The sequence below is a fragment of the Klebsiella sp. AqSCr genome, assembly GCF_008452795.1.
In the GTDB taxonomy this organism is placed as follows: Bacteria; Pseudomonadota; Gammaproteobacteria; order Enterobacterales; family Enterobacteriaceae; genus Klebsiella; species Klebsiella pneumoniae.
In genome coordinates this window covers 2,148,034-2,261,924 of record NZ_MJDM01000005.1, presented here as the reverse complement: position 1 = coordinate 2,261,924, position 113,891 = coordinate 2,148,034, and the positions used below count along the sequence as shown (strand labels likewise).

The 113,891-nt window shown below is 57.2% G+C and carries 112 protein-coding genes, 1 tRNA gene, 1 other RNA gene and 1 pseudogene (2 of these 115 only partly in view); 62 read left to right on the top strand and 53 right to left on the bottom strand.

The genetic code is table 11. From position 1 onward, the window contains the following. The 5 genes from pgk to BHE81_RS14980 all read left to right on the top strand — a co-directional run. Positions 1-851 carry the 3' portion of a phosphoglycerate kinase gene (gene pgk / locus BHE81_RS15000; protein ID WP_002916508.1) on the top strand. It extends 313 nt beyond the left edge of the window, so only the last 851 of its 1,164 coding nucleotides appear in the window; the start codon falls outside the window, past its left edge; the stop codon is at positions 849-851. Between the two features lie 97 nt (positions 852-948). Continuing rightward, a complete protein-coding gene (gene fbaA / locus BHE81_RS14995) occupies positions 949-2,028 on the top strand; it encodes a class II fructose-bisphosphate aldolase (protein ID WP_004144748.1) in 1,080 nt (359 codons plus the stop codon). Between the two features lie 190 nt (positions 2,029-2,218). Further along, a complete protein-coding gene (locus BHE81_RS14990; RefSeq protein WP_002916504.1) occupies positions 2,219-3,076 on the top strand; it encodes a small-conductance mechanosensitive channel MscS in 858 nt (285 codons plus the stop codon). A 151-nt stretch (positions 3,077-3,227) separates the two neighbouring features. Beyond that, entirely contained in the window at positions 3,228-3,863 is a 636-nt protein-coding gene (gene argO, locus BHE81_RS14985) for an arginine exporter ArgO (protein WP_004144747.1), read from the top strand. Between the two features lie 89 nt (positions 3,864-3,952). Beyond that, complete coding sequence (locus BHE81_RS14980) at positions 3,953-4,720, top strand: oxidative stress defense protein (protein WP_002916499.1); 768 nt, start codon at positions 3,953-3,955, stop codon at positions 4,718-4,720. 53 nt (positions 4,721-4,773) lie between these two features. Here the strand turns inward: BHE81_RS14980 and argP are convergent, their stop codons facing one another. Then, positions 4,774-5,667 carry a DNA-binding transcriptional regulator ArgP gene (gene argP / locus BHE81_RS14975; protein ID WP_002916497.1) on the bottom strand — a complete coding sequence of 298 codons (894 nt, stop codon included), beginning with the start codon at positions 5,665-5,667 and terminating at the stop codon, positions 4,774-4,776. A 167-nt stretch (positions 5,668-5,834) separates the two neighbouring features. Here argP and rpiA point away from each other — a divergent pair, with 167 nt between their 5' ends. Continuing rightward, a complete protein-coding gene (gene rpiA, locus BHE81_RS14970) occupies positions 5,835-6,494 on the top strand; it encodes a ribose-5-phosphate isomerase RpiA (RefSeq protein WP_149888809.1) in 660 nt (219 codons plus the stop codon). Between the two features lie 269 nt (positions 6,495-6,763). After that, a complete protein-coding gene (gene serA, locus BHE81_RS14965) occupies positions 6,764-7,996 on the top strand; it encodes a phosphoglycerate dehydrogenase (protein WP_002916493.1) in 1,233 nt (410 codons plus the stop codon). An 83-nt stretch (positions 7,997-8,079) separates the two neighbouring features. On the opposite strand, the gene BHE81_RS14960 is transcribed toward serA, so the two are convergent. From BHE81_RS14960 to zapA, 3 genes are all read right to left on the bottom strand, one after another. Beyond that, positions 8,080-8,676: a 5-formyltetrahydrofolate cyclo-ligase gene (locus tag BHE81_RS14960; RefSeq protein WP_004144746.1), complete on the bottom strand. Its 597-nt coding sequence runs from the start codon at positions 8,674-8,676 to the stop codon at positions 8,080-8,082. A gap of 98 nt (positions 8,677-8,774) precedes the next feature. Then, positions 8,775-8,958, bottom strand: a non-coding RNA gene (gene ssrS, locus BHE81_RS14955) — 6S RNA. Between the two features lie 41 nt (positions 8,959-8,999). Next, positions 9,000-9,329, bottom strand: coding sequence for a cell division protein ZapA (gene zapA / locus BHE81_RS14950; protein WP_002916488.1), 330 nt, complete (start codon positions 9,327-9,329; stop codon positions 9,000-9,002). A gap of 166 nt (positions 9,330-9,495) precedes the next feature. Between zapA and BHE81_RS14945 the strand changes: the two genes are divergently transcribed. From BHE81_RS14945 to BHE81_RS14910, 8 genes are all read left to right on the top strand, one after another. Continuing rightward, positions 9,496-10,074, top strand: a complete 579-nt coding sequence (locus BHE81_RS14945; RefSeq protein ID WP_002916486.1) for a YecA family protein — start codon at positions 9,496-9,498, stop codon at positions 10,072-10,074. Between the two features lie 23 nt (positions 10,075-10,097). Beyond that, entirely contained in the window at positions 10,098-11,414 is a 1,317-nt protein-coding gene (gene pepP / locus BHE81_RS14940; RefSeq protein ID WP_004193720.1) for a Xaa-Pro aminopeptidase, read from the top strand. Beyond that, complete coding sequence (ubiH, locus tag BHE81_RS14935; protein WP_002916482.1) at positions 11,411-12,589, top strand: 2-octaprenyl-6-methoxyphenyl hydroxylase; 1,179 nt, start codon at positions 11,411-11,413, stop codon at positions 12,587-12,589. Before pepP ends, ubiH begins: the two co-directional genes overlap by 4 nt. Before the next feature lie 10 nt (positions 12,590-12,599). Next, positions 12,600-13,802 carry an FAD-dependent 2-octaprenylphenol hydroxylase gene (gene ubiI / locus BHE81_RS14930; RefSeq protein ID WP_004149783.1) on the top strand — a complete coding sequence of 401 codons (1,203 nt, stop codon included), beginning with the start codon at positions 12,600-12,602 and terminating at the stop codon, positions 13,800-13,802. A 422-nt stretch (positions 13,803-14,224) separates the two neighbouring features. Further along, a complete protein-coding gene (gene gcvT, locus BHE81_RS14925; protein ID WP_023301503.1) occupies positions 14,225-15,319 on the top strand; it encodes a glycine cleavage system aminomethyltransferase GcvT in 1,095 nt (364 codons plus the stop codon). Between the two features lie 24 nt (positions 15,320-15,343). Continuing rightward, entirely contained in the window at positions 15,344-15,733 is a 390-nt protein-coding gene (gcvH, locus tag BHE81_RS14920) for a glycine cleavage system protein GcvH (protein ID WP_002916479.1), read from the top strand. A 206-nt stretch (positions 15,734-15,939) separates the two neighbouring features. Next, a complete protein-coding gene (gene gcvP / locus BHE81_RS14915; RefSeq protein ID WP_004900541.1) occupies positions 15,940-18,813 on the top strand; it encodes an aminomethyl-transferring glycine dehydrogenase in 2,874 nt (957 codons plus the stop codon). Positions 18,814-18,875: 62 nt separating this feature from the next. Next, on the top strand, positions 18,876-19,619 hold the full coding sequence (locus BHE81_RS14910; protein WP_004174442.1) for an SDR family oxidoreductase: 744 nt from the start codon (positions 18,876-18,878) through the stop codon (positions 19,617-19,619). Positions 19,620-19,739: 120 nt separating this feature from the next. Here the strand turns inward: BHE81_RS14910 and BHE81_RS14905 are convergent, their stop codons facing one another. From BHE81_RS14905 to BHE81_RS14880, 6 genes are all read right to left on the bottom strand, one after another. Continuing rightward, positions 19,740-20,243: a protein disulfide oxidoreductase gene (locus tag BHE81_RS14905; RefSeq protein WP_023282980.1), complete on the bottom strand. Its 504-nt coding sequence runs from the start codon at positions 20,241-20,243 to the stop codon at positions 19,740-19,742. Beyond that, entirely contained in the window at positions 20,233-20,844 is a 612-nt protein-coding gene (locus tag BHE81_RS14900) for a DsbA family protein (RefSeq protein WP_009308617.1), read from the bottom strand. Before BHE81_RS14900 ends, BHE81_RS14905 begins: the two co-directional genes overlap by 11 nt. A gap of 1 nt (position 20,845) precedes the next feature. Next, positions 20,846-22,855, bottom strand: coding sequence for a protein-disulfide reductase DsbD family protein (locus tag BHE81_RS14895; protein WP_009308616.1), 2,010 nt, complete (start codon positions 22,853-22,855; stop codon positions 20,846-20,848). Positions 22,856-22,904: 49 nt separating this feature from the next. Continuing rightward, a complete protein-coding gene (locus tag BHE81_RS14890; RefSeq protein ID WP_004185561.1) occupies positions 22,905-23,264 on the bottom strand; it encodes a hypothetical protein in 360 nt (119 codons plus the stop codon). Positions 23,265-23,388: 124 nt separating this feature from the next. Continuing rightward, entirely contained in the window at positions 23,389-24,822 is a 1,434-nt protein-coding gene (gene bglA / locus BHE81_RS14885) for a 6-phospho-beta-glucosidase BglA (protein WP_002916322.1), read from the bottom strand. Positions 24,823-24,940: 118 nt separating this feature from the next. Beyond that, a complete protein-coding gene (locus BHE81_RS14880; protein WP_023342613.1) occupies positions 24,941-25,669 on the bottom strand; it encodes a MurR/RpiR family transcriptional regulator in 729 nt (242 codons plus the stop codon). A gap of 49 nt (positions 25,670-25,718) precedes the next feature. Between BHE81_RS14880 and yqfB the strand changes: the two genes are divergently transcribed. Both yqfB and trhA read left to right on the top strand, forming a co-directional pair. Then, a complete protein-coding gene (gene yqfB / locus BHE81_RS14875) occupies positions 25,719-26,030 on the top strand; it encodes a N(4)-acetylcytidine aminohydrolase (RefSeq protein ID WP_004144734.1) in 312 nt (103 codons plus the stop codon). Between the two features lie 163 nt (positions 26,031-26,193). Continuing rightward, the gene (trhA, locus tag BHE81_RS14870; RefSeq protein ID WP_002916317.1) at positions 26,194-26,853 is read left to right on the top strand and encodes a PAQR family membrane homeostasis protein TrhA; all 660 of its coding nucleotides are present in this window, start codon (positions 26,194-26,196) and stop codon (positions 26,851-26,853) included. 150 nt (positions 26,854-27,003) lie between these two features. On the opposite strand, the gene ygfZ is transcribed toward trhA, so the two are convergent. Continuing rightward, positions 27,004-27,987: a tRNA-modifying protein YgfZ gene (gene ygfZ, locus BHE81_RS14865; RefSeq protein WP_023342614.1), complete on the bottom strand. Its 984-nt coding sequence runs from the start codon at positions 27,985-27,987 to the stop codon at positions 27,004-27,006. A gap of 245 nt (positions 27,988-28,232) precedes the next feature. Here ygfZ and sdhE point away from each other — a divergent pair, with 245 nt between their 5' ends. Continuing rightward, positions 28,233-28,499, top strand: coding sequence for an FAD assembly factor SdhE (sdhE, locus tag BHE81_RS14860; protein WP_002916312.1), 267 nt, complete (start codon positions 28,233-28,235; stop codon positions 28,497-28,499). Continuing rightward, positions 28,480-28,890: a protein YgfX gene (locus BHE81_RS14855; protein WP_002916310.1), complete on the top strand. Its 411-nt coding sequence runs from the start codon at positions 28,480-28,482 to the stop codon at positions 28,888-28,890. The genes sdhE and BHE81_RS14855 overlap by 20 nt, the downstream gene beginning before the upstream one ends. A 6-nt stretch (positions 28,891-28,896) precedes the next feature. Here the strand turns inward: BHE81_RS14855 and fldB are convergent, their stop codons facing one another. Beyond that, the gene (gene fldB / locus BHE81_RS14850) at positions 28,897-29,418 is read right to left on the bottom strand and encodes a flavodoxin FldB (protein WP_002916308.1); all 522 of its coding nucleotides are present in this window, start codon (positions 29,416-29,418) and stop codon (positions 28,897-28,899) included. 100 nt (positions 29,419-29,518) lie between these two features. Here fldB and xerD point away from each other — a divergent pair, with 100 nt between their 5' ends. The 5 genes from xerD (at position 29,519) to lysS (ending at position 35,601) form a co-directional block, all read left to right on the top strand. Next, the gene (xerD, locus tag BHE81_RS14845) at positions 29,519-30,415 is read left to right on the top strand and encodes a site-specific tyrosine recombinase XerD (RefSeq protein WP_004144729.1); all 897 of its coding nucleotides are present in this window, start codon (positions 29,519-29,521) and stop codon (positions 30,413-30,415) included. 22 nt (positions 30,416-30,437) lie between these two features. Beyond that, positions 30,438-31,151 (top strand): bifunctional protein-disulfide isomerase/oxidoreductase DsbC, encoded by a 714-nt coding sequence (gene dsbC / locus BHE81_RS14840; protein WP_004185548.1) that lies wholly within the window; start codon positions 30,438-30,440, stop codon positions 31,149-31,151. Positions 31,152-31,156: 5 nt separating this feature from the next. Next, the gene (gene recJ / locus BHE81_RS14835) at positions 31,157-32,890 is read left to right on the top strand and encodes a single-stranded-DNA-specific exonuclease RecJ (protein WP_004149758.1); all 1,734 of its coding nucleotides are present in this window, start codon (positions 31,157-31,159) and stop codon (positions 32,888-32,890) included. An 85-nt stretch (positions 32,891-32,975) separates the two neighbouring features. Next, positions 32,976-34,074, top strand: a protein-coding gene (gene prfB, locus BHE81_RS14830; RefSeq protein WP_095858446.1) for a peptide chain release factor 2 whose coding sequence is annotated in 2 segments (ribosomal slippage) — positions 32,976-33,050 and positions 33,052-34,074 — 1,098 coding nt in all. Because the reading frame shifts where the segments join, the coding sequence is not laid out codon by codon here. A gap of 9 nt (positions 34,075-34,083) precedes the next feature. After that, positions 34,084-35,601: a lysine--tRNA ligase gene (lysS, locus tag BHE81_RS14825; protein WP_002916299.1), complete on the top strand. Its 1,518-nt coding sequence runs from the start codon at positions 34,084-34,086 to the stop codon at positions 35,599-35,601. A gap of 235 nt (positions 35,602-35,836) precedes the next feature. Here the strand turns inward: lysS and idi are convergent, their stop codons facing one another. Continuing rightward, on the bottom strand, positions 35,837-36,391 hold the full coding sequence (gene idi / locus BHE81_RS14820; RefSeq protein WP_002916298.1) for an isopentenyl-diphosphate Delta-isomerase: 555 nt from the start codon (positions 36,389-36,391) through the stop codon (positions 35,837-35,839). A gap of 316 nt (positions 36,392-36,707) precedes the next feature. Between idi and actS the strand changes: the two genes are divergently transcribed. The 7 genes from actS (at position 36,708) to BHE81_RS14780 (ending at position 43,698) form a co-directional block, all read left to right on the top strand. After that, positions 36,708-37,421: an amidase activator ActS gene (actS, locus tag BHE81_RS14815; RefSeq protein ID WP_004157874.1), complete on the top strand. Its 714-nt coding sequence runs from the start codon at positions 36,708-36,710 to the stop codon at positions 37,419-37,421. Positions 37,422-37,501: 80 nt separating this feature from the next. Next, positions 37,502-37,575: transfer RNA gene (locus BHE81_RS14810), tRNA-Gly, on the top strand. Positions 37,576-37,729: 154 nt separating this feature from the next. After that, complete coding sequence (locus BHE81_RS14805) at positions 37,730-39,337, top strand: site-specific integrase (RefSeq protein ID WP_110246460.1); 1,608 nt, start codon at positions 37,730-37,732, stop codon at positions 39,335-39,337. Beyond that, positions 39,338-39,970: a DUF4145 domain-containing protein gene (locus BHE81_RS14800; RefSeq protein WP_110246459.1), complete on the top strand. Its 633-nt coding sequence runs from the start codon at positions 39,338-39,340 to the stop codon at positions 39,968-39,970. Positions 39,971-41,029: 1,059 nt separating this feature from the next. Continuing rightward, positions 41,030-41,722 (top strand): Rha family transcriptional regulator, encoded by a 693-nt coding sequence (locus tag BHE81_RS14795; protein ID WP_012540600.1) that lies wholly within the window; start codon positions 41,030-41,032, stop codon positions 41,720-41,722. A gap of 349 nt (positions 41,723-42,071) precedes the next feature. Continuing rightward, positions 42,072-42,482, top strand: a complete 411-nt coding sequence (locus tag BHE81_RS14785) for a DUF6971 family protein (RefSeq protein WP_102007968.1) — start codon at positions 42,072-42,074, stop codon at positions 42,480-42,482. 88 nt (positions 42,483-42,570) lie between these two features. Continuing rightward, a complete protein-coding gene (locus tag BHE81_RS14780; RefSeq protein ID WP_025861868.1) occupies positions 42,571-43,698 on the top strand; it encodes a hypothetical protein in 1,128 nt (375 codons plus the stop codon). Positions 43,699-44,281: 583 nt separating this feature from the next. Here the strand turns inward: BHE81_RS14780 and BHE81_RS14775 are convergent. Beyond that, positions 44,282-45,670, bottom strand: a complete 1,389-nt coding sequence (locus BHE81_RS14775) for an MFS transporter (protein ID WP_023301504.1) — start codon at positions 45,668-45,670, stop codon at positions 44,282-44,284. A 129-nt stretch (positions 45,671-45,799) separates the two neighbouring features. On the opposite strand from BHE81_RS14775, the gene BHE81_RS14770 reads away from it, so the two are divergent. After that, positions 45,800-46,729, top strand: coding sequence for a LysR family transcriptional regulator (locus BHE81_RS14770; RefSeq protein ID WP_023301505.1), 930 nt, complete (start codon positions 45,800-45,802; stop codon positions 46,727-46,729). Between the two features lie 363 nt (positions 46,730-47,092). On the opposite strand, the gene BHE81_RS14765 is transcribed toward BHE81_RS14770, so the two are convergent. From BHE81_RS14765 to BHE81_RS14750, 4 genes are read right to left on the bottom strand one after another with little or no spacing between them, the layout of a single operon-like run. Next, entirely contained in the window at positions 47,093-47,896 is an 804-nt protein-coding gene (locus BHE81_RS14765) for a carboxymuconolactone decarboxylase family protein (RefSeq protein WP_004185540.1), read from the bottom strand. A 32-nt stretch (positions 47,897-47,928) separates the two neighbouring features. Continuing rightward, a complete protein-coding gene (locus BHE81_RS14760; RefSeq protein ID WP_023301506.1) occupies positions 47,929-48,948 on the bottom strand; it encodes an aldo/keto reductase in 1,020 nt (339 codons plus the stop codon). Between the two features lie 20 nt (positions 48,949-48,968). Then, entirely contained in the window at positions 48,969-49,526 is a 558-nt protein-coding gene (locus BHE81_RS14755; RefSeq protein ID WP_023285538.1) for an NAD(P)H-dependent oxidoreductase, read from the bottom strand. 8 nt (positions 49,527-49,534) lie between these two features. Beyond that, the gene (locus BHE81_RS14750) at positions 49,535-49,843 is read right to left on the bottom strand and encodes a superoxide dismutase (RefSeq protein WP_004151785.1); all 309 of its coding nucleotides are present in this window, start codon (positions 49,841-49,843) and stop codon (positions 49,535-49,537) included. Positions 49,844-49,981: 138 nt separating this feature from the next. Here BHE81_RS14750 and BHE81_RS14745 point away from each other — a divergent pair, with 138 nt between their 5' ends. Next, a complete protein-coding gene (locus BHE81_RS14745) occupies positions 49,982-50,881 on the top strand; it encodes a LysR family transcriptional regulator (RefSeq protein ID WP_004174493.1) in 900 nt (299 codons plus the stop codon). 171 nt (positions 50,882-51,052) lie between these two features. After that, a complete protein-coding gene (locus BHE81_RS29035; RefSeq protein WP_004174494.1) occupies positions 51,053-51,328 on the top strand; it encodes a hypothetical protein in 276 nt (91 codons plus the stop codon). A 3-nt stretch (positions 51,329-51,331) separates the two neighbouring features. Here BHE81_RS29035 and BHE81_RS14735 read toward each other — a convergent pair whose 3' ends face one another. Both BHE81_RS14735 and BHE81_RS14730 read right to left on the bottom strand, forming a co-directional pair. Next, entirely contained in the window at positions 51,332-51,904 is a 573-nt protein-coding gene (locus tag BHE81_RS14735) for a DUF1349 domain-containing protein (RefSeq protein WP_002916283.1), read from the bottom strand. Positions 51,905-51,934: 30 nt separating this feature from the next. Further along, on the bottom strand, positions 51,935-52,228 hold the full coding sequence (locus BHE81_RS14730) for a YciI family protein (RefSeq protein WP_002916282.1): 294 nt from the start codon (positions 52,226-52,228) through the stop codon (positions 51,935-51,937). Positions 52,229-52,446: 218 nt separating this feature from the next. Here BHE81_RS14730 and BHE81_RS14725 point away from each other — a divergent pair, with 218 nt between their 5' ends. From BHE81_RS14725 to BHE81_RS14705, 5 genes are all read left to right on the top strand, one after another. Next, on the top strand, positions 52,447-52,776 hold the full coding sequence (locus tag BHE81_RS14725; RefSeq protein WP_002916281.1) for a metalloregulator ArsR/SmtB family transcription factor: 330 nt from the start codon (positions 52,447-52,449) through the stop codon (positions 52,774-52,776). A gap of 51 nt (positions 52,777-52,827) precedes the next feature. Further along, positions 52,828-54,120 carry an arsenic transporter gene (locus BHE81_RS14720; protein ID WP_023301507.1) on the top strand — a complete coding sequence of 431 codons (1,293 nt, stop codon included), beginning with the start codon at positions 52,828-52,830 and terminating at the stop codon, positions 54,118-54,120. 9 nt (positions 54,121-54,129) lie between these two features. Then, on the top strand, positions 54,130-54,552 hold the full coding sequence (arsC, locus tag BHE81_RS14715; protein WP_016947386.1) for a glutaredoxin-dependent arsenate reductase: 423 nt from the start codon (positions 54,130-54,132) through the stop codon (positions 54,550-54,552). A 472-nt stretch (positions 54,553-55,024) separates the two neighbouring features. Then, a complete protein-coding gene (locus BHE81_RS14710) occupies positions 55,025-56,578 on the top strand; it encodes a peptide MFS transporter (RefSeq protein WP_023301508.1) in 1,554 nt (517 codons plus the stop codon). Positions 56,579-56,762: 184 nt separating this feature from the next. Beyond that, positions 56,763-57,062 carry a DUF1889 family protein gene (locus BHE81_RS14705; protein WP_002916274.1) on the top strand — a complete coding sequence of 100 codons (300 nt, stop codon included), beginning with the start codon at positions 56,763-56,765 and terminating at the stop codon, positions 57,060-57,062. A 264-nt stretch (positions 57,063-57,326) separates the two neighbouring features. Here the strand turns inward: BHE81_RS14705 and BHE81_RS14700 are convergent, their stop codons facing one another. From BHE81_RS14700 to BHE81_RS14685, 4 genes are read right to left on the bottom strand one after another with little or no spacing between them, the layout of a single operon-like run. After that, positions 57,327-58,775 carry an MdtP family multidrug efflux transporter outer membrane subunit gene (locus BHE81_RS14700; protein WP_023301509.1) on the bottom strand — a complete coding sequence of 483 codons (1,449 nt, stop codon included), beginning with the start codon at positions 58,773-58,775 and terminating at the stop codon, positions 57,327-57,329. Continuing rightward, the gene (gene mdtO, locus BHE81_RS14695) at positions 58,772-60,709 is read right to left on the bottom strand and encodes a multidrug efflux transporter permease subunit MdtO (protein WP_004151786.1); all 1,938 of its coding nucleotides are present in this window, start codon (positions 60,707-60,709) and stop codon (positions 58,772-58,774) included. Before mdtO ends, BHE81_RS14700 begins: the two co-directional genes overlap by 4 nt. A gap of 12 nt (positions 60,710-60,721) precedes the next feature. Beyond that, entirely contained in the window at positions 60,722-61,747 is a 1,026-nt protein-coding gene (gene mdtN / locus BHE81_RS14690) for a multidrug transporter subunit MdtN (RefSeq protein WP_004174502.1), read from the bottom strand. A gap of 6 nt (positions 61,748-61,753) precedes the next feature. Then, positions 61,754-62,026 carry a YtcA family lipoprotein gene (locus BHE81_RS14685; protein ID WP_002916204.1) on the bottom strand — a complete coding sequence of 91 codons (273 nt, stop codon included), beginning with the start codon at positions 62,024-62,026 and terminating at the stop codon, positions 61,754-61,756. 205 nt (positions 62,027-62,231) lie between these two features. Here BHE81_RS14685 and yjdI point away from each other — a divergent pair, with 205 nt between their 5' ends. Together yjdI and BHE81_RS14675 are read left to right on the top strand one after the other, a co-directional pair. Continuing rightward, positions 62,232-62,462 (top strand): 4Fe-4S mono-cluster protein YjdI, encoded by a 231-nt coding sequence (yjdI, locus tag BHE81_RS14680; protein ID WP_002916202.1) that lies wholly within the window; start codon positions 62,232-62,234, stop codon positions 62,460-62,462. 11 nt (positions 62,463-62,473) lie between these two features. Next, entirely contained in the window at positions 62,474-62,746 is a 273-nt protein-coding gene (locus BHE81_RS14675; RefSeq protein ID WP_002916201.1) for a GNAT family N-acetyltransferase, read from the top strand. Positions 62,747-62,788: 42 nt separating this feature from the next. Here BHE81_RS14675 and BHE81_RS14670 read toward each other — a convergent pair whose 3' ends face one another. The 11 genes from BHE81_RS14670 to BHE81_RS29030 form a co-directional block, all read right to left on the bottom strand. Next, positions 62,789-64,201, bottom strand: coding sequence for an EAL domain-containing protein (locus BHE81_RS14670; protein WP_023301510.1), 1,413 nt, complete (start codon positions 64,199-64,201; stop codon positions 62,789-62,791). After that, positions 64,198-65,100 carry a fimbrial protein gene (locus BHE81_RS14665; protein WP_024264619.1) on the bottom strand — a complete coding sequence of 301 codons (903 nt, stop codon included), beginning with the start codon at positions 65,098-65,100 and terminating at the stop codon, positions 64,198-64,200. Before BHE81_RS14665 ends, BHE81_RS14670 begins: the two co-directional genes overlap by 4 nt. Before the next feature lie 17 nt (positions 65,101-65,117). Then, a complete protein-coding gene (locus BHE81_RS14660) occupies positions 65,118-65,603 on the bottom strand; it encodes a fimbrial protein (protein WP_004229447.1) in 486 nt (161 codons plus the stop codon). Positions 65,604-65,630: 27 nt separating this feature from the next. Beyond that, the gene (locus BHE81_RS14655) at positions 65,631-66,158 is read right to left on the bottom strand and encodes a fimbrial protein (RefSeq protein ID WP_004185520.1); all 528 of its coding nucleotides are present in this window, start codon (positions 66,156-66,158) and stop codon (positions 65,631-65,633) included. Between the two features lie 10 nt (positions 66,159-66,168). Next, positions 66,169-68,781 carry a fimbrial biogenesis usher protein gene (locus BHE81_RS14650; RefSeq protein ID WP_021440691.1) on the bottom strand — a complete coding sequence of 871 codons (2,613 nt, stop codon included), beginning with the start codon at positions 68,779-68,781 and terminating at the stop codon, positions 66,169-66,171. 81 nt (positions 68,782-68,862) lie between these two features. Further along, entirely contained in the window at positions 68,863-69,549 is a 687-nt protein-coding gene (locus BHE81_RS14645) for a fimbria/pilus periplasmic chaperone (RefSeq protein WP_004144024.1), read from the bottom strand. 67 nt (positions 69,550-69,616) lie between these two features. After that, positions 69,617-70,153: a fimbrial protein gene (locus BHE81_RS14640; RefSeq protein ID WP_004174507.1), complete on the bottom strand. Its 537-nt coding sequence runs from the start codon at positions 70,151-70,153 to the stop codon at positions 69,617-69,619. A 70-nt stretch (positions 70,154-70,223) separates the two neighbouring features. Beyond that, the gene (gene fimA, locus BHE81_RS14635) at positions 70,224-70,772 is read right to left on the bottom strand and encodes a type 1 fimbrial major subunit FimA (RefSeq protein WP_002916190.1); all 549 of its coding nucleotides are present in this window, start codon (positions 70,770-70,772) and stop codon (positions 70,224-70,226) included. 479 nt (positions 70,773-71,251) lie between these two features. Next, on the bottom strand, positions 71,252-71,860 hold the full coding sequence (gene fimE, locus BHE81_RS14630; RefSeq protein WP_040166276.1) for a type 1 fimbria switch DNA invertase FimE: 609 nt from the start codon (positions 71,858-71,860) through the stop codon (positions 71,252-71,254). Between the two features lie 465 nt (positions 71,861-72,325). Then, positions 72,326-72,931, bottom strand: a complete 606-nt coding sequence (fimB, locus tag BHE81_RS14625) for a type 1 fimbria switch DNA invertase FimB (protein ID WP_004151951.1) — start codon at positions 72,929-72,931, stop codon at positions 72,326-72,328. Between the two features lie 150 nt (positions 72,932-73,081). Beyond that, the gene (locus BHE81_RS29030; protein WP_004144011.1) at positions 73,082-73,330 is read right to left on the bottom strand and encodes a hypothetical protein; all 249 of its coding nucleotides are present in this window, start codon (positions 73,328-73,330) and stop codon (positions 73,082-73,084) included. 818 nt (positions 73,331-74,148) lie between these two features. Here BHE81_RS29030 and BHE81_RS14615 point away from each other — a divergent pair. Beyond that, positions 74,149-75,105, top strand: coding sequence for a nickel/cobalt transporter (locus BHE81_RS14615; RefSeq protein WP_021440688.1), 957 nt, complete (start codon positions 74,149-74,151; stop codon positions 75,103-75,105). Here BHE81_RS14615 and BHE81_RS14610 read toward each other — a convergent pair. Next, positions 75,102-75,608, bottom strand: coding sequence for a MarR family winged helix-turn-helix transcriptional regulator (locus BHE81_RS14610; protein WP_002916184.1), 507 nt, complete (start codon positions 75,606-75,608; stop codon positions 75,102-75,104). The genes BHE81_RS14615 and BHE81_RS14610 overlap by 4 nt on opposite strands. An 81-nt stretch (positions 75,609-75,689) precedes the next feature. Between BHE81_RS14610 and BHE81_RS14605 the strand changes: the two are divergent. Then, positions 75,690-76,577, top strand: a pseudogene (locus tag BHE81_RS14605) (EamA family transporter); the annotation flags it as partial. A gap of 103 nt (positions 76,578-76,680) precedes the next feature. Here the strand turns inward: BHE81_RS14605 and BHE81_RS14600 are convergent. After that, entirely contained in the window at positions 76,681-76,890 is a 210-nt protein-coding gene (locus BHE81_RS14600; protein WP_002916131.1) for a DUF1471 domain-containing protein, read from the bottom strand. Positions 76,891-77,595: 705 nt separating this feature from the next. Here BHE81_RS14600 and mrkA point away from each other — a divergent pair. The 5 genes from mrkA to mrkF all read left to right on the top strand — a co-directional run bounded on the left by mrkA (position 77,596) and on the right by mrkF (position 83,134). Further along, positions 77,596-78,204, top strand: a complete 609-nt coding sequence (gene mrkA, locus BHE81_RS14595; protein ID WP_002916128.1) for a type 3 fimbria major subunit MrkA — start codon at positions 77,596-77,598, stop codon at positions 78,202-78,204. A 95-nt stretch (positions 78,205-78,299) separates the two neighbouring features. Beyond that, the gene (mrkB, locus tag BHE81_RS14590; protein ID WP_000820818.1) at positions 78,300-79,001 is read left to right on the top strand and encodes a type 3 fimbria chaperone MrkB; all 702 of its coding nucleotides are present in this window, start codon (positions 78,300-78,302) and stop codon (positions 78,999-79,001) included. Between the two features lie 11 nt (positions 79,002-79,012). Continuing rightward, entirely contained in the window at positions 79,013-81,499 is a 2,487-nt protein-coding gene (gene mrkC, locus BHE81_RS14585) for a type 3 fimbria usher protein MrkC (protein WP_000813718.1), read from the top strand. After that, positions 81,490-82,485 carry a type 3 fimbria adhesin subunit MrkD gene (gene mrkD / locus BHE81_RS14580; RefSeq protein WP_004149659.1) on the top strand — a complete coding sequence of 332 codons (996 nt, stop codon included), beginning with the start codon at positions 81,490-81,492 and terminating at the stop codon, positions 82,483-82,485. The genes mrkC and mrkD overlap by 10 nt, the downstream gene beginning before the upstream one ends. A gap of 13 nt (positions 82,486-82,498) precedes the next feature. Continuing rightward, positions 82,499-83,134: a type 3 fimbria minor subunit MrkF gene (gene mrkF, locus BHE81_RS14575; protein ID WP_002916122.1), complete on the top strand. Its 636-nt coding sequence runs from the start codon at positions 82,499-82,501 to the stop codon at positions 83,132-83,134. 34 nt (positions 83,135-83,168) lie between these two features. On the opposite strand, the gene mkrJ is transcribed toward mrkF, so the two are convergent. The 6 genes from mkrJ to BHE81_RS14545 all read right to left on the bottom strand — a co-directional run bounded on the left by mkrJ (position 83,169) and on the right by BHE81_RS14545 (position 88,516). Further along, on the bottom strand, positions 83,169-83,885 hold the full coding sequence (mkrJ, locus tag BHE81_RS14570; protein WP_004149658.1) for a phosphodiesterase MrkJ: 717 nt from the start codon (positions 83,883-83,885) through the stop codon (positions 83,169-83,171). Between the two features lie 143 nt (positions 83,886-84,028). Continuing rightward, on the bottom strand, positions 84,029-84,601 hold the full coding sequence (gene mrkI / locus BHE81_RS14565) for a transcriptional regulator MrkI (RefSeq protein WP_002916079.1): 573 nt from the start codon (positions 84,599-84,601) through the stop codon (positions 84,029-84,031). Between the two features lie 17 nt (positions 84,602-84,618). Then, positions 84,619-85,323 carry a transcriptional activator MrkH gene (mrkH, locus tag BHE81_RS14560; protein WP_004152886.1) on the bottom strand — a complete coding sequence of 235 codons (705 nt, stop codon included), beginning with the start codon at positions 85,321-85,323 and terminating at the stop codon, positions 84,619-84,621. Positions 85,324-85,705: 382 nt separating this feature from the next. After that, positions 85,706-86,584, bottom strand: a complete 879-nt coding sequence (locus BHE81_RS14555) for an aldo/keto reductase family oxidoreductase (RefSeq protein ID WP_002916061.1) — start codon at positions 86,582-86,584, stop codon at positions 85,706-85,708. 117 nt (positions 86,585-86,701) lie between these two features. Next, positions 86,702-87,931, bottom strand: a complete 1,230-nt coding sequence (locus BHE81_RS14550; protein WP_002916058.1) for an amino acid permease — start codon at positions 87,929-87,931, stop codon at positions 86,702-86,704. Between the two features lie 123 nt (positions 87,932-88,054). Further along, positions 88,055-88,516 (bottom strand): multidrug/biocide efflux PACE transporter, encoded by a 462-nt coding sequence (locus BHE81_RS14545; RefSeq protein ID WP_002916056.1) that lies wholly within the window; start codon positions 88,514-88,516, stop codon positions 88,055-88,057. A gap of 102 nt (positions 88,517-88,618) precedes the next feature. Here BHE81_RS14545 and BHE81_RS14540 point away from each other — a divergent pair, with 102 nt between their 5' ends. From BHE81_RS14540 to ompK26, 3 genes are all read left to right on the top strand, one after another. Beyond that, on the top strand, positions 88,619-89,488 hold the full coding sequence (locus BHE81_RS14540) for a LysR family transcriptional regulator (protein WP_002916055.1): 870 nt from the start codon (positions 88,619-88,621) through the stop codon (positions 89,486-89,488). A gap of 118 nt (positions 89,489-89,606) precedes the next feature. Continuing rightward, positions 89,607-90,785: an acetyl-CoA C-acetyltransferase gene (locus BHE81_RS14535; RefSeq protein WP_002916052.1), complete on the top strand. Its 1,179-nt coding sequence runs from the start codon at positions 89,607-89,609 to the stop codon at positions 90,783-90,785. Positions 90,786-91,033: 248 nt separating this feature from the next. Continuing rightward, positions 91,034-91,729 carry a KdgM family porin OmpK26 gene (gene ompK26 / locus BHE81_RS14530; protein ID WP_002916050.1) on the top strand — a complete coding sequence of 232 codons (696 nt, stop codon included), beginning with the start codon at positions 91,034-91,036 and terminating at the stop codon, positions 91,727-91,729. Positions 91,730-91,864: 135 nt separating this feature from the next. Here ompK26 and BHE81_RS14525 read toward each other — a convergent pair whose 3' ends face one another. Further along, positions 91,865-93,040, bottom strand: a complete 1,176-nt coding sequence (locus BHE81_RS14525; RefSeq protein ID WP_023342617.1) for an oligogalacturonate lyase family protein — start codon at positions 93,038-93,040, stop codon at positions 91,865-91,867. Between the two features lie 143 nt (positions 93,041-93,183). Continuing rightward, positions 93,184-93,315, bottom strand: coding sequence for a hypothetical protein (locus BHE81_RS28970; protein WP_032410097.1), 132 nt, complete (start codon positions 93,313-93,315; stop codon positions 93,184-93,186). Between the two features lie 210 nt (positions 93,316-93,525). On the opposite strand from BHE81_RS28970, the gene kduD reads away from it, so the two are divergent. Beyond that, positions 93,526-94,287, top strand: a complete 762-nt coding sequence (gene kduD / locus BHE81_RS14520; protein ID WP_002916003.1) for a 2-dehydro-3-deoxy-D-gluconate 5-dehydrogenase KduD — start codon at positions 93,526-93,528, stop codon at positions 94,285-94,287. A 295-nt stretch (positions 94,288-94,582) separates the two neighbouring features. Beyond that, positions 94,583-96,004 carry a sugar porter family MFS transporter gene (locus BHE81_RS14515; protein WP_002916001.1) on the top strand — a complete coding sequence of 474 codons (1,422 nt, stop codon included), beginning with the start codon at positions 94,583-94,585 and terminating at the stop codon, positions 96,002-96,004. On the opposite strand, the gene BHE81_RS14510 is transcribed toward BHE81_RS14515, so the two are convergent. Further along, complete coding sequence (locus tag BHE81_RS14510; protein ID WP_004149647.1) at positions 96,001-96,996, bottom strand: LacI family DNA-binding transcriptional regulator; 996 nt, start codon at positions 96,994-96,996, stop codon at positions 96,001-96,003. The two genes, BHE81_RS14515 and BHE81_RS14510, sit on opposite strands and share 4 nt — an antisense overlap. Positions 96,997-97,090: 94 nt before the next feature. Here BHE81_RS14510 and BHE81_RS28240 point away from each other — a divergent pair, with 94 nt between their 5' ends. The 4 genes from BHE81_RS28240 to BHE81_RS14495 all read left to right on the top strand — a co-directional run bounded on the left by BHE81_RS28240 (position 97,091) and on the right by BHE81_RS14495 (position 101,397). Further along, a complete protein-coding gene (locus BHE81_RS28240) occupies positions 97,091-97,225 on the top strand; it encodes a hypothetical protein (RefSeq protein WP_004143987.1) in 135 nt (44 codons plus the stop codon). Positions 97,226-97,237: 12 nt separating this feature from the next. Beyond that, positions 97,238-98,479 carry an MFS transporter gene (locus BHE81_RS14505; RefSeq protein WP_002916000.1) on the top strand — a complete coding sequence of 414 codons (1,242 nt, stop codon included), beginning with the start codon at positions 97,238-97,240 and terminating at the stop codon, positions 98,477-98,479. Between the two features lie 19 nt (positions 98,480-98,498). Beyond that, the gene (locus BHE81_RS14500; protein ID WP_024622945.1) at positions 98,499-99,932 is read left to right on the top strand and encodes a glycoside hydrolase family 32 protein; all 1,434 of its coding nucleotides are present in this window, start codon (positions 98,499-98,501) and stop codon (positions 99,930-99,932) included. A gap of 121 nt (positions 99,933-100,053) precedes the next feature. Next, positions 100,054-101,397 (top strand): carbohydrate porin, encoded by a 1,344-nt coding sequence (locus BHE81_RS14495; RefSeq protein WP_004149644.1) that lies wholly within the window; start codon positions 100,054-100,056, stop codon positions 101,395-101,397. Between the two features lie 59 nt (positions 101,398-101,456). On the opposite strand, the gene BHE81_RS14490 is transcribed toward BHE81_RS14495, so the two are convergent. The 5 genes from BHE81_RS14490 to BHE81_RS14470 all read right to left on the bottom strand — a co-directional run bounded on the left by BHE81_RS14490 (position 101,457) and on the right by BHE81_RS14470 (position 106,463). Beyond that, positions 101,457-102,743, bottom strand: a complete 1,287-nt coding sequence (locus BHE81_RS14490; protein ID WP_110246453.1) for an ABC transporter substrate-binding protein — start codon at positions 102,741-102,743, stop codon at positions 101,457-101,459. Between the two features lie 16 nt (positions 102,744-102,759). Beyond that, on the bottom strand, positions 102,760-103,887 hold the full coding sequence (locus BHE81_RS14485) for an ABC transporter ATP-binding protein (RefSeq protein WP_023278750.1): 1,128 nt from the start codon (positions 103,885-103,887) through the stop codon (positions 102,760-102,762). Between the two features lie 12 nt (positions 103,888-103,899). Continuing rightward, positions 103,900-104,802 (bottom strand): carbohydrate ABC transporter permease, encoded by a 903-nt coding sequence (locus BHE81_RS14480; RefSeq protein ID WP_002915996.1) that lies wholly within the window; start codon positions 104,800-104,802, stop codon positions 103,900-103,902. After that, positions 104,795-105,685, bottom strand: a complete 891-nt coding sequence (locus BHE81_RS14475; RefSeq protein ID WP_002915995.1) for a carbohydrate ABC transporter permease — start codon at positions 105,683-105,685, stop codon at positions 104,795-104,797. Before BHE81_RS14475 ends, BHE81_RS14480 begins: the two co-directional genes overlap by 8 nt. A 451-nt stretch (positions 105,686-106,136) precedes the next feature. Then, entirely contained in the window at positions 106,137-106,463 is a 327-nt protein-coding gene (locus BHE81_RS14470; protein ID WP_002915993.1) for a cupin domain-containing protein, read from the bottom strand. A 139-nt stretch (positions 106,464-106,602) separates the two neighbouring features. Between BHE81_RS14470 and BHE81_RS14465 the strand changes: the two genes are divergently transcribed. Continuing rightward, positions 106,603-107,316: an aspartate/glutamate racemase gene (locus tag BHE81_RS14465; RefSeq protein ID WP_023286845.1), complete on the top strand. Its 714-nt coding sequence runs from the start codon at positions 106,603-106,605 to the stop codon at positions 107,314-107,316. Here BHE81_RS14465 and BHE81_RS14460 read toward each other — a convergent pair. Continuing rightward, complete coding sequence (locus tag BHE81_RS14460) at positions 107,282-108,208, bottom strand: LysR family transcriptional regulator (RefSeq protein WP_002915991.1); 927 nt, start codon at positions 108,206-108,208, stop codon at positions 107,282-107,284. The two genes, BHE81_RS14465 and BHE81_RS14460, sit on opposite strands and share 35 nt — an antisense overlap. A gap of 136 nt (positions 108,209-108,344) precedes the next feature. On the opposite strand from BHE81_RS14460, the gene lysA reads away from it, so the two are divergent. Beyond that, positions 108,345-109,607 carry a diaminopimelate decarboxylase gene (gene lysA / locus BHE81_RS14455; RefSeq protein WP_002915990.1) on the top strand — a complete coding sequence of 421 codons (1,263 nt, stop codon included), beginning with the start codon at positions 108,345-108,347 and terminating at the stop codon, positions 109,605-109,607. Here lysA and BHE81_RS14450 read toward each other — a convergent pair. Next, positions 109,600-110,601: a LacI family DNA-binding transcriptional regulator gene (locus BHE81_RS14450; RefSeq protein ID WP_004229436.1), complete on the bottom strand. Its 1,002-nt coding sequence runs from the start codon at positions 110,599-110,601 to the stop codon at positions 109,600-109,602. The two genes, lysA and BHE81_RS14450, sit on opposite strands and share 8 nt — an antisense overlap. 299 nt (positions 110,602-110,900) lie before the next feature. Here BHE81_RS14450 and BHE81_RS14445 point away from each other — a divergent pair, with 299 nt between their 5' ends. From BHE81_RS14445 to BHE81_RS14435, 3 genes are all read left to right on the top strand, one after another. Beyond that, entirely contained in the window at positions 110,901-112,238 is a 1,338-nt protein-coding gene (locus BHE81_RS14445; RefSeq protein WP_004174520.1) for a PTS sugar transporter subunit IIC, read from the top strand. A gap of 7 nt (positions 112,239-112,245) precedes the next feature. Then, a complete protein-coding gene (locus BHE81_RS14440) occupies positions 112,246-113,673 on the top strand; it encodes a glycoside hydrolase family 1 protein (protein ID WP_023301513.1) in 1,428 nt (475 codons plus the stop codon). A 67-nt stretch (positions 113,674-113,740) separates the two neighbouring features. Continuing rightward, positions 113,741-113,891, top strand: partial view of a GntR family transcriptional regulator gene (locus BHE81_RS14435; RefSeq protein ID WP_004900355.1) — the beginning only. It continues 623 nt past the right edge of the window; 151 of the gene's 774 nt are visible here — the first part of the coding sequence; it begins with the start codon at positions 113,741-113,743; the stop codon falls past the right edge of the window.

The following is a 113,891-nucleotide window of genomic DNA, read 5'->3' as shown; positions in this document are numbered from 1 at the left end:
AACTGGTGGTGCTGGAAAACGTTCGCTTCAACAAAGGCGAGAAAAAAGACGACGAAGAACTGTCTAAGAAATACGCTGCGCTGTGCGACGTGTTCGTGATGGACGCTTTCGGTACTGCGCACCGCGCGCAGGCTTCCACCCACGGCATCGGCAAATTTGCTGACGTGGCGTGCGCAGGCCCGCTGCTGGCCGCTGAACTGGACGCGCTGGGTAAAGCGCTGAAAGAGCCAGCTCGTCCGATGGTCGCTATCGTTGGTGGTTCTAAAGTGTCCACCAAACTGACCGTTCTGGATTCCCTGTCTAAAATCGCTGACCAGCTGATCGTGGGCGGCGGTATCGCTAACACCTTCGTTGCCGCTCAGGGCCACAACGTCGGTAAATCCCTGTACGAAGCAGATCTGGTTGATGAAGCCAAGCGCCTGCTGGGCACCTGCGATATCCCGGTTCCGACCGACGTTCGCGTAGCGACCGAGTTCTCCGAAACCGCAACGGCAACCCTGAAGTCTGTTAACGACATCAAAGATGACGAGCAGATTCTGGACCTTGGCGACGTTTCCGCACAGAAACTGGCTGAAATCCTGAAGAACGCCAAAACCATCCTGTGGAACGGCCCGGTTGGCGTATTCGAATTCCCTAACTTCCGTAAAGGGACTGAAATCGTGGCTAACGCTATCGCGGACAGCGAAGGTTTCTCCATCGCCGGCGGCGGTGACACCCTGGCAGCGATCGACCTGTTCGGCATCGCTGACAAAATTTCCTACATCTCCACTGGCGGCGGCGCATTCCTTGAATTCGTCGAAGGCAAAGTCCTGCCGGCAGTAGCGATGCTCGAAGAGCGCGCTAAGCAGTAATTCAGTTCAGGCGGGGAAACCCGCCTGTTTTTCAGCGCGCTTAAGGGCTCGCGAACCTTCTTCAACGGTCGAAGATACAGATACAGGACTAAGTAACATGTCTAAAATTTTTGATTTCGTAAAACCGGGCGTCATCACTGGCGACGACGTTCAGAAAGTGTTCCAGGTAGCGAAAGAAAACAACTTTGCACTGCCGGCGGTAAACTGCGTAGGTACTGATTCCATCAACGCCGTTCTGGAAGCTGCAGCGAAAGTTCGCTCTCCGGTTATCGTTCAGTTCTCTAACGGCGGCGCAGCGTTCATCGCAGGTAAAGGCGTGAAAACTGACGTTCCTCAGGGTGCTGCTATCCTCGGCGCTATCTCTGGCGCCCACCACGTGCACCAGATGGCTGAACACTACGGCGTGCCGGTTATCCTGCACACTGACCACTGCGCGAAGAAACTGCTGCCGTGGATCGACGGCCTGCTGGACGCCGGTGAAAAACACTTCGCCGCTACTGGCAAACCGCTGTTCTCTTCCCACATGATCGACCTGTCTGAAGAGTCCCTGCACGAAAACATCGAGATCTGCTCTAAGTACCTGGCGCGCATGGCCAAAATGGGCATGACCCTGGAAATCGAACTGGGCTGCACCGGCGGTGAAGAAGACGGCGTGGATAACAGCCACATGGACGCTTCCGCCCTGTACACCCAGCCGGAAGACGTGGATTACGCCTACACCGAGCTGAGCAAAATCAGCCCGCGCTTCACCATCGCCGCTTCCTTCGGTAACGTACACGGCGTGTACAAACCAGGTAACGTAGTTCTGACCCCGACCATCCTGCGCGACTCTCAGGAATATGTTTCCAAGAAACACAACCTGCCGCACAACAGCCTGAACTTCGTGTTCCACGGCGGTTCCGGTTCTTCCGCTCAGGAAATTAAAGACTCCGTCAGCTACGGCGTGGTGAAAATGAACATCGATACCGACACCCAATGGGCAACCTGGGACGGTATCCTGCAGTATTACAAAGCGAACGAAGCTTATTTGCAGGGCCAGCTGGGCAACCCGAAAGGCGAAGATCAGCCGAATAAGAAATACTACGACCCGCGCGTATGGCTGCGTGCTGCCCAGACTTCCATGGTGACTCGTCTGGAGCAGGCATTTAAAGAGCTGAACGCGATCGACGTTCTGTAAGAAAAATCTGTTTCTTACCCGGAAGCCCGCAGCAATGCGGGCTTTTTTATTATCTTAACAACAGGATAGCGCGGCAGAAAACTGTGATCCATTTGGCAAAACGTGCACTTATTGTTTACCCTATAACCTGACTGCCCTGTCGCAGGCTGAGTTATTTACTTCCCCCCAGGGGATTCATAAGGAATGTTAAATGGAAGATTTGAACGTTGTCGATAGCATCAACCACGCCGGGACGTGGCTGGCACGCAACCAGGAGCTGCTGCTGAGCTATGCCGTCAACATCGTCGCGGCTATCGCTATCCTGATCGTCGGGATGATCGTGGCGCGCGTCGTCTCTAATACCGTCAACCGCCTGATGCTGGCGCGTAAAATTGACGCTACCGTGGCCGATTTTCTCTCTGCGCTGGTGCGCTATGCGGTTATCGCTTTTACGCTGATTGCCGCCCTGGGGCGGGTAGGCGTGCAGACCGCCTCGGTGATTGCGGTGCTGGGTGCTGCCGGTTTGGCGGTGGGTTTAGCGCTGCAGGGATCGCTGTCGAACCTTGCCGCAGGCGTACTGCTGGTGATGTTCCGCCCGTTCCGCGCTGGCGAGTATGTCGACCTTGGCGGCGTGGCAGGTACGGTGTTGAACGTGCAGATTTTCTCCACCACCCTGCGTACCGCGGACGGTAAAGTAGTGGTGGTCCCGAACGGGAAAATCATCGCCGGCAATATCATTAACTTCTCCCGCGAACCGGCGCGTCGCAATGAGTTTATTATCGGCGTCGCTTACGATGCTGATATCGACAAGGTAAAGCAGCTGCTGACCTCGATTATCGAATCTGACGATCGAATTCTGCGCGATCGGGAAATGACCGTTCGTCTGAACGAACTCGGCGCCTCGTCGGTGAACTTCGTGGTGCGCGTGTGGAGCAAAAGCAGCGATCTGCAAAACGTCTACTGGGATATCCTCGAGCGTATCAAGCGTGAATTTGACGCCAACGGCATCAGCTTCCCTTACCCGCAGATGGATGTTCATGTGGTGCGCCTGCCGGAAAAAGCAGAGTAAACCGCCTCTCAATAACTTAGGCCGGCCATGCCGGCCTTTTTCAATAGCTCATCATTAGTAGTTCTAATTAATGATTAATTCTTTCAATTTCCGCTAATAATTCATTCGCGCTATAGTCAGCGCCACTCTCGAACTCAGCGGATAAATCCTTATGTTTACTTATTACTTTCAGGGGCTTGCCCTGGGAGCGGCTATGATATTGCCGCTTGGCCCACAAAATGCCTTTGTGATGAATCAGGGGATCCGTCGTCAGTATCATCTGATGATTGCCCTGCTATGCGCGGTCAGCGACTTGCTGTTAATCTGCGCTGGCATTTTCGGCGGTAGCGCACTGCTGATGCAATCCCCGTGGCTGCTGGCGCTAGTGACCTGGGGCGGCGTGGCCTTTTTGCTGTGGTATGGCTTCGGCGCATTGAAAACGGCGTTCAGTCAGAGTCTTGAACTCGCCAATGCAGAGGTAATGCAGCAGGGGCGCTGGAAAATCATTATCACCATGCTGGCGGTGACCTGGCTTAACCCGCACGTTTATCTGGACACCTTTGTGGTGTTAGGCAGCCTGGGAGGTCAGCTGGCGGTGGAGCCGAAGCGCTGGTTTGCGCTAGGGACCATTAGCGCCTCTTTCCTGTGGTTCTTTGGCCTGGCGCTGTTAGCCGCCTGGCTGGCGCCGCGACTGCGTACCGCCAGAGCTCAGCGGATCATCAATATTGTGGTCGGCGCCGTCATGTGGTTTATTGCGTTTCAGCTGGCAAGAGAAGGCGTCAGCCATATCCAGGCGTTGCTTAACTAAGCGTTGTCCGATGGACTTTCCTGCTGTACGCGCTAAGCTTGCTGGCATGCGTCCCGTAAGGGCGATTTAAGTAACATGGAGAAACGACAGTGAAGTTAAAAGTCTTAGCCCTGGCGGCAACACTCGGATTGACCACGATGGCGGCACAGGCCAGCGAATTGCCGGATGGCCCGCATATTGTGACTTCAGGCACAGCAAGCGTTGCTGCGGTTCCGGACATCGCCACCCTGGCGATCGAAGTGAACGTGTCGGCAAAAGACGCCGCGTCGGCAAAAAAACAGGCTGACGATCGCGTTGCGCAATATCTCTCTTTCCTCGAAAAGAGCGGTATTGCTAAAAAGGACATCAACTCGGCGAATCTGCGTACCCAGCCTGATTACGACTATCAGAACGGGAAAAGCATTCTGAAAGGCTATCGCGCGGTGCGCACAGTGGAAGTGACCTTGCGCCAGCTGGATAAACTCAACGGTCTGCTGGATGGCGCCCTGAAAGCGGGTCTCAACGAAATTCGCTCCGTCTCGCTGGGCGTTGCGCAACCGGACGCCTACAAAGATAAAGCGCGTAAAGCGGCGATCGACGATGCCGTGCATCAGGCGCAGGAGCTGGCCGCAGGCTTCCACAGCAAGCTGGGTCCGGTGTACAGCGTGCGCTACCATGTCTCCAACTATCAGCCGAGCCCGATGGTTCGCATGATGAAGGCCGCTGACGCTGCGCCGGTTTCTGCCCAGGAAACCTACGAGCAGGCGACTATCCAGTTTGACGACCAGGTCGATGTAGTCTTTGAGCTGCAGCCGGCGCAAGCCGCTGCTCCAGCCACCCCGGCGAAACCGGCGGAAACGCCGAAACCGGCCCAGTAAGCGATAGAAACAAAAAAGCCACTTCAGCGAAGTGGCTTTTTTATGCCCGCGGTTTAATCCTGACGCAGCACCTTGTGTCCGTAGTCAATGAGCGCATCGGTCACCCGGCGCATCATGCGGCTTTCCGGGGCGAAGCGGTGCCAGTAGAGCATGCGGCGCTGGAACAGGCCCGGGGTGAGATCGATAAGTTCGCCGCTGTTGAGCTCTTTTTCGATCTGCAGATGCGGGATCATACAGCAGGTGGTGCCCTGGCGCGCCAGCTGCACGAAAGCTTCCGACGAGTTGACGATGTGGCAGGGGACGCTGCCCGGCGGCAGGTCGAAGTTTTGCTGCAGGAACGCCTGATGCATATCGTCCAGATGGTCGAAGGCGACGACCGGCGCCTTAAGCAGCGCCGAACGCGTCACGCCATTCGGGAAATAGCGTTGCGCAAACTCTTTTGATGCGACAAACAGGTAATCGAGCGCCCCCAGCTGATCCACCAGGCAGCTTGGCAGCGCCTGCGGCTGGATACTCACTGCGCCCACTACTTCGCCACGGCGCAGGCGCTCCTGGGTGCGGGTTTCATCTTCCACCTGCAGGTTGAGACGAATAGGGGAGTCTGACAGAACGTTGGCCAGCGCCGGCAGCAGCCAGGTCGCCAGACTGTCGGCGTTCACCGCCAGCGACAGCAGCAGCGGCGTCGAGCCGGTTTGTTCATCGCCCAGCCACTCTTCCTCCAGCAGTTCAACCTGGCGCAACAGAGCCAGCAGTTTCTGTCCTTGCTCGGTGGGGCGCGGCGGCACGGTACGCACCAGCAGCGGCTGGCCGAACATATTTTCCAGCTGCTTAATACGCTGTGAGACGGCGGACTGGGTAATACATAGCTTCTGCGCGGCGCGCTCAAATCCTCGTTCCCTAATCACCGCATCCAGCGCTTGTAGTGTCCTGTAGTCCGGTCGTTTCATTATTCTGGCGTGCCCCCATAACTAATCGTTATCTCGCACTATGACATAAATTTTTATTTGATACAGACGAAATTGGTCTGTTCAGTTGTGTGATCTGCATCGCAGGGACATTTCCACTATCGATGTTCTATAATGCGCCACAGGCATTCACATCTCGGACCAGAATTATGACGCAGGATGAACTGAAAAAAGCGGTAGGTTGGGCAGCACTGCAATATGTACAGCCAGGGACTATTGTCGGCGTAGGCACCGGCTCGACGGCGGCCCATTTTATTGACGCGCTGGGCACCATGAAGGGGCAGATCGGAGGGGCGGTTTCCAGCTCCGACGCCTCCACCGAGAAGCTGAAAAGCCTCGGGATCACCGTCTTCGATCTTAACAGCGTCGATCGCCTGGGGATCTATGTTGACGGCGCGGATGAGATCAACGGCCATATGCAGATGATCAAAGGCGGCGGCGCGGCGCTGACCCGTGAAAAGATCATCGCCTCGGTCGCGGATAAATTTATCTGCATCGCCGACGCCTCCAAGCAGGTCGATATTCTGGGCAAGTTCCCGCTGCCGGTGGAAGTCATTCCGATGGCGCGCAGCGCCGTGGCGCGTCAGCTGGTCAAGCTGGGCGGCCGTCCAGAGTACCGTCAGGGCGTGGTGACCGATAACGGCAACGTGATCCTTGACGTGCACGGCCTGGAAATTCTAGATGCGATCGCGCTGGAAAACGCGATCAACGGTATTCCTGGCGTCGTCACCGTGGGGCTGTTCGCCAACCGTGGCGCCGACGTGGCGCTGATTGGTACTGCCGACGGCGTGAAGACCATCGTAAAATAGTCTGTCCGCAGGGAGCCGACCGGCTCCCTCGCAAATATTTTTTCATCAGGTGCAATTTGGTGACTTCTGTCACATTTATGCAACCATTCTGATTTACACGCTACCATTTCTTCTCTTTCTGGTGTTTTGTCCTGCGATTTCCCTCTGGATGACATTTCTTCAGGACGGCGACGCAAACGTTCATATTGCCGCGATAGTTTTTTTTGATATGTTGCTGAGACGAACTTTCGTTCAGCACGACATCAGTTAAGACAAAACAGGACGGGGAAATGGCTAAGGTATCACTGGAAAAAGACAAGATTAAATTTCTGCTGGTTGAAGGTGTGCATCAAAAGGCAATCGATAGCCTTCGCGCAGCGGGTTACACCAACATTGAATTTCATAAAGGCGCGCTGGATTCAGAACAGCTGAAAGCGTCGATCCGTGATGCCCATTTCATCGGCCTGCGTTCCCGTACCCATCTGACTGAAGAGATTTTCGCCGCAGCGGAAAAACTGGTTGCCGTCGGTTGCTTCTGCATCGGGACCAACCAGGTCGATCTGAACGCCGCTGCGAAGCGCGGTATTCCGGTGTTTAACGCGCCGTTCTCTAACACCCGCTCGGTGGCCGAGTTGGTGATCGGCGAACTGCTGCTGATGCTGCGCGGCGTGCCGGAAGCCAACGCCAAAGCGCACCGCGGGGTATGGAACAAGCAGGCGGTCGGCAGCTTCGAAGCGCGTGGTAAAAAGCTGGGCATCATCGGTTACGGCCACATCGGTACCCAGCTTGGCATTCTGGCGGAATCGCTGGGAATGCACGTCTTCTTCTATGATATTGAAAACAAACTGCCGCTCGGCAACGCCACTCAGGTACAGCATCTCTCCGACCTGCTGAACATGAGCGATGTGGTCAGCCTGCACGTGCCGGAAAACGCCTCTACCAAAAATATGATGGGCGCGGAAGAACTGGCGCTGATGAAGCCGGGCGCGCTGCTGATCAACGCCTCCCGCGGTACCGTGGTGGACATTCCGGCGCTATGCGATGCGCTGGCCAGTAAGCATCTGGCCGGGGCGGCTATCGACGTCTTCCCGACTGAACCTGCGACCAACAGCGACCCCTTCACTTCGCCGCTGTGCGAGTTTGATAACGTGATCCTCACACCGCATATCGGTGGCTCCACTCAGGAAGCGCAGGAGAACATCGGTCTGGAAGTGGCTGGCAAGCTGGCGAAATACTCTGACAACGGGTCAACCCTGTCGGCAGTTAACTTCCCGGAAGTTTCTCTACCGCTGCACGGCGGCCGCCGTCTGCTGCATATCCATGAGAACCGGCCGGGCGTCCTGACCGCAATCAACCAAATCTTCGCCGCGCAGAGCATCAACATTGCCGCCCAGTATCTGCAAACGTCGCCGCAGATGGGCTACGTGGTGATTGATATTGAAGCGGAAGAAGATGTTGCCCAGCAGGCGCTGCAGGCAATGAAAGCGATCCCGGGGACTATCCGCGCCCGTCTGTTGTTCTAATCATTTTTGCCTCTCGGGCAGGTCGCGTACCTGCCCGTTTTTTTGTTAATACTTTCCAGGCTGAATTTCTCGTCCCCGCGTACCTACCAACACCAGGTTTTTCCCGGGGTGATGACCGCCGGCAGCGGGATATCCCACTCTTCGCTCGGCAGGCTATCCACCTGCTGGCAGTCGTGCGCGTAGCCCACCGGCTGCAGGCGATACTGCTGCCAGTTTTGCAGCGTCCGGTCGTAAAAACCGCCGCCCATTCCCAGCCGTTGGCCACTGACATCGAAGGCCACCAGCGGGGTCACCAGCACATCGAGTTCAGCCAGCGGCAGCACATCCCGCACATCGAGCTTCGGTTCGCGGATCTTCAGGCGATTCACGATCAGTTGGCTCTGCGGATGGTAGTGTAAAAACAGCAGATTGCCGGGGCTAAAGGGATGCAGCACCGGGAGATATACCCGCTTGCCGGCGCGCCAGAGCTGGTCGATCAGCGGCTGGGTGTCCAGCTCGCCGTCAAAGGAGAGAAACAGCGCCACGTTGTGGGCGAGAACTATCGGCGGCCAGGCCATCATCCGCTCGGCGGCCTGTTGGGCAAACAGGCGCTGTTGCTCCGGGCTGAGTGCGCGTCGACGATCGCGGATCTGCTGGCGAATATGCTGACGGGAGAGCAGGGTATCGGGCTGTATAGTCATGCAGGTCTCGTTACGAGCTGGCGAAACAATAGGAGCAAGTGTAATACAGGGCGGCTTCAGCCGAAAACACGTATGGGGGATGATGCGAAGTAAAGAAGGGAATCTCCGAGATGCCGCCGCAGGCTGTAACCCTTGAACCCTTGGTTCAAGGTGAATGTGTCGTCACGGTTTTAAGGCTTCTCGGACGAACCGAGCATGCTCACCAACCGTGGAGCGCCACATTCTTGTGGTATGAAATATCGGCTCAGGGGACTGGCCCGCTTGCAAACATCTCAGAGAAATTTTGTTCTTGCGATTACTCTAACACAGTTAACTGCAAAGTGTTATTCAAACTTCGACCCTGGCTTTTCGCTTATGCGACCTTGCTCAAGCAATGCTTGTTCGATGGTCTGCTGAAGCATGCGAATGCGCTGCTCCATGCTGGAAGCGTAGTCGCGGGTCTTCGCTTTTTCCTGAGTCAACTCATAGCTGATGTTCAACGCCGCGATGAAGACCAGCTGCTCAGTATTTGTGACTCTAGTGCGTTCTTTTAAATCTTGCAACCGCTGATTAAGGTCTTCAGCTGCCTGATTCAGGGCATCCCTTTGTTCAGGCGGGCAATTCACTCGCAGTGAACGGCCGAAAATTTGGAGATCTACGGGTTGTGCAGACATGCCACCTTCCTGCTGATTGACTGCGCTGCCTTCACACCCTGGCCCGGGTCTGCGAAGGGGCGACACTATAGCTACCCTGGTGCGAAGATACAAGCCCTATTCTGGTTCACCAGGGTCCAAAGTGGTAGCATACCATGAATATTCCTCCCAACGATGACGAATGCGCATGTCTATACAGAACGAAATGCCTGGTTACAACGATGTAGACCAGTTACTGAACCAACAAGGGGTAGGTCTCACCCCGGCCGAAATGCACGGTTTGATCAGCGGATTGCTGTGCGGCGGCAACACGGACAGCAGCTGGCAGCCGCTGGTGCACGACCTGACCAACGAAGGTCTCGCCTTTGGCCATGAACTGGCTCAGGCGCTGCGTAACATGCATTCCGCCATCAGCGATTCACTGGATGACGACGGTTTCCTCTTTCAACTGTATCTGCCGGAAGGCGATGCGGTGAGCGTCTTTGACCGTGCCGACGCCCTCGCCGGTTGGGTCAACCACTTCCTGCTTGGTCTTGGCGTTAGCCAGCCGAAGCTGGATAAAGTGAAGGATGAAACCGGGGAAGCGATTGACGATCTGCGTAATATTGCCCAGCTGGGCTACGATGAAGACGAAGATCAGGAAGAGCTGGAGATGTCTCTGGAGGAGATTATCGAGTATGTCCGCGTTGCCGCACTGCTGTGCCACGACACCTTTGCCCGTCAGCAGCCAACCGCACCGGAAGTCCGCAAACCGACATTACACTAACTAAAATTCGTTCAGGGGGCGTCATGACTCAGCAGGAATTTCTATCGCGTCGCCAGACGCTGTTGGCGCAGATGCAGCCAGGCAGCGCGGCGCTGATTTTCGCCGCACCGGAAGCGGTGCGCAGTGCAGATTCGGAATATCCCTACCGGCAGAACAGCGATTTCTGGTACTTCACCGGCTTTAACGAACCGGAAGCGCTGCTGGTGTTGATTAAAAGCGATGAAACCCACAACCATAGCGTGCTGTTCAACCGGGTTCGCGATCTGACCGCTGAGATCTGGTTTGGACGCCGTCTGGGCCAGGAGGCCGCGCCGGCGAAGCTTGGCGTCGACCGGGCGCTGGCGTTCAGCGAAATCAACCAGCAGCTGTATCAGCTGCTCAACGGTCTGGACGCGATCTACTTCGCCCAGGGTGAATATGCCTATGCCGATGAGATTGTGTTCAACGCCCTCGAAAAACTGCGCAAAGGCGCGCGCCAGAATCTGCAGGCGCCGAACTCGGTTATCGACTGGCGGCCCATTGTGCATGAGATGCGCCTGTTTAAATCCGCGGAAGAGCTTGCCGTGATGCGCCGCGCCGGGGAGATCACCGCGCTGGCCCATACCCGGGCGATGGAAAAATGCCGCCCTGGCATGTTCGAATATCAGCTGGAAGGTGAAATTCTCCATGAATTCAACCGCCACGGGGCACGTTTCCCCTCCTATAACACCATCGTTGGCGGCGGCGAAAACGGCTGTATTCTGCACTACACCGAAAACGAATCTGAACTGCGCGACGGCGATTTAGTCCTGATTGACGCCGGCTGCGAGTATCGCGGCTATGCCGGGGATATTACCCGCACCTTCCCGGTAAACGGTAAATTTACCCAGCCGCAGCGCGAGATCTACGACATTGTGCTCGAATCGCTGGAGACCGCGCTGAAACTCTATCGGCCGGGCACCTCGATCTGTCAGGTTAACCAGGAAGTGGTGCGCATTATGATTACCGGCCTGGTGCGGCTGGGGATCCTGAAAGGCGAGATTGACGAGCTTATCGCCAACAACGCCCACCGCCCGTACTTTATGCATGGCCTGAGCCACTGGCTGGGTCTGGATGTGCACGATGTCGGTAATTACGACACCGACCGTTCGCGCGTCCTGGAGCCGGGAATGGTGCTGACCGTCGAGCCGGGGCTGTATATCGCCACCGATGCCGACGTGCCGGCGCAGTATCGCGGCATCGGCATCCGTATTGAAGATGACATCGTGATTACCGAAGACGGTAACGAAAATCTCACCGCCGGCGTGGTGAAGAAGGCGGATGAGATCGAGGCGCTGATGGCGGCGGCGCGCCAGTCATGAGCGTGCTGATCGTCGGGGGGGGGATGACCGGGGCGACGCTCGCGCTGGCCATCTCCCGTTTGACCGGCGGCGCGCTGCCGGTCCACCTCATTGAAGCGCAGGATCCGCATTCGTCACGCCACCCTGGCTTTGACGACCGGGCGATCGCCCTGGCTGCGGGCACCTGCCAGCAGCTGGCGCGTATCGGTATCTGGCAACGCCTCGCCGAACGCGCGACGCCCATCCAGCGAGTACACGTCAGCGACCGCGGTCATGCCGGGTTTGTGAATCTGGCGGCCGCGGATTATGGCCTGTCGGCGCTGGGCCAGGTGGTTGAACTCCACGATGTCGGCCAGCGGCTGTTTGGTCTGCTGCGCGAGGCGCCGGGCGTCACGCTGCACTGTCCGGCGAAAGTGGAAGCGGTCAGTCGCAGCCAGGAGAGCGTCAGCCTTACGCTTGAGGGCGGCGAAATCATTAACGGTAAGCTGCTGGTGGCGGCGGACGGTTCCCGTTCGGCACTGGGCGCCCGCTGCGGCATCAGCTGGCAGCAGCAGCCGTATGAGCAGATAGCGATCATTGCTAACGTCAGCACCGCGTTGCCCCACGAAGGTCGCGCCTTCGAGCGCTTTACCGAGCATGGCCCGCTGGCGATGCTGCCGATGTCGCAAGGGCGCTGCTCGCTGGTGTGGTGTCATCCGCAGTCGCGCCGCGATGAGGTGCAGAGCTGGTCTGACGAACGCTTTTGTCAGGAGCTGCAGCAGGCATTCGGCTGGCGGCTGGGGCGTATTACCCACGCCGGGAAGCGCAGCGTTTATCCGCTGGCCCTCACCACCGCCAGCCGCGCGGTGTCGCACCGCCTGGCGCTGGTCGGCAACGCGGCGCAGACGCTACACCCGATCGCCGGGCAGGGCTTTAATCTCGGCCTGCGCGATGTGATGAGCCTGGCGGAATTACTCGCTGACGCCCATCTCAGCGGCGAAGATGTCGGTCATTATCCACTGCTGTGCCGCTATCAGGCGCGCAGGGCAGGGGATAAAGCCGCCACCATCGGCGTGACCGATGGGCTGGTGCATCTGTTTGCCAACCGTTGGGCGCCGCTGGTGGCGGGGCGCAACGTCGGTCTGATGGCGATGGAATTATTTACCCCGGCGCGCGATGCGCTGGCGCAGCGTACCCTCGGTTGGGTTCCCCGTTAAGGAGTAGAACGTGCAAAGTGTTGATGTTGCCATTGTTGGCGGTGGAATGGTGGGGCTGGCGGTAGCCTGCGGTCTACAGGGTAGCGGCCTGCGCGTCGCAGTGCTGGAGAAAGCAGAGCCGCGACCGCTGGCCGCCGATGCGCCGCCGGCGCTGCGCGTTTCGGCAATTAATGCCGCCAGCGAAAAGCTGCTGACAAAGCTGGACGTCTGGCGCGAGATCGTCGCCCAGCGGGCCAGCTGCTATCACGGTATGGAAGTGTGGGATAAAGACAGCTTTGGCCACATTAGCTTCGATGACCAGAGCATGGGCTTTAGCCACCTTGGCTATATTATCGAAAATGCCGTAGTGCATCATGCATTGTGGCAGAAGGCGCAGCGTTGCGCTGACGTTACCCTGCTGGCTCCGGCGGAACTTCAGCAGGTGGCGTGGGGCGAGAATGAAGCCTTTCTCAGCCTGCAGGACGGCAGCATGCTGACCGCGCGGCTGGTGATCGGCGCCGATGGTGCCAATTCATGGCTGCGCAATAAAGCCGATATTCCGCTGACCTTCTGGGATTACCATCATCATGCGCTGGTGGCGACCATCCGTACCGCTGAGCCGCATCAGGCGGTGGCCCGCCAGGCGTTCCATGGCGACGGGATCCTCGCCTTCCTGCCGCTCAGCGATCCGCACCTGTGCTCGATCGTCTGGTCGCTATCGCCGGGGGAAGCGCAGCGGATGCAGCAGGCTGATGAAACCACCTTCAACCAGGCGCTGAATATCGCGTTCGATAATCGCCTTGGCCTCTGCCAGCTGGCAAGTGAACGTGAAGTTTTCCCGCTGACCGGCCGCTATGCCCGTCAGTTTGCCGCCCACCGACTGGCGCTGGTCGGCGATGCCGCGCATACCATCCATCCGCTGGCCGGGCAGGGGGTCAACCTCGGTTTTATGGATGCCGCCGAGCTTATTGACGAGCTGAAGCGCCTGCACGTCCAGGGCAAAGATATCGGCCAGCATCTTTATCTGCGCCGCTACGAGCGCAGCCGCAAGCACAGCGCGGCGCTGATGCTGGCGGGCATGCAGGGCTTCCGCGAAATGTTCTCCGGGAGCCATCCGGCGAAGAAACTTCTTCGCGATGTGGGACTCAAACTGGCCGATACGCTGCCGGGCGTGAAACCGCAGCTGATTCGCCAGGCGATGGGCCTCAACGATCTGCCTGCCTGGTTACGTTAACCGCGTCACACTTCTTTCACCCGGCCTGGGCGCCGGGTTTTCCCCCTCATTTGAAATATTCTAATTTCACCTCTTTTTTCGCATTAGATTTATTAATGCGTCCTTTTTTTTGTTAAAGAAATTAGAGCCGTAAAATCGCATAAAACACCATCATTACCTAATTGTCGCGCCGTTAATGTTAATTTTATGTGGCGTAAATCGCTTTTTTCCAGTCAATAACTCTGTAGGCTTTTCGGCGGATTTTAGCCATAAGCTAATGTGATGCCCTGAATGAGCTTATGGTTTAGCGCCGGGTTCGGTGGTAAGTTCAGGCCAAAGATAACGTTTGCGTCGGCGTCCGTCAGCGATGCCGACGCCGAATTTCGTGGCGCAAAATCGCCGACAATTTCGTGGCTGGTTCCGTTTTATTCGATGAGGAAAAGATGGCTCAACAGACTCCGTTGTATGAACAACACACGCTGTGCGGCGCGCGCATGGTGGATTTCCATGGCTGGATGATGCCGCTGCATTACGGGTCCCAGATTGATGAGCACCATGCGGTGCGCGGCGATGCAGGGATGTTCGATGTGTCGCATATGACCATCGTCGATTTCCACGGCAGCCGGATCCGCGAGTTCTTGCGCTATTTGCTGGCCAACGATGTGGCGAAGCTCACCACCCCAGGCAAAGCGCTCTACACCGGCATGCTGACCGCCTCCGCCGGCGTCATCGATGACCTGATTGTCTATTTCCTTTCTGAAGATTATTTCCGCCTCGTTGTTAACTCCGCCACCCGCGAAAAAGACCTCGCCTGGATCTCCGAACAAGCTGAACCTTACGGCCTTGAAATTACCGTTCGCGACGATCTGTCGCTGATCGCGGTCCAGGGCCCCCAGGCGAAAGCGAAGGCGGCGACGCTGTTTACCGACGCTCAACGTCAGGCCGTGGAAGGCATGAAGCCGTTCTTCGGCGTGCAGGCCGGCGACATGTTTATCGCCACCACCGGCTATACCGGCGAAGCGGGTTATGAAATTGCGATGCCGAACGAGCAGGCGGCTGATTTCTGGCGCGGTCTGCTGGACGCTGGCGTTAAGCCGTGCGGTCTTGGCGCGCGCGACACCCTGCGCCTGGAGGCCGGGATGAACTTGTACGGCCAGGAGATGGACGAAGGCGTTTCCCCGCTGGCGGCGAACATGGGCTGGACTATCGCCTGGGAGCCCGCCGATCGTAACTTCATCGGCCGCGAAGCGCTGGAGATGCAGCGCGAAAAAGGCACCGAGCAGCTGGTTGGCCTGGTGATGACCGAGAAAGGCGTCCTGCGCGGTGGTCTGCCGGTCCGTTTTACCGATAGCGACGGTAATCAAAAAGAAGGCATTATCACCAGCGGCACCTTCTCGCCGACGCTGGGCTACAGCATCGCGCTGGCTCGCGTGCCGGCCGGGATTGGCGACACCGCGGTGGTGCAAATCCGTAACCGTGAAATGCCGGTAAAAGTGACTAAACCTGGTTTTGTACGCAATGGCAAAGCCATTGTGTGATTTCCCTTTTTTGGAGATGAATTGATGAGCAACGTACCAGCAGAACTGAAATACAGCAAAGAACACGAGTGGCTGCGTAAAGAAGCGGACGGTACCTATACCGTTGGGATCACCGAGCACGCGCAGGAGCTGCTTGGCGATATGGTTTTCGTTGACCTGCCGGAAGTGGGTGCCACCGTTGAAGCGGGCGCCGATTGCGCGGTTGCCGAATCCGTGAAGGCGGCCTCCGATATCTACGCGCCGATTAGCGGTGAAATCGTTGCCGTCAACGAAGAGCTGAACGACTCTCCGGAACTGGTCAACAGCGACCCGTATACCGACGGCTGGATCTTCAAGATCAAAGCCAGCGACGAAGCGCAGGTTGCCGCGCTGCTGGATGCCGCCGCGTATGAAGCTTTACTGGAAGACGAATAAATACGCTTCATCCTTCACGCTGCAGGGGCGTTGGCTTCCTGGCTCCCCCCGGTCACTTACTTTTGTAAGCTCCCGGGGAGTCGCTGTGTCGCCGCCTTCCTGCAACGCGAATGATTTTGCGTATTCTGGCCCGGTAAGCATCAGCGCTTGCCGGGCAAACCAGTCAGACAACCACGATTCACCGCACGTTTCAGGAACCATCGCTCATGACTCAGACTTTAAGTCAGCTTGAAAACCGCGACGCCTTTATTGAACGTCACATTGGCCCGGACGCTCAGCAACAGCAAGAGATGCTGAAGACCGTCGGCGCGGATTCGCTTAACGCCCTGATCGGCCAGATTGTGCCGCAGGATATCCAGCTGGCGACCCCACCGCAGGTGGGCGACGCGACTACCGAATTCGCCGCGCTGGCGGAGCTGAAGGCGATTGCCAGTCGCAACAAGCGCTTCAAGTCTTACATCGGCATGGGCTATACCGCCGTGCAGCTGCCGCCGGTCATTCAGCGCAACATGCTGGAAAACCCGGGCTGGTATACCGCCTATACCCCTTACCAGCCGGAAGTATCCCAGGGCCGTCTGGAGTCGCTGCTCAACTTCCAGCAGGTCACTCTGGATCTGACCGGGTTGGATATCGCTTCCGCTTCGCTGCTTGATGAAGCCACCGCCGCCGCCGAAGCGATGGCGATGGCCAAACGCGTCAGTAAACTGAAGAGCGCCAACCGCTTCTTCGTTGCCGCCGATGTCCATCCGCAAACCCTGGACGTGGTGCGCACCCGCGCGGAAACCTTCGGCTTCGACGTCATCGTCGATGACGCCGACAAAGTGCTCGATCACCAGGATGTCTTCGGCGTGCTGCTGCAGCAGGTGGGCACCACCGGCGAAATCCACGATTACAGCAAACTGATCGCCGAGCTGAAAGCGCGCAAAGTGATTGTCAGCGTCGCTGCCGACTTTATGGCGCTGGTGCTGCTGACGGCGCCGGGCAAGCAGGGCGCGGATATCGTTTTCGGTTCCGCCCAACGCTTCGGCGTGCCGATGGGCTACGGCGGCCCGCACGCGGCCTTCTTCGCGGCGAAAGATGAATTCAAACGCTCCATGCCGGGCCGGATTATCGGCGTATCGAAAGATGCGGCGGGGAATACCGCGCTGCGCATGGCGATGCAGACTCGCGAGCAGCACATCCGCCGTGAGAAAGCGAACTCCAACATTTGTACCTCGCAGGTTCTGCTGGCCAACATCGCCAGCCTGTACGCGGTATTCCACGGCCCGGCGGGTCTGAAACGTATCGCTGGCCGCATTCATCGTCTGACCGACATTCTGGCCGACGGCCTGCAGAAGAAAGGGCTGAAGCTGCGCCATGCCCACTACTTCGACACCCTGTGCGTCGAAGTGGCGGATAAAGCCGCGGTGCTGGCGCGTGCCGAAGACCTGCAGATTAACCTGCGCAGCGATATTCACGGCGCGGTGGGCATTACGCTCGATGAAGCGACCACCCGCGAAGATGTGCTGAACCTGTTCCGCGCCATCGTCGGCGACGATCACGGTCTGGATATCGATACCCTGGATAAAGACGTGGCGCTGGATAGCCGTTCGATCCCGGCGGCGATGCTGCGCGACGATGCGATCCTCACCCATCCGGTGTTTAACCGCTACCATAGCGAAACCGAGATGATGCGCTACATGCACGCCCTGGAGCGTAAAGATCTGGCGCTGAACCAGGCGATGATCCCGCTGGGCTCCTGCACCATGAAACTGAACGCCGCGGCGGAGATGATCCCGATCACCTGGCCGGAATTCGCTGAGCTGCACCCGTTCTGCCCGGTCGAGCAGGCGGAAGGGTATCAGCAGATGATCGCCCAGCTTTCCGACTGGCTGGTGAAACTGACCGGCTATGACGCCGTCTGCATGCAGCCGAACTCCGGCGCGCAGGGTGAATATGCTGGCCTGCTGGCGATTCGCCATTATCACGAGAGCCGCAACGAAGGCCATCGCGATATCTGCCTGATCCCTAGCTCCGCGCACGGCACCAACCCGGCTTCCGCGCAGATGGCGGGTATGCAGGTAGTGGTCGTTGCCTGTGATAAAAACGGCAACATCGATCTCGCCGATCTGCGTGAAAAAGCAGAGCAGGCGGGGGCCAATCTCTCTTGCATCATGGTCACCTATCCGTCGACCCACGGCGTGTATGAAGAGACCATTCGCGAAGTGTGCGAGATCGTGCACCAGTTTGGCGGCCAGGTTTATCTCGACGGCGCCAACATGAACGCCCAGGTCGGGATCACCTCTCCGGGCTTTATCGGCGCCGACGTTTCGCACCTCAACCTGCATAAAACGTTCTGCATTCCGCACGGCGGCGGCGGCCCGGGCATGGGCCCAATCGGCGTGAAAGCGCACCTGGCGCCGTTCGTGCCGGGCCACAGCGTGGTACAGATTGAAGGTATGCTGACCCGCCAGGGCGCGGTTTCCGCCGCGCCGTTCGGCAGCGCGTCCATTCTACCGATCAGCTGGATGTATATCCGCATGATGGGTGCGGAAGGGCTGAAGCAGGCGAGCCAGAACGCGATCCTTAACGCCAACTACATCGCTACCCGACTGAAAGACGCCTACCCGGTGCTCTACACCGGTCGCGATGGTCGCGTAGCGCACGAATGCATTCTCGATATTCGTCCGCTGAAAGAAGAGACCGGCATTAGCGAGCTGGATATCGCCAAGCGCCTGATCGACTTTGGCTTCCATGCCCCGACCATGTCTTTCCCGGTAGCGGGAACGCTGATGGTTGAGCCGACGGAATCGGAAAGCAAGGTCGAGCTGGACCGCTTTATCGACGCGATGCTGGCGATCCGCGCGGAAATCGACCGCGTCAAAGCCGGCGAATGGCCGTTGGAGGATAACCCTCTGGTGAACGCGCCGCACACCCAGGGCGAGCTGGTGGGCGAGTGGAACCATCCGTACAGCCGTGAGCTGGCGGTATTCCCGGCAGGGTTGCACAACAAGTACTGGCCGACGGTGAAACGTCTGGATGATGTCTACGGCGACCGCAACCTGTTCTGCTCCTGCGTGCCGATGAGCGAATACCAGTAAGTTTGCGTTTTAGCTAAACTTTTAAAGGCGCTGCGGCGCCTTTATTTTTTTGGAGGGAAGGTATGGGAATAGCTCTTATTAGCGGCGCGAGCCGCGGCATAGGCCGGGCGACGGCGCTGCTGTTGGCGCAGGAAGGATATACCGTGGCGGTCAATTACCATCACAACATTAACGCCGCCACCGAGGTGGTGAATACCATTGTGGCGTCTGGCGGCAAAGCCACGGCGCTGCGGGCGGACATCAGCGATGAAGCGCAGGTGATGGCGATGTTTGAGGCGATCGACCGCATGGGCGAGCCGCTGACGGCGCTGGTCAACAACGCCGGGATCCTGTTTACCCAGTGTACGGTGGAGAGCCTGAGCGCCGAGCGTATTAACCGCGTGCTGGCCACCAACGTCACCGGTTATTTCCTCTGCTGTCGCGAGGCGGTAAAGCGCATGTCACATCGACATGGCGGTAAGGGCGGGGCGATAGTTAACGTGTCGTCGGCGGCGTCGCGCCTTGGCGCGCCGGGGGAGTACGTTGACTATGCCGCGTCGAAAGGGGCGGTAGATACCCTGACTACCGGGCTGGCGCTGGAGGTGGCGGCGCAGGGGATCCGGGTGAACGGCGTGCGTCCGGGGCTGATTTATACCGAGATGCACGCCTCCGGCGGTGAACCGGGACGCGTGGATCGAGTGAAAGGTTCGCTACCGATGCAGCGCGGCGGCCAGCCGGAAGAGGTCGCTCAGGCCATTGCCTGGCTGCTGAGCGACAAAGCGTCGTATGTGACGGGTAGCTTCCTTGAACTGGCGGGCGGGAAATAACCCGTAGATGTCTATTGCCCGGCGGCGCTGCGCTTGCCGGGCCTACGGGGTCAAAGCCGAATGGTAGGCCGGGTGGCGGATACGCCTTACCCGGCATAAAAACCGCTAAAGCCCGACGGTCTACCAGGAGGCCAGCCACAGCCGCAGGCGCATTCCCCAACTGCTGGTCCAGCCGGTGGTGACCGACTTCACCTCGCCTTGAGAAATGACCACCAGCGTTGGCGTTACCTGGATGTCCCACTGCCGCGCCAGCTGGCCGCTCGGATCATTCACCGTCGGCAGCGTCATTTTCTTCCTGGTCAGCCACTTCTCCAGCGTGACGTTATCGCCGGAACGCAGGGCTACCGTCAGCACATTGCCGCTGTCCGCGGCAAGCGATGCCACCGACGGCGTGGTATAGCGACAAACTCCGCACCAGGTCGCCCAGACGTACAGCAGCAGCGGCTTTTGCTGGCTTATGGCATGCAGATCCAGCGTCCTGCCGTCGAGTGTCTGCAGCGATGTGGCGCTGACGTTTTGCGGCAGCGCGGGCTGGCGAAAATAATCCACCGCCAGGCTCACCGCCGCGCCAATCAGCAGCCACACCGCCAGCTCGCGCAGCCAGCGCCTGATTTTACTGGCCACGGGCTTTCGCCAGCTGTTCTTTCACCAGCCCCTCCAGGTCTTCAGCAGGGATCGCGCCGGCCACCATCTGATCGCCGATGATCGTTGCCGGGGTGCCCTGTATATTCAGCACCTGCGACAAAATCAGGTTCATCTTCAGCGAATCCATGGTCTTGTCATCGATATTTACGCTATCGGTAGCGGTTTTCTTCTGCGCGGCGGCGATACTGGCGTCATCGTGATAGCCTTTTTTCGCCATCAGCCGCTGATGCAGCGCCCAGAATTTATCGGGCTGCTGACGCCAGGTGGAGAGCGCGATTTTAGCGGCATTCACCGAACTCTGCCCTTTAAACGGCAGCAGCTTAACGATGAGCTGGATGTCCGGATTATCGTGCACGATTTTTTCCAGCAGGGGATCAAACTGTTTGCAGTAAGGGCAGTTGTAATCGGTAAACGAGACGATTGTGAGTTTTGGCTCTTTCGCGCCGGTGCGCGGGCTATTCGGATCGTTAAACAGCAGCTGGGCTAACTGGTCATTACCGTTCGATTGTGGTTCTTCCGCCGGGGCGGCGAAGCTGAAGGCCGATACGCACAGCAGTAATAAGGCGGTGATAGCTCTCATGTTATTTTCCTTTAGCGGCGGACAGGGTGGCGAGAAGGTGTTCGCGGTCTAACAGCGCAGGCAGAATCTGTCCCTGCGGCAATTCCGGTCCGTAAATCTGGTTAAACGGCACCGCGGCGCTGCCGCGTGCGGTTAAAAACTGACTAATGTCAGCGGAGGGGCGGCTCCAGTCGCCGCGTAAGGCGATCACATCTGGCGCTAACAGCGCCTGCTGGACGTCGTCGCGCAGCAGCACGTTGTATTTATTGGCTTTACAGGTCACGCACCAGTCGGCGGTGACATCAATAAATACCCGTTTATGCTCCGCCAGGGCGCTGGCGATAGCCTGCTCGCTGAGCGGCTGCCAGTTAACCCGGTCGCGGCGCGGGCCCTGGCCGTCCTGTTGGGCAACAAAGGCGACGGCGCCCGCCACCACGATGGCCAGGGCGCCCGCGCGCAGCGCCGTCCGCCAGCGGTAGCGCCAGGCGGTGGCCACTAGCAGGGCGATGGCCAGCATCACCAGCAGGGTAAGCACCGGCGTACGGCCGATGTGGATCGTCAGCAGGCTGACCAGCCATAGCGCTGAACCAAGCATCATTAGCCCCAGCACCACCCGCAGATGATTCATCCAGCGGCCCGGGCGTGGCAGTCGTTGCGCCAGACCCGGCCAGGCAACGATCAGCAGCCACGGCAGGCTCATGCCGATCCCCATGGCGAAGAAAATGCCCCACAGCAGCGGCAGGGGCGCCACCAGCGCCACCGACACGGCGGTGCCGAGGAACGGCGCGGTGCAGGGCGTCGCCAGCAGGGTGGCGAAGGCGCCCTGCCAGAAATGGCCCATTAAGCCGTTGCCGCCGCGGGTGGCGAGGAAGGTGCTGGCGCTGGAGGATAGGCGGATTTCGAACAGCCCCAATAAACTGGCGCTGAACAGCACCATCACCAGCGCCATCGCGCCGATAAACCACGGGTTCTGGAACTGGATGCCCCAGCCGAGCGCCTGATTCCCCAGGCGTAGCGCGGTCATCATCAGCGCCAGCGCCAGGAACGAGACGACGATCCCAAATACCGAGGCGAGGAACTGCCGCCGCACCGCGCCGCGTTCGCGACCTTCGGTTTGCACCAGCGAGCCGAGCTTCATCGCCAGCACCGGCAGCACGCAGGGCATGACGTTGAGAATTAGCCCGCCGGCCAGCGCCATCAGCAGCACCCAGCCTAACGCCAGCCCCGGCGCGGCGCTGCCGGCGGCGACGGCGACTTGGCTTTCCTGCGCCTGACCGCTATCGGCCAGCACCAGCGACAAGGTTTTACCGCGCAGATCCGGCGCCGCTTCGCCCCAGCTATCGGTGACCGGTACGGTGGCGGTCAGCGTATCGCTGCGGGTGGTAAAGCTCGGCTTGCCGAAATCGACATCCTCCATGCTGTCGATAAACAGCGCTGGCTGCTGCCAGCCGGCATCGCGGCGGGCGGTCACCGTCAGTTTGCCGCTGACGTAGCTGGCGGTCAGCTGCGAAGTCAGGCCATCGCGCAGCGGCAGTGTGCCCATCGCGCGGGTAAAATCATAATTAAATCGCTCCCCCGCCGGAGTCGTCATATCCAGCGAAAAGGGGTAGTCAGTGAGAATGCAGACATTGCTGCAGGTAGAGAGCGTCAGGACGCCGCTAAGCGTCGGCGGTATCTTCCCGCGCAGCGTCATCGGGAAGCTGACGTCGCCGTGATAGCCCTGAGTGGAAATGCCCGCGACGTCGAAGCGCTGCGGCGTCGGCCAGCGCCAGTTCACCTCCAGCGGCGTGTGCCAGGCGATAGCCGGCGCGATGCCGCCTTCCCCTGGCGAGCGCCAGTAGGTTTTCCAGCCCTTTTCCAGCGCTACGTCTAAAAGCAGGCGAGTGTCGCCATTGCTCTCGGTTTGCGCCCGCAGGCGCACGCTGGCGTGTTGATTGTCGGCGGCGCGCAGCCAGCCGCTGTCGGCGGCCTGGCTGACGGGCAGCCATAGCCAAAGCAGGCAGACCAGTAGTCGCCTGAATACCATATACATAAGTTTGCTCCGTAAGTGATGAATTAACCTGAACTGTCAGGAGAATCAATCACTCACGGAAGACGCATAATCGCAGATGCACCCGCAATCGGGGTGAGGAGATAACGCGGGGAGGCCACTGGCGTTCGATACGCGGCGGGATCGCCGCCAGCACCGCCAGCAGCAGGGTGATAGCCAACAGCGCCCCTTCAAACAGCATCGGCGGAACGGCCATCAGCGACTTGGCGCTGAGCTCGCACGGCGTGACCGGCGCCTCGGCCTGATCCTGGTTTTGCTGTAGCGACGGGCTGTCGGCGGTGAGGTTCATGACCAGCGCGTGCATCCCGGCCATCCGTTGAGCGGTGCAGGTTAGCACCACCAGACAGGCCAGGAGGACAAAAAGAATGGCTTTGCGTTGTCGCTTAATCATGATTGCCTCAAATATTCACGAGGCTTATCTTAACGGGCGAACGGGTTTTGGCAATGGTAAAGCTGTAAAGAAGTGTCTGGCGGATAAGCAATTAGCCCTCCCCCGGCCGGGAGAGGGCGGTTAGTTACAGGTTCTCACCGTTGCTGGCGATGACCTCTTTGTACCAGTTAAAGCTCTTCTTGCGCGAGCGGGACATGTCGCCGGTGCCATCGTCGTGTTTGTTGACGTAGATGAAGCCGTAGCGTTTGCTGTACTGCCCGGTGGTGAAGGAGACGCAGTCGATGCAGCCCCATGGGGTATAGCCCAGCAGATCGACGCCGTCATAAGTGACCGCTTTGATCATCTCTTCGATGTGGGCGCGCAGGTAGTCGATGCGGTAGTCATCGTTGATGCTGCCGTCAGCTTCTACTTTGTCGTAGGCGCCAAAGCCGTTTTCCACGATAAACAGCGGCTTCTGATAACGCTCATACAGTTCACACAGAGAATAGCGCAGGCCGACCGGGTCAATCTGCCAGCCCCAGTCGGAAGCTTTGACGTGCGGGTTCGGCACGCTGCCTTCGAAACCGGAAATGGCGTCGCCAGTGCCGCCCTCAGCTTTCACCGCGTTGGTCATGTAGTAGCTGAAGCCGAGATAGGCGCAGGTACCTTCGCGCAGGATCTGCGCGTCGCCGTCTTCCATCCTGATGTTGAAGCCGCGGCGTTCCCATTCATTCAACACATAGCTCGGGTAGTAACCGCGCAGCTGGACGTCGGTAAAGACGTAGCGCTCGCGCATCGACTCCTGGGCGAACATGACATCTTCCGGTTTGCAGGAGTAAGGGTAGAGGGCGACCATCGCCAGCATGCAGCCGACCTGCATGTCCGGGTTGATGCGCCGCGCCGCTTTCACCGCCAGCGCGCTGGCCACGAACTGGTGGTGCAGCACCTGGTACATGGTCTCTTCCGGATTGTCATGCTCGGTATAGACCACCCCGGAGCAGCAGTAGCCGAACAGCGGCGCGCGCCAGTTGCGCTGGTTGTTGATCTCGTTAAAGGTCATCCAGTATTTCACTTTGTGCTTATAGCGCTCGAAGACCACTTCGGCGAAGCGTACAAAGAAATCGACCACTTTGCGGTTGGTCCAGCCGCCGTACTGCTGCACCAGGTGCAGGGGCATCTCGAAGTGGGAGAGGGTGATCACCGGTTCGATGTTGTATTTCAGCAGCTCGTCGAACATGTCGTCGTAGAACTTCAGCCCCTCTTCATTCGGCTGGGTTTCGTCACCCTGCGGGAAGATGCGGGTCCAGGCGATAGAGGTGCGGAAGCATTTGAAGCCCATCTCGGCGAACAGTTTGATGTCTTCTTTGTAGCGACCGTAGAAGTCGACGGCTTCGTGGTTCGGGTAGTATTTTCCCGCTTCGACCTGGTGGGTGATTTCGCGCGGCACGCCGTGCGCCCCGCCGGTCAACACATCGCAGATGCTGGGGCCTTTGCCGCCCTGATCCCAGCCGCCTTCAACCTGATGCGCGGCGACCGCGCCGCCCCATAAAAAATCTTTCGGAAGGGTTAATTTTTTCATCCTGGCTAATCTCTCTAATAACTATTGTTCTCGAGTCTAGCAAAGTGAAAGTGAATGTCACGATATAACAAATTCCGCCAAAGGTAATATGTTACATCAAAAAAACAGGCTGTTATTTTTAGCTGATTTTGCTCGCTAATTTACGTCCGAGGGATTCGAGAATATAGATCACTGGAATTTGCGTTGTAATATCGTAGACGCCGCCAATGCGCGTCTGCGGCACGTGCCAGGAGAGATTGAAATCAGCCAGTTTGGCCAGCCGCGAATGCTCATGGCTGGTAATCGACATCACCTTGCAATGATGCAGGCTGAACTGGCTGGCAAAGCGCAGGATCTCTTCCGTCTCGCCAGAGACGGAAAGCACGATCGCCAGCGCGTTGCGGGCCATATCGTTGGTTACCGGAAAATAGGGGTCGTCAATATGGTTGCTGAATTTACCGACGTTGGAGAAGAAGCGTGCGCCATATTTCGCCAGCGCGCCGGAGGTGCCGGCGCCGACAAAAATAATACGTTCGGAGGCGAGAATAATATCGACGGCCTGCTCGAGTAATTCATCGAACTCGTCATTATTGACGCTTTTAAAAAAGCTCATTATTTCGCTGGCGCCGATATTTGCCTGTTGAGGCTCATTCTGCTCGAGATATAATTTAAAGCGCACGCGAAATTCAGAGTAGCCCTCGCACTGCAGTTTGCGGCAGAAGCGTAACACGGTAGTCGTGGAGACCCCGGCGGCCTCGGCCAGTTCGCGGATGGTCATGTACATCACTTTGTCACGATTTTTAATGACGTAGTGGTAGACCATCATCTCAAGATTATTGAGACTGGCGACAGCGGCGTGGGAGAACATACTCACAGGGCGAACTCACAATTCATAATGACCAGGACGGAATTATATCATGCAGGCCAATGACATTACCTTTTTTCAGCGTTTTCAGGACGACATCCTCGCCGGGCGCAAAACCATCACCATTCGCGATGCAGCGGAGTCGCACTTTAAGCCCGGCGATGTGCTGCGCGTTGGGCGCTATGAAGATGACGGCTATTTTTGCACCATCGCCGTGACCGCGACCTCGACGGTGACGCTCGATACGCTGACCGAACAGCATGCGCAACAGGAGAATATGACTCTCGGGCAGCTGCGGCAGGTCATCAGCGACATCTATCCTGGCGAGAGCCAGTTTTATGTCATTGAATTCAAAACGCTTTAAGATAATCAGGAACAGCTGTGAGTTGAAATAAAAATGTAACTTTTTGATTTTAATGTATTTACAAATATACATCGTTTTATTTTAGCTAACAGGTGTTCACTGGAATCATTCTCAGTTACCCTAAGTGGGCAATGAAAGCGTTCTTGTTTTCACGGAGTCCAGTATGGTTCGCAAACCATTAATCACTCAGGGATATTCTCTGGCAGAGGAAGTTGCCAACAGCATCAGCCACGGGATCGGGCTGGTGTTCGGTATCGTCGGCCTTGTGTTGCTGCTGGTGCAGGCGGCGGATACAAACGCCAGCGCGACGGCGATCGCCAGCTACAGCCTGTACGGCGGCAGCATGATTATGCTGTTCCTCGCTTCCACGCTCTATCACGCGATCCCGCATCAGCGGGCGAAACAGTGGCTGAAGAAATTCGACCACTGCGCTATCTACCTGTTGATTGCCGGGACCTACACGCCGTTTTTGCTGGTGGGATTGAATTCACCGCTGGCGAAGGGGCTGATGATCGTCATCTGGAGCCTGGCGCTGCTGGGGATCCTGTTTAAGCTGACCATCGCGCACCGCTTTAAAATTTTGTCGCTGGTGACCTATCTGACCATGGGCTGGCTGTCGCTTATCGTGGTCTATCAGCTGGCGGTGAAGCTGGCGGTGGGCGGGGTAACGCTGCTGGCGGTTGGCGGGGTGGTGTACTCGCTGGGGGTCATCTTCTACGTCTGCAAACGTATTCCTTATAACCACGCTATCTGGCACGGCTTCGTGCTCGGCGGCAGCGTGTGTCACTTCCTGGCGATTTATCTTTACATCGGCCAGTCCTGATAAACATCCCACGGTGGCGCTGCGCTTACCGTGGCTACAATACTCTACGGCCTGGAAATTCCACGGTGGCGCTACGCTTACCGTGGCTACGATATTCTGCGGCCGGGTAGCCCGGCTAAGGCGCAAGCGCCGCAAGCCGGGAACTTTTCCTTAATTTTCTTCCAGCGAATACGGCAATGGTTTGATGCTCAGGCTGCCGGCATCGTCGCGTACACGGAACAGGCTGTCCGGTTCCATGTCGTTATTCATCACTACCTGGACCATCAGGCTTCCGTCATCCAGCTGTACGGCTGCCAGCACCGTACCGGTGCGGCGCCAGTTGTCGCCCATCTTCAGCTCCAGGTCTTCCCCGGCTTCCGGCACCCGGCTGGCGGTCCCTGACAGCGTCCACAGCGCGCGCTTATTGGCGCCGCGGAATTTCGCCCTCGCGACCATTTCCTGGCCGGTGTAGCAGCCTTTTTTGAAGCTGATGCCGCCCAGCGCCTGCAGGTTGGTGGCCTGCGGAATGAACTGCCCGCTGTTGGCGCTGTCGATAACCGGCAGACCGGCTTCAATATTCAGCGCCAGCCACTGTTGGCTGTTGTTAAACTGCGCTTCGCCGCGCAACGCGTCGGTGACGCGGTTGGCGGTGTCGACATCGGTCACCAGCAGGAAGCGCTCGCCCGGGTGTTCAAACCACAGCAGGCTGGTGGCGCCTTCGCTGACCACCGGGGTGGCAGCGTCGGGCAAGGCGGCGAACAGCGGCGCCAGCGCGGCGCGCGCCTGGAAGCCGGCTACTCCCAGCAGAACCAGATCGTCGTTGGCGGCGATGGTGACTTTGGAGAAGACGGCATATTTTTTCAGCTCGGTCAGCTGCGCGTCGCGCAGGCTGCGGCGCTCAATCCACGCGAAGCCGCCCTCGCGACGGAATACGCGCAGGTTGCTCCACATCTTGCCTTTGGCATCACAGTGGGCGGCAAGCAGATGCTGGGCATCGGTGAGATGACTCACATCGGCGGTAATCTGCCCCTGCAGATATTTTTCGCTGTCCGGCCCGCTAATTGTCGCCAGCGCCCAGTCATCCAGGGTCATCAGCGTTAACGGCAGACGAGCGGAAGAGGAAGGCTGACGCGGAGGAAAAGGTGTAAAAGCCATAGTCATATCCTGAATCGCTTAACGCAGTGTGTGTGACCAATGGTAAAAGAGCTATAGTGCATTGCAAGTGCTTTCAACAGGCCATTTGTGCGCTGGCGTGAGACAGCCGCCTGACGCAGGGAATCAATAAACCCATCATTATTTTAAGGTTTTTATGGAAGGATGCTCGCATTCAGCGATATTCCTGTAAAGTTACGGCAGAAAACGGGTTAAACTAACCTATATTTTGCTGCTGGAAGGTCAACATGGACATTAACAATAAAGCACGTATCCACTGGGCATGCCGCCGCGGGATGCGCGAACTCGACATCTCCATCATGCCGTTCTTTGAGTATGAGTACGATACCCTCAGCGACGCTGACAAACAGCTGTTCATTCGCCTGCTGGAAAATGACGATCCGGATCTGTTCAACTGGCTGATGAACCACGGCAAACCGGCCGATGCGGAGCTGCAGCGGATGGTAACCTTAATTCAGACACGGAATCGGGAACGTGGTCCTGTGGCAATCTGATCTCCGTATCTCCTGGCGCGCGCAGTGGTTTTCCCTGCTGCTTCACGGCGTGGTGGCGGCCCTGGTGCTGTTGGTTCCCTGGCCGCTGAGCTATACCCCGATCTGGCTGCTGCTGCTGTCGCTGGTGGTCTTCGACTGCGTGCGCAGCCAGCGGCGGATCCATGCCCGTCGCGGGGAGATAAAACTGCTCACCGATTCCCGTCTTCGCTGGCAAAACGCCGAATGGGAGATCCTCGGGACGCCGTGGGTTATCAATAGCGGTATGCTGCTGCGTTTGCGCCATGTCGATACCCGGCGCGGACAGCATCTTTGGCTGGCGGCGGACAGCATGGACGCCGGAGAGTGGCGCGATCTGCGCCGGCTGGTGCTGCAAAAACCGGCGCAGGAGTAAGCCGCGTCAGGAAAAGTGTTCGGCCATTTCGCCGAGGATCTGCTCGCACCAGCTCTGGATGCGCTCGTCGCTCAGGTCGTACTGGTTGGTTTCATCCAGCGCCAGGCCAACGAACAGTTGGCCATCGGCGATCACCGGTTTCGGGCTGGTGAACTCATAGCCTTCGGTTGGCCAGTAGCCGACAAACTTCACGCCCCTGGTCGCCAGCTTGTCATGCAGCATGCCGAGCGCGTCAAGGAACCATTCGCCGTAGCCCAGTTGATCGCCCATGCCGTACAGCGCGACGATCTTTCCCTCGAGGTTCAGGGTGTCCAGCTGATCCCAGACCGCTTCCCAGTCTTCCTGAATTTCGCCGAAATCCCAGGTCGGGATGCCAAGGATCAGTACGTCGTACTGGCTCATCAGCGCGGGGGAGTCATCTTTCAGATTGTGCAGCGTCACCAGTTCGGGGCCGATGATATCGCGGATTTTCTCCGCGGCCATTTCGGTGTAGCAGGTACTGGAGCCGTAAAACAGACCTATATTCATCGCGTAAACATCTCGATTCTTGCCGTGAATGGCGGGCAGTGTACCAGAAAGGCGTCCTCTTAAGGCATAATGAGAGCGTTTAACGAACAAAGAGGCCGATGTGAAACAGGATCTGGCACTAATCGAACAGTTTCTCGATGCCCTTTGGCTGGAGCGCAACCTGGCGGAGAATACGCTCAGCGCCTACCGTCGCGATTTGACGATGTTAGTTGAGTGGTTGCACCATCGCGGCCTGTCGCTGGCAAGCGTTGGCAGCGACGATCTGCAGGCGCTGCTGGCTGAGCGGCAGTCCGGCGGCTACAAAGCCACCAGCACCGCGCGCCTGCTGAGCGCCGTGCGCCGTTTTTTCCAGCATCTGTACCGGGAAAAAATTCGCCCGGACGATCCCAGCGCGCTGCTGGCCTCGCCGAAGCTACCGCAGCGGCTGCCAAAAGATCTCAGTGAGGCGCAGGTTGAGCGCCTGCTGCAGGCGCCGCTGGTGGAGCAGCCGCTGGAATTGCGCGATAAAGCGATGCTGGAGGTGCTGTATGCCACCGGCCTGCGCGTCTCGGAGCTGGTGGGGCTGACGATGAGCGACATCAGCCTGCGGCAGGGCGTGCTGCGGGTGGTGGGAAAAGGCAACAAAGAGCGGCTGGTGCCGCTGGGGGAAGAGGCGGTACTGTGGGTGGAAAATTACCTCGAGTATGGTCGCCCCTGGCTGCTGAACGGCGTGGCGTCGGATGTCTTATTTCCCAGCCAGCGCGCCCAGCAGATGACGCGCCAGACCTTCTGGCATCGGATTAAACACTATGCCGTACTGGCGGGGATCGACAGCGAAAAGCTTTCCCCGCACGTGTTACGCCATGCGTTCGCCACGCATTTGCTCAATCATGGCGCCGATCTGCGCGTGGTGCAGATGCTGTTAGGACACAGCGATCTCTCCACCACGCAGATATACACCCACGTGGCGACCGAGCGTCTGCGACAACTTCATCAACAGCACCACCCGCGGGCGTGAGTGCTGAACAAAAGGACTGAGTATGAAAAAAGGTTTATTGATGTTCACCCTGCTGGCGGCCTCCCTTTCAGGAGCGGCGCACGCCGATAGCGCGGCAATTAAACAGTCGCTGGCGAAGCTGGGTGTGCAGAGCACCGATATTCAACCATCGCCGGTTTCCGGGATGAGCACGGTGCTGACCGACAGCGGCGTGCTGTACGTGACCGACGACGGCAAACATATCATCCAGGGGCCGATGTACGACGTGAGCGGCGCGCAGCCGGTCAACGTCACCAACCAGCTGCTGCTGGGTAAGCTGAACGCGCTGAGCAATGAGATGATTGTCTACAAAGCGCCGAAGGAGCAGCACGTCATCACCGTCTTCACCGATATTACCTGCGGCTACTGTCATAAACTGCACGAGCAGATGAGCGACTACAACGCGCTGGGGATCACCGTGCGCTATCTGGCTTTCCCGCGACAGGGTCTGCAAAGCCAGGCGGAGCAGGACATGAAGGCCATCTGGTGCGCGAAAGATCGCAACAAAGCGCTGGATGACGCCATGAATGGTAAAGGCGTGCAGCCGGCGAGCTGCAACGTAGATATCGCCAAACATTACACCCTCGGCGTGCAGATGGGCGTCAACGGCACCCCGGCGATGGTCCTCAGTAACGGCATGGTGCTGCCGGGCTATCAGGGGCCGAAAGAGCTGAAGGCGTTCCTCGATGAGCACAAAAAACAGACAAGCGGTAACTGATTCGCGTGAAACAACAGATACAACTACGCCGCCGCGAGGCGGTTGACGGCGTCGAACTCCCCGCCGACCTGCCGCCGCTGCTGCAGCGGCTATATGCCAGCCGCGGGGTGCGCAGCGCGCAGGAGCTGGAGCGCAGCGTCAAAGGCATGCTCCCCTGGACGCAGCTCACCGGCGTTGAAAAAGCGGTCGAGATGCTGCATGACGCGTTCCAGAAAGGGTTGCACATCGTGGTGGTCGGTGATTTTGACGCCGACGGCGCCACCAGCACCGCGCTCAGCGTGTTGGCCCTGCGCGCGCTGGGTTACGGCAACGTCTCCTATCTGGTGCCGAACCGCTTTGAAGACGGCTACGGTTTAAGCCCGGAAGTGGTCGATCAGGCCCATGCTCGCGGCGCGCAGATGATCATGACCGTCGACAACGGGATCTCGTCCCATGCCGGCGTCGATCATGCCCATGCGCTGGGGATCCCGGTGCTGGTGACCGATCACCATCTGCCGGGCGAGACGCTGCCGGCGGCGGAAGCTATCGTTAATCCCAACCTGCGCGATTGCGACTTCCCGTCAAAATCACTGGCCGGGGTGGGGGTGGCGTTTTATCTGATGCTGGCGCTGCGCACTTTTCTGCGCGATAAAGGCTGGTTCGACGCTCGCGGCATCCCCGCGCCGAACCTTGCCGAGCTGCTGGATCTGGTGGCGCTTGGCACCGTCGCGGACGTCGTGCCGCTGGATGCTAACAACCGTATCCTCACCTGGCAGGGGTTAAGCCGCATTCGCGCCGGCAAATGTCGGCCCGGTATTAAGGCGCTGTTGGAAATTGCCAACCGCGATCCGCAAAAGCTGGCGGCCAGCGACCTCGGTTTCGCCCTCGGGCCGCGCCTGAACGCGGCGGGACGGCTGGACGACATGTCGGTCGGCGTCGCGCTGCTGCTGTGCGACAACATCGGCGAAGCGCGGGTGCTGGCCAACGAGCTCGATGCGCTTAATCAGACGCGCAAAGAGATTGAGCAGGGGATGCAGGCGGAAGCGCTAACGCTCTGTCAGCAGCTGGAGCGCAGCGCCGATACCCTGCCCGGCGGGCTGGCGATGTACCATCCGCAATGGCATCAAGGGGTAGTCGGCATTCTCGCCTCGCGGATTAAGGAGCGCTTCCATCGCCCGGTTATCGCTTTTGCGCCTACCGGCGACGGCACGCTGAAAGGCTCCGGTCGTTCCATTCAGGGGTTGCATATGCGCGATGCGCTGGAGCGCCTTGATACGCTTTATCCCGGGCTAATCCTGAAGTTCGGCGGCCACGCGATGGCGGCGGGCTTATCGCTGGAGGAGGCGCGTTTTGAAGAGTTTCAACAGCGCTTCGGCGAGCTGGTGACCGAATGGCTGGATCCTGCGCTGTTGCAGGGCGAGGTGGTTTCCGATGGCCCGCTGGCGGCGGCGGAGATGAGCATGGAAGTGGCGCAGATGCTGCGCGACGCCGGGCCGTGGGGGCAGATGTTCCCGGAACCGCTATTTGACGGTCGTTTTCGCCTGCTGCAGCAGCGGCTGGTGGGCGAGCGTCACCTGAAGGTGATGGTCGAACCGGTTGACGGCGGGCCGCTGCTGGACGGTATCGCCTTCAACGTTGATACTTCCATCTGGCCGGATAACGGCGTGCGTGAAGTCCAGTTAGCCTACAAGCTCGACATCAACGAGTTCCGCGGCAACCGTAGCCTGCAGCTGATCATCGATCACCTCTGGCCAAATTGACAACAGTGTAGGAATAAGGGCGCGAATCCGGTAGAATTCCGCTCTTATCACCGCATTTTGACAAATCCATTAAAAGAAACCGACCATGTTTGAAATAAATCCGGTAAAAAACCGCATTCAGGACCTCACGGAGCGCTCCGACGTTCTTAGGGGGTATCTTTGACTACGATGCCAAGAAAGAGCGTCTCGAAGAAGTAAACGCCGAGCTGGAACAGCCGGACGTGTGGAACGAACCCGAACGCGCCCAGGCGCTGGGTAAAGAGCGTTCTTCCCTGGAAGCCATCGTAGATACCCTGGATCAGATGTCCCAGGGGCTGGAAGACGTTGCCGGCCTGCTGGATCTGGCCGTGGAAGCGGACGACGAAGAGACCTTTAACGAAGCCGTCGCCGAGCTGGATACCCTGGAAGAGAAGCTGGCGCAGCTTGAGTTCCGCCGCATGTTCTCCGGCGAATACGACAGCGCCGATTGCTACCTTGACATTCAGGCCGGTTCCGGCGGCACCGAAGCCCAGGACTGGGCCAGCATGCTGATGCGCATGTACCTGCGCTGGGCGGAAGCGCGCGGCTTTAAGACCGAAATCATCGAAGAATCCGAAGGTGAAGTCGCGGGGATTAAATCCGTGACCATTAAGATCATTGGCGATTACGCCTACGGCTGGCTGCGTACGGAAACCGGCGTTCATCGTCTGGTGCGTAAGAGCCCGTTCGATTCCGGCGGCCGCCGTCATACCTCCTTCAGCTCCGCGTTCGTTTACCCGGAAGTGGAAGACGATATCGATATCGAAATTAACCCGGCCGACCTGCGCATTGACGTATACCGCGCCTCCGGCGCCGGTGGTCAGCACGTTAACCGTACGGAATCCGCGGTGCGTATTACCCATATCCCGACCGGATTGGTGACGCAGTGCCAGAACGACCGTTCGCAGCACAAGAACAAAGACCAGGCCATGAAGCAGATGAAAGCAAAGCTTTATGAACTGGAGATGCAGAAGAAAAATGCCGAGAAGCAGGCGATGGAAGACAACAAGTCCGATATCGGCTGGGGCAGCCAGATCCGCTCTTACGTGCTGGATGACTCGCGTATTAAAGATCTGCGTACCGGGGTGGAAACCCGCAACACTCAGGCGGTGCTCGACGGCAGCCTGGACCAATTTATCGAAGCAAGTTTGAAAGCAGGGTTATGAGGAACCAACATGTCTGAACAACAAGCACAGGGCGCTGACGCGGCAATTGACCTTAATAATGAACTGAAAACCCGTCGCGAGAAGCTGGCTGCGCTGCGTGAGCAGGGCGTCGCTTTCCCGAACGATTTCCGTCGTGACCATACCTCTGACCAACTGCACGCTGACTTCGATGGCAAAGAAAACGAAGAGCTGGAAGCGCTGAACGTTGAAGTGGCCGTTGCTGGCCGCATGATGACCCGTCGTATCATGGGTAAAGCGTCCTTCGTGACCCTGCAGGACGTAGGCGGCCGCATCCAGCTATACGTGGCGCGTGATGACCTGGCGGAAGGCGTTTATAACGACCAGTTCAAAAAGTGGGACCTCGGCGACATCATCGCCGCCCGCGGTAAGTTGTTCAAGACCAAAACCGGTGAGCTCTCTATCCACTGCACCGAGCTGCGTCTGTTGACTAAAGCTCTGCGCCCGCTGCCGGACAAATTCCACGGCCTGCAGGATCAGGAAGCGCGTTACCGCCAGCGTTACCTTGACCTGATCTCCAACGATGAATCTCGTAAGACCTTCAAAGTGCGTTCGCAGATCCTGGCAGGCATCCGTCAGTTCATGGTTGGCCGCGGCTTTATGGAAGTAGAAACCCCGATGATGCAGGTGATCCCGGGCGGCGCTTCCGCGCGTCCGTTCATCACCCATCATAACGCGCTGGATCTGGACATGTACCTGCGTATCGCGCCGGAACTGTACCTCAAGCGTCTGGTGGTTGGCGGCTTCGAACGCGTCTTCGAGATCAACCGTAACTTCCGTAACGAAGGGATCTCCGTTCGTCATAACCCAGAGTTCACCATGATGGAACTCTACATGGCTTATGCGGATTATAAAGATCTGATCGAGCTGACCGAATCTCTGTTCCGCACCCTGGCGCAGGACATCCTCGGCAATACCGAAGTGCCTTACGGCGACCAGGTGTTCGACTTCGGCAAGCCGTTTGAAAAACTGACCATGCGCGAAGCGATCAAGAAATACCGTCCGGAAACCGAGATGGCGGATCTGGATAACTTTGATTCCGCGAAAGCGATCGCTGAATCTATCGGCATCAAAGTGGAGAAGAGCTGGGGTCTGGGCCGTATCGTGACCGAGATCTTCGAAGAAGTGGCGGAAGCGCACCTGATCCAGCCGACCTTCATCACCGAATACCCGGCGGAAGTTTCTCCGCTGGCGCGCCGTAACGACGTCAACCCGGAAATCACAGACCGCTTTGAATTCTTCATTGGCGGCCGTGAGATCGGTAACGGCTTTAGCGAGCTGAACGACGCCGAAGACCAGGCGCAGCGCTTCCAGGATCAGGTTGATGCGAAAGCCGCAGGCGACGACGAAGCAATGTTCTATGACGAAGACTATGTCACCGCGCTGGAACACGGCCTGCCGCCGACCGCTGGTCTGGGTATCGGTATCGACCGTATGGTCATGCTGTTCACCAACAGCCACACCATCCGCGACGTTATTCTGTTCCCGGCGATGCGTCCGCAGAAATAATCGCCCTTCGCGAAGAGCAAAAAACCCGGCTTGCCGGGTTTTTTTTATGTCTGATGTGAGGTCCTAAGGCTGGCGTAGCCTGGCTCAGCGCAGCGCAAGCCGGGGATCCCGGATGACGGCGTAAACGCCTTATCCGGGCTACGCAATGGCGCAGAACCGTAGGCCTGTGCAAGCGTAGCGCCGCCAGGCATTAATGACAGGCACAGGGCTGCGCCTGGCCTGGAGAATAGTTAGCTTACCCGCGCAGACGCGCAACAAAGTCGGTCAGCGCCTGGCGGGCGTCCCGATTTTCCGCTTCCAGCACCATCCACGGGCTGAACGCCCACGGCGTGGCGGCCAGCGCGCTTAACATGGTTGCCAGGTCAACCCACTGATAGTCCATGACTTCATCGTCGTTAGGCTGCACTTCGCTTACCACGCGCGCGGCATATACCGGGCACACTTCGTTCTCAACGATACCGTTTGGGGCGACCGCCCGGTAGCGGAAGGCCGGGTGAACCGGCGCGATATCAGAGATCTCCACACCGAGTTCGAAGCGACAGCGGCGCGTGACGGCCTGCTCGAAGGTCTCGCCCTGCTGGGGGTGTCCGCAGACCGAGTTGGTCCATACCCCGGGCCAGGCTTTTTTGCCCAACGAACGGCGAGTGACCAGTAACTGACCCTGCTGGTTAAACAGCCAGCAGGAAAACGCGAGATGTAAAGGGGTATCAAACGTATGGGCGGCATACTTCTCCAGCATACCGGCAGGCTGATCCTGCTCATCCAGCAAAATGACGTGTTCCCCGGCCATGACGACTCCTGAAAATAAAAAATGACCCGGCACAAACCCGCCGGGTCATGTACTCAGGCCACTAGGGTAGCCCATAAATGGGAGAAAGGCATTACCAAAACAAGCCCTGGAGGCAGCTCTGTGAACGGCAACGCGCAATGGAGAGGAGAGGCCGCCGCGCCGCGTGGCGCAAATATGAATTTCTGCCTGCCGCAGACCGCGCGCTAGGGACGGGGGATAATGGTTTCGCCATCAGGGATGACGCCCTGCGCCGCGGACTGGTATGATATTCGCCCTGATTGCGAGGTAAGTGGTTGTGTTAAGTGCAGGATGCCTGATGATGAAACGCTTTTATATGACACTGATGCTGGCGGCAAGCCTGGTGCTGGCCGGCTGCTCCAGCACCTCCGATTCCGGTGGCACCTACACCGTTAAACGCGGCGATACCCTGTACGGCATCTCCCGCACCACCGGCACCAGCGTTCGCGATCTGGCCCGCCTGAATAACATCTCCCCGCCTTACACCATTGAGGTGGGGCAGAAGCTGAAGCTTAACGGCAGCAGTTCAACGAAGACAACGAAGAAAAAATCTTCCTCTACGCGCACCGCGGCGGTCACGCCTTCGTCCGCGGTACCTCAGTCCTCCTGGCCGCCGGTGGGACAGCGCTGCTGGCGCTGGCCGACCAGCGGCAAAGTGGTCCTGCCTTATTCCACCGCCGATGGCGGCAATAAAGGTATTGATATCGCCGGAACCCGCGGCCAGCCGGTGTATGCCGCCGGGGCGGGCAAGGTGGTCTACGTCGGCAATCAGCTGCGCGGCTATGGCAATCTGATCATGATTAAGCACAGCGAGGATTACATCACCGCCTATGCCCACAACGATAAGCTAATGGTGAATAATGGCCAGAGCGTGAAGGCCGGCCAGCAAATTGCCACCATGGGCAGTACGGATGCCGACTCAGTGCGGCTGCATTTCCAGATCCGCTACCGGGCGACAGCCATCGATCCGCTGCGTTACCTGCCGCCGCAGGGAAGTAAACCTAAGTGCTAAAAGGTTATTTTATCGCCAGTCAGCATCCAGCAGGCTTGTCACAGGGTGCGTAAGGGCTATAATGCTTCTCGCACCTCTTCGCGGGCGTAGTTCAATGGTAGAACGAGAGCTTCCCAAGCTCTATACGAGGGTTCGATTCCCTTCGCCCGCTCCATGACCTTTCTTAAAGTATTCCAACTTACTGAATCCTAAGGGATACGGCTTTAAGCCTTCCGATAGTTTTACTCACTGTAACCAACACTGTAACCCTGTAGCGACCAAGCTACGTCCTTATGTTGACACAGTGAGCTGACCTAAGGTCTCAGTACATGCTCAATTCCTGCACCTACCTTTACCAGCGTAACGGCGTCTACTATTTTCGTCTTCGAGTTAGACAATCAAACGATGATAGAATGGCCTCAGTTTCATTACGGACCAAGGATAGACGAACCGCTATGGCTCACTCCCGGCACATTAAGGCAGCACTCAAGGCAATCCATGCGGATAACCCTACAGCCTCCTACGAGGATATGAGGAAACACTTACGGGATATCGCGGAGTGGGAACTTTCAGCGGGACGCTCTGACCTCTTCGAGCCGGACATGAGGGACATCTATCGGGACCAGTACGGTGAACTTGGTGAGAACCTTACCGATGCTCTGGCTAGTGAACCGCTGAGTATTGACCAGCATCGCTACATCAATGAGGCCCTGAAGGTACTCAAGGCTTGCATGAAGCGTATCGAAGCGGGAGACAGTCAGTCACTGATAGATTACGTCGATCGTTTTGATGGTATTGATCGGCAGGATGACCAAGCCTCTGTGTCCCTATCTGTTAGTGCTCCTGAGGTAAAACCAGCAGCGCTAGCTGCACTAGCAGTCACACCAAGCGTCACTGTGGCTAGCCTCTTTGAGCAGTATGAAGCGGAGAACGCTCAGAACTGGAAGCCTGCTACCTTAAGGGAAAACCAATCGTCTCACGCTGCGTTAATCGAAATCTTTGACTATCTGGGTCTTGGTGCTGACGCCAATACGGTAACACGCGCTGACGTGCTTAGAGTCCGTGATGTCCTCCAGCAGTTACCGAAGAACCGTAAGCAGCGCTTCAAGGATGCCCCGTTGGTTGACTTGCTGGGCCGTGAAGAGAAAACAGATTGTCTGGACGTAGTCACCATCAACAATAAATATCTCATTAAGATGGCGGCTGTCTTTAAGTGGGCTGTGCGTAATGACCTGATTAAAAAGAATATGACTGAGGGGCTGGAACTCAAGGTTCCCCAGCGTAAAGCCTCAGAGGCCCGTAACGCTTTCTCTACGGAGCAGGTAGGGCAACTGCTGGTTGCCGCTAAGGCATACTCTCAGAAGACCTCTGGCAAGCCTTACCACTATTACGTTACGGTGCTGGCGGCTATCACTGGTGCGCGACTCAATGAAGTAGCTCAACTTCAGGTAAAAGACGTTAGGGTCACTGAGGCCGGGACCGTTTATATTCATATCAATGAGGATGACAGCAGCCTGCCCGGTAAGAGCATCAAGAACGCCCACAGTGATCGCTGTGTCCCTCTGGTTGATGGTGCCTACGGTTTTGTATTGGCTGACTTTATGGACCTGTTAGAAGCCCGTAGGAACGCGGGGGGTGAAGATGCTATGGTATTCGATGGCCTGCGTCTCATGAAGAACGGTTACGGTGAGCAGGTGAGCAAGTGGTTTAACAGAACGCTGTTACCTAAAGTTCTGGCTGACCGTGACGGCTTGGCGTTCCACTCGTTTAGACATACGGTCGCTACTCAGTTAAAACAGCATGGCGTCGAGTTGGCTTACGCTCAGGCTATTATGGGGCATAGCTCAGGGTCTATTACTTATGACCGCTACGCTAAAGAAGTTGAGGTAGACCGATTGGTTAACGTTCTGGCTGATGTTTATAAGGAGGTAAAGTAAATGGCGGTTCCATACGAACCAGCGGAGTTTGATAAAGAGGCTTTTAACTGTCCGTATTGTCAGGCTTATGCTAAGCAAACATGGGGGCGATTATATCCGTACTATGAAGACAAGGGTTTCCCTATGCATGTATCACAATGTGAGCGCTGTGGGGAATATTCATATTGGTTCGAAAAGTCCCTTCTGATTCCTGCTTCTGCGAATGTTGAAATGCCAAATCCAGACATGCCGGAAGACTGTAAGTCCGACTACATGGAAGCCAGAAGCATCGTTAACCTGTCTCCTAAAGGGGCCGCAGCACTCCTCCGCCTGTGTCTCCAGAAGTTAATGGTTCACTTGGGTGAGCCGGGAGAGAATATAAACAAAGACATCAAGTCTCTCGTTGAGAAAGGTCTTCCTCCCCGTATCCAACAAGCTGCTGACATTTGCCGTATCGTTGGTAATCAGGCCGTGCATCCCGGAGAGATTAGCCTTGATGATGACCCTCAGTTAACTCATGGTCTCTTCAAGTTATTGAATATCATTGTTGATGACCGCATCACCAGACCTAAAGAAATCGAAGCGATGTTCCAGAGTATGCCTGAAGGTCCACGTCAAGGCATCGAAAAGCGGGACGGCAAGGCTAGCGGATAGTCCTTCGGAATTAGGGCACACTATAGGGGGGGGAAGTCTAATACGACTCACTATAGGGAGATACGCCAAATCGCCTTGATAATTGACTATATGTCAAGCATTTTGAATTAGGGCACACTATAGGGAGACAGTGAGAAATTAATTTTATGATGACACTCACTGTCCCTATGTACACTTCACGCTGGAAATCAGCATTCCTTTAACCGTAACTCATCGCATCCTTTCAGGGGCGGGATGACCACATACAGACGAACACAGCGGCGACATTATGTCACTGCTTCCCGGTTCTTCTAGGTCAGTCGATGAGTGAATAGCAAATAGTCTTTATATTAATAATAGACACGAACCTACAGGGGCTAACTTAAAGTTTACTTAAAGACCCTTAAGATACTTAGAGTTTAAATAATTGATTAATTAAAAGATTACTCTAAGAACTTAAAGAATAACCTTAAGTGAACTTGAAGAGGTGATGATATCAATCATAATCAATCACCATACTCACAGGTCTCCTCACAGGTCATCCCTTGGGTCTCCTCACAGGTCATCCCTTGGGTCTCCTCACAGGTCATCCCTTGGGTCATCCCTTGGGTAATTAGGTAGCACTATAGGGAGACAGTGAGAATACCGCTTCGCTATCGACAGATGGTACACTTTCTGTACAACCACCAGTAACACCCGAAGCCCACTCTGGGCATGACTCCTTGCCGATACGCTGATGTACCTCATTGTGAAATCTTTAGGTAGTAATCAACATCGTGTGTATCAGCTTTGGGTCATGAACCCAGAGACGCTTCTGGTGCGGATTCACCGCTACTCGCACCACCACCAGCAGTGCTAGCTGCGCCAGCCATTGAACATTATACAGGGTCTCCGGTCACACATGACGTGCCGCCCCTGAGTTCATCCGATTGGTCCTCACCTATCCATGGTCATCGCAGACCGTTATTAAAACCAGTCTTTATGTAACGCCTTTATGCTACCGACAGTTTCCTTTACGTGGGGTCTGGTTGGCTGGCGGTAGGTGCGAACATAGAGGCGTCACATAAGGAGTACACGTAAATGAACATTATCAATCTTGACCAGCTTATCTCGATGACCTCAAAAGAAATCGCGGAGTTGACGGGTAAGCGACACGACAACGTAATTCGCGATGTTCGTAAGATGCTTGATGAAATATATCCGGACGGGGGTCTCCTCAGTTTTGAGGACACCTACGTTAATACCCAGAATGGCGAAACATATAGCATGTACCGACTCGACCGGAAGCATACCTTTATTCTGGTCGCTGGGTATTCCGTCCAACTCCGCGCTAAATGCTACGACCACATTCAGATGCTTGAACAAAAAGTCCTCCGATTGGAAGACCAGCAGAAACGCGCAGCCGTACAGTCGGCTAACCGCCGTGGTGTAACATGGGGCGATTACTGCAAGACGCATGGTCTACCTGCTCAGAAGTTGATGAACATCCTCAAGCGGGAACGAAAGCTCTTTCAGGTCCACCCCGTCAGTGGTGAATGGTCAGTCAATCCAAAATATGCGGAATACTTCCGGGTCATCAAGCCAACTGACCAGCGATTCAACCCGAGCGGCATTAACATTCGGTTCAACGCCAAGGGACTGGAATTCTTTGGTCAACCTGAGCATGTCCTAAAGATGCGCGGAAAGGTTATCGAAATTCACGGTACAGACGCCGAGAAGCAGAAGCACCTACAGGATGTCGCTAGTACAGCTCCTCAAAATGAGGGTCTGTAATCATGAAGACCCTACCGCCAGACCTACCGCCTACTTACAGTGTAGACGTGAAGATTGACCCACGGACACCTGAAGGCCGTAAAGCTATGCGCCTACTGGATGTGCCTACAGCCATACTCGTAGCCGCGCTGGGTCTCCCACCGAAGCACACCCGGCCCGATATGTATTACTCGAAAGGTGCGCTGTGTCTCATGGCGACCGCCGAAGGGTTGACCCCGATGGACTTCAAGTAAGCCACCACACCACCGCAAACAACACTCTTTTGAACTGACCGATGCGGGGAGACCGTAGGGCTAGCCGTGCCTGCGAGACCGATAAGTTCAACCATTTCAAAGGAGAATCAAATTATATGGCTATTTCATACCGTAAACTCGACATCAACCTGAGCGCCGACAAGGAGACCGTGCTGGTCTTCGGGCAAGAGATGTCCACCAAGTATTTCACCGAGATTGTAGTGACCTCAATGCTGAACGGTCTGCCTGCCCTGAGCACAGGCGCACACGCCATCCTGACAGCTCTACACGCTGCTGGTCTTAACGCTAATGACTACGGGGCGTATTCCCGAGCGTGGGCTGAGAGCAACGCAGAGGCACGCCGAGAGGCCGAGCGTCAGCGCATTGAAAACGAGAAAGACCGTCAGCGCATCGCCGCTATGTTTGCAACCCCTGAAGAAATCGCTAAAGAGGCCGCAGAGCGTAAAGAACGTAAGGCAGACCTTGAGCGTCGCTTCAGCCGTAAAGGCGCTGCATTCGGTCTGTAAGTTCAACGGACTAATGGCACTGTGGGTCAGAACTCATGGTGCCATACCAATATCAATCTCATTCAAATTAAATACAAGGAGGCATCCCATGCCAGAAGTAAAACGTATCGACTCGAACAATTCAAAGATTAAACACACCGACGAACTCCGCGCTCACCTGCTGGATAAAGAAGGCAACAAGATTCCGCATAGCGTCTTTGGTACTGATACGACGCGCACCGAGATTATCTCTCAGGCTGACGGTACAGGCGAGATCATGAATGTTGGCTTCACTGACCGCTCAGGCCGCCCGCAGGCATTCGGTAATGACGTGACTGATTATGTACAGGCCCTTGAGTCTGCACTTGATGAGACGCTTAACGATGGTGATTTTATCGATGGGTTGAATACCGAAGTATTCCCTTGTGAGCAGCGCCCATTTGCCACTCTACCGACTCCGATTAACCGTGAGACTCTGACCGATCGCACCGTCCGCTTCCTGTCCAACGGCGTGTATAACCCAGCGAAGAACGCCCCGACCACTAAGGTGAAAGGCGGTCAGACCCTGATGGTTGGCCCTGTGATTGCCGACAAGGACGCCAAAGAAACAGGTGTCCTGTGTTCAGCTATTACCCACGTGTCCGACTTTGCAATGATGGGCGGCTGGACTGGCGCTGGTCTGATGGCTACGGCTACCGATATGGTTGACCAGTATCTACGTAATATGACCTCTAAAGTTGTCGATGTGCTGCTGGATGCTCCAGACCTTCAGTCAACCAAAGTGGGCGCATTGTCTGGCAAAGCGTCAGCACAAGCCGATGACATTCTGGATGCTGTAGCGGTGAACCTGCCTTTCTACCTTGGCTCCTCACTGACCGATTACACTCTACTGGTCCCAGAGAAGTACGAAGCTATCCTCAATCGTGCAGCCCAGAAAGCGGGTATGACCGAGATTAGCGAACTGGTAGGCACTGCCGTTGCGCCTTACAGTGGTGATGACCGTGGCGTTATCATTCTGCCGAAGAAGTACGCTATGTTATCTTTCCGTTCAACCCGCAGCGGCGACCTCGTTAACGTGTTGGTTACTCGTGACGCTAACCGTGCAGGCTATGACGTCGAACTGGTAGGCGCACTAGATGTCATGGCAACGGGCACCGTTAAGGTTAAGGCTGGAGCGTTCGACACTGAGGCGGCTGCTAGTTATCCGCTGGTCCACGTCCTGAAGTTTGAAGACTAACCGTTAAGATTCCCCCGGAGGTAAAACTCTGGGGTTTATTTTGTACTAGCAAAACAGTACACGAGTACACCTGTCAGTACACATCACAACTCAAGGAGGCGCTATGTCAAACCTGATGATGCTCTATCTGGTCCTCCTTCTGGTGTATTACGTAGTGAAGGAGCTTTAAGAAATTACCACAAAAATTTGAGGGGATATGTAATAGTTCCCTTGTGGGCAGCTCCCCCCGTAGCTATCGAGATAGCACAGCGTATACCTCAGGTTCTATTCCCGCCATGGGAATCTAACTGTGGGTATTGACCAGAGATCACTCAGTGTGTAACCATAAGTGTAACCAGACGGATTCACCTGTCTTTAAGAATCAAATGGTTAGTTGGTGATTGTCTTCGATACTTCGATTCCCTTCGCCCGCTCCAAATTCAAGTCTCCTGAAGTCTACCTAACTCAATTTTCCCTTGATAAATCAGCGGTTATAGCATTCTGTTAGTCTATTGAACTCCGACGGAGGACTCCACTTTGGTTGCGGGATCGGCGTTTTGCGCTGCTGGCGCTGGAGTCGTAGCGTTTAGTGATATTTTCGCGCTTATCCTGTTTCCGCAGGATGAGTGATTTTACGCAACCGGCTCGCGCTGACGACGACCGATACCGCAGAGGCCGCGGCGGCGCTCCACAGCGCAACATGAATTGACCTTTCATCTGCTGCCAGCAGAACGGCTACGGCGGCGGCTCCCAGGCACTGCCCGAAAGTGCGCATAATGGATAAAACACCGGACGCATAACTCGCGTGCTCACGATTAACGTTTGAGAGCATTTCCCGGTTATTGGGACTCTGAAAGCAGCCAAACCCTATTCCGCATACCAGACTTCGCAGGCAGATATCCCACATTGAAGGTCTGGCGGGTAACGTCGCCAGCAGGATCAAACCGCCGACAAATATCACCAGCCCCAGGGTGGATATCGCCGGGGCTGATATCGTGTCCGCCCAACGGCCTGCATGCGGCGCAATCAGCACGATCCCTAATGGCCACGGCGTAAACAGCAGGGCAGACACTACCGGACTGTAGCCGTATTCGCTCTGAAACAGGAAGGGTAGCGCAATAAAGGTGATCCCCTGGCTGACGAAAGCAACCATCGACGTGAAGGCCGCGAGGGTAAAACGTTCATTTTTAAACATGCTCGGCGGCAGTAAGGGATGACCCGTGCGGCGGATTTGCCAGATAAAAGCCATGCCGCTCAGCGCAGCGAGAGCCATCCAGCAAAGGCTGCCGAATTGAGAAGTAGCGTTCTGTAGGCTGTTCGCCGCCATGATCGTCGAACCCAACAGCAGCGCCGACAATATGGCGCCCACGGTGTCGAAGGGCGCCTGCATACGGATCGCATCCCGCGGCAGCGCTCTGACCGCCAGCAGTAAGGCGAGGGTGCCGGGAAGAACGTTTATCGCAAACAGCCATTGCCAGCTAAGGGTGTGAAGGATCGTACCGCCCAATACCGGGCCGATAGCGGAGCTCGAGGCAATGAGCAGGGCATGGAACCCCAGAATGCGGCCAAGTAAGCGTCCGGGAAATACGGACCTGAGTATTGCGGGGGCAATACTCAGCGTCGCCGCGCCGCCGATCCCCTGAAGCACGCGCATACCGATAAGCACTTCGGGCTTATTCGCCAGCGCACAACCCAGTGATGTCAGGGTAAAGGTCGTCAGGCCCGCCAGAAATACGGGGCGATAACCCAGACGGGCCGCAAGCGCCGCGAATATCGCCAGCGTCATCGCAGCTGCCAGCAGATACCCGTTGGCGAACCAGACGGCAATACTGGCAGGTACCTGCATCTCCTGAGCCATGGAGGGCAGGGCAATGTTGATCATGGTGCCATCAAACACGCCCATTAAGGTGGTGGTCATTATTGCGGCCATCACCCGTGCGCGCGCCGGGCCAGGCAGTCCTTCGTCGCCGGGTTGACTGGAAAAGAGCGTCATCATTTGTCCTCTGAGAAGAGTGTATGGATGACAAAACTATAAAGATGGCTTTTACCAGGCGGAAGGCGCACTATTTTCACTTTATTGTTGCATCAAACGCCTTATCTTAATGTGCTGGGAGGAAGGGTAATGTCTGATCCCGATTTTAATTTGCTGGTAGCTCTCGACGTATTGCTGAGTGAAGCGAGTGTCGCAGGTGCGGCTCGTCGTCTGAACCTCAGCACTTCGGCCATGAGCCGGACATTAAGCAGGTTACGCGATGTCACAGGAGACCCGATCCTGGTACGCGCCGGGCGTAACATGGTACTGACCCCGTGGGCCGAAGCGACCCGGGATCGCGCCAGGCGTGCAGTGCACGATGCCAGGGCGGTATTACAGCCCTCAACTGAAACGTTCAGCGCGCAAAATCTGGCGCGTCTTTTTACCATCAGGGCAAACGATGGTTTTGTGGTGGCGTTTGGGCCTGCGCTTATAGCAGCGGTTGCCGACGCCGCGCCGGACGTCTGTATACGCTTCGCGCCTAAGCCGGAACAAACGTCGCGCTATCTTCGGGAAGGGCTGGTTGATCTGGAGATTGGCGTTCAGAGTAATATGGGGCCAGAAATACGGCTGCAACGACTGTTTGAGGATCGGTTTGTTGGCGTCGTCCGTAAAGGGCACCCGCTGGCTAAGCAGGCTGAAATAGGCGTGAGTGATTATGTCGCCTGGGGCCATGTGGTAGCGTCACCCGAGGGCGCGTTGCACGGATCCGTTGACGATGCGCTGGCCGAACTGGGGACAAAACGTAAAATTGCAAGCGTCGTACCGGGATTTCCGACAGCACTTTCCGTGGCGCTGGAATCGGATCTTATCGCCATGATACCCGCACTCTATTTACTCAATCAGCAGGTAACGGACCAGGTACACCTTTTCGAGCTGCCGTTCAAAAGCCGTCGTATTACGGTATCGCAGATGTGGCACCCAAGAATGGAACGCGACCCCGGTCACCGCTGGCTGAGAGAGCAAATTCTTGCGATATGCGGTGTGGGGAGGTCAGTCATGACTAAGGAGCCTGTATAGCGATTGCTATAACATCAATTTATATTAAATGAATAATTCAATTCATTGATATTTAATATAAAATACATCAATCGAAGTAGCGGTGTAGTAGCTAAATTGAGATGTCCATCTCTGGACCAAATAGACATGTCCGCGCTATCGTCTCGCCACAGCGATCGCTGCTTTCAAAGGATGAGACTCATGACGGCATACGGAACGGCAATTTTCTCAATGAGCGATGTGAACAGACTCACGATCGAAGTCTCCATACTTCGATAGACCGTTTATGTTCTTTCCGCGAGACCTAATCGAAAGCCCTCGTGGTACCTTTAAATTAACAATTAACGATAAATAAAGGACAGCTTCCCTGTCCTTTATTCTTTTTTATTCAGCTTTGCTCTCGCGCGCTCGCAATACCTCACCGACCACCGGGGCGGCGGTAAACGCATTTGGCCATCCCGCGTAGAACGCCGCCTGGGCGACTACTTCTCCGGCCTCTTCAGCCGAAAGCCCATTATCCATAGCTCTGTTTAGGTGGTAGCCAATCTGCGCGCTCTGTCCGGCGGCGATTAACGCGCTGACCGTCACCAGACTTCTGTCGCGGGGCGTAAGCGCGGGCCGTTGCCAGAGGTCGAGAAACAGCGGGTCGGCGGTAAATTTAACCAGGCCAGGCGAAATGGGGCCGACATTTTTTTCCACGGTGTCTGCACGCTGTTTCTCTACCTGTTCATTGAGTGGCAGCAGCGTTGGCGAGGCGGCGGGCAGGGCCTCTGCCGTCACGCCCCTGGCTTCAAAGATGGTTTTAGCGACGCTGACGGCTGACATCGCATTGGGCCAGCCAGCGTAGAAGGCGAGGTGAGTAATGATCTCTGACACTTCCGCTGGCGTCACGCCGCTATCGAGCGCAACGGCAATATAGTGCTTCAGCTCGCCTGGCTGGTTGCGGGCAATCAGCATCGCTACGGTCACGATGCTACGGTCGCGGGCGGACAGGGCGTCACGTTGCCAGAGGTCGTTGCTGATGGCCTCGCGGCCGAAGCGCGCCAGCGCCGGGGAGACCGCTTGAATATCAGCGTCCGCAAGGGTGGAAGGGGTAATTTTCATCATAGCTTCATCTCTTTGTTCGTGGGCATAAGTAAAATCAGACAGCACAAGCGACAAGGCTGCCGCGGCAATCACGTTTTTCATGTTTTATTCTCCCTGCTGAACAGGACAGAGGGTTACCGCGTCCACACCTGATGATGGTCTTTGGCTTGCGGCGTGTTTTGCGCCATCACGCCTGTGAGAACGTGCGGCTGGTAGGCTTCTTCCAGATAACGGATGTCTTCCGGGCTCAGTTGAAGGGCTACAGCGTTGACCGCGCCGTCAACATGATGCTTTTGCGTGGCGCCGATCACCGGGGCGGTGACTTTAGTCAGCAGCCAGGCCAGCGAAATTTCGGTCATGGAGACCTGATGCCGTTCGGCAAGTTCGGCGACGCGGGCAATAATGATCCGGTCCTGCTCTGCCGTGCCGTCGTATTTGCCCCGGGCATAATCATCTTCCACCGCTCGCCGCGTGTGGCCTTCTAAGCGGGAGAGACGGCCGCTGGCCAGCGCGCTATAGGGAGTCATGGCGATACCCTCTTCCGCGCACAGCCCGAACAGCTCTCGTTCATCTTCACGCATAATCAGGTTGTAGTGGCTCTGCACAGAAACAAAGGATGTCAGCCCTTCGCGTTCGGCAAGAGCGTTCGCCTTCGCCAGCTGCCAGGCATAGCAATTGGAAATGCCAATCGCGCGCACCTTGCCGGCGGTCACTGCGGTGTGCAGCGCCTCCAGCACGTCGATAACCGGGGTGTTGTAATCCCAGATGTGGTAGATGTAGAGGTCGATGTAGTCCATCCCGAGGTTTCGCAGACTCTGGTCAAGCGAGCGGGCTATCGCCTGTTTTCCGCTGATCCCCTCGGCAATCTGGGCAGCGGTTCGTGGCAGAAACTTGGTGGCCAGCACCACCTCCTCGCGTTTTGCCATCTCCCGCAGCGCCCGGCCAACGTACCGTTCGCTGGAGCCGTTCTGATAGGCGATGGCGGTATCGTAAAAATTGATGCCCTGTTCCAGAGCGTGGCGGATGATGTCCCGGCTGGCTGTTTCGTCCAGCGTCCAGCGATGCTGATCCGTTGACGGATCGCCAAACCCCATACATCCCATGCAGATACGGGAGACCAGTAAGTCACTCTTCCCGAGCCGGGTATACTGCATCGTTATTTTCTCCCTTTGGGTTATTCCACCAGAGTATTAAGCCGCGCGATCAGTCTGGCCGCGTGTTCCCGGGCAAGCGTTTTTTGCTGAGCGATTTTGTCGGCATCCCGGTCGGCGTAGCTAATACCGCAGGTATAAACCGGCGCCAGCAGCTCAAGATTGCACAGCCTGGCCGTGGTCTCGAAGGGAAGGAGATACTCCTCAACGGCATGGCCAAAGAAACCGTCAGCGGTATAGAGCCCCTGTGGCGCTCCCGTGGTGAAGGAGAGGATCAACTTTTTACCACCCAGTTTCGCCGTTGAGCCATGGGCGAAGCCGTGGACAAATACCTCGTCCAGCCACTGTTTCATTAACCCGGGCAGCCCATACCAGCTAAAGGGAAACTGCCAGACAATCACATCCGCCTGCAGCAGGCTTTCCTGCTCAGCGGCGATGTTGAATTTGCCGTCCGGATAGAGCCAGTCCAGACGACGGATTTCCGCATCAGGCAGGGCGGTCGCCAGCTCATCGAGGATGGTGGCGTTGGCGATGGAATGGTTAAGATCCGGATGCCCGGAAACGACAAGAATATGAGCCATTCCCAACGTTACTCCTGATGTTTAAATTCAGCAGAGAAGAGATTTTCCCAGCTAATAAACGAGCCGAGTGGAATACACTCGAAGGTTAATAGACCCGCTTTTGCCAGCGGAAATTCGGCCATGACATTATTCGCCTCTTCCACGGTGTCGCACTCGAGGAAAATAGCGACGCCGGGTCGATCCTGACGGAAATAGATGTCGCGAATAAAGCCTGACTTGTACAGTCCCCAGGCGTGCAGGGCTTCTGCGGTAAGGTGCGGCGCATAGTGTTCCAGCGTCGCGCCGGGGGCAGGGATATCCAGACATAAAATTCGCATAGTTGTCTCCGGAAAGTCGTTATCAGCGGGAAGAGACAAAAGTATACGAGCCGCAGGGGGGGAAGATTAGGCGGTCATTGACTTAAGAATATTTAGCCTGTACTTAATAATCAGGCGAGGGTGTCTTAAGGAGATGCTATGAATAACGCGCTTTATAATCAGATACGCATCTTTCAGAGCATTGCGCGCGAGGGCAATATCTCGGCCGCCGCGCGCAAGCTCGAAATCACGCCGCCGTCGGTCAGCAATGCGCTCAGGCTGCTGGAGGAGCATATTGGCCACCCCCTTTTTGTGCGCACTACCCGGCGTATCGAGCTGACGGAAACCGGGCAACAGCTGCTGGAGCAGACCGCCGCGGCGGTGGAGACACTGGAAAAGTCGCTGGAAATCATCCGCGACCAGAATCAGGAGCCCTCCGGGGCAGTGAGAATAACCCTCTCGCGCTTTGCCTACCTGCTTATTCTCAAACCGGCGATGGCGGCATTTTGTCAGCAATATCCGGGGATCCAGCTGGAAATATCGGTCTATGACGGTACCGTCAATATTATTGAAGAACGTTTCGACCTTGGGATCCGCTTTGGCGATATTCTCGAAGGCGGCGTGGTCGCCCGCCCGTTAATGAAGCCGTTTCGTGAAGGGCTATACGCCTCCTCTGCCTATCTTGCCGAATATGGCGTGCCCGCGATGCCTGCCGATCTCCATCATCACCGGCTGATTGGCTATCGCTTTATTACCAACAACCGCATCCTGCCGCTGATCCTCAATGACCACGGCGAGCAGCTCACCGTCGAGATGCCCGGACAGTTAATCAGCAATGATATTGACGTCATGGCCGACGGTATTCGCCACGGACTGGGGATTGGCCGTTTATTTGAACCTATCCTGCAATTACAGCCCGATCGTGAGCAGTTTATTCCCGTGATGGAGGACTACTGGAAAACCTATCCGCCGGTTTATCTCTATTACCCAAAAAACGCAGGCAGAACGAAAAGGGTGAAAGCCCTGATTGATTTCCTGATAATGCATGCCGCGGAATAAAGGCTATTTTGCGTGCGAAATATCTGAAGGCACAGATCCTGTCTTTCCCTCAGTCTTAACCCTATACTCCTTGCGGATAAAGCGGTTTTTATCGCGATGATTTTTGCCGCTCAACGGCTTAACCCATCACCAACGTCATAGGCTGGGAATATCAATAAGGGAGAGGTATCAATGGGCAGACGCTTCATAGTCTGTATATTCGCGCTGGTGGCGTTTTCGGCCAGTGCTGCGCATGGTGTTCACGGTGGCCATAACGGGCAGTCGGTGAGCGCTGGCGCCGACGGCGGCAACGGTTCGAACGGCGGCGATATCGATAATTCCTCGGGTCGGGCAGGGTGCCCTGGCGGCACCGATCCCGATAAGCACGGTCATTTTTATCTCCCTGGCACCAGCGAACCCTGCAATCCTGGGCCCCAGGATGCAGAGAAAGTCGGGTCTTCCCGCTAGCGTTCAGCTCAGATCGTGCAGCGCTTTGTCCAGCGGCGGGGAAAGCTGAATATCCTGAAACGCAACCGCCAGTCCGCCACGCTCCGGTGAGCAGCACATGACGCCCGCTTTCACCGGGCCTGGCGGAAAGTAGCCGAGCCGCAGCAGCGGCCAGCGCTCGCCGTCGGTTGAATACTGCAGCCTTAACGCGTCGCCCTTGCGGGTCAGCCGCAGCCAGAAGGTGCGCGGGTCGCCGGGGAAAAGCCCGGTGGCCCAGTCGGAGTGGGTTAGCGTCAGTACGCTGCCGATGGCCGGGGCATCGTCATTAAACTCAATTCCCGCCTTCAGCCAGGTCTGCTCGTCGGCCATCATCATCAGCCCGGCCTGGTCGTAAAGCGTGGTGAAATCCGCACAGATTTTTGCCTGCAGGGTAAAATCGCCCGCCACTTCTGCGGCATAGAGATGGCCAGAGAAGCGCTCGAAGCCATACCAGGTATGGCGCCAGAAGTCGGTATGCTTATTAGTGACCACCGTCAGGCCGTCGGAATCGCGGCGCCACTCGGCAGGTTCATTGATCCAGTGAAAGTACGGCTGCATTTTTCCTCCGGGATATGCTTTCAGACAGGGTTATAACAGCGACTGCAGCGCGGGTGACGCCATGCTGGCCTCAAAGGGAATAATCTCTGTACGGGCGAGACCCAGCTGCTGGAAGGGATCCTGGCTCAGACGCGCTTGCAGAGTTTCCCGGCTATCGCATTTTGCCAGAATGACGCCGCCGGTGCGGGGAATACGGCGGCCGGAGGCGAGAAAGAGGCCGTCGGCATAGCCTTTTTTGAGCCATTCGATGTGGGCGGGGATCGCACGGTCAACCTCTTCGAGCGGTTTTATATACGTTAAAACAACCACATAAATCGTACTCATCCTGAAAGCCCTGGCAATCCAATGGGATCTCCAGCCTGACATATTTCGATGATGGATAAAAGAAAACGCGGCATTTTTCCGTGCTATTTAGCAGGGATGGCGGGGCGCAACATCCCGGATGCTCATCGCAGACGTGAATTAATATATATGTTTTTTCGCATGTATATTGATCTTTCTTTGTGGCCCCGTATGCTGTCCGTCACGCTTGAGGAGAAATCATGTCTTTATTGCCCCTGCAACTGTTCAAAAACCTCGCCGATGAAACTCGGCTGGGGATCGTATTGCTGCTCAAGGCGCGTGGAGAGCTGTGCGTGTGCGATCTCTGTACGGCGCTCGCCCAGTCCCAGCCCAAGATCTCCCGCCATCTGGCGATGCTCCGTGAGAGCGGATTGCTGCTGGATCGTAAACAGGGTAAGTGGGTCCATTACCGCCTCTCTCCGCAGATGCCGGCCTGGGCGGCGCAGGTGATTGAGCAGGCCTGGCTCAGTCAGCAGGAGGATGTGCGGCTGATGATCAGCAGACTGGCTGGCGGGCCGGGTTGCCGGTAAAAAATTTATCTTAACATATATGATTTTTCGAATGTGATTGGCGGAGGAACGATGTTGCTGGCAGGTACGATTTTTATCCTGACCCTGGTGCTGGTGATCTGGCAGCCGCGGGGGTTAGGGATCGGCTGGAGCGCGGCATTTGGCGCGGCGCTGGCGCTGGCCACCGGTGGCGTACAGGTAGCCGATATCCCGGTGGTATGGCATATCGTCTGGAATGCGACCGCCACCTTTATCGCCGTTATCATTATCAGCCTGCTGCTTGATGAGTCTGGCTTTTTCGAATGGGCCGCGCTGCACGTTTCCCGCTGGGGAAGAGGCCGGGGTCGTCTGCTGTTTACCTGGATTATCCTGCTCGGCGCGGCTGTGGCGGCGCTGTTTGCCAACGATGGGGCGGCGCTGATCCTCACGCCAATCGTGATTGCCATGCTGCGAGCGCTGGGGTTCAGCAAGGGAACGATGCTGGCCTTTGTCATGGCCGCCGGATTTATTGCCGATACCGCCAGCCTGCCGCTGGTGGTGTCGAATCTGGTGAATATCGTTTCGGCAGATTTCTTTGCCATCGGCTTCAGGGAGTACGCTTCGGTGATGGTGCCGGTCGATCTCGCGGCGATCCTCACCACCCTGGCGATGCTGCACCTGTTCTTTCGCAAGGATATCCCGCCGGCCTGGGATATGGCGTTACTGAAAGCGCCGGCCACGGCAATAAAAGATCCAGCGACGTTCCGCACCGGCTGGGGCGTGCTGCTGCTGTTGCTGGCTGGCTTTTTCATCCTTGAACCGCTGGGGATCCCGGTCAGCGCCATCGCGGCGCTCGGTGCCGGGATCCTGTTTGCTGTCGCGAAGCGCGGACGGGTAATTAATACCGGCAAGGTGCTGCGCGGCGCCCCGTGGCAGATAGTGATCTTCTCGCTGGGAATGTATCTGGTGGTGTATGGTCTGCGAAACGCCGGGTTAACGGACTATCTGACCACGGTGCTGAACATGCTGGCGGAGCGCGGGCTCTGGACCGCGACGCTGGGCACTGGTGTTCTGTCGGCCTTCCTCTCTTCGATCATGAATAATATGCCCAGCGTACTGGTCGGCGCCCTGTCGATTGAAGGCAGCGCGGCATCAGCGGCTATCAAAGAGGCTATGATATATGCTAACGTCATCGGTTGCGATCTGGGGCCGAAAATTACGCCAATTGGTAGCCTGGCCACGCTGCTGTGGCTGCATGTGCTGGCGCAGAAGCACATCACCATCGGTTGGGGTTATTATTTTCGCTGCGGCATTATCATGACCCTGCCGGTACTGCTCGTGACGCTGGCCGCGCTGGCGCTGCGTCTCTCCTTCAACCAGCCATGAGAACGTGCTATGAGCATCACCATTTACCATAACCCTGACTGCGGCACCTCGCGTAATACGCTGGCGCTGATCCGTAACAGCGGCGCCGAGCCCACCATTATCTATTATCTGGAGACGCCGCCGTCGGGTGATGAGCTGCGCCAGCTGCTCGCCGCGATGGGGATCCCGGTGCGCGCGCTGCTGCGGAAAAACGTCGAACCCTACGACGCGCTGGGCCTGGCGGAAGACCGGTTTACTGACGACCAGATAATCGACTTTATGCTTCAGCATCCGATCCTGATTAACCGTCCGATCGTAACGACGCCGCAGGGCACCCGACTCTGCCGCCCGTCAGAGGTGGTGCTGGAGATCCTGACGGCGCCGCAAAAAGGCGCATTCGTGAAGGAGGACGGTGAGCCAGTCATTGATGCCGCAGGGCAGCGTGTGAAATAGCGCGCAGAATGGCGCCGGCTGTAGCAGCCGGCATGCCGTGTTAATCCTCCTGTATGGTAGGCTCTCCAGGTATGTAGCGCCTGGATTGCTGACAATATTCTCGCTTAGCGCTATTTCTCCACTATCCAGTCTGTTTCCCTTACTTTTCCTGCCGTTATACACCGCCTCTGCGCCGGTGGTTTATGTCTCTCGATAAATTATTAACTGTTTGTTTTTAATAGGTAAAATTTCGTTTTGTGCGTAATGATATAAAGTCAACGTCGTTTGCATTATTGCGAACATTAAATCTGTAAAACTAGATGTTTGTCGACTTTTCATCTAAAAAGGGAAGGTAAGGGGCTGGACAAAACCATTGCGTGGTTATCAAATGGTTAAAAATGCTCGTGTTTGATGTTAATACAAACAAATTATAAATCGTCAGCCTGCTTTATACGGTTAACTTGCGCTGCGGCGCACCTTACCTGGAGAATTTATGCATTCCTCTGTTAATAAAAACGAAAGCCGTACCTTTTTCGGCCATCCTTATCCGCTGGGCTCACTGTTTTTCACTGAAATGTGGGAGCGCTTCTCGTTTTACGGCATCCGTCCTTTACTGATCCTGTTTATGGCGGCGACAGTGTACGACGGCGGCATGGGCCTGGCGCGAGAGAACGCCTCGGCGATCGTTGGGATTTTTGCCGGCAGTATGTATCTGGCCGCGCTGCCTGGCGGCTGGCTGGCGGATAACTGGCTTGGCCAACAACGCGCCGTCTGGTACGGCTCTATCCTGATCGCCCTGGGGCACCTGTCGATCGCTCTGTCAGCATGGCTGGGCAACGATCTGTTCTTTATCGGTCTGATGTTTATCGTCCTGGGTTCCGGGTTGTTTAAAACCTGTATCTCGGTGATGGTCGGCACCCTGTATAAAAAGGGCGACGCGCGCCGCGACGGTGGTTTTTCGCTGTTTTACATGGGGATCAACATCGGCTCGTTTATCGCGCCATTGATCTCTGGCTGGCTTATCAAATCGCATGGCTGGCACTGGGGCTTCGGCATCGGGGGGATCGGGATGCTGGTGGCGCTGATCATTTTCCGTGTCTTTGCCGTACCGTCGATGAAGCGCTATGACGCGGAGGTTGGCCTCGATTCCACCTGGAACAGCCCGGTGGCGAAAAAGAATGGCGTTGGAGCGTGGCTGATGGCGCTGGCTCTGGGAGTGGCGGTGCTGGTCACGCTTATCAGCCTGGGCACGATCGTGATTAACCCGGTAGCGGTGGCCAGCGTGCTGGTCTATGTAATTGCCGCCTCCGTGGCGCTCTATTTCATCTGGCTGTTCGTCTTCGCCGGACTCAACCGTAAAGAGCGGGCGCGCCTGCTGGTATGCTTTATTTTGCTGGTCTCGGCGGCCTTTTTCTGGTCCGCGTTTGAACAGAAACCGACCTCCTTCAACCTGTTTGCTAACGACTATACCAACCGGATGATCGGCGATTTTGAGATCCCCGCGGTCTGGTTCCAGTCGATTAACGCCTTGTTTATCATTCTCCTCGCGCCGGTATTCAGCTGGGCGTGGCCTGCGCTGGCGCGTAAAAACGTTCGTCCGGGCAGTATGACCAAATTCGTCATTGGCATCCTGTGCGCAGCGGCGGGCTTTGGCCTGATGATGCTGGCGGCGCAGAACGTTCTGAGCAACGGCGGGGCCGGTGTGTCGCCGCTGTGGCTGGTGGGCAGCATCCTGATGCTGACGCTCGGTGAACTGTGCCTCAGCCCGATTGGGCTGGCGACCATGACTCTGCTGGCGCCGGAGAGAATGCGCGGCCAGATGATGGGGCTGTGGTTCTGCGCCAGCGCGCTGGGTAACCTGGCGGCGGGCCTGATCGGCGGTCATGTGAAGGCCGATCAGCTGTCGCTGCTGCCGGACCTCTTCGCCCGCTGCTCCATCGCATTGCTGATCTGCGCCGCCGTGCTGGCCGTGCTGATTGTCCCGGTCCGCCGGATGCTGGAGAACAGCCGGTCCAGCGCCGCGCAAAAATCCCTCAGCAACGCCTGACGCGATCCTCAGGCCGGCCCTACGGGGCCGGCTTGTTTTTTGTCCAATCCCCGCCCCAGCAGAACAAAATCCCCTTTTCACAATGCGCGATGTCCCATAACGTGAGCGTGTTCTTTGAAATCACGTCGCTTTCCGGTCCATAGTGTAGTCAGGTTTACTATGTGGTTAATATAAGGACACACCTATGCCAGCAGTCATTGATAAAGCATTGGATTTCATCGGTGGTATGAATACGTCTGAGCCAGTACCACAGTCTATGGATGAAAGTACCGCGAAGGGAATTCTCAAATATTTAAAAGAACTGGGCGTACCCGCCACCCCGGCCGACGTCGCTGCGCGCGGCCAACAGCAGGGCTGGAGCGCTGGGTTTACCGACAAAGTGGCGGAGTGGGCTGAACGGGTCGCCGCCGGCGAACGGCTGGTGATTAAGCATCCGGAATTCTTTTCCACCTATATGCGGGAAGAGCTGCGCGCCCTGGTGTAATCGCCGCGCATCCACCCCGCCTCTTCAGCTTAATGCCTTCCCCTATTGGGAAGGCATTCTGGCGAATGACAAACCCGTTTCGTTATTGTGCCCGCCTTTCTGCCGGGTGGCGGCTTTCGCCTTACCCGGCCTACAAAAAACTCCAATATCAGACAGTTATGCAGTTAGCTGTAGGCCCGCGCAAGCGCAGCGCCGCCGGGCAAGCGCTGAAGATTGCACTTTGTCTGCAGTCTGATTGCCTTCCCCTCGGGGAAGGCATTTTTGTTACTGCCCTCGATAGCCGCCGCCCAGGGCTTTGATCAGGGTAATGTCGGTGCTTAGCCGCTGGGCCTCAATGTCCAGCAGCAACAGCTGCTGGGCGAGGACCGCCCGGCGGGCTTCTTCGGCGGCGTAGCGGCTGAGGAGGCCGCGCTGATAATGAGCGCGAGCGCTATCGGTGGTGGTCTGCGCCGCGGTGACTTTTAGCTGCTGCAGCGCGCGCTGCTGATTCAGGTCGTTAAGCTGGCTGGAACTGATGGCGACATCGCGAACCGCATCCAGCACCGCCTGGTTGTACTGTTTGATCAGGATGTTGCTGGCGGTGCGTACCGACTGCAGATTAGCGTTCAGACGACCGCCGTCGAAGATCGGCAGATACAGCCCGGGCAGCAGGTTGATCTGCTGGAAAGAGGACTTAAACAGATCCCCGACGCTCAGGGCGTTATAGCCCCAGAACGCTTTGATATCAAAATGGGGGTAGAAGGCCGCTTTCGCCGCATCGACCTGGCTCAGGGAGGCGGTGACGTAGCCGCGCAGCGCCTGCAGGTCCGGACGGCGGGCCAGCAGCTCGAAAGAGAGCGACGGCGGCAGCGTCTCCTGGAGCGCCGGCAGCGCCACCGGATGGATGGCCGGCATGCTCTGCGCATCGGCGCCGATCAGCGCCCGCAGGGTTTCACGATACTGGGTCAGCATCCCCTCGGCGCTAATGATCTGCTGGCGAGCGGCGAGCTGTTCGGCCTGGGCGTTGGCCACATCCACACTGTCTTCCAGGCCGCGCCGGGTCCGGTGCTCGTGGGCTTCCACCGAGAATCGGGCAATGCCCTCCAGCTCCTGCAGCAGCGCGATTTTCTGGAACGTCGCCTGCATGGCGAAATAGAGCTGCGCCACGCTGCTGGCGATGTCGAGCTCAATGCCGGCGGTCTCCGCCAGCCGGGCGTTTTTCTCGCCAATAGCGGCGGCGACCCGTGCGCGATCGGCCCCCCAGAGATCGATATTCAGCTGCGCCCCGACGCCAACGGTATTCAGCGTATACCAGGGGCCGTTTTTATCCACCGGCAGGGAGTATGAGTAGGGCCAGCTAAAGGATTTGTCGGTGATCCGCAGGCGGTTTTGCGCCGCGACGGCGGTGGCCTGCAGGCCCATCGCCGACCGGGCGAGTTCCACCGTGGACTGCGACTGGGAGATGCGCAGCCGGGCGGCCTGCATGGTCGGCGAGTTCTGCAGCGCCCGGTTGATCAGCATATTGAGCTGAGGATCATCATAGGCCTCCCACCAGCGGGCGGCCGGCCAGTCGCTGTTCGCCAGGTGGATCACCTGCGCCAGCTGGGCCTGCTGCGGATTGACGATGGCGACCTGGGCAGGCTCATCCTGGATCAGCGCGCAGCCGCTGAGCTGCGTCAGCGTCAGGGTAAAAAGAGTGCCGCGCAGGCGCGCGGAGAAAGGAAGGATCATCATGACGTTTTAGCCTGTTGCTCAGTCGCTATCGGTGTCGGCCCCCAGTCGGGCAGGGCGGCCAGCGCGGCGGCCAGCGCCGGGCCAAAGGGGTTAGTCAGTTCGGCGGTCAGCTGTTCGCCAGGCGCCGTCGCCTCCTGTTCGATACGTTCAGCGTAGCGCCGCAGCTGTTCGGCGCAGCGGGCCAGGGTCGGGTCTCCCGGCGCGGCGTTGAGTCGGTAGCCTTCGCTGAGGCGGGCGATCTCCTCGGCCTGGGCGAGGGTGGCGCGCATCGGCCAGTCTTTCGCCTGGGGCCAGGGGTGAGCATACGTGCCCAGCGGTTCGGCGCGAACCCGGTGGATCAGCGCTTCGCTGTCGGTGAAGGCGACAAGCAGGGGAGCCAGCGGAACCGCCTCCTTCGGGGCGGCGAGGCAGTCCGCCAGCCGGCGATAGAGTGCCGCAAGGCGGGTTTTCAGCTGCGGCGCTTCGCTGTCCGGCCAGAGATACAAATGAACAATGGAGGAGACCAGCACCCCGAGCAGGATGCCCAGCACCCGATCCCGGAGCTCGGTGAGGTTCGTCAGCGGAGCAAACCAGCTGAGAAAGGCCAGCGCAAAGGTGAAACCAATCTGGATCCCGGCGTAGGCGATACGCTCCGAGCCGGCGGCAATCCACGCCGCCAGCGCCAGCACCGGCAGGGACATCGCCAGCAGGCCCGTCAGCGAATCGGTCCAGGGCTGGACAAAGACGATTAACAGCAGCGCCAGCAGGGAGGCGAGCAGCGCCCCGCCGATGCGCAGCCATGTCTTTTGCATCGTGGCGCCCAGCCCGGGCTGGGCGACGATCACGCAGCTCAGCATAATGGTATGTAGACCCTGCCAGTCGGCAGCGGTATAGAAGACATAGCAGATTAGGGTCGCCAGCAGGGTCTTGAGCGCAAAATGGAGATATGCCGGGTTGCGCCAGGCGTCCGGCGCCAGTAGGGGCGCCTTCTCCACCTCACCCTGCGGCAGGGCAACCGGCTCACCCTGCGCCAGCCGCTGCAGAGTGGTAGCCATCTCCTGCAGAACAGCGCGATTGACGCCGCGACCGCTGAGCGTCAGGGGAGGAATAGCGCCGTCAAACGGCTCCTCGCTAAGGGCGTTCTTCAGCTGAAGTACCGCCTGCGACAGCTGCTGGCGATCGTCACTATCCGCCTCGTCTGCTTGCAGCAGGGCCGCCAGCTGGTAGCAGCGCAAAGTGGCGGCCAGCCGCGAGCGCCAGGCCAGGGGATCGGCGGCGATCTCCGGTGTCGCCCGGCTGGCCTGGGCGAACAGCGACTGCAGCTGATTGAACTGCGCGGCGGTCTCGCCGAAGGTCGGTGGCGCTTCAGCGTCCGGGGCCGCCAGCCGCCGGGCGACCTCGTGCAGCATCCCGGCCAGGCGCGCCTTAAACTGGTTACCGGGAAAGGCCTGCTGAAAGCAGGCGTTGACCAGCAGGGTGACGAGGATCGCGGTGTTAATCGCCACCCACAGCCAAAGCAGCAGCCGCACCAGGATCTCGCTCTGGCTGGTCATCGACGGGAAGGTCTGAGCGTAAATCACCGCCAGCGCCACCACGAAAAAGGCCAGTCCCAGCTTGCCCAGCACCCGCATCAGATAGAGGGCGCAGAAAAAGAGCGCCACGGAGGCTGCCAGGCGGATCAGCGGGTAGTCATAGGTCCACTTGATGATCAGCAGCACGCCGCCGAGCGCCACGGTGACGGTGACAAAAAAGACCACGCTGACCAGCTTAATCATCAACACGTTAGGCTGGCTGACGTAGAACACGACGATCAGCGCAACGGCCAGGAAAGGGATCTGCAGGGTCATAAACAGGGTGATGAGCACCGCGCAGCTTAGCGTCAGGCGCAGCGTGTAGCTGGCGCGTCCCGGCGCGTCGCGCAGTTCCTGGCGTAAAAAATGGGCGAGAGGAAACATAGCGTCGCCCGGCTACGGCTGCAGCACGGCGCTGGCCGAGGCGCCCATGCGGAACAGTTCCGGGTCGGGATCGCTGACGGCGATTTTCACCGGGAAGCGCTGCGAGACGTGGACCCAGTTAATGCTTTTCTGGATCAGCGGCAGCCCTTCGATGACGCTCCCACCTTCGGGCAGGACCCCGGAGCCGACCGAATCCACCACCCCGTTAAAGGTCCGGTTGTGGTTGGTCATCACGGTGATCCGCGCCGCCACGCCGGGGCGCACGTTGTTCAGGTCGGTTTCGCGGAAGTTCGCGATCACATACCAGCGGTCGTCATCCAGCAGGGTGAAGACCGGCTTCAGCGCCGAGGCGTACTGGCCGACGGTGGTTTTCAGCGCCACCACCACGCCGTTGAACGGCGCGCGCACTTCGGTAAATTCCAGATGCAGTTCAGCGAGGGCGATTTGCGCCAGGACCCCGGCGCGTTGCGCCACCATGGCATCCACGCCGGTCACGGCCGCCGAGGCCTGTTTGGCCTGCAGCAGCGTGGCCTCCAGCTCCGCCCGCGCCGCTTTCTCAGCGGTGCGCGCCTGATCGAGATCTTCCTGGGAAGCGAACCCCTGCGGCACCAGCGGCTCAAGGCGGATACGCGTGGAGGTGGTCTGCTTAACCAGCGCTCTGGCGCGCTCGACGGCGGCCGCCACCGACTGGGCGTTATACTCCTGCGCTTTGATGGTGCGCTGGGTCAGCATGATCTGCGCGTCGAGGGTCGTCAGCCGGGCCTTCGCGTCATCGAGCATTGCCTGATAGGGGCGGGGGTCGATGCGGAACAACAGATCGCCTTTTTTCACCCGCTGGTTATCGCGAATGGGCATCTCCACGATGCGTCCGCTGACCTCGGGCACTACATCGATGGTATCGGCATAGACATAGGCGTCATTGGTCTCCGGCGAGGTTTGCAACTGCCAGATAACGAGGATCAGCGCCAGGATGGCGGCAAGGACCAGCGCCAGCAGAGGCCACTTTTTGCGTAACAGGGAAGTGCGGGAAGTTGTCATAAGCGATCAGTGAACAAAAAACAGAAACCACAGCAACGTGGCGAACAGGAACATCAGCGCGACGTAGCTGAAGACCAGGGGAGAAAAGCGCGGCTGCCAGCCTTTACGGGTAATCAGGATATGGCAGGGGATCAGTAAAAACGCACCGCCCAGTAAGCAGAAAAACCAGCCGGGAAAAGCAGCGCCCAATACCGGGATCTCTGGCGAAAGTGAGCAGCCGGAAAGCGGCAAGACGAGCAGTAACCGCGCCGGGCGGGCGATGGTGGCAATATGATTCAATGGAACATCCCTGAGTGATCATACCAGTGTGTCATGAGTGTAATCGCCTCGTTGCGGGAATGAAAGTCAACCGATCGTTGACTGCGGGATCCTTGCGCGATGGGAGAGCATGATGTGAGGCGTCAATTCCCGCGCTTGCGCATAGTCAGCCGCCACGGCGAGGGCTATGCTTAGCCTGAAAGATAAAAACGACCGAGGCAATGTCATGGATAAGGAATTACTGGAAGCCGGCTACCGGGCCTACACCGGGGAGAAAATCGACGTCTACTTTAATACGGCGATCTGTCAGCATTCCGGGAACTGCGTGCGCGGCAGCGCGAAGCTCTTCAACCTGAAGCGTAAGCCGTGGATTATCCCGGATGAAGTGGATGTCGCGACGGTGGTAAACGTGATTGATACCTGCCCGAGCGGCGCTCTGCAATATCGTCATAAATAAGCGAGGAGAAGATGGAAATACTGGAAGGGCATAACAAATTTTATGTTAACGACGCGCAGGGAAACCAGGTGGCGGAGATTGTTTTTGTTCCCACCGGCGAACACCTCAGCATTATCGAACATACCGATGTTGATCCCAGCCTGAAAGGCCAGGGCGTGGGGAAACAGCTGGTGGCGAAGGTAGTGGAAAAAATGCGCCAGGAGCAGCGGAAGATTATCCCTCTCTGCCCGTTTGCCAAACATGAATTCGATAACACCCGCGAATACGACGATATTCGCGCATGACGTACCGGCACCGGTGCTAACCGGTGCGCTTTTCTCGCACCCTCAACGATCCGCCGGATCGCGCTGGTGGGAAAAGCGGCGGATCAGATCCGGGAGATGTTCGCGCCGCATCGGTGGTGAAAACAGATAGCCCTGGAAGCGATCAATCCCCAGCGATTTTAACTGCGTAAATTTCGCCAGTGAATCCACCCCTTCCGCCACACAGCGACTGTCGCTTAACTGGCAGTAGTAGGCCAGGCTTTTTATTAGCGCAAGCGCCTTTGGATCGTGCTGGGCGTCGTTGACGATGCTCATATCCAGTTTATACGCATTGAAGTGCAGTCGACGCGCCGGAAAGATAACGCTCCCCTGAGAAAAGCAGTCGTCCAGCATCACGCGCACGCCAGCACGTTGCAGCTGCGCCACGTGGGCGGCGGAGCGGCTCTGATGGCGAAAATCGATAGTTTCAGCATATTCCAGCACCAGCCTTGCCACGCCCTCTGGCTGCCGAAGCTGCTGGCGAGCGGCTTCCACCATCCGCAGCAGGCTGTCACTGTCGGCGAGTGAGGAGGGTATGTTGACCGAAAAATAGAAGGTGCCTGGATACTCATTAATATTCTGCACGGCCTCCTGCAGAACAAAGGCCGTAAGCAGCAGCCAGGTGTAGTCGGCGCGGAAGTGCGGTAGAAAGGTCTGGGGGTGAAGTACCTGGCCGCGGTGGCGCCAGCGGATCAGGATCTCCACCCCCTGTAGCTGTGAGCGACTATCGACGATAGGTTGAAAAACCGGGAAGACCTGGTGATCGTGAATCGCTTGTACCCATTCCTGTTCAAACGCCGTCAGTGCGTTTGCGGGTGAGCGCGGCAGCAGCGTGCGCGGAAAGCGGGGGGCCAGATGCGGATGACATTCCACCAGCTTTTTCACCCCAGCCAGCCGCTGGGTGTAGAGCGTTTTCTGGCTCAATCCGAGACGTTGGGCCTGCTCGCCTATCGTCTGCCCTTGCAGCAGGGCGAGGATCACCTTGAGCTCGGCGTGGGTCAACCCGACGACCCGTTTTCCGTGGATCAGGGCGGCTTCGCTGGCAAGCCGCTCAAGCCGCGGCGCATTCTCCAGCCGATGGGCCAGCTCCGCGCAGGACAGATCGGCGGGGGCAGTATGGACGTTGCGCAGACGATCCGGATGACTCACCTGATAGAGCAGCGTTTGCCACAGCCAGATGGCCGGGCTGCGGCTCAGAATCAACATCGGTAACGGCGGCAAGGCCTCGTCGAGTAGCCTTGCCGCCTGGCGCAGCGTGGTGAGCATCCACAGGGGATCGTCAGGGAGATACACCACGATCCGCTTCACGGCGGCCAGTTCGCGCAGGGACACGCCCTCGACCGGCAGCTCAACGGGCCGCTTCGCGGCGTTCAGCATCAGCTGGCTCAACCCGCGGGCGGCCAGCGAGCAGGGCGAGAGGATATAATCGGTCATCATTGATAGACAAAGGTGATGCCGATGATCGACTGCACGTTGCCGGCGGTAACCTGGCCTGTGGTCCGGGCATAGGTGGCCGTCAGGCCGAGGTTGACCGGCGAGGTGCCGACGGTGCCCAGCGAGACCGTGCTGTTCGCCGGGACGGCGCTGCCGTTGCGCGTCAGCTGAACGCCTATCCCCTGCGCCGGCGAGGCGGAGGCGGTATTGGTGAAGATCGCGTTGGCGCTGTCCGCGGTGGTGCCGGAGAGGTAATACCCCAGCTGCTGGCTTTGCGCGCAGTGGACGGTGAGCGGCACGGCCATCGATCCCGGGTAGTCGGGGAGGGTGACGGTGACATCGCGGGCGGAGACGTCGCAGCCGCCGGTGGGGACCACCACGTCGTTGTTGGCGTAAATGTTCCAGATGAACTGGAAGGAGTCACTATTGTAGTTGTTGGTCTGATGCAGGATCAGCACCGCGATTAACGATCCTGCGGTGATGGCCACTCCACCGGCAGTGCTCACCGGCGTCAGATACAGGACGGCCGGCCAGGGTTTATCGGTCCGTGAATCATAAATCACCCGCGCGGTTTCCGTGGTGGTCGGGAACGGGTAAGAGGTGCCGTTATATTTCACGGTGCCTGAAAAACTCGACAGCACACCGCCATAGGCGGATCCGCGCTGCAGGGTCACGTAGTCGGTGATCGTTTCCGGATAGTCGTTATGGCAAAAAATCTGCGTGGAGAGGTCGACCACCAGGTTTTGCCCGACGTTCACCGCCGGGGTCAGGTTAACGTAGACGTTGGCTGACCCGCCGCCGATGGGAATCGTCGCCCCGGTGGCCGTTTTGCAGGCAAAGGACCAGGCGTTCATCGACCAGCCCAGCAGCAGGGTGGTGAACAGGGGGATTATTTTTTTCATCATGATGCTCTCCTGGCTCAGGCGTAGGTATAGGTGACGTTAATCACCGCCTGAATGGTGCCTTGCGTGGCGCCGCCGTTGACGGACAGCGCCCTGACCTGCAGCGGGAAGCGAGCGGACTGGCTGGCCTCATCCACCTGTACCGACTGGCTGCTGCCATTGTTCAGCGTGGTGCCGTCCTCGTTCTGCAGTTCGAGCTGAATATTGCCCGCCGTTCCCTGGTTTTTGTAATAGCCGGTGCTGTCCGCCGTTCCGCTGAAGGTGGCTTTCACCCGTGAAGTACCCACGGGGCAGTTGCTCAGATCCAGCGCCACGCTGTGCCAGGCCGATGCCGAGCCCGCACCGATCAGGCTAAAGGTATAGAGATCGCCCAGCTCGACGGTGGCATTGACGGTGGAAACCGTGCAGGGTCTGGCCACCACCTTGCCGTTGACGGTGAGAGTGACGTCGGCCGCCCGCAGGGAAGCGCTCGCGGTTAACAGGCCGGCCAGCAGCCAGCCCACATGAGTCCATTTCATTTCAGCCTCCGCTTACTGAAATTCCAGGGTGAATGTCGCTGTCGCATTGACATGCCCGGCGGTGACGGGCACCTGAGTGGCCATCAGCCGGGCGTAAAAGTTGAGAATATTGGTCTGGCCCGGGGTCAGCGTGGTCCAGGTCATGGTGGATGACGGCGCATTGACCGGCAGCCGGGACTGCTGCTGATCGAGAATTTCCACCCCCATTCCTGCCGCCGCCGAGGTCCCGGCATCGAGTTTTAACAGGCTGGTGTTGACGCTGTCCGCCACGCCGGTGAAACCGACCTTCACCGCGGTGACGGAAGTGCCGCAGGGCGACAGCACGATGCGGAACGGCACCGGCGGCGTCGTCGCCCCAACGGCATAAAACTGCTTCGCGGCGTTATCCTGTAAATCGACAGTAAAATCCTTCGATTCGCCGGCTACCGCGCAGGCGTTATCGCGGACATAGCCGCTGATGGCGATCGTGCTATCGGCGGCAAGCGCAGCCGGTGCGCCCAGGGTGAACAGGGCGCCCAGCAGATACTGCAGTGTTCTCATCATGATCTCCTTAGCGGCACGCGACCGAAAGCTGACTGAGCGCCTGCTGCTGGCTCTCCGGCGGCAGACGGTAATCGGCCACGCACTGAGCGTCCGGGCCATCGCCCCATTTCACCCGCACTTTGCCCGCCAGCGCCATCCCGCTCAGGTAGACCTGGCCGTTGTCCGCGACGATGCTGCCGCTCTGGTTGCTGTCGCCGGTGGCGAGGGCGCCAAACGGCACCGGTTTGCCGCGATGGGTCAGCGTCATCAGGATCTTCATCCCCACCTGGGCGTTAAAGTTGGCGCGGACAATCGCCCCATGGGTGGGCACCACGCTGACCACCGCATCGTCAAGGTCGACATTGTCCGCCAGGGTGTTGGTATCCAGCGCGATCCGGTTTTCGCGATACTCAGTGGCATAAGGCAGGACGGCATACCCGCGCCAGTCGGTGCGTACCCCGGTCTGGTTTTCCACTTTCACGCCGCCGGCGCCGGGGGCTTTCACCAGCACCACGGTATCGTTTAACGGTTGGCTCAGGGTGATGCCGTTGGCGTGCGCCAGCACGCCGCCGCTGACCCCGTAGTAGAGCTGTTTAAAGCCATCGCTGCGGCTGTAGCCGACGTTGGCGTTGCCGTAGCCGCCGCGGTAGTTGAGGGCGGTGTAGCCTGTGCTCCCGTTGTCGCCGTTGCCGCCGCCGGCATAGCCGGTCTGCACGCTATAGCTGAGGTTGTTGTCTTCCAGCAGGGTGCCGTACAGGCCCGCCAGATTGGTCATGCGGCCATTGAGATCGTGCGACAGGCTGTAGCTGGCGCTGGCGTGCCGCCAGACCGAGCGGCTGTCGGAACGCAGCCAGTGGCTGAAGGGGATATTGATATTGATCGCCAGCATTTGATCGCGCCCCTGCTGCCAGGCGTTTTTTGTCAGGCTGTAGCTTAGCGACCAGTTGATATCGTCCACGGCGGCGTTGAGGCCGGCCTGCAGCTGCTCATCGGCATCGTCGGTGCCCCAGTAGGTCTGGTGGCTACCGCTGAGATAGAGGGTGGCGGTGCGCCCCAACTGCTGAGTCACGCTCAGCTGCACCTTGCCGCGCTTGCTGTAAGCCAGATTGTAGTAGTCGGTAAATTTCGGTTTTACCTGGATAACGCCGTCCTGGGTTTCCACACTGTAGCCGCTCATCCGGCGGTAAGTGGTATCGGCAAAGTTATAATAGCCGCGGGTAGAGTAGCGGTAGCCCACCAGCTGCAGGTTGGTGCCGGTCTCATCCAGGGATTTGTTATAGAGAAAACGCACCGACTGCCCCTGATGTTCGCTGTCGTCAGCCAGGGTGGCGTTGGCCTGAGTGATATCCAGCGACAGGGCGCCGAAATAGCCCATGTTTTTCCCCACCCCAAGGTTAAAGGCGCGATAGCGGTCTGCCAGCTGGGTGCCGCCGTAGAGCGTCCAGCCTGCCGGCAGGCCATGCATGACCGTGCCCTGGAAAAAATCGGGCGTTTCCTGCTGACTGTTGCCGCTGCGGTACTCCCCGGCGGTGAGGGCGAAGCGGGTATGGCCTTCACGCTGGAGAACCGGCACCGTTGACCAGGGCACGCTGAAGACCTGGCGGGAGCCATCCGCTTCTTTGATCGTGACCTGCAGATCGCCGCCATTGCCCGCGGCGTAGAGATCGTCGATGGTAAATGGTCCCGGCGGCACTGTGCTCTGGTAGATTTCGTAGCCGTTTTGCCTGATTGACACCTGCGCCGTGCCGCGGGCGATCCCGTGGATCACCGGCGCAAAGCCTTTCTGGCTGTCCGGTAGCATATTGTCGTCGGAGGCCAGCTGGGCGCCGCGGAAGTTGATCCCGTCGAAGACATCGCCGTTGGTGTAGCTGTCCCCTAGGGTGAGTCGCGAACGCAGAGGCGTGATGTCCCGCTCAAGCCAGCTGTTAACGTGCTGCCAGCGATTCTCGTTGGATGAGGTGCTACCGCCGCTGCTGTAGCTCCAGGTGCTGTTATCGCGCAGACGCCAGGCGCCAATGTTCAGGCCGCTCTGTAGATTCAGATAGGCGTAACGGCTGCTGCCACCTGTGGTGTTATGGGCGTTATTGCCCGTGAAGTTATAGTTTATCAGCCCGGCGGTGATACCGTTATCCCACAGCTCCGGCGGAATATAGCCGCGCGCATGGTTACCCATAAATGCCTGGGGGACGGTGAGGTACAGGCGCTGCTGTCCGACGTCGAAGCGCGTGGTAGCTTCGCTGATAAGCGTGGTCAGCGGCACGCAGGCCGTGCTGTCCAGCGTCGCCATGCCCGGCACCCGACCGGTATCCACACCCATGCTCGCCAGCTGGCCGCGTGTCAGGCAGGGGGACAGACCGTGACCCTGGGCATCGGCCTGGAAGGTGACGTCCCGGGTGGTCATAAAACCATTGTTGAGATAAATATCGACGCGATAGGTGCCTGGCGGAACCTCCTGGCCTTTTTCAAATCCCGACAGGTCAGCCACCGCCGCCGGATCGTCAGCTAAAAAGCGGGGGTTAAAATAGAGGTCCGCCCGCGCGGCAAACGGCTGTGAGCAGAGCCACAGCGCCAGCGCCGGAGATACCAGGCGCCGGGCAGTTCGGCAACCTAAATGATCCAGTCCATATTTCCGATGTGACATTATCCCTCCGGTCCGACGTTGCCCGGCTGTCATTGCTTCTGGTCATGCGCAGCGTGTCCCGCGCGGCGGGGCGCTTCTGGGTTAGCGCAGCACGCCATTCATTTTCGGCGTCAGCGCGCCGTAATCATTAATCGTGCGATAGGTGATGGTGTTCCCGGCATCCGCGGGTAGCTTGACGCTGGTTTTGCCCATCGGCGGTACGAGGGCGTTCTCCAGAATGCGTGTCCCGGCGTTCAGTTCGGTCACCGTCAGGTAATAGGGGGTGGGGTTCGTCAGCGTCAGCGACGATCCGCTACGGCTAAAGGTCAGCTTTTCCGCCGCTTGATCCGGAGGCAGGGCCAGTTTTCCCGGACGGTAGTAGAGCTTGATGCGGCTGATAATCGCCAGCTGCAGGGTATTGTCGCTGAGCTTTGATTTATCCATCGAAGGGATCGCCTTCACGTTCATCCAGAACAGACTTTCCCGATCCTGCGGCAGCTGGTTATTGGTGGCGTCGATAATGCGCAGGGTGTTCTCTTTTTTACCCTGCATGGCAAACAGCGGAGGAGTGATGACAAACCGGCCGTCTCGCTGACCATCTGCATTTTCCACCCATGACTGAATAAGCCAGGTACTGTTGTCATCATTATTGGTCACCGCGAGCTGGACCTGCTTCTGTCCCGCCGGGTAGATAACCCGGGTCGCGCCAAGCGCAACGCCCGCCTGCGCACTGGCGCTAAAGATACTGGCGGCGAAAAGCACACATCCTGCCAGTAAGCCATGCGCCATCGTTGCCGTTTTTCTCACATTATCTCCTTGTCTGCTCACCGTGTTGTCCTGTTTGTCTGCGGATTAATTACTGATAGGTCAATGAGAACCAGGCCTGGGCATTGGCTGCACCGCCGGTGACCTGGCGTCCGGTCGCCCGATATTTGGCGACGAAATTTAGCGTCGTCGGTCCGCGGTAGAGTGATATCCAGCGATCCGCTGGACGATTGAGCGGGAGCTGCTGGCCCTGGCTGTCGAATAGCGCAATACCGATCCCACTGGCGATCCCCGGACCTTCACCCACCGACAGCACGTCGGGGTTTTTTCCATCAGCCACGCCGTGAAAGGTCACACCCACATGCTGGCTGACCGCCGTACTGCAATCCTGTAAATGAATCGCGAAAGGGATTGGGTTGCTGTCTTCGCCGACAGCATGAAATCGATTACTGCTGATCTGCCCCAGATTGACCGTCATCTGCCGATCGCCGGCTTCGACGCGGCAGGAGCTCGCCATTATCAGGCCCTGAAAACGCATGCTGCCCCCCGGCAGCGTGACGTTCCAATGATTACCGGCCAGCGCCAGCGGAGGCAGTAGCAGCAGCAGACCAGATTTCATTCCCTGCATCGTTTCACTCCGGTTGAAAATAGAGAGCGGGCCCTCCTGGCCCGAATAGCTTCCCTGACTGACTCGGGTCTTACTCGTACTGCACTTTGAACGTGGCATCCGCGTTCGCTATACCAGCCGTCGCTGCGCCGGTCGCGTAGTAACGTGCCTGGAACGGGATGATGTTGGGGCCGTCATTCAGCGTGGTCGCAGCACTGAAGGTGGCGCCGTCCAGTGCCAGTGGCGTACCGGTATTGTCGAGGATCTGCACGCCGACGTTGGTTGCGCTGCCGGCGGCAGAGTTTTGCAGGGCCAGAACGGTGGTATTGCTGCTGTCGATGGCCGTACCGGCGAAGGCGACGGACGCTTTGGTGGCTACCGTAGTGTCGCAATCATCCAGCTGGATGTTGAAACCGACGGCCGAACTGGTGCTCCCCGCCGTGGCCAGTTTCGCGGAACGCACCTGGCCTAACTGAACGGTTTGATCGATAGAGCCGGCATCCACCGCACAGGCCGCATTAACGACTTCTCCTTTAAAATGCACGGTCCCGCCGTTGACCGTGGTGGTATCGGCCAGAGCTGCCGTGGAGCTCAGTGACAGGGCTGACACAACAATCATTGCCAGTGTTTTGATTTTCATACTGTTTTCCTTTGAACGATGTCGAAATAACGAACCGGATTGGCAGCCGTTGTGCCTTCCAGGCATTTCAGATTTCAGCCGAGTGGTCCGGCTGCCGGCTCTGCACAGTTTTCGCCCAACCGATGAGACAATTGGGGCCATTTTGACTCGTTGGGATAAATGATCTGTATTTTGTGTCAACCTGGTATTCTGTGGTTTTAAATTCTGCCAAATTTGATTTTTATGGTAATATAATCTGGTGTGGTGGGAGGGGGTGCGAAAGGAATAGCGATGGCGTTGGCGACGGATCGCCGGTGCAGCAGAGATATGGTTAGAGAAAATTGAGTAATTGCAGGTTTAAAAATAGATAATAATCAATGGGATATGATTTTTTTTGCGGAAATATGGCGCGGTGAGTTGCAAAATATGTCAAAACATTTTTATGATATAAACAGTTTGGCCCCAATTGACCTGTTCGTTATTTTTTTAATTCTTTAAAATCAATCTGTTATTTCATTTTTCGTCTTCTGGTCTTTTTCCTCTAAAAGATTATTTCTTTCCCAGATGCCAGCGAAACGTGCCGCATTACTGGCGGTGTAACGTACTGTGTGACGAATATTGCGATGTCCTAGATAATCCTGTATCAAACGCGTATCTGTCCCTCTTTCAGCCAGTTCATAGCCGCAGGCGTGACGCAGCATATGGGGGTGAGTGTGCGTGACGGTACCCGCATTTTCCCCGGCGGAGCGAATAATACGATACGCCTGCTGGCGGGAGAGCGCGGTGCCGCGGCGGGAGATAAACAGTGCGTCCGTTTTGTCCGCCGCTTTCCAGCCGGCACGGACCAGGCTCCAGCGCTCAATCGCCTCGCGCTCATCAAAACGCAGTGGATGAATCGTCGAAAAACCATTCTTTAATCGCCGCACATTAATCCGCCCTTCATGGAGATCCAGATCGTGATAATGCAGATCCAGCAGTTCGCTAATGCGCATGCCATGGCGAAAGGCCAGCAGAATGAGGCAGTAGTCCCGTTCGCCGGTAGGGCCCTGACGAGCAGCCTGCATCATGGCCTGAACTTCTTTGGCGGTTAGAAAACGACGTCGGTTCACAATAGTTGCTCCTGAAAATAGGTATGAATGACCGTCACAGCGAAACCATACGCCATGACGAGAAAGGTTCTGTAATGCTAAAACGGTACAGGGTGAAGATGATTAATCACGAATTGATAACATATTACATTGCCAGACACTAAAAATATCGTCGGGTGATAATTCTTAATTTTAAAGATTTTAATCATCGGCTCAATAGTATCTGCGCGGGTTGCCGCCAGGTATATAAAATGAAAGGATATTTTTCATTACCAGCCGTTATTAAAAACACAGCCGCGGAAATTTTTTCCCACCAATAAATACCCAGTCTTATTCCTGAGTAAACGCAGGGTTATATTAACTCTCAGTCATAAGGATTAAATAAGAACTTGTGGGAACAGTAATCCTAATTAACGCAGGGTTAATAATCATGAATATTTTAATTTGTCGACCGCTCGCGATACAACGCCATCCATGGCGTCAAGGCTATTGGATCAGTGACGATCGCTGTTTGTCACGGGGGTTGTCCCAGATGCCATAGAAGCGTCCCGCATTGCTGGCGGTATACCAGACGGTGTGGCGGATATTGCGATGCCCGAGATAATCCTGTATCAAGCGGGTATCGATCCCCATATTCGCCAACGCAAAGCCACAGGAGTGCCGCAGCATGTGCGGGTGGATCTCCAGTGGCAGCCCCGCCAGTCCCCCTGAGGACGCGATAATCTGATAAAACTGTTGGCGGGAAAGGGGATTACCTTTGCGGGAGAGAAACAGCCATTCGCTGGCGGCCTGCGGCCAGCTGCTGCGAATGGCCAGCCAGCGCTTTAGGGCGTAGATCTCTTTATCCAGCAACGGGTGGGTAGTCGAAAACCCTTTTTTAAGCCGATGGATGTAAACACATCGGGCAGCAAGGTCGATATCCGATATTCGTAGACGACAGATCTCGCTGGCGCGCAGACCATGGATGAAGCACAGTAACGTCAGGCAATAATTACGTGCAGCATAAGGACCGGTATCGGCCGCTTTAAGTAAAGACTCAATTTCATTCTGAGTCAGGAAGTTCCTTTTTTTTATGTCGGCGTTATTCGTCATGGTTTTCCCTTTTATTGCAGGCATATTTTTGGTTTTCCGAGCCTGCGTCAGGTCATTGTTAAATTTGACTGCCTTTTTATTTTGAAACAGCGTGGTGATAACGTTTTAATTTGCTACGAGCGCGAGCGGTATCATGGGCTAGCTCCATTGCTAACGATAAGAGGCCGCGATCTGAAGGGTAAAGAAAGGGTGAGCTGGCTGAACTGATGAATCTTTCCTGGGGGTTTCCACGTCCTGTACATCCCTGATCCTCTTGATGATACCCGCATGATGATGAAGGCTTGGGCTTCCGGCCACGGCAAGGCGGCTATCAATGCCGTCATGATTGATTGCCTGTCTACTGGGCAATGTCACCCCAGTAAACCAGCCTCCCTCGCCGACAACCTTCGGGAATGGCATGAGAAATTTCTCAGACAAAATACAACCTTAAGTCGTCTGGATAGCATTCACTGCAAAACTACAACAGTGATTAAACCATACTGCAAAAAGCCTGGTGATAATAGCATTGTCTGTAATAGAGCACATTACGCCGTATTTCAACGGGTAAGCTTAATCTGGTACATGCGGTTGAATGAAATGAAAACTCGTCACGGTCAACGTATACAGGAAGATATCAATGGGAGGTAGAAGAGGACAGGTAAGTATTGCGACACGGTCTGGCGGCGGGTTGGAATACTCGCTTCGGCGCGGGAAGGACTCACATCCAGGATACGCCGAAGCCTGCCGGTTCACCACTTTTCGTCACGTGCCTCCTGGCGCTTGTCGCTGCGCCAGGTGGCCTGTACGGAAAGCGATGGCAGCAGTAACCAGGGTAAGTAAGCCTCTTTTCATGGAAGTGATCCTGCTGAAGAGTGCAATAAATAGCAGTTAAAGGATATTGTTGCCGGAAGCGCAGCATAATAACTGACAAAAAATGCTCGCCAAGAAATAACTTATTTATTTTTATCTGTGATTTTTTGAGTAATTATTCCTGTTAAAAGGTATTGGTAACCAATAACGCATAAAAAGATATAGCTGTGGTATGCTCAAGATATTGAGGCATTCTGTGCTAATACGGTGTCGGGAAGATAGCGATCGGTAGATAATGCGGAGCCTGGTGACTACGAACAATCCCGTGAACAGCTTCGACAAATTCCTCACCCTTCAGCGCTGACACCTTCGCTCGCCTGTCGTAAAGTTGCTGTCAGGCGGTTTACGTTTACTACAATGGTATAACGATGACGACTCCGATTGCGCTCCGCGACTGGCGCCTGCTGGCGGCCGGGTGCGGCGGCCTTCTACTGCTGGCCGCCGCTATCACCTTGCACAGCCACTGGGGTGACTTTCTCCAGTGGTGTCTCGCCACCCAAATTACCCTGCATCGCTATCTGGTGATGTACCTTCTGTTGCTGAATAACCATCAGTACAGCGGCGGTATCTGGTTGCTGGTGGGGGCCTTTCTCTATGGCGTGCTGCACGCCGTCGGACCGGGACACGGTAAATTTATCGTGACGACCTACCTGAGCACCAATCAGGAGAGCCTGACGGCGGCGCGGGTGGTGCCCTTTCTCGGCAGCCTGTTGCAGGGCGTCACTGCGATACTCTTCGTCTTTATTCTTGCGGTGGGGCTGAATCTGGCCGCCGGCGATCTTAGCGCCAGCCGCTGGTACGTCGAGAAGATCAGCGCCCTGACCATCGGCGTCTTTGGGGCTTATGTTATCTTTCGCGCTCTGCAAAGCCTGTGGCCGGCAAAACAGGTGATTCGCCGTCTGACGCCAGCGCATCAGCATGACGCCTCGTGTGGCTGCGGCCATCACGGCGTGGGGCAGGATCTGCAGGGCGCTGACTGGAAGACGCGCCTTGGCGTGGTGCTGGCTATCGGCGTTCGGCCCTGTAGCGGGGCGATTATGATTTTATTATTCGCCAACGCGTTGGGGATTGTTAGCTGGGGCATCGCCGCGGTGATGAGCATGGCGCTGGGCACCGCGCTCTCGATCCTCGGTCTGTCGCTACTGGTTCACTATGCGCGCCATCGGACGGTCAAACGATTGGCCACGAATCACCGCCCGCGGCCCTGGCTGGTACCGTTGGTGAAGATCCTCGGCGGTCTGGCGCTGATCCTCTTTGCCGTGGGATTGTTTTTCACCGTGGTGCCGATCAGCGCCAACGGCGACTTTATCGCCGCTGGCTGTTAGCCCGTTTCCAGCAGTCGCATCAACACCCGCAGCGCCTGATCCAACTGCTGGCGTTCACCGTCACTGAGTCCTGCCAGCAGTTGCCGTTCGTTGTCGACGTGGGTTTCCACTGCGGCATCGATCCGTTCGCGTCCGGCGGAAGTCAGGGCGACCAGCATACTGCGGGCATCCTCCGGATTGGGCAGGCGGGTAATAAACCCGCGTTTCTCCAGCGCCTTCAGACGATGGGTCATGGTGCCGGAGGTAATCATCAGCGTGGAGAAGAGCTGGGTGGGCGAAAGTACGAAAGGCGCTCCGGCGCGCCGCAGCGTCGCCAGCATGTCAAACTCCCAGCGCACCAGATCGTGGCGCGTAAAGGCCACTTCCACCTGCGGCTCCAGCAGCATAGCGCATCGTTTCAGGCGACCTATCGGCCCCATGGGGCTGCAGTCGAGGTCTGGCCGCTCCCGCTGCCACTGGGCGAGGATGCGATCCACGGCGTCGATCGGCGGTGATTTGTCCATTAGTGCTCACTTGTCTTGATATCAAGATACTTGGCGGTACATACTTCACTCACTAATTTACCTTGAAGTGAAGATAAAATCATGGCTTTTCTCTCACGTAATCTGATTCTCGACCTGCTGCTCACCGCGCTGGCGCCCGCTATCTGGGGGACGACCTACATCGTCACCTCCCAGTTTCTGCCCCCTGACCGCCCATTTATTGCTGCGCTGCTGAGGGTGCTGCCGGCAGGTATCGCCCTGCTGATCTGGAGCCGTCGTTTTCCGCAACGCGGCGAATGGGCAAAGCTGATCGTTACCGGCATCTTAAATATCGGCGCGTTTCAGGCGCTGTTGTTCATCGCCGCCTATCGCTTACCCGGCGGGCTGGCGGCGGTGATCGGCGCGATCCAGCCGCTGCTGGTGATGCTCCTCGCCTGGTGTGTCGACCGGCAGCGCTCGCCCTGGCTGGCGGTGTTCTCCGCCATCGCCGGCATACTCGGTATGGCCATGCTGCTGCTGTCGCCGCACACCGTCCTCGACCCGCTGGGCATCGGCGCGGCGTTTCTCGGGGCGATCAGTATGGCGCTCGGCACCTGGCTCTCCCGGCGCTGGGCGCTCTCCCTGCCGATCGTCGCGCTGACCGGCTGGCAGCTGACGATCGGTGGGGTGGTGCTGGCCCCGGTGGCGCTGATCGTTGACCCTCCTTTGCATCAGGTAACAGTGCTGCAGGCGGCCGGCTATCTGTGGCTGTGCCTGGCGGGCGCCATGCTGGCCTATGGCCTGTGGTTTCGGGGGATTGGCCGCCTCTCACCGGTGGCCGTGTCGGCGATGAGTCTGCTGAGCCCGGTGACCGCCGTGGTACTGGGATGGATATTCCTCGGACAAAAGATCCAGGGGATGGCGCTGATGGGATTGATCGTGGTGCTGGCGAGCGTGATGTCTATCCAGCGCGCGCTGGCGCGTCAGGCGGCGGGAGCAAAAACGAAAAAGCCCCGTAACGGGGCTCGACATTGCTGCGTGCGGGGTGGGCGGCGGGAGCCAGACCAGCCACCCGCAGGCGGCCTGTCCGGCAGCTCCCTCTGCAACCATTCGCTTATTTAGACAGCTCGGCGGTCATATGGACCTGGTTGCCGGTGTACGCTTCGGTAATGTGATAGGAAGCGCCTTGTTCTTTCGCAATGGTTGCGATTTTCGCTTCTGCGCTGTCCAGGGTGTCTGCTGTCACGCTCACCGGATGAGCGAAGCTAGCGAAAGAGACCAGGGAGAGCATACCGGCAGCGGCGAGTAATTTTACGTTTTTCATGGTGTTTGTCCTTTTAACTTTTATGGTGGAAAGCATGTTTGCTTTCGATGGACTTATAATAAGCCTGCTAACTATAACTCGCGTGGCAAAAAGTGCGATTTAGATCACATTTTTATGGCGGTTTGATGGCGAAAACATGATCGTTTATCTATTTTTTAATTTAAAAACAATGAATTAATGATTTATTTCTGGAAGGGGATATCACATGGGCTGCCCTTGTTCAGGGAGAGGAATGCGCCTCATTCATGCTTTCACCATTCGTTGTGTGAATGGTTTGGTGCTGTTTTCACCACCGCAAAGGCAGATTCAGACTTATCGCGATGGCCTTCCGAGGGCTTTTTCTGCATGCTGTTGCGGTCACTTTCTCTCGCTCTGGCGTTAGGCTTGCTGCGCTGTAAACAACCACCCTCGCGTTTTCATCTATCAATGACTGTTTATTAATAGTCGATGGTTATCTGTTATATAACTTAATGAAACGTGAACAAATGTATATTTGTCGGCGAATAAATAGCATTCTTTGACGCCGATAGCACCAGCGAACTTATATTTTTAGGTTCGTTACCTGACGCCTTAAATATTGCGGCTCCCGGTCAGTCGAAGATTCTATTAGCAGTGGCATAAATCAGCATCGCCTGATGTTTCTGGTTCTATGCGAATTCACAGTGTGCTCATTGATTCGTAATTCACTCTGACAAGGAAATGGCAATGAAAAAGGTTCTTCTCTCTGCAGCAATGGCAACCGCGTTTTTTGGCATGACTGCTGCCCATGCAGCTGATACCACTGTTGGCGGCGGCCAGGTTAATTTCTTCGGTAAAGTTACCGATGTATCCTGTACTGTTTCCGTTAACGGCCAGGGCAGCGATGCGAACGTTTACCTGTCTCCGGTAACCCTGACTGAAGTTAAAGCGGCAGCAGCGGATACTTACCTGAAACCGAAATCTTTCACCATTGACGTCTCTAACTGCCAGGCTGCTGATGGCACTAAACAGGATGACGTAAGCAAACTGGGCGTGAACTGGACCGGCGGTAACCTGCTGGCTGGCGCAACCAGCAAACAACAGGGCTACCTGGCGAACACCGAAGCTTCCGGTGCTCAGAACATCCAGCTGGTGCTGTCTACTGACAACGCTACCGCGCTGACCAACAAAATCATCCCGGGTGACAGCACTCAGCCGAAAGCGAAAGGCGACGCTTCCGCTGTAGCTGATGGCGCGCGTTTCACCTACTACGTAGGCTACGCCACCAGCGCGCCGACCACGGTAACCACCGGTGTGGTTAACAGCTACGCGACTTACGAAATTACTTACCAGTAATTCCGTCAGAAAATAAAACTGCCCCGCGATGGGGCAGTTAATAACAATAATAAAGCGGCAATGTCCGCCGCTTGTATTTTTATTCTGAGGTCAGCATGAAGCGTATTGCCCTTTTTTTCTGTTTCATTTTTAGTTTTGCGGCCCATGCCAACAATATTATTGTTAACGGTACCCGCTTTATTTATCCAGGAAATGAAAAAGAAATAACGGTACAGCTTTCAAATAACGCCGACCGTCCGGCGCTGGCGCAGGCCTGGCTGGATAACGGCGATGCCGATGCCACACCGGATACCATTACCACCCCGTTTATTATCACCCCGCCGATTTCGCGCGTTGACGCCAAGAGCGGCCAGACGCTGCGTATTAAGCTCGGTAGCAGCGCCGGTCTGGCGAAAGATAAAGAGACGCTGTGGTGGCTGAATCTGCTGGAAATTCCGCCGGTGGTGGCCAATCAGAAAAATGAAGGCCAGAACGTGCTGCAGCTGGCGATCCGTTCGCGCTTTAAATTTATTTATCGTCCTGCCGGACTGGGCAACCGCGATGCGGCGGCCGAGAAGCTGACCCTGACCGCCAGCGGCAGTAGTCTCGCCATCAACAACCCGACGCCGTTCTACATTACCGTCAGCCGTATTTCCCGCGACGGCGGTAAAGCCCTGAACAGCAAAACCGTGATGCTGGCGCCGCAGTCCAGCCAGACGGTGGCGCTCTCCTCCGCCGTCAACCGCGGCGAAACCCTGACCGTTAACAACATTAATGACTATGGCGCCGATGTCGCAGTGAAAGTGGCCGTTAAATAAGGGAAAAGCTAATGAAGCAGAGGTCATTCTGCCCGGGAAGATTAAGCACCGCGATCGCCATCGCGCTGTGCTGCTTTCCGCCATTTTCCAGCGGACAGGAAAACCCGGGAACGGTATATCAGTTTAACGACGGCTTTATTGTCGGCAGTCGCGAAAAGGTCGATCTGTCGCGCTTTTCGACCAGCGCGATTACCGAAGGCACTTACTCCCTTGACGTCTACACCAACGACGAGTGGAAAGGGCGCTACGATTTACGCATCGCGCGCGATAAAGATGGTCGGCTGGGCGTCTGCTACACCAAAGCGATGCTGGCCCAATATGGCATCGCGGCGGAAAAGCTCAATCCGCAGCTGAGCGAGCAGGAGGGCTACTGCGGTAGCCTCAAATCCTGGCGCAACGAAGAAAACGTCAAAGACAACCTGGTCCAGTCCTCCCTGCGGTTGAACATTTCGGTACCGCAGATCTATGAAGATCAACGCCTGAAAAACTATGTCAGCCCGGAGTTCTGGGACAAAGGTATTACCGCGCTCAATCTTGGCTGGATGGCGAACGCCTGGAACAGCCATACCTCTTCGGTGGGCGGGTCGGATAACAGCAGCGCCTATCTGGGCGTCAACGCCGGACTGTCGTGGGACGGCTGGCTGCTGAAGCACATCGGCAACCTGAACTGGCAACAGCAGCAGGGTAAAGCGCACTGGAACAGCAACCAGACCTATCTCCAGCGCCCTATCCCACAGCTCAACTCCATCGTCAGCGGCGGGCAGATTTTCACCAATGGTGAATTTTTCGACACCATCGGTCTGCGCGGGGTTAATCTTTCCACCGATGACAATATGTTCCCGGACGGCATGCGCTCGTATGCTCCGGAAATTCGCGGCGTGGCGCAGAGCAACGCCCTCGTCACCGTGCGTCAGGGCAGCAATATTATCTATCAGACCACCGTTCCGCCCGGACCGTTTACCCTGCAGGATGTCTATCCTTCCGGCTATGGCAGCGATCTTGAGGTCTCGGTGAAAGAAGCGGATGGCTCGGTAGAAGTGTTTAGCGTGCCTTACGCTTCCGTCGCCCAGCTGCTGCGTCCGGGAATGACCCGCTACGCGCTCTCCGCCGGTAAAGTGGACGACAGCGCGCTGCGCAACAAGCCGATGCTCTATCAGGCGACCTGGCAGCACGGGATCAACAATCTGTTGACCGGCTACACCGGGGTCACCGGTTTTGACGACTATCAGGCCTTCCTGGTGGGGACAGGGATGAACACCGGCATCGGCGCGCTCTCTTTTGACGTCACCCATTCGCGGTTGAAGAGCGATGCCCATGATGACTCGGGTCAGAGCTATCGCGCGACCTTTAACCGCATGTTTACCGATACCCAGACCAGCATCGTGTTGGCGGCGTATCGCTACTCGACGAAAGGTTATTACAACCTCAACGACGCGCTGTACGCCGTCGATCAGGAAAAAAATAGTCGCAGCAACTACACCCTGTGGCGGCAAAAAAACGGCATGACCTTCACGGTGAACCAGAACCTGCCGGACGGCTGGGGCGGGTTTTATCTCAGCGGCCGTATCTCCGATTACTGGAACCGCTCCGGGACCGAGAAGCAGTATCAGGTCAGCTACAACAATTCATTTGGTCGTCTCTCCTGGTCGGCGAGCGCGCAGCGCGTCTATACGCCAGACAGCTCCGGTCATCGTCGCGACGATCGTATTTCACTCAACTTCAGCTACCCGCTGTGGTTTGGCGATAACCGCACCGCCAACCTGACGTCGAACACCTCGTTCAATAACTCGCGCTTTGCCAGCTCGCAGATTGGTATCAACGGTTCGCTGGACAGTGAAAACAACCTTAACTACGGCGTGTCGACCACCACCGCCACCGGCGGTCAGCATGATGTGGCGCTCAACGGCAGCTACCGTACGCCATGGACCACCCTCAACGGCAGCTACAGCCAGGGCGAAGGCTATCGTCAGAGCGGCATTGGCGCCAGCGGGACGATGATCGCCCACAGCGGCGGCGTGGTGCTCTCACCGGAAAGCGGCTCGACGATGGCCCTGATTGAAGCCAAAGATGCGGCCGGCGCGATGCTTCCGGGATCGCCGGGCACCCGTGTGGACAGCAATGGTTACGCCATCCTGCCGTATCTGCGCCCGTACCGGATTAACGCCGTGGAAATCGACCCGAAAGGCAGCCATGACGACGTGGCCTTCGATCGCACCGTGGCGCAGGTTGTGCCGTGGGAAGGCAGCGTGGTTAAGGTCGCGTTCGGCACTAAGGTGCAGAACAACCTCACCCTGCAGGCGCGCCAGGCGAACCACGAGCCGTTGCCGTTTGCGGCAAGTATTTTCTCCCCCGACGGCAAGGAGATCGGCGTTGTCGGCCAGGGCAGCATGATGTTTATCAGCGATGCGAACGCCAAACGCGCGATTGTGAAGTGGAGCGGCGGGCAGTGTTCGGTGGATCTGGGACAGCAAACAACAAAGGATAGCGTATGTCGCTGAGGAAATTACTAACGCTTTTTATCGTCTTAATGGCGCTGGGAACCACCTCGTCCTGGGCCTCCTGTACGCGTCTCTCATCGCCAACGGTGATGCTGGACATGGTGGTGGGCAGGGTGGTGGTGCCCCCGGATCTGCCGGTGGGCTCGGTGATCCTTACCCGCGACTGGACGATGAGCGCTCCCGGCGGGGCAAGCTATCGCTGTACTTCCGGCACCAACCGCTTTGCGGCGAAGATCGTGTCGCCAGGGGCCACGGACCTTGGAAATAAAATCTACTCCACCAACGTGCCGGGAATCGGCATGCGTTTCAGCCGCGGCGGCGCAACGGTAAATATCGTCTATCCCGACGTCTTTTCGTCCCGGGTATATAACACCACCAACTATTCCCTCGAAGGGTCGCGCTTTACGCTGGAGATTATCAAAACCGCGGCAACCACCGGCAGCGGCACCCTGGCGGCGGGTAAGTACACCTCCTACGACTGGGAGAGCGGCGGTAACCCGATCCTCGAAACCTATCTGAGCGCCAACGCCATCACCGTGGTCTCGCCCTCCTGTTCGGTGCTGAGCGGGAAAAATATGAATGTCGATGTGGGTTCCATCCGGCGCACCGACCTGAAAGGGGTCGGCACCACCGCCGGCGGGAAGGATTTTAATATCGACCTGCAGTGCAGCGGCGGCCTGAGTGAAACGGGATATGCCAACATTAGCACCTCGTTCTCCGGTACCCTGGCCACCAGCACTACCGCCACCATGGGCGCCTTGCTGAATGAAAAAGCCGGCAGCGGGATGGCGAAAGGCATTGGCATCCAGGTGCTGAAGGATGGCTCCCCGCTGCAGTTTAATAAGAAATACACCGTCGGCCGCTTGAATAATCAGGAGACCCGCTACATCACCATACCGCTGCACGCGCGTTTTTATCAGTATGGCCCGACGACCAGCACCGGCGAGGTGGAGTCGCATATGATCTTTAACCTGACGTACGATTAATACGGGAGGGGGAATGAAGGGATTGCCGAAAAACACTATCGCGTGGCTGCTATTTTGCGGCAGCCTCGCCGCCCCCTCGGCGTGGGGTTTTGAGACCAATTACGATCGCGGGCGGGTCGATTTTGCCGGGCGGGTGACGGATATTTCCTGTAGCGTCGCGCTAAACGGCGGCCAGCATGCCGGCAGCGGTAATGTCTGGCTGGCGCCGGTCAGCCTGGCGGAAGTCCACGATCGCGGGGCCGGGGCGTTTATGAAACCGCAGCCGTTTACCCTGGCACTGTCAAACTGCCAGCTGCGCCATGATGGTGGGGCAGCCTCGCAGGATGAGGTGCGTCGGGTCAGCGTGCGCTGGGTCGATGGTTTTTTACTGACGGCGGTCGGTAACGAAAACGCCGGGTATCTGGCCAATACCTTGCCGGATGGAGCGCAGAATATTTATCTGGCGCTATCGACTAACGATAATAATACGCTGGATAAGAGTAATAAAATTGTCCCGGCGGACCCGCAGCAAAATCAGGTGCGTTTGCAGGAAAGCGCGGTCAGCGGCGGCCTGTTCACCTATTACGTTGGCTATGTTTCGCCAACGCCGAAAAGCGCCACCAGCGGGCCGATTACCAGCTGGGCAACGTGGGAATTAGTTTATAATTAAGTGACGTTAAAAAGCCGGGAATTCCCGGCTTTGTTTACATGGCAATATCATCGGCGACCAGTTGTTCAATACTGACTTCCCGCCAGTAATGTCCCTGGATAGCAAACCACTCCATTCCCTGCAGCCATTCTTTATGGGCTTCGCTTTCGACACCTTCAATAATCACATTATGATGGTTGCGCGATAAAAAGGTCACCAGCGCATCCATCAGCTGGCGGCCGGACTCTTTGCGCATCAGGTGCCAGAAAAAATCCTTATCAATTTTCACATAGTCAAAGTGATAACCGCGAATAGCGTTAATTCCCGCGTAGCCGGAGCCGAAGTCGTCGAGCCACAGTGAGGTATCCTGTGGGCTCTGCCAGGCGGCAAGAGAATTATGCAGCAGATTCTCGGCGTTTTCGGTTACCTCGAAATGGACGCAGGTCAGGGCGGCGATTTTGGCTTTTATATCCTTCTGGCGCAACAGGTTAAGGATATGGTCATCAACGTTAATTGTTGCGGAAATATGGTTACGTAAAAACCAGGCTTTATGCTTTTCAATCAGTGCCAGTTGTTCGAGAAAAATACGTTCACGAACGGCGGCGGTAGCATGGCGGAAAAAATCTTCGGGGGAAATAGAAAGATTATCAAAGCGGCTTAAGCATTCCACCGCGACCAGAGTACCTTGTGGGGAAAACATTTTCTGAAAGACGTAGCGTACAGCGATATCATTACGAGATAAAATGTTGTCTTCGAATATTTTAGTGTTCATTATCCCTCTTCACGAGGTTAGTCAGACAATAGGCAGAGGATACATTAATTATAGGCTACCTGATGATTAATGGGAATGGCGGGAAATGTAAATCAACAGCGAATAAGTACGCTTTATCCGCTACTGATTTACCGGGAGAACATTTAGCATTGATGGAGAGCGGCAATACGCTGATTCATAGTGCGGGAATTATCAATACCCAGTTTTTGCATGATATGGATGCGGTGGCTATGAACCGTTTTATGAGCAATGCCGAGCAGGGCGGCAATACGCTTATTATTATTGTTGGCAATGAGCAGTTCGAGGATCTGACACTCCCGTGGTGAAAGCTGTTTGCGCAATCCTCGCGGCGGCAGTTCGCTGACGCCTTTGGCGCGCTGGACGATAGATGAAAAAAGAGTTAGCGGAGATTTCTCACTAATAATCATAGCGTTGTCAAAGTTTATCAACTCTCTGCACAGCCCGACAATGTCGCTTTTCACCATTAGCACCGGCTGCTGGCAGCGCAGCAGGGAAAGGCGGAGCGCATTCAGCAGATCGACGATTCTGATGGCAGAAATATCCTTATTAATTAAATTGAAAATAATCGTCTGGGCCAGTGGCAGATGTTTCTCATGGATGACATCGGCATAACTCAGTCGGGTGGCATTTTCATGGCTATCAATAAGGTAGTGATAGATTGAGTGACCAATGAGATTGTCATTGGTGTACAGCAATATACTGTCCAAGGTTGTCAGATTCTCTTTTTGCGCTTGGCTTCTAAGATCAGGTCCAGCAGTATCTTCTCTATTCTGCGCTGGTCATCGAGATGGCGGAACTTAAACTGGCAGGATATCTGATAGTAGCTCTCACTCTCTTCATTAGCGTTATCCAGGGTGATAACAATGACATTTTTGACCACCAGGTCGATGGTGATCTCGCCATATTCTGCAAGCATCAGTACGGCGTTTTTCAGTAAGGCGTTATGGCTGAGGAATTTAAGATTCGGCGTTTTGGTCATCAATGCGCAACCGCCATCTGAAATGTCTTTGATATCGAAAAGATAGTTTTCGCCGTTTTTATGGCGGCCGCGGCAATAAAAGTCATGCTCATGGCGTAAACGAAAGCGGGGATCGCGGCGACGCTGCACTACCTGCAGGCATTCAGGCAATGAAAAAGCGTAGCGGATACCTTTATCGACACCGCTATTGTCATGTTTTGTCAGGGCCGCATTAAACTCTATTTTCCCTGAATCGCTATGCAGGAGAAAGCGAATTTTATGCCCGGACGGGATTTTGCGATGGGTCTGAATATGAAACTCGGCAAAGTCCACGCGCGTCAGTTGGGTTATGATACTGGTGTTGTTAAAAAATATTTCAATTTCAGTACGTTTGCGCAACTCCTCTCTGAAAATAGCAATAATTTCATACTTACTGGTCTTTATCGTTCCCTCTGTCATATGCATCCCTTGTAAATAGTTGTCGTGAGGCGTTTGATTTTTCTTATAGCAATAGCAACATTCTGATTGGGTTAATCAGATGTTTTTATGAGCGTTTGATGTTATTGACTATCTTTGCAGCCAGATTGATATGTATAAACTTGGAATTTGATATTGTATTTCCTGTAATCAAGAGTTTCGAATTTTGGTCATGACAAAAACGACAACGGCCTCCAAGCTGGAGACCGGTCGAAGGATAAAAACTTAAGTTTAATTAACGGGGATAATGAGAGAACGATCGTCGATCACGCCCCATTTGTAGGATCTATAGTGCCAGTAGCGGTGAGGTTTTTCCAGGCAAATATTGAGGAGGGATAGGGTTCCCTCCATTTTGTCTGGCAGGTCAGCGGCGCGCGGCGGTGGCGATATTATCGAGGGTGCGCAGCGCTTCCGCGGGCAGGACCAGCTCGGCAGCGGCAATATTTTCCGCGAGGTGCGTGCGGGAGGAGGTGCCGGGGATCAGCAGAATATTTGGCGCTCGCTGGAGCAGCCAGGCGAGGGCGACCTGCATCGGCGTCGCCTCAAGCGAAGCCGCGACCTCGTTCAACTCCTGCGCCTGCAACGGCGTAAAACCGCCCAGCGGGAAAAAGGGCACCCAGGCGATGTGCTGGGCGGCCAGCGCATCCACCAGCGCGTCGTCGGCGCGATGGGCAACGTTATAAAGATTTTGCACGCAGACGATGGGCGTCATTTTCTGCGCATCCGCGACCTGCTTTGCCGTCACGTTGCTGAGGCCGATATGGCGGATTAATCCTCGCTCTTTCAGTTCCAGCAGGGTGGCGAGTGGCGCCTCCAGCGAACCCTCCACCGGGCCGTGCGGGCTCAGCATACTGCGCAGATTAACCACTTCCAGTACCTCAAGCCCCAGGTGACGCAAATTGTCTTCAACGGCCTGGGTCAGTTCGGCGGGCGACATGGCCGGTAGCCAGTTGCCTTTCTCGTCACGGCGGGCGCTGACCTTGGTGACAATGCACAGATCGTCAGGGTAGGGGTGGAGCGCTTTGCGGATCAACTGATTGGTGACATGTGGACCGTAGAAATCAGAGGTATCGATATGGTTTATCCCGGCCTCGACGGCGGCCTGTAGTACGCGCACCGCTTCTTCAGGATCTTTGGGCGGGCCGAAAACACCGGGGCCGGCCAGCTGCATCGCGCCGTAACCTAAGCGATAGACCTGGCGATCGCCGAGCGTGCCGCGACCGGATAAGGTGACACTGGACATAAGAACTCTCCTCACGGTGGCTAAGCCGTAAGTGTAATCCGCTCACAAGGAAGGCAAGGGGGAGAATATTGTCAGAATGTGCGACAGCAGCTCGGCAGCCGCTGTCGCCAGAGGGGATTAGCCGAAGAACATCACCGACACGCAGAGCAGGCCAACCACCAGCGTAATGGCGTTACCCACCGAGCGGTACGGCTTCAGCGCCGGAATGAGCCATGTCGACAGCGTGGGCATGATAAACAGGATCATGGCGATAAGCGGTCCGCTGATAGCGTAGATCATTGAGATCGCATTCGGGTTGATAAAGCACACCGCAAAAGTGAAGGCGGAGACCAGCAGGATCGACATCGCGCGGTTGAAAGCGCGGCTCTTACGCACGCCCAGCAGGCCCAGCGAGCTTTTGACGATTTCGCTGGCGCCTTCAATCACTCCGAAGTAGGTTCCGAGAAACGATTTCGACATAGCGACGACGGCGACGATGATGCCGGTCACCGCCAGCCATCCCGGCGCGCCTGGCACCATCGACAGGGCGGAGAGGATAGTCACCCCCTGATCGCGGGCGGTCTCTATATAGGTTGCCGGGATCGCCAGCAGACAACTGAAGACAAAAAACAGCACGCTGGCGCAGATGATGGTGTAGGCCACCTTCATGATTTTTTTGCATTTACCCATGGCCAGGTCGCCGTGTTTCTCCTGCTGATCGATAGCAAAAGTCGAGATGATCGGCGTATGGCTAAAAGCGAAAACCATCACGGGAATAGAGATCCAGACCTGGTGGAGCGTCTGCGGGCTGAACTGCATCTGGCTGGTGAGATGCTCCGGATGCCAGTCGCGGATTAAATAGAGGGAGAGAAACAGGAAACAGGCGATAAGCGGGAAGACCAGAAAGCCCATCACCTTGATGGTGACCTGTCGTCCCATGAGAAAGATCAGGTTGAGGACCAGCACGACCCCCAGACTCAGCAGCGCACGCAGCCCTGGGGTCATCGGCGTGCGATGCGCCACCTGTTCGGCCAGCGAGTTGGTGATGGCCACGGCGTAGATGAGCACCACCACAAAGAAGGCAAGGAAATAGAGGCCGGTGATCAGGTTGCCAATTTTCTTACCATAGTAGTGATTAACTGCGCCGGTGATCCCGGTTCCCGGCGCGATATTGGCCGAGAGAATAAACTGGCTCAGCGCTTTGTGGGGCCAGTAAGTGAGCGGCCAGGCGACCAGCGCGGTGATGAACAGCACAATGGCGCCAGCCGAACCCAGCTGGATCGGTAGAAATAGCGTCCCAGCGCCTACTGCAGTGCCATATAAGGCAAAACTCCATAGAGTTTCTTCTTTAGACCAAATTTTAGACATTATGCGACTTTATCAACCGTCAAACCAAAAAAAAGGAGTGCAATTTACCATATTTATGGTTCGTCTGTTGCGATAGTTTTTGGTGATAAAGTCGCGGCGGATCGTCGAAGATCCGCGCCGGGATTAACCGCGCGCCGTCTGGCGCGGGCGGCGGTGACGAATAACGCGCTCGCGCAGGGTGTCCCATACCCAGTTAAAGGCCATGGTGTAGGGCAGGAAGAAAAGCATAAAACCGATCTCCAGCATAAACGCCTGCAGCAGCGAGACGCCCAGCACGATCGCCACCATGGTGACGCCAATGATGACGAATCCGGTTTCGAAACCGAGCGCGTGCAGGGCGCGTACTTTCAGCTGGCGGGGGAAGCGGGAGACCGGCCACAGGCGATCGAACGCCGCGTTATAGATAATGTTCCATACCATCGCCAGGGTGGCGAGCAGAATGCTCAGTCCGCCCATCTCCACTACCGAGCGCTGCATCAGCCAGGCGGCGGTAGGGGCGAGGATCAGCGTCGCCAGTCCTTCGAAGGTGATGGCGTGGATAACGCGTTCGGTGAGCGTCTTGCGCTGATGTGGGGTCTGTTGCATGGCGAGCTACCTCCAGTTTTAGCCTGAACAGGAAATTACCCGGCAGTTTATGGAAAAATATGATAAACAAAAGATAGGACCCATCGATATTGTAGATACATCATGCGTTATTCACCGGAAGCCTTAACCGCCTTTGTCGAGGCGGTCGACAGCGGATCGTTCTCCGCCGCCGCCCGCCGCCTGCGGAAAAGTCAGTCGACGATCAGTACCGCCATCGCCAATCTGGAGGCCGATCTCGGCGTAATCCTCTTTGACAGGGCAACGCGGCAACCGACGCTGACCCCGCAGGGGGAGCAGGTGCTGAGCTATGTCAAAGCGATTCTTGCCGCCAGCGAGCGGCTGGACGAACTGGCTGTGTCGCTGTCCGGCGAGACGGAGCCGCGGCTGACCTTCGTGCTCTCCGATACTCTGCACCCGGACGTGCTGGAAGATCTGCTGGTGCAGTTTGACCGCCGCTTTCCTCATACCGAGTTTGAGTGTTTGATTGGCGAAGACGAGGATGTGATCGATCTCCTGCAAAAATCCCGCGCCCAGGTGGGGCTGATTGAGGCGAGGGAGCGCTACCCCACCGATATCGGCAGCACCCGCCTGCCGCTGCAGACGGCGATGGGCATTTATGTAGCCCCTGGCCATCCGCTGGCGGCGCAGGGTAAGGTCGCCTGGGATGAGCTGCGCAGCTGGCGCGAGCTGCGTTTGAGCACCTTTCTGGCCAGCGCCACCGAACCTGCCGCAGGCCAGGTCTGGTCGGCGCCAAACTACCTGCTGCTGCTCAGCATGGCGGCGCAGGGGTTCGGCTGGTGCATTCTGCCCAGCGCGCTGGTGGCGGAGTTTGCGCCGCAGGGCGGGCTGGTGGCGCTCGATATCCCCGGCTGGCCGCGGGCGATTTCAGTCGATCTGCTGTGGAATAAGAAAGCGCCGCCGGGAGCGGCCGGCAGCTGGCTGCGTCAGCATCTGCAGCGGCGTGAACGTTAACGAATAGCTATTTCTTTGTGATTGGCTTCACTTTTTTTAAACAATTACAAAGTTTTTTGATAACAATTATCTAGTATATCGCTGTTTCTTTGCGCAAATGCATGGGCAGGGGTAGAGGATGAAGGATGTCGTGATCGTCGGCGCGCTGCGAACGCCGATTGGCTGCTTTCAGGGCGCATTATCGCGCCATTCAGCCGTCGAGCTGGGGAGCGTGGTGGTGAAGGCGCTGGTGGAGAAGACGGGAATCGATCCGCACAGCGTGGATGAGGTGATCCTCGGCCAGGTGCTGACCGCGGGGACCGGACAAAATCCGGCGCGTCAGTCCGCTATTCGCGGTGGGCTGCCTAACACCGTATCGGCTATCACCATTAACGATGTCTGCGGTTCCGGCCTGAAGGCTCTGCACCTCGCTACCCAGGCGATCCAGTGCGGGGAAGCGGACGTGGTGATTGCTGGCGGCCAGGAGAATATGAGCCGCGCTCCGCATGTGCTTACCGACAGCCGCACCGGCGCCCAGCTGGGCAACAGCCAGCTGATTGACAGTCTGGTGCATGATGGGCTGTGGGATGCTTTCAACGATTATCATATGGGCGTCACGGCGGAAAACCTGGCCCGGGAATTTGGCATCAGTCGCGAGCTGCAGGACGCCTGGGCGCTCAGCTCACAGCATAAGGCGCGCAAGGCGATTGATTCCGGTCGCTTTCGCGATGAGATCGTCCCGGTTGTCACCGAGCATAACGGCGCGGCGCGCACCGTGGATACCGATGAACAACCGCGGGTGGATGCCAGCGCGGAAGGGCTGGCCAGCCTGCAGCCCACCTTCGATCGCCTTGGATCGGTGACCGCCGGCAACGCCTCAAGCATCAATGACGGCGCGGCGGCGGTAATGATGATGAGCGAGGCTAAAGCGCTGGAGCTGGGGCTGCCGATCCTTGCGCGGATCCGCGCCTTCGCCAGCGTCGGCGTCGATCCGGCGCTGATGGGCATTGCCCCGGTGCATGCCACCCGTCGCTGTCTGGAGCGGGCCGGCTGGCGGCTGGACGACGTCGATCTGATCGAAGCCAATGAAGCCTTTGCCGCTCAGGCGATCTCGGTTGGCCGGGTACTGGAGTGGGATGAGCGCCGGGTCAACGTCAACGGCGGCGCGATCGCCCTCGGCCACCCCATCGGCGCCTCCGGCTGCCGGATTCTGGTGTCGCTGGTGCATGAAATGATCAAGCGCGATGCCCGCAAAGGTCTGGCGACGCTGTGCATTGGCGGCGGTCAGGGCGTGGCGCTGGCGGTAGAACGCGCATAGCGCTATACCTCGATTTCCATGGCCTCCTGCGGGAGGCCTTTTTTATGCGCCGTGCTTTGCCGAACCCTTATTTTTCCCCTCCCTCTTTCACTCTCCCCGGCGAAATTATTGAGCTTCGTCACGTCTTGTTGTGCCACCTTTTTTGAAACAAATAACTACGATCCTGGTCACTAAAACTATGGTGTCTAAAAAATAAAATGATGTTTCATAAAAACGAAATGTCATTTTATTTATTGTAAGGGTACCCTATGTTAAAACGCTCTCTGGTTCTCGCCGCCCTCTGCGGTATGTCTTTTGCAGCAACCGCGGTAACGATAGATTTACGTCATGAATTTATTGATGGCGGAAAGAGTGATAAAAGTAATGCTGACCGCGTCTCCGTTTCTCACCGCTTTGCCAACGGCTTAGGCTTTACCGTCGAGGCCAAATGGCGTTCGGGTGGCGACAACGGTTCGCAACCCTATTCGGACGTGGTGGGCAATGGTCATGAAGACACCATCAGCTGGCGTTGGAAAGCGACGTCGAACTTTTTCCTCACCCCCGGGTTTACCATTGAGAGCAACGACAGCCGCTCCATCTACAAGCCGCACCTGCACGCGCAGTACAGCTTCGACAACGGCTTCTATGTCGCCGCTCGCTATCGCTATGAATACACCCGCTATCCGAACAACGCCGGCAAAGATGATGACAAAGTTAACCGCGGCGACGCGTGGGCCGGATTTGTCCTCGGCGACTGGCGTACAGAGCTGAACTATGTCTATGCCCGCAGCTCGGAAGGGGTCAGCCGCAACGACAATAAACCCTACTCGCAGGAATATAACGTGAAGGTGGCCTATAAGCTGGATAATAACTGGTCGCCGTATGGCGAAATTGGCAACGTCGGGGTGAACGACCGCAGCGATCGCCAGACCCGCTTCCGCGTTGGGGTGGCTTACTCGTTCTGACCGACCATTCATCCCTCATCGTTTGTTTTCCCCGGCGCCGTCAGCCGGGGTTTTTTTATGGGGGAAAGAGAAGGGACAAAAAAAGCCCTCCATGAAGGAGGGCAAGGCCAGTTACAGAAAAAAGTGTGGCGTGGATCAGGCGCTCAGCATTGACGGGTGTGCGGGTAATTTCGCGATATAGATGGCCGGTTTACCGTCTTTATCGGAGCTGAACAGAATGGCGCTATCGTCCGGGGTAAATGAGGGGTGCGGGTGCGTTACCTGGCGGCTGTTGGCCACCGTCGCCCACGAGGTATCATGGCGCGCGACGCGGAAGTAGCGCTTTTCCGCCACGTTAAAGACATACAGCCAGGGATCGTTATCAATGAAGTAGCCGCCGGTATCCTTGACATCCACCGGTGTACCTGAGCCATCGCCTACCAGCAGCGTGCCATCGAAATTGCTCATCAGATGCGAGCAGGCCGGCATCGTCATCAGGGCCTCGTTGACGCCGCTTTCGGGATCAAAGCGATAGATCGTCCGCCCCTGCTGGCCTTTCAGATAGGAGACGTAGATCAGCGCCGAACCGTCCGGCACCCAAAATTCATGAGTACAGCTTTCGCCTGGAGCATGCGCTTTGACTTTGCGAACATGGCTGCCATCCTCGTTGACCAGCCACATGCGGGCGTCCACCAGATCGTGCGGCCCTTCATGGCAGAAGGCGACGGTATGGTCGTCGAAGGGACGATAGATCGGGTGTCCCAGCCAGATTTTTTCCTCATGGATCACCTGGCTCTCACCGCTGCGCAGGTCGACGCGCAGCAGGCGGCAGTGCGGTCCTTTATGGAAGAAATCATGGAAAATCTGCCAGTCGTTGAGTGGCGTCCAGTCGCTTTTGGCAATCTCAATGCCCACCAGTTTGCTGCAATCGCTGTTTGCCACCCAGGTGCCATACCCTACCCAGTCATCGCTAACGCGATAAACTTCGCGCTCGGCGAGGGTGGTCAGGTTGACTTCCAGCAGGATACGGTCATTTTTCACGTAATAAAGCGACTTATCGTCCGGGGAGAGGAAGCCGCCGAAGGTGTTATCCCCGGCGCCTTCGGTTAGCTGGACGGCCTCGGCGCTGGCGATATTCAGCAGATAGTAGTTCCAGTGGCCGTCAAACTCGCCGGCGAACAGTAAATGGCTGCCATCGTTAAAAAAGCACTTCTGATAGAAGTAGTTGCGATGACAGGTGACCTCCGGGGGGGTTAAGCGGGTGACTTCCGCCCCGGTATCCGGATCGTGGCTGACGTGATAATTCAGTTTGACCCGCATGCCTTTAGCCATGTAGTGCTCCTTTCTTTCCTGCGATGCCGCTGGACCAGAGGCGTGTCGCTGAGTGATATGTTTTAAAAGACGGGTGTTAATTTATCAAAACATTGTTTCATTATTTGTGATGGCTCACGCAGTTCAGCGTAATTCCCGCGTTTTCAGCGGTCTGCTGGCTTCGCTTCGGCACCTCTGCAGACAATCGGTAGAATCTTCATCTTTTCAAAACCTTTTCCGGCCTGGCGCGTGCCGGGAGGCTCCTTCGCTTTTTCTTTTTTTGTAATCATCATCATAAAAAATGAAACATCGTTTTAAATAATATTGAAAATGGCTGGGGGCGGGGCTAAGATGGCACCCATCAGCAAAACGGAACTCTGTTTTATTTTCATTATGGTGGGCTATGCCCGAGAGTTCGCCCCACGCTCAGTCGCGCCGCCGGCGCGGACCGGGCCGAGAGAACCTTGCCTGCAAACAGCAGGCTCTGAACGACTAAGGAACATAATATGATTCTTGATGCATTCTCCCTGCAGGGAAAAGTGGCCGTCGTGAGCGGATGCGATACCGGTTTAGGTCAGGGGATGGCCCTCGGGCTGGCGGAAGCGGGCTGCGATATTGTCGGTATCAATATCGTCGAACCGGTGGAGACTATCGAGCGGGTAACCGCGCTGGGACGCCGTTTTCTCAGCCTGACCGCCGACCTGCGCCAGATCGACGGTATTCCTCAGCTTCTGGAGCGGGCGGTGGCGGAGTTCGGCCATATTGATATTCTGGTCAACAATGCCGGCCTGATTCGCCGCGAGGACGCGCTGGCGTTCAGCGAAAAAGACTGGGACGACGTGATGAACCTCAACATCAAGAGCGTATTTTTTATGTCCCAGGCGGCGGCGAAACACTTTATCGCCCAGGGCAGCGGCGGGAAGATCATTAACATCGCCTCCATGCTGTCGTTCCAGGGGGGGATCCGCGTGCCGTCGTATACCGCATCCAAAAGCGCGGTGATGGGCGTCACCCGCCTGCTGGCCAACGAGTGGGCCAAACACAACATCAACGTCAACGCCATCGCCCCGGGGTATATGGCGACCAACAACACCCAGCAGCTGCGCGCCGACGAGCAGCGTAGCAGCGAAATCCTCGATCGCATTCCCGCCGGGCGCTGGGGGCTACCGGCCGATCTGATGGGGCCAGTCGTGTTCCTTGCCTCCTCAGCCTCCGATTACATCAATGGCTACACGGTGGCGGTGGACGGCGGCTGGCTGGCGCGCTAACCGTCCGCGATGGCCGGAGTCTGTCGTATCGCTCCGGCCATCTGAGCAATTATTGTCCATACGCAAAAGTGCGGATCGTCCATACTCCGGAACACGGGTATAATGTTACCGCTCTGTATAAACAGGGTTATTAACTATTGGAAACGCATTTTTTGTTACTTTGAAAGTTTAATGTCCATCACAAAACCCATCCTGCCAGCAATATAGTCCATATCTTTGGCTTATCCTGCCTGACCCATTCATCCACCAGTCACGTACTTTCGTCTTATGTCTTACTCTGTGTGGCAGGAAAAAAATGACTTCAATCAGTAACGACTCTACATTATCGCCGCGGACGCAACGTGATACTCGGCGGATGAACTGGTTTGTTTCCATCGCCGCGGCGGTGGCTGGCTTGCTCTTTGGCCTGGATATCGGCGTGATATCCGGAGCGTTGCCCTTTATAACCGACCATTTCACCTTATCCAGCCAGCTTCAGGAGTGGGTGGTTAGCAGCATGATGTTGGGGGCGGCGATAGGCGCGCTGTTTAACGGCTGGCTGTCTTTCCGCCTTGGCCGTAAATACAGCCTGATGGCGGGGGCCGTACTCTTTGTGGCCGGCTCTATCGGATCCGCTTTTGCCGCCAGCGTGGAGGTGCTGCTGGTGGCCCGCGTGGTGCTGGGCGTGGCAGTCGGGATTGCCTCTTATACCGCGCCGCTGTACCTCTCCGAGATGGCCAGCGAGAACGTGCGCGGGAAAATGATCAGTATGTATCAGCTGATGGTCACCCTTGGCATTGTGCTGGCGTTTCTTTCCGATACCGCCTTTAGCTACAGCGGTAACTGGCGCGCCATGCTGGGCGTGCTGGCGCTGCCGGCGGTGATCCTGATCATTCTGGTCGTCTTTTTGCCGAACAGCCCGCGCTGGCTGGCGGAGAAGGGACGCCATATCGAAGCGGAAGAAGTGCTGCGGATGCTGCGCGATACCTCGGAAAAGGCGCGCGACGAGCTTAACGAGATCCGTGAGAGCCTCAAGCTGAAGCAGGGCGGTTGGGCGTTGTTTAAGGTCAATCGTAACGTGCGCCGGGCGGTGTTCCTGGGCATGCTGCTGCAGGCGATGCAGCAATTCACCGGCATGAACATCATCATGTACTATGCGCCGCGTATCTTTAAAATGGCGGGCTTTACCACTACTGAACAGCAGATGATCGCCACCCTGGTGGTGGGCCTGACCTTTATGTTTGCCACCTTTATTGCGGTGTTCACAGTGGATAAAGCGGGCCGCAAGCCAGCGCTGAAAATCGGCTTTAGCGTGATGGCGCTGGGCACTCTGGTGCTGGGCTACTGCCTGATGCAGTTCGACAATGGCACCGCATCCAGCGGCCTCTCCTGGCTCTCCGTCGGCATGACCATGATGTGTATTGCCGGGTATGCGATGAGCGCGGCGCCGGTGGTGTGGATCCTCTGCTCCGAGATCCAGCCGCTAAAATGCCGCGACTTCGGCATCACCTGCTCGACCACCACCAACTGGGTGTCGAATATGATCATCGGCGCCACTTTCCTGACGCTGCTTGACGCAATTGGCGCCGCCGGCACCTTCTGGCTCTACACGGCGCTCAACGTGGCCTTTATCGGCATCACCTTCTGGCTGATCCCGGAAACCAAGAATGTCACCCTCGAGCACATTGAGCGCAACCTGATGGCGGGCGAGAAGCTGCGCAACATCGGTAATCGTTAATGTGAGGCGCGCGGCAACCACGGGCTGGCGACTTTGCGCGTCTCCCGATGGTTGTCGCCGTGAATGATATGCAGGGCGCTCAGGCGCCCGATGTCATAATGCGGCAATTGCACTGTGGAGAGCGGCGGTAGAAACAGATCGCCAATGCCCACCATGTTGTCGTATCCCACTACCGCCACGTCCTGTGGAATGCGTAACCCCTGGCCCAGCAGCGTCTGATAGACCATAAACGCGATGCGATCGTTGCCGCAGATCACTGAGTCAAAGCCAGGTTTACCCTCGCGGATATGCGCCAGCACCACCGCCGGGATATCGTGGTAATGCTCATCGCCCTGGCCCATATACGAATGGCTCAGATGGTCCGGTTCGATACCGGCCTCCCGGCAGGCGCGCTCCAGCCCTCGGCGGCGGCGGATCGTCGCCGGCTGGCTGGCGGGTAAGTGCAGGCACAGCGGACGACGATAGCCAGCGGCAAGCAGGGCTTTCACCGCGTCGTACTGCCCCTGTTCATCGTCCGGGATATAGCTGGCCACCGGCTGGCTGAGGCTTTCGCAGTTGGCCAGCACGCAGGGCAGAGTCAGCAGTTTCTCCGGCAGCGGTACCTGGCGCAGGCCCATGGTGGTAAAGATAATGCCGTCCGGACGGTGGGAGAGGAGCAGGTCGACCACCGCTTCCGGACGATCGTCAGAAAACATATTGACCACAAAGCTGTTCCAGCCGTGGGCGCGGGCCGTCTCTTCGATCGAGAGGGTGATCTCCACCGAAAAGGGCGTGGTGACGGTATCCAGCGCCAGCACGCCGATGGTGCTGGGGGTGGCGCGCGCCCCGCGGATCTTCTTCGCCGACAGGTCGGGGACGTAGTTGGTCTCGGCGATGGCGGCCTGCACGCGGGCCAGTGTCTCGGGCTTCAGCCGCTCCGGGGTGTTCAGCGCCCGTGAGACGGTCATCAGAGATACATTCGCCAGTTTTGCTACATCTTTCAGGGACGCCATTTTTTCCTCCGCCATTGCCGCAGAGTACAGGCTATACAACTAAGTCGCTGATGTAAAAGAGTGAAACGATTTTCTGCTATCGCCGTCGTGAGCTATGTTGCGGTTGATTTTTGATCGCGATCGCATCTTCATTATGTTAACGTTAACTTTTGTGATTAACATCATATATCGCAGCGAATCCACCTGCGTTTTGTTTTTTGTTAACGTTACCATAATTGCATTCCTCTAACACGAGAATGTCATGATGAAAGCGCCTCACTCACACAGCTACCCGTTGCTCAGTGCCTTACTGTTTTTCTTTTTCGTGACCTGGTCGTCATCCGGCTCCTTGCTCTCTATCTGGCTTCACCAGGAGGTTGGGCTGAAGGCAGGCGATACCGGTATTATCTATGCCGTACTGTCGGTTTCCGCGCTGTTTGCGCAAGTTTGCTATGGATTTATCCAGGACAAGCTGGGGCTGCGCAAACATCTGCTCTGGTATATCACCGCGCTGCTGATCCTCTCTGGTCCGGCGTATCTGCTGTTCGGCCACCTGCTGAAAATCAACGTCCTGTTGGGCAGCATCTTTGGCGGGATCTATATCGGTTTGACCTTTAACGGCGGCATCGGCGTGCTGGAATCTTACACCGAGAGGGTGGCGCGTCAGAGCCAGTTTGAATTCGGCAGGGCGCGGATGTGGGGCTCGCTGGGCTGGGCGGTGGCCACCTTTTTCGCCGGCCTGCTGTTTAACATCAATCCGCAGCTAAACTTCCTCGTCGCCAGCTGTTCCGGGCTGGTGTTCTTTATCCTGCTGGCGCGGCTGCGGGTCTCCTCGGCGCCGCATGCGATGCAGGAGGCGGTATCGGGCGGTAAGGTGACCCTCGAAGATGCGCTGCGCCTGCTGACGCTGCCGCGCTTTTGGGCGCTGGTCTTCTTCGTCATCGGCACCTGCATTTACGGCGTCTATGACCAGCAGTTCCCGGTCTATTTCTCATCGCAGTTCGCGACCCTGCAGGAAGGCAATGAGATGTATGGCTACCTCAACTCCTTCCAGGTGTTCCTCGAGGCGGCCGGCATGTTCTGCGCGCCGTGGCTGGTGAACCGCATCGGCGCCAAAAACGGTCTGATTTTCGCCGGCATGGTGATGGCGATGCGCATGGTGGCCTCCGGTCTGGTGGAGGGGCCGCTGCTGATCTCCATCACCAAACTGCTGCACGCGGTGGAGTTGCCGATACTGCTGGTGGCTATCTTTAAGTACAACAGCCTCAACTTCGATAAACGTCTCTCCTCCACCCTCTATCTGGTGGGCTTCGCCTGCACCAGCTCGATTATCGCCAGCGTATTGTCGCCGCTGGCGGGCTACAGCTATGAAAAATATGGCTTCGCCCAGTCCTACCTGATCATGGGCCTGCTGGTGTTCTGCACCACCTTTATTTCCATCTTCTTGTTGCGCTCCGGCAAATCCTCCGCCGATCCGCTGGTGTCGCAACCTACCGCTATCTGAATCAAAAAGAGTGAAAATGATGACTTACACAATCTCCCGGGCTGAACAGGTACTCCAGACACAACGCCAGGCGCTGAATCTGCGCTGGTATCCGCACTATCACCTGGCGGCCCGCGCCGGGTGGATCAACGACCCAAACGGTCTGGTGTGGTTCGACGGCTGGTACCATGCCTTTTATCAACATCACCCGTACTCCACCCAGTGGGGACCGATGCACTGGGGGCACGCGCGCAGTAAGGATCTGGTGCACTGGGAGCATTTGCCGGTAGCCCTGGCGCCGGAGGGCCCGGAGGATAAAGACGGCTGCTTTTCCGGCTCGGCGGTGGTCGATGGCGATACCCTGGCGCTGATTTACACCGGGCATAAGTTCCACGGCGATCCTGGCGACGAAGCCAATCTGTATCAGGTGCAGTGTCTGGCCACCAGCCGCGACGGGATCCACTTTGAGCGCCAGGGGATGGTGGTCGACACCCCGCCGGGTATGCACCACTTCCGTGACCCGAAGGTCTGGCGTGAAGGAGACTGCTGGTACATGATCGTCGGCGCGCGCGAAGGCGATACCGGCCAGGTGCGGCTGTACCGTTCAGCCGATCTGCGCCAGTGGCAGGACGCGGGGGTGCTGGATGAAGCGGAAAGCACCATGGGCTATATGTGGGAGTGCCCGGACTTCTTCACCCTCAACGGCAAACGCGTTCTGATGTTTTCCCCACAGGGGATGCAGGCCGCGGGGTTCAGCAACCGCAATCTGTTCCAGAGCGGCTATCTGATCGGCGAGTGGCAGCCAGGCCAGCGTTTTATTCGCCATGGCGAATTCCGGGAGATGGATAACGGCCACGATTTCTATGCCCCGCAAAGCTTCGCCACCCCCGATGGCCGGCGGATCGTGATTGGCTGGCTGGATATGTGGGAATCGCCGCTGCCGGAGCAGCAGGACGGCTGGGCGGGCATGCTCTCCTTGCCGCGCGAGCTGAGCCTGAGCGCGGATGACCGCCTGCAGATGCGCCCGGCGAAAGAAGTGGAGAGCCTGCGCGGCGCCTGGTTCCCGTGGCCGGTCAGCACCCTGAACAACCAGCAGACGACGATGGTCGACAACTGCGAGGCGATGGAGGTGAATCTGCGCTGGGACTGCGCCCGCAGCAGCGCCGAGCAGTATGGTCTGCGCTTTGGTGATGGCCTGCGCATCTACGTGGATGCCCAACAGCAGCGTCTGGTGCTGGAGCGGCATTATCCGCAGTATGGCCTGTGCGGGACGCGCAGCGTGCCGTTGACCGCCGGGGCGGATCTCAACCTGCGAATATTTTTCGATAGCTCTTCGGTGGAGGTTTTTGTCAATGACGGCGAAGCCTGCCTGAGCAGCCGTATCTATCCGCAGGCTCCCCGCCGTGAATTAGCGTTATTTGCCTGGAGCGGCTCGGCGGCATTAAACGAAGCCGGCGCCTGGCAGCTCGAATAATAATAAGGCTGTTGTCGTTAATAACCCGTCTTTGACGATGGGCGGGTTATTATTGCCTGCATCGTCGTGCGTTACCCATTAATAAAAAATTCAGTTCATTCCATAATAAAAGGGTTTACCGATGAATAAAATCTGGGTCGGGTGTTTTCTGACGTCTCTGTATCTGCCATCCGTTATGGCGCAGGCGCCGTTATCGCTGGAGGAGCGACTGGCGCAAATGGAGCAGCGGCTAAAGGCGACGGAGGCGCGCGCCGCCAGCGCAGAGGCGGAAATTAAGACGCTGAAAGGCCAGCAGCAGGCCGCGACGGTCGCCCGCGCGGCGCCTGCTTCGCCGCGTTTGCAGCTAAATGACAATGGCGAATTAAAATTTTATGGCGACGTCGAATTTAACCTCGATGGCGCCAGTCGCACCGGCAGCCTGACGTCGGTCAAAACCAGCGCGAATAAAAGCTGGGCGCCCGGCGATAAAGAGCGCTGGGATATTAACGGTCGTATTCTGCTGGGTTTCGATGGCAGACGGAATGGCGCCGACGGGCAATATGCCGGATTCAGCGTGCAGCCTCTGGCGGATATGGATGGCAAAATGAATCTTGATGATGCGGTATTTTTCTTCGGCCAGCAGGATGACTGGAAAATAAAAATAGGCCGCTTTGAAGCCTGGGATATGTTCCCGCTGAATCAGGATACCTTTATTGAATATTCAGGTAATACCGCCAACGATCTCTATTCCGATGGCTATGGCTATATTTACATGATGAAAGAGGGGCGCGGGCGCAGCAGCAGCGGCGGTAACCTTCTGTTTAGCAAAACGGTGGATAACTGGTATTTCGAAGTTAACACCCTGGTGGAGGACGGCAGTTCGCTGTTTGTCGATCAGAACTATCATGGTAACGCGCTGGAAAACCGCAAAAATGTGGTGTACGTGCGGCCGGTGGCGGCGTGGCAGTCCGGCGCCTGGTCGGCGGCCGCGGCGATAGAGAGCAATCTCGTCAACAATGCTTACGGCTATCAGAGCCAGAGCGGACGCTGGGTCGACCAGTCAAACCGCACCGGCTACGGGCTGACCATGAGCTGGAACACCCTGAAAAGCGATCCGCAGGATGGGGCGGTGGTCAATCTGAGTACCGCCCTGCTGGACGCGGCGGACGAAACCGACTTCAGCGCCGGGATCAACGCCCTTTGGCATCGCGTGGAGCTGGGCTATATCTATGCGCACAATAAAATCGACCAGTTCAATATGGCCGGGGTGACCAGCGAATGCGATGGCGATTGCGCTATCCTGGCGCCGGGGCGCTATGACATCCATACCCTGCACACCTCCTGGCAGTTGCCGAATATCATGGCGATGCCGAACTTCAATATTTACCTTGGCGCCTATGCCTCGTGGCTCGATTCCACGGCAGCGAAGAGCGGGAATCCCGATGAACGCTACGGCGCCCGGGTGCGCTTTAAATATTTCTTCTGACAGGATGCTCAGGCAGGCTCTCCCGCGGCGTGCGCCGCGGGAGGTTTCCGACGGGCAGGTTAGCGCATCGCGCGGCGCAGAATGCGGTCGGTCTGGCGCTGGAAGTCCTCGGCCGCTTCTTCCACCGACTTTTTACCGTAGTCGATGTACTGCAGGGTGGTGCCGAACTGGGCGACGATCTGCGGATCGTCGAAGTACGGGGAGACCGGCAGAGCGGTGGGCAGGGATTGCGCCAGCTTCAGGCCGGACACCGCCGGATCGTCGGCTTTGATTACCCCATCCTCGGTCAGGTAGGTGACCGCCGCTTTACTCAGCGGCACGCCGCGCTCCAGTCCAAGAATATCCACCCCTTCTTTGCTGTTCAGCAGGAAGTTAATCACTTTCGCCGCCGCCTGCGCGTTTTTCGTCGATTTGCCAATCGATAACATTTGCGCGGGCTTGAAGAACAGTCCGGCATCGGTGGCGCCCGGCAGCATCGGGTATTCCCCCAGCACCAGCTTCGCCGGCGGCTTCAGGTTATCGGAATATTTGTTGATGGTGGAGTTCCACATGTAGGTCCCGCCCCATTCGCCCTGGATCCACGGCTTCATTTCGTACATGTTGCTCTTGCCGAAGGAGGCATAGTAGCGGGTGTCCGGCATCACATGGCTGTCGATAAGCTTCTTATACATACCGAAGAAATCCGCCCACTGCGCTTTGCTGTAGGAGAATTTTCGCCCTTTCTCATCGATGGCCGGCTGATTGTATTTTTGCACCATATAAGAGTTGAGCAGGGCCAGCACGTCCTGGTGTTCGAGCACCACCGGGTAGTACTGTTTCCCGAGCTTGCTTTCGAAAGTTTTTCCCGCCGCCATGAGTTCATCCCAGGTTTTCGGGAAGGGGATGCCCGCCTTTTTCCATGCTTCGTCGTTAAAGTAGAAGACGCGGGCGGTGACGGAAATTGGAATACCGTTAAGCTTGCCGTTGACCGTGGTGGACTGCAGTTCTTTGGCGTCGAACTGGCTGAGGTCGATCTCGTCTTTCAGGGTATTCAGATCGTAAAAGCCATCGCCATTTTTCGAAAAGATCGGCAGCCAGTTCCAGTTGGTCTGCATCACGTCAGGCTCGGTACCGCCGGCAATCTGGGTGGTCAGGCGTGAAAGATGGCCGTCCCAGCCGGTGTATTCTGCTTTGACGTTGATGTCTGGGTTTTGTTTGTGGAATTCCTCCAGCGCCTTGAGGGTGACCTGATGGCGGCCGTTGCCCCCCCACCAGGACATACGCAGGTCGACATCCTGCGCTAGCGAAGAGAAGGCGCTAAGGCCCAGGGTGGCGGAGAGGGTGGCGCTTATCAGCACGTTTTTCATTGTTATGCTCCAGGGTTCACAGAGAGAGGTTCTGTTCGGTTTTGGCGTCAAAGATGTGACACTTGTTGAGATCAAAGGTGAAATAGACTTTGCGATTCAGTCCCTTGGCAATCATCGGCTTCGCATCGTCCGACGGCACGCGGGCGGTCAGCTCATAATCAGCAACCTTCAGATAAACAAAGAATTCATGTCCCATGTTTTCCACACGTACCATTTCACCCGCGCAGGAACCCTCGGCAAAGGGTTCATCGGAGAGAGAGACAAACTCCGGGCGCACGCCAAAGAACACCTGCTGGTTCTTGTGAGTCTCAACTTTGCTTTGCAGCAGGTCGTTGAGCGGCAGTCGCTGATCGCCCAGCGTCAAATGCAGGCGACCACCGTGCTCAACCAGTTGGCTGGGACGAATATTCATCTCCGGCGCGCCGATAAACCCGGCGACAAACATATTTTTCGGCTGGTGGTAGAGATTGTCCGGGGTATCAACCTGCATAATGTGGCCGAGCTTCATCACGCAGATGCGGTCGCCCATGGTCATCGCTTCCGTCTGATCGTGGGTGACGTAGACGGTGGTCGCCGGTTTGCCAGATTTTTTCAACTGCTTATGCAGATCGGAAATGCGGATCCGCATCGAGGCGCGCAGCTTGGCGTCAAGGTTGGAGAGCGGTTCGTCGAACAGGAAGACGTCCGGTTTTTTGACGATCGCCCGGCCCACCGCCACGCGCTGCGCCTGGCCGCCGGAGAGCTGGCGCGGCAGGCGATCGAGCAGTTCTTCCAGTTCGAGAATTTTCGCCGCTTCTTCCACCTGTCTGTCGATTTGCGCCTTCGGCAGCTTGCTTAGCTTGAGGCCAAAGGCGAGGTTTTCGCGCACCGTCATGTGCGGATAGAGGGCGTAGTTCTGGAACACCATCGCGATGCCACGGGATTTAGGCGCCAGGTTGTTGACGATTTTGTCCCCAATCCGCACCTCGCCGCCGCTGATGGTCTCCAGACCCGCCAGCATGCGCAGGGTGGTCGATTTGGCGCAGCCGGAGGGGCCGACGATCACCATAAATTCGCCATCGGCAATCTTCAGGTCGATACCATGCACCGCTTTAAACCCGTTGGAGTAGACTTTTTCCAGTTTGTTGAAAATCACTTCAGCCATGATATTTCCCTCTTAACCTTTGATTCCGCTGCTGGTCACGCCCTGCACGAAGTAGCGTTGAGCCAGGAAGAAGACAATGATGGACGGCAGAATGGAGATGCTCGCCATTGCCAGAATTTCGTTCCACGGCGCGCCTTCCGTGACGTCGATAGACATTTTTAGCGCCAGCGCGATGGGATACTTATCGACGCTGTAGACGTAGATCAGCGGACCGATAAAGTCGTTCATCGACCACATAAACTGGAACAGCGCCACCGAGATAATGGCCGGCTTGAGGATCGGCACCACCACATACCACAGCACCTGGATGGAGTTGCAGCCGTCGATCTGCGCCGCCTCTTCCATATCGCGCGGCACGCCGCGCAGAAACTGGATCAGCATGAAGACAAAGAATCCCTGGGTGGCGAAGGCCAGCGGCAGGTACAGCGGCAGATAGCTGTTCAGCATCCCCATTTCGCGGAACATCAGGTACTGCGGGATCAGCAGGACGGTGCTTGGCAGCAGCATGGTGGTGATAAGCGTTGCGAACCAGAACTTCTTCCACGGGATCTCAAAGCGTGCGAAGCCGTACGCCACGATGGTGGAGGAAATGATCGTTAACACCACTTTCGGGATCACATACTTAAAGGTGTTCAGCATATAGTGGCCGAAATGGTATTCGGTGCCGGTCTTCCAGCCGTTGATAAACCCGTCCCAGGTGGCATGGGCAGGCCACAGCCCGAGGGTGGTGAAGATCTCATGGTTCGGCTTGAACGAGGCGGAGAACATCCACGCCAGCGGGTAGAGCATCAGCAGGCCGACGAATATCAGCACGACGTAGCGCACCACCCGGCTCACCTTTTCCCGGCGCAGCGTACGGGCGACCTCACGATCGGCGTCGCTCATCACCGGCGCCATCTGTTGAATATCAGCCATTTTTGCCTCCCTTATCGGCGGAGTAGAAGACCCAGTATTTCGATGACTTAAAGGCGATCGACGCAAAGACCGCCACGACGAGGAACAGCACCCACGCCAGCGCGGCGCCATAGCCCATGTCGAAGTACTTAAAGGCGGTATCGTAGATATAGAGCGAGAACAGGTAGGTGTAATAGGTCGGACCGCCGCCGGTTATCACGTACGGGCCGGTAAACTCCTGGAACGCCTGGGTGGTCTGCATAATAAAGTTGAAGAAAATCACCGGGGTGATCAGCGGCACGGTGACCTTCATGAACATCTGCCACTTTGAGGCGCCGTCAATCATTGCCGCCTCATACTGCGACTGCGGAACGTTCTGCAGCGCGGCGAGGAAGATGACCATCGCGGAGCCAAACTGCCAGACGCGCAGCAGGGTGACCGACATCAGCGCCAGGGAGGGTTCCCCCAGCCAGTTGATGGCATCGATGCCAAAGACGGCGAGAAAACTGTTCAGCAGGCCGTCAATGGCGAACAGGGCGCGCCACAGCACGGCAATCGCCACCGAGCTGCCGAGGATCGATGGGATGTAATAGGCGGTGCGGAAAAAGCCGATGCCGCGCAGTTTGAAATTGAGCACAAAAGCAATGCCGAGGGCGAAAGCCAGTTTTAAGGGGATGGTTAAAAAGACGTAGGCAAAGGTCACCCCCATCGATTTCCAGAACAGGCTATCCTCGGTCAACATATAGCGATAGTTTTCGATGCCGTTAAATACCGGCGGGCTCATCAAGTCGTACTCGGTAAAACTGAGAAAGAAAGATGAAACAAAGGGAAAAGCGGTAAAGACGATCAGCCCGATGATATAGGGCGATATCCATGCCAATCCCAGCAGCTTGTTTTCATTCATACATACCTACCTGGCTTACGAGTTGTAATACGGATCCGGTGACGCCGCGCTGTCGGCCTTTTACGCCTGACAACGCAAAAATGTCTGAACGCTTCCTCTGCTTAACATGTCCTTGCTAATTAATGGGTTATTCTTTAACTGGTCTAGCAGGTAAGGGCTGTCAGCCCTTTTTTTATGCTGAACTGTTTTTTATAAAACACCGTTTTAATTTCATTTTATTGCGATTTGTTTCTGCGTCATGCAGATCAGGATGGAAATGTGATCAAAGTCGAAACGATGTTTCAAAAAGGTGAGGTGGTAAGCATTTTGGCCGTAAAGGGTGCCTGAAAGGAATGAAAAATTAGGCTTAACTGAGCGGGAAATATAATTAACAGGATAATGATTGTGGCAGCATCTTTTTATTGAAGGGCGCCGGGCAGTAACCGGGGACGGCGATCGCCCCCGTTATGGATTAGCCTTCAAGAAAATCTTCGCGAATGGGAGTAAAGGTATCGAGCAGCGTGCCGGGCTGCAGGCAGACGCAGCCGTGCATAATCCCCGGCCGCTTATACAACGTATCGCCGGCGCTGACGACGCGCGTCTCCTCGCCGATGGTGAACTCGAACTCGCCGGAAAGCACATAGGTGAGCTGTTCGTGAGGATGGTTATGCATCGGGCCGACGGCGCCGGCGGCAAAATTCACCTCCACGGCCATCATTTTGCCGTCGTGGGCCAGAATGCGGCGGGTTACGCCATTGCCGAGGTCTTCAAGGGTGGTGTCTTTATGAAAAATAAACATCGGGCGATCCTGTTGTTAAAGTGAAACATTGTTTCATTTAACTTATCCCACTCTTCATGAAAAAGAAATACGCGGCCAGAGAAGTGGAAAGTTGATCACAAGTTTGCTTCACTGGCAGAAACGACATAAGGAGCAGAAGATGAAAACCATTGGCCTGTTAGGCGGCATGAGCTGGGAGTCCACGATCCCCTATTATCGGTTGATCAATGAGGGCGTTAAGGCGCGACTGGGCGGCCTGCACTCTGCCAGCCTGGTGCTGCACAGCGTCGATTTTCACGACATCGAAGCCTGCCAGTCCGCCGGCGACTGGGATCGCGCCGGGGAGATCCTTGCTGAGGCCGCGGTCGGGCTGCAGCAGGCGGGGGCCGAAGGCATTGTCCTGTGCACCAACACTATGCATAAAGTCGCAGATGCCATCGCCGCCCGCTGCCAGGTTCCCTTCCTGCATATTGCCGATGCCACCGGACGGGCGATTGCCGCCAAAGGTCAGCGCCGGGTCGCGCTGCTGGGCACCCGCTATACCATGGAGCAGACCTTTTACCGCGGTCGTCTGCAGGAGCAGTTTGCCATCGAGACGCTGATCCCTGAGGCTGACGATCGGGCGCAGATCAATCAGATCATCTTCGACGAACTTTGTCTCGGCACTTTCAGCGAGGCGTCGCGGGATTATTATCTGCAGACGATCGCCGCCCTGGCGGAGCAGGGGGCGGAAGGGGTTATTTTCGGCTGTACGGAGATTGGCCTGCTGGTGCCTGCCGAGCTCAGTCCGCTGCCGGTCTTTGACACCGCGGCGATCCACGCGGAAGACGCGGTCAACTTTATGCTCTCTGCAGGACCGACGCCAGGGGCGTGAGGATCTGCGGCAGACTCTGCTGCAGGTGGGCAACAAAGGCGTCGACCAGCGCCGAGCGCGGGCGGTGGAGGGGGCGGATCAGGCTGACGGTAAACGGCACCTCGACGCTGAAGCGGCGCACCACTACGCCGCTATCGGCATAGTCCAGGGCGGTTAACGGATTCACCACCGAGATCCCGGCGCCGGCGCGCACCATGGCGCAGATCGAGGCCGCGCTGTGGGTTTCGACCACCATCCGCCGTTTAACCTGATGCTCAAGGAACAGGGCGTCGAGCAGCTGGCGATAGCTGTCGGTGCGCGACAGGCTGATGTAGTTTTCGCCCTGAAAATCGGCGGGGGTCAGCGTCGCCTGCGCCGCCAGCGGATGGCCGGCGGGCAGCACGCAGACTTCATTCAGCGTCAGCAGCGGGGTGCGTTCGGTGCCCGCGGGGGTATGCAGGGTCTCCGTCAGGCCAAGGTCATGGCGCTGGGCGGAGAGCCACTCCTCCAGCAGCGGCGACTCCTGGGGGACGATCTGCAGGCTGACCTCCGGATAGCGAGCGAGAAACGGCGGCAACAGCAGCGGCAGAAAGGACTGGGAAAACACCGGCAGACAGGCGATCGACAGCTCGCCCTGGCGGAACTCGCGCAGGCTCTCGGCGGCGCTGACGATACGGTCCAGGCCATACCAGGAGCGCTGAACCTCCTCAAACAAACGCAGGCCCTGCACCGTCGGCTGCAGGCGACCGCGGGTCCGCTCAAACAGCTGCAGGCCGAGCACCTTCTCAAAGCGCGCCAGCTCGCGACTGACGGTGGGTTGCGAGGTGTGCAGCATTCGCGCCGCTTCGGTCAGGTTGCCGGTGGTCATCACCGCGTGAAAGATTTCAATATGACGCAAATTGACGGCTGGCATGCGGTCTCCGTGAGGCTCGGCTGGAACCATATCATTTTTGCATAGAGTCGCGATAAAACGATATTTTTTATTCGTCTGTCACTGTGGCGTAATCAGAAAAAACAGCGACCAACACACGCACTGCACCGGAGTTCTTATGCCACACTCGCTTTACGCCACCGATACTGACCTGACCGCGGACAACCTGCTGCGCCTGCCGGCGGAATTTGGCTGCCCGGTCTGGGTCTATGATGCGCAGATTATTCGCCGCCAGATAGCCCAGCTCAGCCAGTTCGACGTGGTGCGTTTTGCGCAAAAAGCCTGCTCTAACATTCATATTCTGCGTCTGATGCGTGAGCAGGGGGTGAAGGTGGACTCGGTGTCGCTGGGGGAGATCGAGCGGGCGCTGGCGGCAGGCTACGATCCGCAGCAAAATCCCGAGGATATCGTCTTCACCGCCGATCTGATCGACGACGCCACCCTCGATCGGGTGAAGGCGTTACAGATCCCGGTGAACGCCGGCTCGATCGACATGCTGAGCCAGCTGGGCGAGGTGTCGCCGGGCCATCGCGTCTGGCTGCGCGTCAACCCGGGCTTTGGCCACGGCCACAGCCAGAAAACCAATACCGGCGGTGAGAATAGCAAGCATGGCATCTGGTACAGCCACCTGCCGGCGGCGCTGGAAGTGATGCGTCGCTATCAGCTGCAGCTGGTCGGGATCCATATGCATATCGGCTCTGGCGTTGACTATGGTCACCTGGAGCAGGTGTGCGGCGCGATGGTGCGCCAGGTCGTCGACTTTGGCCAGGATCTGCAGGCCATCTCCGCCGGCGGCGGTCTGTCGATTCCTTACCGCGAAGGTGAAGAGGCCATCGACACCGCCCACTATTATGGCCTGTGGAACCGCGCCCGGGAGCAGATCGCGGCCCATCTGGGGCACCCGGTGAAACTGGAGATTGAGCCAGGACGCTTCCTGGTGGCCGAGTCCGGCGTGCTGGTGTCGCAGGTGCGCAGCGTGAAAGAGATGGGCAGCCGTCACTTCGTGCTGATTGACGCCGGCTTTAACGACCTGATGCGCCCGGCAATGTACGGTAGCTATCACCATATCACCGCTCTGGCGGGGGATGGCCGGGATCTCAGCGCCGCGCCGCAGGTCGAAACCGTGGTGGCCGGGCCGCTGTGCGAATCCGGGGATGTCTTTACCCAGCAGGAGGGGGGCAAAGTCGAGACCCGCCTGCTGCCGGCGGTGGCGCCTGGGGATTATCTGGTGCTCCATGACACCGGCGCCTACGGGGCTTCGATGTCGTCCAACTATAACAGCCGTCCGCTGCTGCCGGAGGTGCTGTTTGATGGCGGTAAGGCGCGGCTGATCCGCCGTCGCCAGACCATCCAGGAGCTGCTGGCCTTAGAGCTTATTTAAAAAAAGGTCCCGTCGTCACCGACTCGCGAAGCACCAGCGTGCCGGTAAACGGCGGGATTGTTTCTATCGGCTGCTGATTGGCAAGCTTGATCGCCTGGTCGATAGCCGTAGTGATCATGTTGTCGATCGGCAGATAAACCGTCGACAGCCCCGGCTCCAGCCATTTCGCGCTTGGCGCATCGTCGAAGCCAAACAGCGACACATCCTGTGGAATACGCAGCCCCGCCTGATGCAGCGCCTTTGACGCCCCCAGCGCCATATCATCGTTACAGGAAAACAGCGCGCTGAAGCGGGCTTTCTCGTCCAGCAGTTCCCGGCACAGTTCGTAGCCGCGAGTCATCGTCGAGTCCCCATACTTCACCCGGCTCGGATCCCACTCAATACCATGTTTTATCAGCGCGTTGCGGTAGCCCTGCAGGCGAGCCTGGCCGGTAGGGGTATGCATCGGGACGGTGATGCAGGCGATATCGCGGTGGCCCTGGGTAATCAGATACTCCACGGCCTGGAAGGCGGCTTCCTGCTGTTCGAAGAACACGCAGCGTTCGCGGGCCTGCGCCACATCGCGGTTAATCACCACCAGCGGCATGGCGATCGAGTTAATCAGCGACATGATCGCCTTCTCGCTCATGTGCCGGGTATAGAGGATGATCGCATCGCACTGCCGGTCGGCGAGCATCTGCACCGCTTCCTCTTCGCGCTCCGGCGTATCATGGCCGTCGGTGACGATAAGCTGCTTTCCCCAGGCTTCGGTCTGGCGTGACGCCTGCTGCAGCAGACGGCCAAAGTAGAAGCCGTCAAAGGTGGAGACGACCAGCCCGATACTATTGCTGGTCTGATTGGCCAGCGAGCGGGCAAGGAAATTGGGCCGGTAGCCCAGCTCTTCCATCGCTTTAAAGACCTGTTGGCGGGTGCTCTCTTTCACCTGACCTGTGCCGTTCAACACGCGGGAAACCGTCGCTTTCGAGACGCCTGCGCGAATTGAGACATCCAGCATTGTAGCCATTCATCGATTCCTGATTTCACGTGGTAAAGCGCAGTTTATCACAGACCGAAAAGGGACATATCGATGGGGCGGGGCGGAAAAACCATCGCGATCACGCTTTTGGCAGGAACTGACGAGCCGACAGACTCTGGTATGCCAATGTCGATTTTATCGGATATTTGGGATACCACTGTACGCGTTGCGAGCGCTGTCACAGAACTATTTTTGCCTGGCGACTATGTTTTGGTATGCCAAAAGTCTCTGGCTGTTCACCTGGCCGCATTAAGCCCTTTACACTGAGGTACTCTTTTATGGCATTACAGGACAAACTGATCGACGCGCTGGGGCGTTTCGCGACGACATTCAACAGCTATCGCTACATTATGGCGATCAAATCGGCGTTTATTACCCTGATGCCGGTGATCATCGTCGGGGCCTTTTCGGTGCTGATCTCCAATATGGTGCTGGATCCGAAGAATGGGCTCGCCAGCTTTTCCTCGCTCTCCTTTCTTGCGGCGCTGAAGCCGATCACCAGCGCGCTTAACTACGCTACGCTCAACTTCCTCAATATCGGCGCCGTGTTTCTGATCGGTATTGAGCTGGGGCGGATCAACGGCATCAAAAGCCTGTTTCCCGGCCTGTTGGCGGTGATCTGCTTTATCTGCGTCACGCCGACCACGGTAGAGATGATGGTCGATGGCCAGATGCACGTGGTGAAAGATGTCCTGCTGCGCCAGTTTTCCGATACCCGCAGTCTGTTCCTTGGGATGTTCATCGCCATTCTGTCAGTGGAGATTTACTGCTGGCTGGAAGGGCGCAAGGGACTGAAGATCAAAATGCCGGATACCGTGCCGCCGAACGTCTCTGCCTCTTTTTCCGCGCTGATCCCGGCGATTATCACCACCACCGCGATCGCCACCTTTGGTTTTCTCTTTCACCAGCTGACGGGAATGTATCTCTACGATGCGGTCTACCAGGTGGTGCAGCAGCCGCTGGAGCGGGTGGTGCAGAGCCTGCCGGGGATCCTGCTGCTGATGTTCGTCGCCCAGCTGTTCTGGGTGATCGGCATTCACGGCAACCAGATGATCAAGCCGATCCGCGAGCCGCTGCTGCTGGGAGCGATCACCGTCAATATGAGCGCTTTTGAGCAGGGGAAAGAGGTACCGAACATCATCACGATGCCCTTCTGGGATGTCTACATGAGCATCGGCGGCTCGGGGCTGACCATCGGCCTGCTGATTGCGGTGATGATCGCCACCAGGCGCAAAGAGATGAAAGAGATCGCCAAGCTGTCGATAGGCCCGGGGCTGTTCAATATTAACGAGCCGGTGATCTTCGGGATGCCGATCATGCTTAACCCGATCCTCGCCATCCCGTTTATCATCACCCCGCTAGTGACCGGCAGCATCGGCTATTTCGCCACCCTGACCGGCTTCGCCGGCAAGGCGGTGGTGATGGTCCCCTGGACCACGCCGCCGCTGATCAACGCCTGGCTCTCCACCGCCGGCTCGATGGGGGCGGTGGTGACCCAGCTTATCTGCATCGTCGTCGCAGTGCTTATCTATCTGCCTTTCGTCAAAATCGCCTCCCGCCGTGCCGATGCCGCGCAGCGTCAGGTAGACAATCAACAAACCGCCAACCCTGTCTGAGGAGCCTATGACTACCGTACGGATGACCATTCCCGATGATTTTATCCTTGGCGCGGCGGCTTCCGCCTGGCAGACCGAAGGCTGGAGCTGGAAAAAACCAGGGCAGGACTCCTGGCCCGATCTCTGGTACAAAAACGATCGCCACGTCTGGCATAACGGCTATGGCCCGGCGGTGGCCACCGATTTTATCAACCGCTTTCAGGAAGATGTGCAGCTGATGAAGCTGGCCGGGCTGACCCACTACCGCACCTCAATCAACTGGTCGCGCTTTCTGACCGACTATGAAAACGTCACGGTGGATGAGGAGTATGCGGCCTATTACGACCAGCTGTTCGATGCGCTGCTGGCCAACGGCATCACGCCGATGATCTGCCTTGAGCATTATGAATTGCCCGGCTATCTGCTGGAAAAGTATGGCGGCTGGGGGTCGAAAACGGTGGTTGAGCTGTTTGTGCGCTACGCGGAGAAGGTGTTTGCCCGCTACCACCCGAAGGTGACGCGCTGGTTTACCTTTAATGAGCCAATTGTGGTGCAGACCCGGGTCTATCTGGATGCTCTGCGCTGGCCCTATGAGCAGAACACCAGCACCTGGATGCAGTGGAACTATCATAAGGTGCTGGCGACCGCCAGCGTCGTGAAGCGGTTTCGCGAGCTCGGCTATCCCGGGACCGTCGGCTGCATCCTCAATCCGGAGGTGACCTACCCACGCTCACGCGCCCCCCATGACCTGCGCGCGGCGGAGATCTACGATCTATTCTACAACCGCATGTTCCTCGACCCGCTGGTGCACGGCGTCTGGCCGCCGGAGCTTCTCGCGCTGCTTGAGCAGCATCAGGTGACGTGGGAGACCAGCGAGGAGGATCTGGCGGTTATCCGCGAGCACACCGTCGATGAGCTGGGGATTAATCTTTACTACCCGCACCGGGTCAAAGCCCCGTCGCGGGCCTGGCATCCGCATACCCCGTTCCATCCGGCCTGGTATTATGAGCCGTTTGAGCTGCCCGGCCGGCGGATGAACGCCTCCCGCGGCTGGGAAATCTACCCGCAAATCATCTTTGATATGGCGATGCGGATAAAAAATGACTATCGCAACATCCCGTGGTTCGTGGCGGAGAGCGGGATGGGGGTGGAAAACGAAGGCCAGTTCCGTAACCGCGAAGGCGTCATCGATGACAGCTACCGCATTCGTTTTATCAGCGAACATCTGTGGCACACCCTGCGCGCCCGCGAGGCAGGGGCCAACTGCCAGGGCTATATGCTGTGGGCGTTTACCGACAACGTATCGCCGATGAACGCCTTTAAAAACCGCTACGGGCTTATCGAAATCGATCTGCAAAACCATCGCGCCCGGCGACCCAAAGCCTCGGCGCACTGGTTTCGTCAACTGGGCGAACGGCGTGAACTGGTGCTGGATATCGATGATGAATACCGCTAGCCGGGGGCAATATTTGCTAAGATAGCGGCGTATTTGACTCGCAGGCATGTAACGCACAGGTGATTTTGTGGAAAAAGCGATAGTTCCGCCGGAAAAGAAGCCCTATCAGGAGATTGGTGATGACCTGCGCGCCCAGATCGTGCAGGGGCGCTACCCGGTCGGGTCGCGTTTGCCGCCGGAACGCCATATTGCCGAAACCTATGGCGTCAGCCGGACCA

Coding starts and splice junctions, on each gene's coding strand:
- BHE81_RS14730 (WP_002916282.1), bottom strand. CDS start 52,228: ATGAGTACGATTTATGTGGTTGTTTTAACGTATATAAAACCGCTCGAA.
- mrkF (WP_002916122.1), top strand. CDS start 82,499: ATGAAGGGATTGCCGAAAAACACTATCGCGTGGCTGCTATTTTGCGGC.
- fbaA (WP_004144748.1), top strand. CDS start 949: ATGTCTAAAATTTTTGATTTCGTAAAACCGGGCGTCATCACTGGCGAC.
- lysA (WP_002915990.1), top strand. CDS start 108,345: ATGCCACACTCGCTTTACGCCACCGATACTGACCTGACCGCGGACAAC.
- gcvT (WP_023301503.1), top strand. CDS start 14,225: ATGGCTCAACAGACTCCGTTGTATGAACAACACACGCTGTGCGGCGCG.
- BHE81_RS14780 (WP_025861868.1), top strand. CDS start 42,571: ATGCCAGAAGTAAAACGTATCGACTCGAACAATTCAAAGATTAAACAC.
- BHE81_RS28240 (WP_004143987.1), top strand. CDS start 97,091: ATGTTGCGGTTGATTTTTGATCGCGATCGCATCTTCATTATGTTAACG.
- BHE81_RS14655 (WP_004185520.1), bottom strand. CDS start 66,158: ATGAGAACACTGCAGTATCTGCTGGGCGCCCTGTTCACCCTGGGCGCA.
- rpiA (WP_149888809.1), top strand. CDS start 5,835: ATGACGCAGGATGAACTGAAAAAAGCGGTAGGTTGGGCAGCACTGCAA.
- lysS (WP_002916299.1), top strand. CDS start 34,084: ATGTCTGAACAACAAGCACAGGGCGCTGACGCGGCAATTGACCTTAAT.
- BHE81_RS14770 (WP_023301505.1), top strand. CDS start 45,800: ATGTCTGATCCCGATTTTAATTTGCTGGTAGCTCTCGACGTATTGCTG.
- BHE81_RS14535 (WP_002916052.1), top strand. CDS start 89,607: ATGAAGGATGTCGTGATCGTCGGCGCGCTGCGAACGCCGATTGGCTGC.
- mdtN (WP_004174502.1), bottom strand. CDS start 61,747: ATGACAACTTCCCGCACTTCCCTGTTACGCAAAAAGTGGCCTCTGCTG.
- BHE81_RS14800 (WP_110246459.1), top strand. CDS start 39,338: ATGGCGGTTCCATACGAACCAGCGGAGTTTGATAAAGAGGCTTTTAAC.
- BHE81_RS14475 (WP_002915995.1), bottom strand. CDS start 105,685: ATGAATGAAAACAAGCTGCTGGGATTGGCATGGATATCGCCCTATATC.
- BHE81_RS14705 (WP_002916274.1), top strand. CDS start 56,763: ATGCCAGCAGTCATTGATAAAGCATTGGATTTCATCGGTGGTATGAAT.
- gcvH (WP_002916479.1), top strand. CDS start 15,344: ATGAGCAACGTACCAGCAGAACTGAAATACAGCAAAGAACACGAGTGG.
- yqfB (WP_004144734.1), top strand. CDS start 25,719: ATGCAGGCCAATGACATTACCTTTTTTCAGCGTTTTCAGGACGACATC.
- mdtO (WP_004151786.1), bottom strand. CDS start 60,709: ATGTTTCCTCTCGCCCATTTTTTACGCCAGGAACTGCGCGACGCGCCG.
- serA (WP_002916493.1), top strand. CDS start 6,764: ATGGCTAAGGTATCACTGGAAAAAGACAAGATTAAATTTCTGCTGGTT.
- gcvP (WP_004900541.1), top strand. CDS start 15,940: ATGACTCAGACTTTAAGTCAGCTTGAAAACCGCGACGCCTTTATTGAA.
- mkrJ (WP_004149658.1), bottom strand. CDS start 83,885: ATGAACACTAAAATATTCGAAGACAACATTTTATCTCGTAATGATATC.
- argO (WP_004144747.1), top strand. CDS start 3,228: ATGTTTACTTATTACTTTCAGGGGCTTGCCCTGGGAGCGGCTATGATA.
- BHE81_RS14555 (WP_002916061.1), bottom strand. CDS start 86,584: ATGTCCAGTGTCACCTTATCCGGTCGCGGCACGCTCGGCGATCGCCAG.
- BHE81_RS14650 (WP_021440691.1), bottom strand. CDS start 68,781: ATGTCACATCGGAAATATGGACTGGATCATTTAGGTTGCCGAACTGCC.
- BHE81_RS14490 (WP_110246453.1), bottom strand. CDS start 102,743: ATGAAAAACGTGCTGATAAGCGCCACCCTCTCCGCCACCCTGGGCCTT.
- BHE81_RS14645 (WP_004144024.1), bottom strand. CDS start 69,549: ATGGCGCATGGCTTACTGGCAGGATGTGTGCTTTTCGCCGCCAGTATC.
- BHE81_RS14675 (WP_002916201.1), top strand. CDS start 62,474: ATGGAAATACTGGAAGGGCATAACAAATTTTATGTTAACGACGCGCAG.
- actS (WP_004157874.1), top strand. CDS start 36,708: ATGATGAAACGCTTTTATATGACACTGATGCTGGCGGCAAGCCTGGTG.
- BHE81_RS14440 (WP_023301513.1), top strand. CDS start 112,246: ATGACTACCGTACGGATGACCATTCCCGATGATTTTATCCTTGGCGCG.
- BHE81_RS14545 (WP_002916056.1), bottom strand. CDS start 88,516: ATGCAACAGACCCCACATCAGCGCAAGACGCTCACCGAACGCGTTATC.
- dsbC (WP_004185548.1), top strand. CDS start 30,438: ATGAAAAAAGGTTTATTGATGTTCACCCTGCTGGCGGCCTCCCTTTCA.
- BHE81_RS14550 (WP_002916058.1), bottom strand. CDS start 87,931: ATGTCTAAAATTTGGTCTAAAGAAGAAACTCTATGGAGTTTTGCCTTA.
- argP (WP_002916497.1), bottom strand. CDS start 5,667: ATGAAACGACCGGACTACAGGACACTACAAGCGCTGGATGCGGTGATT.
- ubiH (WP_002916482.1), top strand. CDS start 11,411: ATGAGCGTGCTGATCGTCGGGGGGGGGATGACCGGGGCGACGCTCGCG.
- BHE81_RS28970 (WP_032410097.1), bottom strand. CDS start 93,315: ATGATGATGATTACAAAAAAAGAAAAAGCGAAGGAGCCTCCCGGCACG.
- trhA (WP_002916317.1), top strand. CDS start 26,194: ATGGTTCGCAAACCATTAATCACTCAGGGATATTCTCTGGCAGAGGAA.
- BHE81_RS14725 (WP_002916281.1), top strand. CDS start 52,447: ATGTCTTTATTGCCCCTGCAACTGTTCAAAAACCTCGCCGATGAAACT.
- BHE81_RS29035 (WP_004174494.1), top strand. CDS start 51,053: ATGGGCAGACGCTTCATAGTCTGTATATTCGCGCTGGTGGCGTTTTCG.
- BHE81_RS14785 (WP_102007968.1), top strand. CDS start 42,072: ATGGCTATTTCATACCGTAAACTCGACATCAACCTGAGCGCCGACAAG.
- mrkD (WP_004149659.1), top strand. CDS start 81,490: ATGTCGCTGAGGAAATTACTAACGCTTTTTATCGTCTTAATGGCGCTG.
- BHE81_RS14495 (WP_004149644.1), top strand. CDS start 100,054: ATGAATAAAATCTGGGTCGGGTGTTTTCTGACGTCTCTGTATCTGCCA.
- BHE81_RS14710 (WP_023301508.1), top strand. CDS start 55,025: ATGCATTCCTCTGTTAATAAAAACGAAAGCCGTACCTTTTTCGGCCAT.
- BHE81_RS14480 (WP_002915996.1), bottom strand. CDS start 104,802: ATGGCTGATATTCAACAGATGGCGCCGGTGATGAGCGACGCCGATCGT.
- BHE81_RS14610 (WP_002916184.1), bottom strand. CDS start 75,608: ATGGACAAATCACCGCCGATCGACGCCGTGGATCGCATCCTCGCCCAG.
- BHE81_RS14450 (WP_004229436.1), bottom strand. CDS start 110,601: ATGCTGGATGTCTCAATTCGCGCAGGCGTCTCGAAAGCGACGGTTTCC.
- BHE81_RS14460 (WP_002915991.1), bottom strand. CDS start 108,208: ATGCCAGCCGTCAATTTGCGTCATATTGAAATCTTTCACGCGGTGATG.
- BHE81_RS14510 (WP_004149647.1), bottom strand. CDS start 96,996: ATGGCGTCCCTGAAAGATGTAGCAAAACTGGCGAATGTATCTCTGATG.
- sdhE (WP_002916312.1), top strand. CDS start 28,233: ATGGACATTAACAATAAAGCACGTATCCACTGGGCATGCCGCCGCGGG.
- BHE81_RS14900 (WP_009308617.1), bottom strand. CDS start 20,844: ATGAGAGCTATCACCGCCTTATTACTGCTGTGCGTATCGGCCTTCAGC.
- BHE81_RS14755 (WP_023285538.1), bottom strand. CDS start 49,526: ATGGCTCATATTCTTGTCGTTTCCGGGCATCCGGATCTTAACCATTCC.
- BHE81_RS14615 (WP_021440688.1), top strand. CDS start 74,149: ATGACGACTCCGATTGCGCTCCGCGACTGGCGCCTGCTGGCGGCCGGG.
- BHE81_RS14750 (WP_004151785.1), bottom strand. CDS start 49,843: ATGCGAATTTTATGTCTGGATATCCCTGCCCCCGGCGCGACGCTGGAA.
- fimA (WP_002916190.1), bottom strand. CDS start 70,772: ATGAAAATCAAAACACTGGCAATGATTGTTGTGTCAGCCCTGTCACTG.
- BHE81_RS14765 (WP_004185540.1), bottom strand. CDS start 47,896: ATGAAAAACGTGATTGCCGCGGCAGCCTTGTCGCTTGTGCTGTCTGAT.
- yjdI (WP_002916202.1), top strand. CDS start 62,232: ATGGATAAGGAATTACTGGAAGCCGGCTACCGGGCCTACACCGGGGAG.
- ygfZ (WP_023342614.1), bottom strand. CDS start 27,987: ATGGCTTTTACACCTTTTCCTCCGCGTCAGCCTTCCTCTTCCGCTCGT.
- BHE81_RS14745 (WP_004174493.1), top strand. CDS start 49,982: ATGAATAACGCGCTTTATAATCAGATACGCATCTTTCAGAGCATTGCG.
- BHE81_RS14990 (WP_002916504.1), top strand. CDS start 2,219: ATGGAAGATTTGAACGTTGTCGATAGCATCAACCACGCCGGGACGTGG.
- BHE81_RS14895 (WP_009308616.1), bottom strand. CDS start 22,855: ATGTATATGGTATTCAGGCGACTACTGGTCTGCCTGCTTTGGCTATGG.
- kduD (WP_002916003.1), top strand. CDS start 93,526: ATGATTCTTGATGCATTCTCCCTGCAGGGAAAAGTGGCCGTCGTGAGC.
- BHE81_RS14880 (WP_023342613.1), bottom strand. CDS start 25,669: ATGTTCTCCCACGCCGCTGTCGCCAGTCTCAATAATCTTGAGATGATG.
- BHE81_RS14465 (WP_023286845.1), top strand. CDS start 106,603: ATGAAAACCATTGGCCTGTTAGGCGGCATGAGCTGGGAGTCCACGATC.
- BHE81_RS14910 (WP_004174442.1), top strand. CDS start 18,876: ATGGGAATAGCTCTTATTAGCGGCGCGAGCCGCGGCATAGGCCGGGCG.
- BHE81_RS29030 (WP_004144011.1), bottom strand. CDS start 73,330: ATGCCATTCCCGAAGGTTGTCGGCGAGGGAGGCTGGTTTACTGGGGTG.
- BHE81_RS14500 (WP_024622945.1), top strand. CDS start 98,499: ATGACTTACACAATCTCCCGGGCTGAACAGGTACTCCAGACACAACGC.
- BHE81_RS14775 (WP_023301504.1), bottom strand. CDS start 45,670: ATGACGCTCTTTTCCAGTCAACCCGGCGACGAAGGACTGCCTGGCCCG.
- ompK26 (WP_002916050.1), top strand. CDS start 91,034: ATGTTAAAACGCTCTCTGGTTCTCGCCGCCCTCTGCGGTATGTCTTTT.
- fldB (WP_002916308.1), bottom strand. CDS start 29,418: ATGAATATAGGTCTGTTTTACGGCTCCAGTACCTGCTACACCGAAATG.
- BHE81_RS14600 (WP_002916131.1), bottom strand. CDS start 76,890: ATGAAAAACGTAAAATTACTCGCCGCTGCCGGTATGCTCTCCCTGGTC.
- BHE81_RS14515 (WP_002916001.1), top strand. CDS start 94,583: ATGACTTCAATCAGTAACGACTCTACATTATCGCCGCGGACGCAACGT.
- BHE81_RS14665 (WP_024264619.1), bottom strand. CDS start 65,100: ATGAAAAAAATAATCCCCCTGTTCACCACCCTGCTGCTGGGCTGGTCG.
- BHE81_RS14805 (WP_110246460.1), top strand. CDS start 37,730: ATGCTCAATTCCTGCACCTACCTTTACCAGCGTAACGGCGTCTACTAT.
- BHE81_RS14960 (WP_004144746.1), bottom strand. CDS start 8,676: ATGACTATACAGCCCGATACCCTGCTCTCCCGTCAGCATATTCGCCAG.
- BHE81_RS14670 (WP_023301510.1), bottom strand. CDS start 64,201: ATGATGACCGATTATATCCTCTCGCCCTGCTCGCTGGCCGCCCGCGGG.
- BHE81_RS14485 (WP_023278750.1), bottom strand. CDS start 103,887: ATGGCTGAAGTGATTTTCAACAAACTGGAAAAAGTCTACTCCAACGGG.
- BHE81_RS14945 (WP_002916486.1), top strand. CDS start 9,496: ATGTCTATACAGAACGAAATGCCTGGTTACAACGATGTAGACCAGTTA.
- idi (WP_002916298.1), bottom strand. CDS start 36,391: ATGGCCGGGGAACACGTCATTTTGCTGGATGAGCAGGATCAGCCTGCC.
- BHE81_RS14700 (WP_023301509.1), bottom strand. CDS start 58,775: ATGATGATCCTTCCTTTCTCCGCGCGCCTGCGCGGCACTCTTTTTACC.
- mrkA (WP_002916128.1), top strand. CDS start 77,596: ATGAAAAAGGTTCTTCTCTCTGCAGCAATGGCAACCGCGTTTTTTGGC.
- BHE81_RS14470 (WP_002915993.1), bottom strand. CDS start 106,463: ATGTTTATTTTTCATAAAGACACCACCCTTGAAGACCTCGGCAATGGC.
- zapA (WP_002916488.1), bottom strand. CDS start 9,329: ATGTCTGCACAACCCGTAGATCTCCAAATTTTCGGCCGTTCACTGCGA.
- mrkH (WP_004152886.1), bottom strand. CDS start 85,323: ATGACAGAGGGAACGATAAAGACCAGTAAGTATGAAATTATTGCTATT.
- mrkC (WP_000813718.1), top strand. CDS start 79,013: ATGAAGCAGAGGTCATTCTGCCCGGGAAGATTAAGCACCGCGATCGCC.
- BHE81_RS14720 (WP_023301507.1), top strand. CDS start 52,828: ATGTTGCTGGCAGGTACGATTTTTATCCTGACCCTGGTGCTGGTGATC.
- bglA (WP_002916322.1), bottom strand. CDS start 24,822: ATGAAAAAATTAACCCTTCCGAAAGATTTTTTATGGGGCGGCGCGGTC.
- BHE81_RS14445 (WP_004174520.1), top strand. CDS start 110,901: ATGGCATTACAGGACAAACTGATCGACGCGCTGGGGCGTTTCGCGACG.
- BHE81_RS14525 (WP_023342617.1), bottom strand. CDS start 93,040: ATGGCTAAAGGCATGCGGGTCAAACTGAATTATCACGTCAGCCACGAT.
- BHE81_RS14735 (WP_002916283.1), bottom strand. CDS start 51,904: ATGCAGCCGTACTTTCACTGGATCAATGAACCTGCCGAGTGGCGCCGC.
- BHE81_RS14890 (WP_004185561.1), bottom strand. CDS start 23,264: ATGATTAAGCGACAACGCAAAGCCATTCTTTTTGTCCTCCTGGCCTGT.
- mrkB (WP_000820818.1), top strand. CDS start 78,300: ATGAAGCGTATTGCCCTTTTTTTCTGTTTCATTTTTAGTTTTGCGGCC.
- BHE81_RS14640 (WP_004174507.1), bottom strand. CDS start 70,153: ATGCAGGGAATGAAATCTGGTCTGCTGCTGCTACTGCCTCCGCTGGCG.
- BHE81_RS14795 (WP_012540600.1), top strand. CDS start 41,030: ATGAACATTATCAATCTTGACCAGCTTATCTCGATGACCTCAAAAGAA.
- pepP (WP_004193720.1), top strand. CDS start 10,098: ATGACTCAGCAGGAATTTCTATCGCGTCGCCAGACGCTGTTGGCGCAG.
- BHE81_RS14760 (WP_023301506.1), bottom strand. CDS start 48,948: ATGCAGTATACCCGGCTCGGGAAGAGTGACTTACTGGTCTCCCGTATC.
- BHE81_RS14540 (WP_002916055.1), top strand. CDS start 88,619: ATGCGTTATTCACCGGAAGCCTTAACCGCCTTTGTCGAGGCGGTCGAC.
- fimB (WP_004151951.1), bottom strand. CDS start 72,931: ATGACGAATAACGCCGACATAAAAAAAAGGAACTTCCTGACTCAGAAT.
- arsC (WP_016947386.1), top strand. CDS start 54,130: ATGAGCATCACCATTTACCATAACCCTGACTGCGGCACCTCGCGTAAT.
- BHE81_RS14505 (WP_002916000.1), top strand. CDS start 97,238: ATGATGAAAGCGCCTCACTCACACAGCTACCCGTTGCTCAGTGCCTTA.